Raw genomic sequence first — 107,069 nt, forward strand, 5'->3', positions numbered from 1 at the left:
CCCGCGGAGCGGGACATGCCCCGGCAAGCCGGGGCATAGAGCGCGAATTGCGCAAGCGCAATTCGGATTCCGGCGCAAGCGCCGGAATGGAATTCCGCAAGCGGAATTCTGAACGGAATGCAATTCGCGCAAGCGCGAATTGGAGGCGACCGCGCAAGCGCGGTCGCCCGAGCTGGCTATGAGGGGAGGTGCATCGCGCGCGGGCCTGTGTAGGGCTTGGGAAACCCAGCCACCACCCCCGCAACGAAGTTGACGGGCCGTCGGCCTGATCGAGTGCTGACCTCACCGTAGTGACGGGCTCCGCTGCGCTCCACCCGAACCCCACCCCCACCCTTGACACCGGCCCGCTCACGGTCACTAATACTCGGCCAGCATACACGGCAACCCGCAATCGTCGTGCGGAATCCGACGACGCATCACCCGGGAGAGCGAACGCGCATCGAGGGTGATGCATCACGGGTGCGCCCTGTGTAGTGTTTGGATCCTGGGCGCGCCACCCCTGGGCCGACTCGAAAACTCCCGGAAGAATTCAGAATTGTGCGGCCCTGAATACCTTAGCCACAGAACGGAAGCCCGATATGCGAGAGGTGGAATTCAGCAAGCGGAGGTACCTGAGCCGATCGGCCGCTAGGCCGGGCGGCGGAACCCCCCACCGGCACCGGCCACGCTTCCGTGCTTTTGAACGTCACGGCCGGTACCACCCGAGACGCAGCTCCGCTGGTGCCGCCTACGGTCCGCATCGGTCCCACGGAGCCGCACGCGAAGCCGCCTCAGCCACATCCGGGGGGCGACGCGCAGCAGTTGGCGGGCCGCCGGCGGATGGATCCGCGGCCTTCCCCACCTGGCCGCGAGCCCTCGCCGTTGCACGCAGTGGGTGGAGGGGCGTGGCACCGGCTGTGGGGGCGCGCCTCTAAAGATCAGATAGGCGCGAGCCTCTGACCTGCGAAAACGCGCGAGATATATGCAGCTTGAGTGAATGGATCGCGCCCGAGTGAGGTGAGTTGGATGCACGTAGGTGAATAGATCGTTCCTGTCCAGGGACACGCCCGCCGCGTGCATACATCGCCTGCATAACATCGCAGATCTGCTATGTTATGCAGCCCCCGACGATCATGGAGGAGAGCCCGTGGCCCAGCCCTTGAGGCGCACCGTGGAGGCGCCGGCGACCACGCCGCGGCTGGCTCCCGCTCCGCCGCCCGCCGATGCCGTCAACGGCATCGAGTCGGCCCAGCAGCTGGTGAAGAGCCTGGACAGGCTGGCCAAGCGGGGCGGCACCTTCACGACGAAGGACCCGGTCAAGCCGTACGTCTTCTACGGCAAGGGGCACCTGAGCGTGTCCCAGGTGATCGAGGACAACTTGTGGAAGTTCGACCTGAGCACGATGTCGCGGAACGTCCTGGACTACCTCAAGACGCACCACGACCAGCAGGGCCTGGTGGAGATGACCCAGAGCGGTCTGGCGAAGAAGTACGGCTGCTCCCAGTCGAAGATCTCCCGTGCCGTCAGTCAGCTGAGCCACCACAACTTCACGTGGCGAGAACAGCGAGGGATGTACCGCCTCAACCCGCTCTACGCTTACCGGTGGGGCAGCGACAAGCAGCTGCGCCTGGTGAAGTCGCTCAAGAAGACCCTGGTCGATCACGAGATCACCATTCCGACTGTGAGGAACGAGGCCACGCGATGAGCTCCGCTTCCATTCCTGGTTTCCACAACCCGGAGATCTTCGAGGTCCTGCCGAACGCCTGCCTGTCCCCCACGGCCCGTGACGTCTTCGACGTGCTCACTTCCCGTCAGGAGCCCGGCGGCCTGGTCAAGATCCGCCAGCAGGAGCTAGCCGAGCGCCTCGGGCTGACCCAGTCCGTGGTCTCCCGGGCCATCAGCCAGCTGCGGGACAAGGGCATCATCAGCGAGCGGCAGCGCCGCGGCGAGGTCCTCATCCACCCGCTGCTGGCCGGCTACGAGTCGCTAAGCCACATGGTCAACCACCTCAAGGCCCCCGACACGTTCGTGTGGCCGCTGAACTTCCCGACTGGCGACATCCGCCCGCCGCGCGCCCGCGACGCCCGCATCGGGACAGACTTCGACCCGGACCCCGACGGGGGCGAGGACGCCCCGCTGCCCGACGCACCGCCGGCCCTGCGACTGGCCGGGTGATCCGCGACTCCTGCCCGGCCACCGCCACGGCGCCCACCCCACCGGGAAGGCGCCGTCGTCGTTCCTGGCCGCCGCGTTGCAGCACGATGGCCGGCCCGCTCGCCCTCCCGAAGGCGCGCTGCCCCGCGTCGTGCTGCATGCAGCCGCTGCATAGATCTTTTGGCCTGCTGCACGAGCAGCACCCGTGCCCCGCCTGACCCAGGCAAATGCTGCGCTGCCCCCTGGAACCCGTCGGGCAGCAGACCCCGATGCGCCAGGACGTCGGCGGCCTCGGTGTCGGACAGGTGCGCGGGGGCGACTTCGAGCATCAGCTCTCCGAGCTGGTGCGAGCGCGCGGCCAGGTCGTCGACGACGGCGCGCAGCGCGGCGATGGCGGGGTCCACCGGCGCCTCGACGGGCGCCGGGGGCGGCGCGGTGCGGACGTCGCGGACGGCCTGGCGGACCACGGCGCGCACCGTGGGGTCATCGAGGGCCTGAAGGCCGCTGTAGGCGAGCGCGGTGAGCCGGCGGGTGATCAGCTGCGCGACGTCGCCGGAACGGGCGGAGACGGCGATCAGGGCCCGCTGAGACAGGCCGTAGTCGAGCGCGGCCACGGCGCCCGGGTCGGTGTCTCGCGTGCGAGACGTCTCGGGGTCGGCGGCAACCGCGCCGTGGATCGCGGCGAGCGCACGGGCGACATCGAGGAGCCGGTACGCCTGGGCGCGGTTGATGCCGAACTCCGCGGCGCAGTACGACTCCCAGCTGCCGTTCCAGAGGAGGGAGCCGGACGCGGGCGGCGTGCGCGTCGCGGACCCGGGCAGCGAGGACCGCCGCGGAGCGCCGGACATCGTCTATCCCCTCGCGCAGCCCGGCCATCATCTCCCGGGCGCCGGCCGCAGTGAGCGGCGGCCGCGCCGGTTCGGTGCCGTGCTGCTGGTCACGGACGGACGCGGAGCGCCGGTCGCGGTCAGCGCGAACGCTGCCCAGTGAAGAGGCGGTACAGCAGGAGCACGATCACCGAGCCGACGATCGCGGCAATCCACGTCGAGAGGTGGAAGAAGCCGTTGATGGAGTGCACGCCGAAGATCACCTTGCCGAGCCAGCCGCCGAGCAGACCGCCGACGATGCCGATGAGCATCGTGACGAGGCAGCCGCCCGGGTCCTTGCCCGGCGTGAGTGCCTTGGCGATGGCGCCCGCGATGAGGCCGATGAGAATCCAGGCGATGATGCCCACGGTGTGCGTCCCTTTGCTGTAGGTGTGCTGTTGTGTTGTGGGGGCCCGGCGGGGGTTCCACCGAGGCTGCCCGCCGGTCGCTCCGCGTGGACGGCCGGCGACACACGGATATCCGTTCGCGATCACTTCACACGGGGCCAAGGTCCCGTTCCCGCCTTCTGGCCCACCCGGCACCCGACCCGCCGGCCGACCGCTACACCCGGGCGATGACCGTGCCGCTGCCCCGACGGAGCCGGACTGCTGCACGAGCAGCAGCCTTGTCCCGCCTGAACCCATGCAAATGCTGCGCGGCACCCGCTACACCCCGGTGCTGCCCCCCGGCAACCAACAGGACTACGAGCAGCACGCCGGCGAGGAGCAGCACACCCGGACTTCTCCCGAGCAGCAGCCGCTGCAGACAGCCGTATGCAGCACGACCAGGAGCAGCGCCGCAGGTCCTCGTCTCACACCTCACAGCCTCACAGCGCACCCCGCCCACCTGGGAAAACAGGGTGTGAGCCTCACAGCAGCAGGCGAGGAGCAGCGGTCACAGAACGATCCCGTGCAGGGCGCGGCGGTCGCCGGAGATCGCGTAGCGGCGGGCGGCGAGTCCGTGCTCGAGGTCTTCGCCGATCGCTTCGCACAGCGGGGCGAGGACGTCGGCCGCGGCCGTGTCGGACAGGTATGCGGGGGCGATTTCGAGCATCAGCTCCCCGACCTGGTGGGTGCTGTTGACGAGGTCGTCGACGACGCGGCGCAGCGCGGCGAGCGCGGGATTCGCCGGCGCCTCGACGGGCGCCGGGGGCGGTGCGGTGCGGACGTCGCGGACGGCTTGGCGGATCACCGCGCGCACGGTGGCCTCGTCGAGGGCCTGGAGGCCGCTGTGGGCGAGCATGGCGAGGCGCCGGCTGATCAGCTCCATGACGTCGCCCGTGCGGCTGGAGACGGCGATCAGGGCCCGCTGGGACAAGCCGTAGTCGAGCGCGGCCGCGGCGGCCGGGCCGGTGTCTTGCGTGCGAGACGAATCGGTGCTGGCCGCGACGGCGCCGTGGATCGCGGCCAGGGAGCGGGCGACGTCCAGGAGCCGGTACGCCTGCGCGCGGCTGATGCCGAACTCCGCCTGGCAGTACGACTCCCACGAGCCGTAGCCGAGCGTCGCCCACACGCGGGCGGCGTGCGCGTCGCGGACCCGGGCGGCGAGCACCGCCACGGAGCGCCGGACGTCGTCCATCGCCTCACGTAGTCCGGCTGTCACCTCCCGGGCCTGCGCCGCGCTGAGCGGCGGCCGCGCCGGTTCAGCGACGTCGCGTTGGTCGTGGTCGGGCCCGTCCATGCCTCCATCGTCCTCCCCTCCGGCGGACCCGACCAGGGGCGCGGAAGCAAGGGCCGCGAGCTACGCCTCACAGCCTCACAACCTCACAGCTCAGCGCGTCTACCTGGGAAAACGAGCTGTGAGACTCACAATCTCCGCGTCGTCGGGCAGGTCCAGGAGCTGCTTGCGCGGCCGCGGGAGCGACACGTCCGGGCCGCCGGGCAGCAGACCCCTGTTGCGCAGGACCTTGACGCGGCCGCGGCACCAGGGTGAACAGACCTCCCGGGGCCGGCGTCCGGACGCAGGGCAGGGCTGGGTGCACACCAGGCAGTGGCCCGGGCCGGCGACGGGCGCAAGGCGCTGCAGCAGGAGCTCACGGACGCGGTCTTCCTCCTCCCGCTCGTACGGCTCGACGTCGGCGGTGCAGCCTTCGAGCAGCTCGGTGAACGCGGCCCGGAAGGCGGGGATCTCGCGGCGGCAGGCTCCGAGCAGGTCCAGGTACTCCTCCACCGGCCAGCTGGCGAGAACGCCGGAGCGGGTGAGGTAGAGGCCCAGCGTGTCGATGCGGTAGCGGTCGGCGGTGTCGAGGAGCAGGTAGCCGATCAGCTGGTCCGCGGTCTGCTTGGGCAGTCCCCGTGCGAAGGGGTGTTTGGTGCTCTTGAAGTCGAGCAGCAGGCCGTCGACTACGAGGTCCGCGTCGGCGGTGATGTTGACGCCTGGAAACGTGGGCCCGCCGATGCAGTCCTGGGGTCGTGTGCGGGCACGCAGTGCTTCCAGGGGGCCGGTGGCGGCGAGGTAGAGCTGGTGGACGACGTCGTTGACCATGTCCCGGTTGGGGAGCTGCAGGAGCCGGTCGAGGGTGAAGTCGCTGGGATCCTCGAGGGCGGTGAGGAACAGGGGGGTGTAGGTGAACCCGAACGGGTTGCGCGCCATCACCTGGTACCAGGCGGCGACGAGGAGCATGCGGGCGAGGTCCTCCTCTTCGTCGTGGGCGCGGTCCATCGACAACGCCCGGTTGTCGAGATCGAGGCGGTGCACGGTCTCGGTCAGACGCGCGGCGAGCTCGTTTCCGACCGCGCGCATCCGCAGGCCCGTTCCCTGGCCGATGCCGCCGGTGAGGTCGATCCCGATCTCCGTGGCGAGGTCCACGGGCGTGGCTGTGGTGAACGCCAGCCGCAGCCGCTGGTCGATGGCCGTGCCCACGGTGCCGACCTCGGTGCCGACTCCGGGCGGCGGCAGGAGCAGGGTGTCGGTGCGGTGCTGGGCGCGGAAGGACTCGCGCAGCCGCTTGGGGCCGGCTGACAGTTCGCGGTCCAGGAACCGGCGCAGTGGAGTACGGGGACTGTGCAGTCCGGAGGTGAGGCTCATCCGAAGGTCACCACCTTGAGGAGGCACCGCCCGCAGGCGGTGGGAGTCGTCACAGCCGGACGGTACGAACGGGCACTGACAACGCGTCACCCATACGAGGTAGCCGCCTGTCACCCACACGGAACCGTTCCTCCGACAGGGTGGCCGTGCGCTGTTGGCGAGGTGCCTCACAACCTCACTACTCACCCTGTTCACCTGGGGAAACAGGATGTGTGGCTCACAGACCTCAGGCCCGGGTCGGCGTGACACCAGGTGCGTGACACCTGTCCCGGAGCCCGAGCGGCTACGGCTCCTGGGCGTCGCCGCCGGCGGGGAGCTCCTTCTCGATCTCCCGCGCCGTCCTCATCAGTTCGAGGGCCTCGCGGCGCAGCTGGCTGGCGCGCTCGCGCAGCTGCTTCACGCGCCGGCGCTGCTGCTGGGGGCTGAAGGCGTTGACGTACTGCCCGCGCGGCCCGGTGAGCAGCCCTTCGGCGATCAGCTGGCGTACGGCGGCCGCGGCCTCCTTGCCGCCGATGTTGAATCGCTGGCTGATGTCGTAGCGGGTCATGAACCGCTCGCCGGGCTCGTAGCTGCGGTGGATCGCGGTGCGCAGCAGCCGGTAGGCGCGCTCGGTCGGCGTCGTCGTGCCGACGCTGTACAGCCGGTAGCCGTCGTAGAGGGTCACCATCCCTTCGGTGGCGAGCTGTTCCAGCGCGGAGCGGACCGCGGTCGTCGACAGCCGGAGGTCCGCCGCGATCTCGGCCAGCGCGGGCAGATGGGTGCCCGGCTCGGTGCACGAGAGCCGCACCCAGCGGCGTACCGCCTGGACGTCGTCGTCGCCTGCCACCACGTGGTCCGCCGTCGTCATGCCTGCGCCCCTGTTCCCCGGTGATCCGATGCCGGGGACCAGCGTGGTGGGCGGCGCGGCGCGGGCGCCACGAACTTGCCGGGGTTTGCCAGGACCGGGCCTGCGCGCGGTGGATATGGATGGATACGCGTTGCCGCCCGGGTGACTCCTGGTGGATACGGCCGTGGCTACGATCGGAAACGCCCTGACCCCGGCAGTTGCGATGCCGGGGTCAGGGCGTTGTCACGGTGGTTATCCGAGCCAGGTGATGGTGAGGACGGACAGGCGTCGCAGGGGCCGGTTCACCCAGTAAGTGAGGGAGAGCTGGCCGACGGAGGCGTGCCGGACGTCCTCGCCTTCGGAGTCGTCGGTGTTCCACTGCCGGAAGCCCCTGGGCGAGGAGTTCGGCCGGCGCCCCGGGCGCGGGGGCGTACGGCGTGACGGGTGCGTGGTCGGGCTGCGCGCTCATCTGGTCCTCCCGGCGGGTCCTCCCCTCACCGTACGCGCGCCGGATCGCCGTGGATGCGGTCATAGGCAGATCCCTCCTACGGGGTGAGCGGGCGGCACGAGGGCCGGGCCCCGGCAGTTGCGATGCCGGGGCCCGGCCCGTGGTGTGCCGCCCGGAGTCAGGCGGCAGGGTTGAGGGCCAGGGTGTAGTGGCGGCCGGTGGCCAGGTGGACCGTGAGGGTGTCGCCGTCGGCGGTGGCGGCCTGGTAGGCGGGGTGGGTCAGGAGCGCGGGGACGACGACGTCGCGCAGCACGGCGGCGCGGGGCCGTCGGCCGGGGCCGGGGCGCCGCTCGGGTTCTGGAAGACCTCGCCGTCGGGGCCGGACTGGAAGTTGAGCACCCAGGTGCCCCCGGCCGCGGTGAAGACGATGTCGCCCTGGACACCGGCGTCGGTGACGTCGCTGGTGCCCGGGTGGGCCTCCAGGACGTCGGCCAGGCGCACGGCCCCTTCGTCCACGGCGGTCAGGTGGCTCTTGTCGCGGTCGATGGGCGGATTTTCGGTGGGCCCGCTTTTCGCTCCTAGTCAGTAATCCAGATCGAGGTAATCAATGTCGTTGATTTCCACGTCCGACAGTCCCATAGCGCGGCCGCCGCCGTCCTGGAAATACACTTCTTTGAACCCTTCGGCGATGATTCCGCGCATCTGCTGGTCGCTGGCCCCCGCGTCTCGGGCGTCGAAGAGGCGCTGTGCGTACTCCGGGGGGAGGTGCACGGTGAGCCTGCGGAACCGGCCGTCGTCGGTCGTGCCGACCGGCGCGGTGTAGCCGAACCGGGCCCTCGTCTCCACCGTGATCCCGCCCGTGGTGGCGGCCTTCTTCTGCCGGCGCTTGCGCACCAGCGGCTGCCACCGCTGCCGTACGGCGTCGTCGATCTTCGCGGCGACGTCGGCACGGGCGTGCTTGCGGGCGCCGCGCCGGTAGCGGTTGACGGAGTCGGCGGTTACCCCGAGCTCCGCCGCCACGGCCTTCGCGCTGCCGAACTGCTTGAGCAGGAACCCGATCTGGCCCTTGAGGGTCTTGGGCGGCTCCTTGGTGAACGACTCCCGGTCGGCCCGCTCGATGGCGTCCTCGATCTCCCCGGCCACGGTCAGCTCCCGTCCGTGAACGGGCTGTGGCCGTAGGGGAGGACGAGGTGGGCATCGGCGGCCGGGGAGAGGTCCACGACCAGGCGCTCGCCCACACCGGAGGCCGTGCTGGCGTCGGGGACGAGGTAGCCGAGGCTGCGCAGTTCGCCGACCGCCTTGCCGAAAGCCTCGCGGCCCTCGGCGGCCAGGCGCTCCTTGCGGGTGAGGGAGACCAGCTCGCTCACCGTGGGCCCCTGTCCCGGGTCGTAGCCGGTGGCGAGCTCGGCCAGGACGCCGCGGGCCCGCCAGGTCAGGCGCATGTCCCGCATCGCCCGGGCGAACAGGAGGGGGTCATGGGAGGGCGGGGCGGTGGGCACGGGCCAGCGCGGGGCCGTGTCGGTGGTCACGAGTGCGACTCCTTCGTCGTCGAGACGGTGTCGTGGGGGGGCGCGGCGGCGAGGCGGTGCTGGTGGCCGCGGTCTTACTCGCCGTCGTCGAGGACGGCGTCGCCGCCCTTGATGTGGCGGGCGGGGTTGAGGCCCTTCTCCATCAGGTCCACGGCCCAGGCCATCTCCTGGACGCCCTCCAGCTTCGCCAGGCCCGGCGTCGGGCCGAGGCGGAAGCCGCCCGGCTGCGGCTTGCCGGACGCCGCGTAGGGGAGGAAGTCCAGCGGGCTAGCGCCCGGCGAGGGGTAGACGACGCAGTCGGAGAGCACGGCGAGCGGGAACAGCCCGGTCATCTTCGCCATGTTGTTGAGCTTGCGGTGCATGTTGACCCGGGCCTTGCTGATGACGGCGGCCCGGATGTCGGGGCGCCAGGTCGGCCGCTCCAGGGCCGGCCACCGCTCGCCCTCCTTGTAGTGCTTGCCCTGCGGGCGCTCGCGGAGCTTGCCGACGCCACCCTTCACCGTGGCCTTGATGGCCGCGAGGACGGCGGCCAGAGCCGGGTCGACCTGCTTGTGCTGCTCCATCGCGGCGAGGAAGGCGTGGTCGTCCAGGTCCTTGGTGACGCCGAGGTCGGCGAGGGTGTCGACGTAGGCGGTCTTGAGCCGGTCGTGCCACGGGTCCAGGTACGCGCCGGTCTCGCGGCGCAGGTACGCCTCGATCGGGTGCACGTCGTAGCCGAGCTCCTGGGCGTAGGCGACGGTGTGCGTCTGGTACCAGGCCGGGCCCGTCGGCCGGCTGCCGTCCGGGGTGAACGGCGAGGGCAGGCGCGGGTCCAGCTCGATGTGAGACAGGTCAACCAGCCAAGAGCCGGGGATCTTCGGGTTGAACTTCGGGGCGTGGAAGTGGTCGGGAGCGGACAGGCCGACGACCAGGCGGGCCGCGGCGGCGAGGAACGCGGTGTTGAGGTCCAGGCCGACCGCGAAGGGCAGCAGGCACTCCTGATCGCTGAGCGAGTCCACCGACCGCACCCACTGGTACGCCTCCTCGTTGAGGAACCCGCCGGTCCAGCCGGACTGAACCACGACGGGGTGCTCCGGGGTGGCCTCCGGCGGCGCCGGGTCCATCGGCTCCGTCCCCAAGCTGCCAGGGTTATGGCCCGAGATCCAGTTGCCGGTCTCCGCGTCGCGCTCCGGCTTCGTCGGCGGGCGCAGCGCCGTCATCAGCTCCAGCCCGGAGACGGCGGTGGAGCCGCGCGGGGTGATGACCCGCTGGGCGTAGACGCCGAGGACGCGGGCAATGTCGGCCGGCTCCATCTCGGCAACGCCGGGCCAGGACCGCTCATCGAGGGCGTCCCACGACAGGATCGCCAGCTGCACGCACTGCCGCTCGCGGCCCTGCTGCGCCTTGCGGTAGATCCGCGCCCACGGGCCGAAACCGCGCTGGGTGAGCTGCCACTTGGCCTTCGCGACCTGCTTGACGACCGGGTGGTCCTCCGGCAGGCGCAGGGAGCGGCGCTGTTCGTGGCCCTCCAGGCGCTCGGGCAGCCCGAGCTTCACCGCGGCCGCCGCCGTGAGGACGATCAGCGGGTCGGCGTCCTTGCCGTTCCGGTTGAGCTTCGGCGCACCGAGGCCGGACTCGCGCAGCGTCCACTCCACCAGCTCGGGGATCGTGGTCGCCGGGCAGTCGAGCACGATGCCGTCGACGCCGTACGCGGAGCCGTCACCGTCTAGCACGGCGAGCGGGCCGTGCGGGAACCGCGGGTCCAGCGCGGGCTTCGCCGCCTTCTTCGCGGCCGGGCGCCGCGAAGAAGGCGGGCGGCTGGGCGCCGGGCGCTCGGAGCCAACAGAGATAGCTGGGGTGGTGGGGGACACCGTCGGTGCAGCAGCCTCGACGTCGGGCGCGGCCGGTGCGGTGAACGTCTGCGGAACCTCCGGCTGCGGCGCGGAGGCCGGGGCGGGCGCGGCGGGGGCGCTGTGCGCGGGGTGCTTCGCCGCCCAGCCCTTCAGCAGCCGCTGGTACGCCGACAGCCGCGGCTCTTTCGGCTCGGAACGGCCGTTCTCCCAGTTCTTCACCGTCTGCGTCGACGTTTTCAGTGCGAGCGCGAGACGGGCCTGGGTGATGCCGGCAGCTTCGCGCAGCCGGGCGCGCTCTGCGGGGGGCGGGAGCTGCGGCTCCTCGGCCAGCAGCGCATCAACGGACGCGAACAGCTCTTCCTCGGTGGCCATGCGGGTCTCCTCTCGGACTCCACCCTAGCAGGGCTTACCCTTTTGCTTAACCCATTTTTTAACCCGATCGGATGCGATCCCGTTGGACGGGCTCGAACAGAGGTACGATTTCAGTCACGATGGCTGAGAACGACTTCAACTTCCCCGAAGATCTCCGGGACGCACAGCGCGAGCTGCACCAGGTCCATGCCGAACTCCGCGCACTGGGCAAGACACTGCCCTGGTCCGTCGAACCGGCCGAAGGGTGGGAACGGCCGGAGGGGCACTGGTACCCGTCCCAGCGCCCAGCGACGAGCGGCTGGACCGAGGAGCAGAAGAGCGCGGTCGCTGCCCTGCGGGCCCGCGCCCTGGAACTGTCGATCCAGGTCGGTACGCACGCCTTCTGGAAGACGGTGGGGGCCGGGAAGGTCGTCGAGGCCCGGATGCGGCTCAAGCACGTGGAGACGCCGGCCGCCGACGCCGCGGCCGCGTAGTCATGGATACCCGCTCCTCCGCCCGCGCCCTCGACGGTCCCGCGCCGTCGGTTCGCGTTGAACTCCCCGACGGCCAGGTGGTCGCCGCGGAGTTCCTCGCCCGGATCCAGCAGCCCGGCGGGGAGTGGTGGTGCGAACTACGGTTCGCCTTGTGGGCCGAGGTGCGACTGTCGGGCGGGAAGATGGCGGCCGAACCGGTCGAGACCGTCTTCACGGTGCCGGCCCGGCTGGTCACGCCGATCGAGGGCGCCGACTACTCCTGTGTACCGACACGGCGCCCCGGCCCGCCGCCGCGGGACCGGCTGGCCGCCGAGCTCACCGGGCGCTGGAGTCTGCAGCCCATGCCGACTCCCGTCGGCCAAAAACGCCGGAGGATCCTGCACTACGAGGACTGCTGGTTCGGCGACCGCGAGCCCGCCCTCACCCTGGATGATGCCCGCCGAGCTCTGTTCGAAGGTGCGGAGCCGTGCGAGGTGTGCGGTGCCGAGCGGCTCAACGAGCTTCGGTACCCGCCCGGCACCACCGTCACCGGTGACGGCGCAGCCGCCGGGCGAAGCGCCGGACGGTGACCTCGCGGGCCAGCGGGGGGCCGAGAGTCTTAGGCCAGGCGGCGGCCTGCGGAGGCTCTCGGCGCACTCAGCGAGGGCGCCGGGATTCACCTCGGGTGTTCGGCTTCAGCGGAAGGAGCCCCCATGGGGTTCCTCAACTTTCCAGCCACCTCTGACCAGGGGTGGCTCGGTAGCCGCGCCAGCGGGGAAGACTGTAGCGGGCGACCAGTGCCCATGCGGTGCGGGTGGCATCCTCCACCCACGCATGCCCTGCGGCGGGCAGGCCGCCCACGCCTCGCAGATGACGCGTGATCTGCTCCTGCGAGATGTGCTGGTTGTCCCGTCCGAGGTACTTGAGCACGTAGACCGCGAGGTAGTCGACGTCCGCTCCCTGCCCTTGGCCGCTGAGGATGGACTCGAGCCGGTACGCGAACTTGCTTCCGATGCTGTGCTCTCCTGCGCCTCAGAAATCCGAGACCTCCGGGTGCGGCAGCATGTCGATCAAGTCGATCAGGTGGGTGAGGTCAGGGTCGTCGGCGAGGCTGGGCCGGTCAGACACGAGCGGGACCTCCACGGTGAGCTCCAGGACGAGGACGGTGTCGCAGATCATCACGTAACTGGCGCCGCGGCACGTCAGGAGTGCGGAAGACGGCCTGATGTGTGCTCTGCGCTGGCCGAGAGTGGTGGTCGGGCCAACGCACGGTCACCGTCCGCCGTGCAGGTGGTGTTGGCGGGCGGTGACCAGGGCGCGCCAGCGGGCACGGACAGTGTGTTCGTCGTCGAGCCATGCGATGGCGGGCCCGGGGGGCTGGGGGAGGTTGCCCATGGCGGCTGCGATGGGGAGGTAGTAGGCGTAATCGCCGTTCGCGGTCATCTCGCGCAGGTGGTTGATGGTGGCTGTCAGGTCGTCGTGTGCGTCGCGGACGGCGTGGTGGAAGGCGAGGGCGGTCTCCAGGAGCGGGGCGTACCCGGCGAGTCCGCTGGTGGTGATCTCGGCGTGCAGCACGGTGGCGCGGGCGGTGACGTCGTGGTGGGTGCCGGCGTCGCGGAGGAGGGCGGCGATGCCGGCGTAGAGGGTGGTGGCGCGCTGGTCGAGCGGCTCGAGGAGCTGGTGGGCGAGGGTGAGTTCGTCGTCGGCGCGGGCGGGGTCGGCGAAGGACCAGGCCAGGGCGAGGAGGGTCTGGGCGATGGCCCGCTCGCCGGCGGCGTTGTGGTGCTCGGCTTCGGCGCGGGCGGCGGTGAAGGCGGCGACGGCGCGGTCGATGGTGCCGTGGGGCAGGTGGATGTGGCCCAGGACGCGGTGGTGGCGGCCTTCCCAGCCCAGGGCGGGGACGGCTGCGAGGGCGGTGGGGAAGTCGCCGCGGATGCGGGCGAGGGTGGCCAGGCCGCGGCGGGCGCGCGGGGCGAGCCGGCCCGCAGCGTCGGCGACCTGGCGCATGCCGTGGGCGGCGTCGTCGGTGCGGCCGAGGTCTTTGTGTGCTTTGGCCCGGTAGTACAGGGCGAGTTCGGTGAGAGCGGCCGGCAGCAGGCCGGTGGTCAGGACGGTGGTGAGGCGCTCGGCGGTCCGTTCGCGGTGCTCGTGCTGGCGGCGGGCGATGGCGGCGAGGAGTTCGGCCAGGGCGTCGGCGGGTGTGTCCGGGCCGGTGCCGGATGCCGGGGTGGGTGGGGCGAGGGGCTCCCAGACGGAGTCCTCTATGTAGGCGAAGGCGGCGTCGGTGAGCCAGGTGAGGTCGCCGAGGTCGTGGTCGCGGGCCAGGCGCAGGCCCTGGCGCAGGCACGCGACCAGCAGGGCGCGGCCGGGGATGCGTGTGTGGGCGGTCTGCCATTGGCGGCCGAGGGCGGCGAGGGCGCGTTCGGCCGCCCGGTGCCAGTCGGCGGGGGTCCAGCGGTCCTCGGTGTGGTCGTCGGCGGCGCGTAGCGCGCTGCGGATGGCGCCGTGGAGGTGGTAGGGCCAGATCGCGAACGGGTCTTCGGTGATCATCGGCCGGTCGATGAGGCGGCGGGCGGCGCTCTGGTGGGCCAGGCCGGCGGCGTGGGTGGCCAGGTCCAGGTCGAAGGCGTCCAGCAGGCTGGCGCTGCGCAGGACGTGGCGCTCGTCGGCGGTGAGGTCGGACAGGGTGCGGGCGATCAGGGCCGGGAAGGTGTGGTCGAAGTCGGCGGGGGCGGGGGTGCGGCCGGTGCGGCGGATGTCCAGGAAGCGGGCGACGGCCAGGTCCAGGTGGAGCGGCAGGCCGTGCGAGCGCTGGGTGATGACGGCGCGGATCTCCGGGCCGATCAGCGGGTGGCCGTCGTGGGTGAGGCGCTGGGCGAGGTAGGTGTCGCAGTCCTGCTCGGAGAAGTCGCCGATCAGGTGCTGGCGGGGGCCGCCGGCGGCCAGGGCCGCCGCGCTCTGCCCCGCCTGGGGGGCCAGGCCCGGCCAGGCGGCGGGGCCGGTGTAGTCGAGCTGGCCCTGCAGCGCGGGATCGGCCCACGGCAGGCGGTTGCGGCCGCCGATGATGAAGAAGCAGTTCGGCATGAGCCACACCAGGCGCTGCAGCATCCGCTCGGCATCCCGGTGGCGGTCGCCGGTGTCCTCGAAGGTGTCCAGCAGGATGACCGGCACGACCGCCTTCTTCGCGGGCAGGCGGCTGATCTCCCACGCCAGCAGGTGCGGGTAGAAGGAGAGCGCCTCCAGGTCGGGCTCGGCCTCGAGCAGGGCGGCGGTGCGGGCGCAGCCGGCCAGGGCCCGCGCCTTCGCCCGGCGCTCGCGCAAGGCGCCCACGAGCGCGGTGGTGAGCTGTCCGGCGGCCGAGCCGACCAGGCCCGGCAGCTCCAGGGCGCCGATCGCCTCGCTCACCGCGCCCTGGATCTGCTGAGGCAGCATCCGCCCGAAACGGCCGGCCAGGCCGGTGCGCTTGATGTACTCCTCCAGCGGCTCGCCTGGATGCTGGGCCTCCCAGTAGCGGCGCAGCGCCAGGTCGAAGCTGAGCAGGGGGCGGCCGACGGCGGCGGCCAGGGCGAGCCGGATCGTCAGCACAACGCGCTCGAAGTCGGCCCCGGTCGACGCCGAGCGGGCCAGGTCGATCCGCACGGGCAGGATCTTCTCGCCCGCCCAGGCGGGGGCGCCCCACTGCGCGGGCCGCTGCTCGGCCGCGGCGAGCGAGGCTTCCAGCTTGCGTAGCAGGGTGGACTTGCCGATGCCTCCGACTCCGTGGAAGGCGAGCACGTGGTCGCGGGGGGCTTCGAGGTCCTCGACGTCGAAGCCGGGAGAGACGATGTGCCGCAGGTGCTCCTCGATGGCGGTGGCCACGGCGTCCCACTGCCGCTGGCGGTTGGTGAACGCCTCGCTGCTGCCCACGCCCACGGGGTCGTTGGAGCTGAACAGCGCGCGAAGGTCGGCCATGTGATGTCCCCCCAGAAGCGATCACCTGCGGGCCCAATCTACGCCGCGTACCGTGACGGCCCACAGGCCCCTTTCCAGCCCACCGCCGAAAATGATCTTTCTGACTGTTCGGCTCCCGACACCCCTGGAGTGATCTTCCGATGCACGACTTCGCAGCGCCCTCCCCGTCCCCCGATCCGCGCTCGGGGCCGGCCGCGGGTGACGACAGCACGGCCGGGGCCGGCGCAGGGGCGCACCAGATCCTGGACACCGTTGCCGCCTGGTACACCCAGCAGCTGCTGCTGGCACGGCGCTCCGGCGACCAGCGACGCCTGAAGGAGCTGATGGCCGGGCGGCAGGAGTGCGTGGCGGACCAGCAGCGGCTGAAGGACGCCGGGCCCGAGGAGACCGCGCGGATCGCCGCCGCCTACGCCGACCGCCTCAAGGAGCTGGAAGGCACCGAAGCCCGCCCCGAGGCGTAGTCGCGGCAGTGACCGTGCCGGGCGGCCCGGCACCCGCCGTGGTCCCGGGCCGCCCGGCGGCCTGGGCGGGCACGGGCAGCGCGGCCACAGGGGCGGGCGGGCGAAGCCGGTGCGGCTGCTGGGCGGGCATCAGCGGGCAGGCGAGAGCGGCGATCGCCACGAGGTCGTCGCGGTACTGCGGCATCGCCCGGTGCAGCCGGCGCTGGACGGCCCAGAACCGCGCGGCCTCAACGGAGGTGTAGGGGCGGCCCTGTTCGGCGACCAAGGCCAGCGCCGCGGCGGGCCGCCGCACCCACCGGCCCGGTGCTGTCTGGTGGTTGCGGTACAGCGGGTGGGCGTCGCGCCGCATCACCAGCACCGCGTCCACGATGGCCAGCTGCTCGGCCAACGCCACGACCTCCGGCAGGACCGCATAGCACCCGTTATGCCCGGCGGCGGTGGTGAACCGCCCGGGCACGTCCAGCCGGCTCACCTGCGCGTAGCGGGCGGCGGTGCCCTGCCGCGAATCCGCCGCGCGCACCGCCAGGACCACCAGCTCCACCCGGTAGCCGGCCTGCCGGTACAAAGCCGCACCCGCCACGAACGCGCCGACGCTGGACGGAGTGATCTCGATAACCACATCCCCGCGCCGCTGACGCACGTACCCCTCCGTCTGGGCCTGCCAGGCACGGTAGTCGGCGCGGATCCGCGCGGAGGCCGTGCGCGGCTCCTCACGCAGCAACTGCAGGTAGTCCGGGTGGAACGCCTTGAACGCGTCACCCCTGATGTGGACCGGATCCCGCAGGGAGCGGCGGACCATCCGCGCGGCACTGGTCTTGCCGGCGCCGGGCTGGCCCATCACATACACCGCGACCGGCCGCTCCTGCGGCGCGATGCGACCCAGCGACGGCACGATCAGCTCATCGAAGATCCAACGGTGTTCCTCGGCGCTCAGCCGGTGGTAGTCGACCCCGGGCGCTTCCTGGCGCACCTGGGCGGTACGCCGCACCGGCTCGGCCCAGGCGGCGGTGCGCTCGGCGTCGCGGCGCACCGCCAGCCCCCAGTCCTCCGACAGGCCGGGACCGGCAAGACGCCGGTCGGCGTCCGCGAGCTGGCGACGGAACCGGCCCGTCTCCCGGGCATCCCACGGACGCCGGCGCTCGGCGAGCACCGCATCCGCCGCGCCCGCCGGACGGAGCCACCGCCCCTCGGGGCCGAGCACGTTGCCGTACACGGTCTCGAACGGCGCATCGGCAGCGCGCCGGACGACGAAGACCCGGTCCGCCAGGTGCCCGGCCTCCACCATGCGCAGGACCTCCACCAGCGCGGCCGCGCACGCGTCGTGATTGTCCCAGGAGACGTAGCGGGCCCGGCCCTCCTCGGCCAGACGCAGGTAGCGGTCCAGGACGCCGAGCTGACTGACCGCCTCGGGCACCGCCAGGGCCACGACCTCCACGCGGTAGCCGGCCTGCCGGTAGGCGGCGATCCCGTTCACGAACTCCTGGGGATGCGCCAGTGGCGCCTCCACCACCGCGTCGTAGCGGCCCTCACGTACCCGTGCTTCGACCGCGGCCTGCCAGTGATAGGTCTCCGGCCGCACCCGCACCCCAGCGGTCCGCACATCCTCGGCGAGAAAGGCCGTGTAGAAGGGGTGCACGTCTTTGTAAGCGTCGCGGTCCACCCGCACCGCGCCGCCCCGCCGCCCGAGAGCGGCGTGCACCAGGTCGACGACCAGCGTCTTGCCGCTGCCCGCCTGCCCCGCGACGAACACCACCACCGGCCGCACCGGCCCGTGCTGGGCCACAGCACCGTCCAGGGCATGGGGCAGGACGGTGCCGGCCAGGAGCTCCTCCCACCGGCTGCCGGCCGTATCCGTGGCGGGCGAGGCGGCAGCGTCCGAGCTTGGAGGCTGCGCTGGTAAGGCCGGACGGGGGTGGTGCGGCGAGCTCACGTACTTCCTCCACGGACGGGTCGGTGCGGGGGCAGGTGTCCTTCGCCGGGAGCAGCCGCAGCCCGGCCGCGAGGGGCCGCTTCTTCGTCCCGGCAGGGACTCACGGAACCGGAGCGAAATATCAACTCGCTGCTCACATCCGGTTTCTGTTAAACGAGAATGGGTCAGCGGATAGCGCTTGTCAACTCGTCACCCCAGGTGAATGCTAGATTCTGTTAAACGGAAACCGAGGGGGTGTTGATGGGACGACCTGCCACCGGGCAGACCAAGGTCATGGGTTTCCGCCCCCCCAAAGCACTGCGCGAGGAGTTCGAAGCGCTTGCCGAGGCCGAGGGCCGCACCCCCTCCGACGCACTCATCGAGGCGATGCACGACTGGGTCGACAAGAAGCGGCGCCAGCGTAGAGCGGAAGACGCTCCGACCCCCGCCGAGTAGCCTCCAGGCGGCCACCGGCCGATCCCTTCGCCGCCCTCCCCCGATCCGGAACAGCCGGCAGGCGAAACAAGGAAGGCTCGGATCCACCGATCCGAGCCTTCGACATGTGGCGGCGGCCCCGGCCGCCACCGGGGTGATCACTCTTCCTGAGCGCCGCCTCCGCCGAGCCGGTACTCGCTCCGGGTCAGCTGCTCAATCATGGACACCTGCCCCACCGCGAGCTGGCCGACCAGCTCGGCGACGGACTGCAGGGTGCGGCCCTGCGCCTCAAGGACCGTGGCGCGGACGTCGAGCACCTGACCGTGCGCGACCTGTGCCGCACGCAAGGCGTCCAAGATCTCGGCTTGGCCGGACACGACTAATTAGCTGGCGTTGGGGTTCCTACCGACCAGTGCCGACAGCAGCTCGATGATCTGTGCCTGGTTCCGGTCCATCTTCTCTTCGAAGGCATCGAAGCGGGCATTGACCTTGGTGAACCCGTCACGAACCTCGCGGCGCAGCGCGGCCTGGCCTTCGATGACAGCCGCGAAGTTGCCGCCGTTTTGGACCTGCAGCGCCTCGACACGGTCCTCCACCGCTTCGACGCGGCGGGTCAGCGAGTCGATCTCGTTCTGCGTGATGCGATCCTCGGCCACGCGGGGCTCCCCCAGATCAGGTGCGGTGGTCATCAGGCCCTCCACGATATCGCGCCCGCACCGGGCCGCGGCCCGCCCGTTCGGCCTACGGTCACCGCCAGGACGAGGAGACGACCGTCCTCCGAAAGGAGTCGTCCTCGCCGTGGCGACTTGCCCCGGAGAACTGCGCCGGTTTTGGATCTTCCTGGGCCCGTGACGCCCGGCCGCGCGAGGAGGGAAGCCCCCGAAGCTCCCTCGCCCAGGACCGGCCAGAAGATCACCTGCTCACGCATCGCAACAGCACCACAGACCAGCGCCGACCGCCCGGGGGCCGGTTTCGGCGCGGAAACCGTGACCCCTATGCCCCGCCTCTCCGCCCTGGCCGCCACCGAAGACCGCCGGCGCAGCACCGGCGAGTCCCACCAGGCGCTCCACCCGCTTCTCGGCGGCCGTACCGAACCGCTGACCATCCCCGCCGCCCGGCACCGGGAGCAGGCGCGGCTCGAGGCGGCGGTCTTCCTCGGCGTCTGCAAGATCGGCGGCCGGTCCGCTCACCCGCTGGGCATCGTCCGTCTGCGGCCTGAGGAAGAGCAGCTCACGCTCCGGCTGCTGAGCGAGCCTTACGTCATCCGGCACTGGGCCGAGGCCCTTCTGCCGCGCGCTGTCGAGGAGGACCTGTCCGATCCACGCGACGGCGTCAGCGGCGTACCCGGGTTGCGCTGGTGCCGTGAGGGCGGCGGCATCCGCCTGTACCGCCCCGGGCTGCCGACCCGCGTCGTGCTCACCGGATTCCACCCACACTGGTGGGAGCGCGCCGTCGCGAGCATGAAGAACTGCTACGCGCTGTTCGACGAACCGGACTGGGCACCGCTCGAGCACGCCGCCTACGCCGCCTGGTCGGCCTCCGGCATGGAGCCGCCCGACCTCCTCTCCCCCCTGCTGCGCCGCATCCGGGCCACCGCCGGCCCGGGATCCATCAACGCCACCGACACCTGGTGGAGCATGGGCCGCAGCTTCCGCCTCGAGACGACCGACGGCCCGCCGTGCCCCGACCTGATCCGTCTTCTCGGCGACGCACCCACCGGACTCGGCTGGGAAGCCCTCGAAAAGACATGTACGTGCCTGTGCGATCACACCCACGGAGGCTGCATGGTCGACTTCCGGGACCCGGCCACCGGTCTGCTCGTGTACTACTCAAACGTCAAGTGGGGCCGCACCATGGACGCCGACCGGCTCCGGCGGGTCGAGGCAGCCAACCGAGCGGCGGCCTTCACCTGACTCCGTCGGCCCCCGAGACACTGGGCGGCATCGCCCGAGCGGAAAGGGGCCGGCCCGAGATCACCGGATGCCGGTAGCTTCCCGGCCAGCGCTCACGCCGTCCCCGACGCGGTCACCGGACGGTCTCGTACCGGCCCGTTGGAGGCGCTGTAGAGGCCGACGAGGTATTGGCGAGCGTGCCGTCAGTTCCTCGGGATGCCGCCGTCGGACTCTCCGGCCTCCCGCCATTTTGGTCAGGCCCATCATGAACTGCGACGCCCTTATTAAGTGCGTCGCAGTTGCGCTACGGTGAAGGTGCTGGCGCATGCCGGGCCAGCGGAGAACGAGAGAGCCCCACCCCCCCTGTGGACAAGAGTGCGGGGATGAGGCCCTCAGTGCAGTACCGCGGGGCCTCGGCCAATTCGGCCGGGGCCCTTATGCGTCCGGCATCAGCCACCCCCGCACGGTGAGATACGCCGCGCGGAGCGGACTGAGCCAGCGGGCCCAGCGGTATAACCGGTCCCCTGCGTCGCGGTGACCCTCTCGACGGTTGCCCATCAGGTTCTCCTCCCCGGGATCCAGCGTTCGTGAATCCCCGCGGGAGACCCACGAAGCGACCGCTTGGAGACCGGGAGAGCTGCGGCGTCAGGCTATCGGGTTGCCGGACGGAGGGGTCGGCCTCTGCTACTTCTGTGGCGCTTTTGTGGCAACTGATCATGGTGCTGCGACGGGCAGGCCCGCGCCGAGCGGTACTTGCGTCGGTGTGGTGTCGTCGGCCGTTCCGTCTGTGGTGCGGGGCGCCGGCTCCGTACCGGAGAGGTCGTGGAGGTAGCCCTCGAGAACGCCGGGGGCGGGGCGCCTGGGGGTGGGCGGCCGGGCGGGGGCGGGTTCGAGGTCCTCGTCGCACAGGAAGCCGGCGGCGTCCAGCTCGGTGTAGCAGTGCCGGGCCTCTTCCACCCGGCCGCGCAGCAGGGCGTCGAGGACGAGGAGGTAGGCGGCGGTGCTGTCACCGATGCCGGCGGCGTAGCGCCACCAAAAGCGCGCTCCTTCGCCGCTGCCGTGGGTGAGGTAGAGCAGGCAGCCCAGGCCGCGGGCGCCGACGGGGTCGGTGGCGCGGACGGCCAGGACGACCTGGCCAGCGCGCAGGTGGGTGCCTGGGGAGGACAGGACGTAGCGGCACAGCGTCCGGGCGTCGCGCTGGAGTCGGCGCCGAAGGGCGAGCGTGGCGGGGGCGTCGTGCGCGTCGTCTTCGGCCAGGCGGGAGACCTCCGGAGCGAAGGGGCTCAGCCACCCGTTCGCGGTGCGGGCCACGGTCGCGCGCTTGTGCTCGGCCTGTTCGGCGCGGGCGCGCAGCCGGCTCAAGTCCTCGCGGGGCAGAGGCGGGGGGGCGGGGGCGCGCAGTTGCACGCCGCGCAGGATGGCGTCGATCACGGGGCGACACCTTTCTCGGGCAGGGGCGGGTCGTCGTCGGGGACGCCGAGGAGGGTGGCCAGGGCGGCGCGGCCGGCGTGGAGGTGGGAGCGGACGGTGGAGGAGGCCAGGCCGGTGATGTCGGCGATCTCCTCTGCGGGGCAGCCCAGGATGTAGTGGAGGAAGACGCAGGTGCGCTGACGGTCGGGTAGTTCGCTGATGGCCCGGTGGATGTCGAGGCGGAGCGGGACCTGGTCGACCTCTCCCGGCGGGACGCCGGCGATCGGGTGGACGGTCTCTTCGAAGGCGGCCAGTGGCAGGGCCGGGGCGCGGTCCCGTGCGCGCAGCACGTCGATGACGGAGTCCCGGAGGATCTTGAAGCCGTAGGCGTCCGGGCTGTCGCTGCGCAGCAGCGCGTCCCATCGCACGTAGATCCGGTACAAGGCGCTGTTCGCCGCCTCACGGGCGTCTTCCCAGGAGAAAAGTCTCGAATAGCCCCATTTCACGTATCCGGGCTGTTTGCGGCGGACGAAGGACTCGTAGACCAGCAGGCGGGCGCGGGCGGCCGTGTCGGTCACGGCCGGCCGGACGGTCATGGCCGGACCCGGGAAGTGCTGGACGTGTCACCGGTCGGACTCGGCCCGCATCGGGTTGCGGTCTCCCCCACACGGCGCTCGGGCGCTGTGCCTTTGGACAAAGTTGTTCCTGTTCTTCGCGCACGGATGCAGGGTGACCTCCCCCGCCACCCCAGAGAGCGGACAGCTCTCACCTCTCATGCCGCACTAGCGGCCCGAGGCGTCCAGCCTGGAACTCGGAAATTTCGACGGAACGTAACTCCTTGATCACCGAATGGTTGAACTCGGGCGGCCCGGCATGCTGGCTGCGACCGTCCGGGATCTTCTGCGGGTAGACGCAGCTCCCGGAGCGGCCCGGCTGACAGCAGACCAACGCGCTCGGCCCGCTCCTGGCCACCTTTGCCCGCAGTACTTCGGCGAACGGCCCGTCAACTCGGCTAACCGCTTGTGTGATCACTGCTCGGAGCGCATGCGTCGTTCCTCCCTCTGTCGGCGGCGCGCTTGGGCGAGCTGCGAGCCGAGCCACTCGGTGTACACCACCTCAGGGTCTGCCGTTCCCGCGAGCAGCGGAAGGAACGCGACGACCTGGGAGACCAGGACGGTGATTACGTCGGCGGCGCCTTCGGGACCGCGGGCCAGGGCCAGAGTGCGTGCGGTCTCGTCGAAGAGGTCCAGCGCCTTCTCGTCGCCGAGGGTCAGGGCGAGATGGTCGGCGAGGAAGTGCCGGACGAGCACGGCGGCGTCGGCGAGGGACTGCTCGACACCGAGCTCAGCGACGGCCGCGCGGGCGTCTTTGAGGACCGGAGGGAGCGTGAGGGGCAATTTGATCTCGGGGATGAGGCCCTCCTTGCGCCACTGCTCGTACGGCGGCTGCCCTGCGGCGTCTCGTCGGGCCCGGTGGTGATCGGCGGGATACCCCGACGGAGACCGGCAGGAACGGCCAGCGGCCACGCCGCAGGAAGGACACTCCACTCGCCGGTACCAAGCCCGGGACAGCCGTACCAACTCCCCCGAGCTCAAACGCTTCTGCCAGGGCCCCCAGCTCTCCTGCGTCACCACTCCCCCAGCTCCTTCCCACCGCTCCCCAGAGCGGGTACTGGAACACCGGAGGCGGCCAGCTGCGTATTCAACGGACCGCCATCTGCTCATTCTCATCCGCGACTTGGCCAGACCGCAGCCCAAAGCGGAGACCCTGTTGCCGGCTCTCCGAGGGACCGTTGCCGCGGCGCTGCCCGCTCGACGCGGGCGCGTGTGAGGGCCAGGCAGCGGCTGTCGCCTCCGGTGCTGGGCGGCCCGGCGCCGGCAACCGGCTCGTCGGCGAAGGCCCGGATCTCCTGACCGTCCGTCCGCCGGGAGCACAACCCGCAGCGTGCCTCCGTGGCACTCTCACATGCCCCAGCCCATCACCCGATCCGGTCGGGCTCAGGGGCGGTCGCACACCGCGACGGGTAATCGGCGGGTCCGAGGCAGAGATACGGATCCGCCGATCTGGGGGCCATTGTCAGTGGGACTGCTTACTCTCTCCGAGATCGTCAGCACCACCACGAGGTACACGTGTTCACCCTCCCTACCGTCACGACAGACCCCGCCTGGGAAGCCATCGACAGCTACCTCGACGGCTTCCAGGACTTCCCCGGCAATAACAAAGAGGGGTACGTGTATGCCGTGGAAGTCGAAGGGGCGCGTCGGCGCCTCAAGATCGGCTGCACAACCGGTCCTCGACGGCGGATAACCGGCTTCCGGGATGACGCCCGGAACATCGGCGACCGCGTGACCAGAGCCTGGGTCTCCCCCCTGCACTCCAACTTCCGAGCCACCGAGAAGCGAAGCCTGCAAGAGGCACGCGAGATCAGCCCCTCGTTCACCAAGACCAGTGAGTGGTTCCCCTCGCTGCCCTTCGACACGGCCCAAACCATCATCGCGCGCCAGGCGGACTCCACCATCCAGGCATGGCTGGCCGAGCAGCGTCACGAGCACGAACGGGAACCAGCAGCGGACAAGAAGGCGGACTTCGCCGCCCGATACGACACCCCCCGTCCCTCGCAGCCCAGCAGCCCGCCACAGAACGAACCCGCCGCCGCTCCCCGGCCTCTCGTCGCTGGCACGTTCATCCCGATACCCGCGCACATCCGTGACCGCCTCAACCCCAGCAACGGCAGGAAACGCCGTAGTCGGCGGTACCCGATGGCGATCTTGTAGGTCTGGCGCCCGACCCTGCAGCCGGCGAGGCCGACTCCCTCGTCCTCACCGGCTGCGCGGGCACCGTCGCAGCAGCCGGCTCCAGGGCAGTGCCGGGCTCAAGCGCGGGAACGGGGCCGGGGGCCAGGCCGGGCACCTGGGGATTGACCGGTGGTCAGGGTCGCGGCAGCGCCAGGGCGGGCATGCGCGGGTGCCGCAGATGCTGCCCGCCGCGGCCGTCCACGTGCAGGGTGAACGTCTCAGGACCCGGCCGTCCCGCCTGGTCGTAGGCGTCCAGCACCGCCTCGATGCGCTCCCACAGCCGCACCGGGCCGCCCTCGCGCACCTCCCACCGGCGATGAGGGCCCAGGGGATGTGAGCCTGGTGGTGCTGTGGCGGCCGGGAGAGGGCTTTTCAGAATCAGGCCCGGGTAGGTGCGGGAGTAGTCGGTGAGCTGGTCTGCGCAGGCCGGGTCGGCCCAGGCCAGGGTGGTCTTGGGATGTGCCACAGGTAGCCGGAACACAACGTTGCGGCCGTCTTGTCCCGCAGGCCGGCGGAGGCGACCGTCACAACGCCGGATGGTGGAGCGGACTTCGGTCAGGCCGTGATCCGCCTGGCGATGGCCGTCCTCATGGCCCACCCCTTCGCCGGTTGAGAACACCGTCTCCTGAGGTGTCCGGCGACACCGCCACATCGTTCGCACCCCGCGGGGATGTGCGGGCGGGTGAGGATGACCGGTCAGTGGAGGGTGGTCAGGCCGGGGCGTGGGGCGTTGACCAGGATGGCCTGGTTGCCGGGTGGGTGCTGGTTGTCGTGCATGCGCTGGTGGGCGGTGCCGATGTCGGCGAGGGTGCCGGCGAGGGTCAGGCAGGGGTTGAGGAGTCCGGTGGCGGCCAGGTGGATGACGGCGCGGCTTTGGCGGAGGTTGGCGAAGTGGGAGCCCTGGAGGCGTTTTTGGCGCATCCACAGGTAGCGCAGGTCCACATTCGCCTGGTAGCCGGTGGTGCCTCCGCAGCAGACGACCATGCCGGCGTTGTCGCACAGGTACAGGGAGGTGGGCAGGGTGTCGCGGCCGGTGTGTTCGAAGACGATGCGTGGTGACCTGCGCTGGCCGAGGACGTCCCAGAAGCGGCGGCCGAAGGCCCGTACTCCTTGCAGCCAGTGGGTGTATGCCTGGTGGTCGGCGGGGTCGGGCATGGGGCCGAAGTGGTGGAAGTCGCGGCGGTCGATGGTGCCGTGGGCGCCGAGGGTGCGGCAGTGGTGGGCGCGGTGTTCGCTGGAGACGACGGCGATGGGGATGCCGCCGCGCAGCCGGGTGATCTGGATGGCCATGGAGCCCAGGCCGCCGGCGGCGCCCCAGATGAGGACGGGGTCGCCGGGCTGGACGTCGTGGGGTGGCCAGCCGCACAGCTGGCGGTGGGCGGTGGCGGCGGTGAGCAGGAAGCAGGCGGCCTTCTCCCAGGTCAGGTGGGGTGGTTTGGGGTGGCACTGGTAGTCGTGGACGAGGGTGTACTGGGCGAAGGAGCCGTGGTTGGTTTCGTATCCCCACACGTTTTGGGTGGTGGAGGTGGTGGGGTCGGCGCCCAGGCGGATGTCGGGGGCCTTCTCGTTCCACTGGCAGCCGGAGAGGATCACCTCGTCGCCGACCTGCACCTGGGTGACGTCCTCGCCGGTGGCCCACACGATGCCGGAGGCGTCGGAGCCGCCGATGTGGAACTCCTCGCGCGCGCCGTGCTTGGCCCGGGCGGCGATGACGTCGACGGGTGTGCCGAGGGCGGCCCAGACGTTGTTGTAGTTGATGCCCGCGGCCATCACGAGCACCAGTACCTGCCCGCGGCCCGCCTCGGGTACGTCCACGACTTCGGTGCGAAAGGCGCTGTGGGGTGGGCCGTAGCGTTCGCGGCGGATGACGCTGGCGTACATCTGCCGCGGGACGGTGCCGAGCGGGGGGATGTCGCCGGGTTCGAAGAGATGGCCGGGCATGGGGGGTCCTTGGTCGTGGAGGCAAGGCTGGTCAGGTGGGGGTGCCGGTGCGGTCGGGGTTGAGGTGGTGCAGGAGGTAGTGGGCGAGCGCGGCCGGGTCGGGCTGGGCCCACAGGGCGCCTGGTGGGATGCGCAGGCCGGTGTCGGTTTCCAGCCGGGTGCGCAGGCCGGTGAGCATCAGGGAGTCCAGGCCGGTGGCGTTGAACGCGGTGGTGGCGTTCAGGTCGGCCGGATCGCGGTGCAGGACGGTGGCGGCGTGATGGATGACGGTCTGCTGGAGCAGGGCGAGGCGTTCGGCCTCGCCGGGGCAGTCGGCGAGGGCGGCGAGGAGGCTGCGGGTGGGGGTGGGGCGGGTGCCGGTGTGGAGGGCGGCGAAGTAGGTGAGGCGGTCGGCGGTGGCGTGGGCCTTGAGCCAGCGGTGGGTGTCGGTGGGGGTGTAGGTGGTGCGGGGCCGGTCGTGGGCGAGCAGGCGGCGCAGGGCGTCCATGCCTTCGTCGGGGGTGATCATGTCGTAGCCGCGGGCCGCCATGAACGCGCCGCCGCCGACTTCGGCCCAGGGGCCCCAGGAGACGCAGCTCGCGGGGAGGCCTTGGTGGCGGCGCCAGGTGGTGAACTCCTCCATCCAGGCGTTGGCGGAGGAGTAGGCGGCCTGGCCGCCGTTGCCGAGCGTGGAGGCGGCCGAGGAATACAGCACCCACCAGTCCACCTCGTGGTCTTCGGTGGCCTGGTGGAGGCGCCAGGTGCCCAGGGTCTTGGGGCGCCAGACGCGGTCGATGAGGTCCGGGGTGATGTTGGTCAGGGTCGCGTCGTCGATGACGGCGGCGGCGTGCAGCACCCCCCGCAGCCGGTGGCCGGTGGCGGTGGCGGCCAGGACCAGGTTGTCCGCGGTGGCCGGGTCGGCGATGTCACCGAGCACGACCTTGACGCGGGTGCCGGTGGCGCGCAGGTGCTCGATCTCCTGTGTGGTGTTCGGGCTCGGGGCGCGGCGGGAGGTGAGCACGAGCGTTGCGGCGCCCGCTTGTGCGAGCCAGCGGGCGGCGAGCAGGCCCAGGCCGCCGAGGCCGCCGGTGATGAGGTAGGCGCCGTCGTCGCGGACGAGGGGCACGTCCTCGGGGCGCACGGGCAGGGTGGTGGTACCGGAGGTGGGCCAGGTCAGGACGAGTTTTCCGGTGTGCTGGGCGCGGGCCATGGTGCGAAACGCGCTCGCGGCTTCGGTGACGGGGTAGGTGGTCACGGGCAGGGGCGGCAGTTGCCGGTGGTGGAGGGCGTGGGTGAGGCCAGCCGCGCTCTCGGCGAAGCCGGGCCCCAGGGGGCGGGCGACGTCGACGGTGTGGAAGGCGGCGTTGTGGTGCAGGGGCAGCAGGCTGATGCGGGTGCCGGCGTGGATGTCCTTCTTGCCGATCTCGATGAACCGGCCGCCGGGCGCCAGCACCTCCAGGCTGGCGGCCTGAGCGGGGCCGGTCAGGCAGTTCAGGACCACATCGACGCCCCGGCCACCGGTGATGCGGCGGATGTGGTCGGCGAAGGCCAGGGAGCGGGAGTCCATCACATGCTCGATCCCCCGCTCGCGCAGCCACACGCGTTTGGTCTCGCTCCCGGCGGTGGCGAACACCGTAGCGCCGCACAGCCGGGCGACGTTGACGGCCGCCTGCCCGACGCCGCCGCTCGCGCAGTGGATCAGCACCCGCTCCCCCGGGCGCAGCCGCGCCAGGGTCCGCAGGCCGTGCCAGGCGGTGAGGTAGGCGACGGGCAGGGCGGCGGCGTCCGTCAGGCTCATGCCGTCGGCAACCGGCATCACGCGCCAGTCGGCGGCCACGCTCACGGCGGCCAGGCTCACGAAGGAGGAGGGGGACAGGTCGGTCATGCAGGCGGTGACCCGGTCGCCCACGCGCAGATGGGTGACGCCGTCCCCGACCGCGCTGAGCACACCCGCGCAGTCCCAGGCAGTGCGCAGGACGTCGTCGCCTTGGGCACGGAACTTCTGGTACGTGCCGGCGGCGGCCAGGACGTTGACGAAGTTGACGCTGCTGGCGTGGACGCGGATCTCGACCTCGCCCGGGCCCGGGGCCGTGCGCGTGGCGGCGAGGAGTTCCAGGGAGTCCAGGTCGCCGACGGTGCGCGGGCGCAGCTCGGCGTTGTCCCGGGCGAAGTCGATGGTGCGGTGGTGGCGGTCGCCGGCGGCCAGGGCGGCCGGGGCCAGGGCGGCGGTCAGGCGCAGGCCGTCGCGGTAGGCGATGTGGTCCTGCGTGGTGGGGCAGGCCAGCAGTTCGCGGGCGATCTGCTCGGCCGTGGTGCGGGCGTCGGTGTCCAACAGGGTGGGGGCCAGGGCGGGGTGTTCGTAGCCGAGGGTGCGCAGGGCGCCGCGCAGCCCGGCCTGCGTCAGGTCCGGGATGTCGCCGGGGTGGACGGTCTCGGCGCTGCACGTGCAGGCCCACAGCCGGATCTCCCGGGTGGTGTCCAGGTGGGTGAGGGTGCGGGCCAGGTTCAACAGGCGGGTGGTGTGGTGCCGTGCGAGCGCCACCGCCTGCTCCCCGGCCTGGGGTGTGGTGGCGGGCAGGAACACCACACCCACCGGGCCCTGACCGCCCTCGCCCACGACCGTCTGCAGCGGCAGGGCGTCACCGCTGTCGCGCATGAGCGTGGCATGGGCTCCGGTGGCGGTCAGGGCGTCGGCCAGCGACTCGGCGCGTGCGGGCCGGTCGCCGGTGTGCACGAGCACCCACTCGGCCACCGCCCCTTCCGGGGCGGCCGCAAGCTCGGTCGCGGTCCAGCGCACGCCCAGCAGCCGCGAGGCAAACCGCTCCTGGGGCGTCTGAGCGGGCACACTCGCCAGCTCGATGTCCGCCATGTCGGCCATGACGGTTCCGTCCGGGGCGAGGACGCGCACGCTTCCGCGAACCGAGCGAGGACCGGCCTCGTCGATGACGGCATGGTGCCACCCGGTGGCCGGCAGGTCACCGTGCAGCCGCAGATCGCCGATCCTCGTGACGACGAGAGTGCCGCCGGCCACCTGGGAAACCCGCCGCCACGCCGCCAGCACCGCGTGTACGGCGGTGTCCAGTACGGCCGGATGGCAGTGCAGCAGCCGTGAGCCGATGCGTCCGGCATCGGGCAGCTCGAAGGCTGCGACCACACTGACCCGTTCGCTGTCGCTGGTGCCGTGCAGGCTGCGCAGGCCACGGAAAGCCGGCCCGTAGCCGGCAGCCAGGTGCTCGTCGGCGAAGGCGTAGAGATCGGCGGGGTCGATGTCCTGGGGGTGGGCGGCCAGCAGCGCGCCGATGTCCACGCCCACCGGCCGGGCGCCTTCGTCGCCGGCCAGCTCCAGGCGGGCGGTGGCGTGGCAGACACCGCCCTTAGCCGGATTCCCGCTGTGCACCGTCCACGCCGCCTGCCCGGGGCCGGTGAGCGTGGCGTGCGCACTCACCGCCACGGGCCGGGCCACCGGCAGCGCACGCAGCAGGCGCAGGCCGCGCACAGCGATGCGCTCCTTGGGGACCTGATGGAGGTCGACAGCGGCCTGGACGGCCATCTCCGCGAATCCCGTGGCCGGCAGCACCGGCGCGCCGGCGAAGGTGTGGTCGGCCAGCCACGGCAGACGCCCGGCCGAAATGGTGCCCTGCCACAGGTGGCGGCCCTCGCTGTGCGGATCGGCCAGGTGTGTGCCCAGCAGCGGGTGCCCGCCCACCTCGGCAGGGCCGTGCTCGGTGCGGCGTTCCACCTCAAGGTGCCGGCGCTCCCACGTGGTGGGCGGAGCATCCACCAGCTGCCCGTTGCCGTACATGCCGGCCCAGTCGACCACTCCTCCGGCCGCGTGGAAGGCGGCCAGGTGCGTCAGGAAGGAGACCGGCTCCTCCTGGCCGCGGACCAGGGACGGCACAGTGGCCACCGGGCCGTCGGCGTTCGCACGGACGGCACCGGTCAGCTGCGGGTGCGGGCCCAGTTCGATAAAGAGCCGGTGCCCGTCGGCCAGCGCCGCCCGTACCGCGTGCTGGAACCGCACCGTATTGCGCTGGTTGGCGAACCAGTACGCGGCGTCGAACGCGGCCCGCTCCCGAGGATCGGCCAGGGTGGTGGTGTAGAATGGCACGCGCGCAGCCCTCGGGCGCAGCTTTGCCAGCACCCCGAGGAGATCGTCCTTGAGCGGGTCCATGTGCGCGCTGTGCCCGGCTGCCTCCACGTTCACCAAGCGGACATCGATGTGCTGAGCATCCCAACGCTCCGCCAGTGCGCGCACCGCCTGGTGATCTCCTGCGATCACGGTCAGACGCGGGGCGAGGATCCCCGCCACCGACACCCCCCGCACACCCTCGTCGGCCAGGTGCTGCTCGATCTCCTGGTGTTCCAGAGCGACCGACGCCATCAGTCCCTGGGTCGTGAGGGTGGCGATCAGGCGGGAGCGGTGGCAGACCACCCGCACCCCGTCGCGCACACTCAGTGCCCCGGCACTCACGGCTGCCGCGACCTCCCCCATCGAGTGGCCGATCACCGCGGCGGGCTCCACACCCGCCCCCCGCCACATCGCCGCCAGAGCCAGCTGCAGGGCGAACAAAGCGGGCTGCACGTGGTCGATGCGCCTGACCTCCTCTGCCGCCGTCAGCGTCGCCCGCAGCGAAAACCCCGACTCCGCCTCGATGAGCGGCTCCAGCTCGTCGATCACCGCGGTGAACGCCCGGTCCGCATCCAGCAGACCCCGGCCCATCCCCGCCCGCTGCGAGCCATGCCCGCCGAACACCCACACCGGCCCTGGCTGCGCCGCCGAGCCCGGCACACACCGCCCCAGCGTGACGCCTTCGGCTTCCCGCTCACCGTGCAGGGCGTGCAGCCGCGCCACCAACTCCCCCCGGTCCCGGGCGACAATCCCGGCCCGGCAGGAGGCGTGCGAGCGCCGCACCGCCAGCGTGTGCGCCACATCACCGAGCGGCGCCGCCGAGCCATCCCCCTCAAGCCAGCACGCCAGCCTGCCGGCGCCCTCCCGCACCGCCCGCGGGGTGCGGCCCGACAGCAAGAACACCCGCGCCACCCGCTCACCGGCGCCCCCCGCCCGCGCGGCAGGCGCCCTGCGCCGTCCGGTGCCCGGCGAAGGAGCCTCCACGATCACGTGCGCATTGGCACCCGTCATCCCGAAAGACGACACCGCCGCCAGCCTCGGCACCCCCTCCACCGGCCAGGCCGTCACCGCAGTGGGCACAAACAGCCGGGTGTCACCGGGCTCGATCAGCGGACTCCATCGCTGGAAATGCAGCGTCGCCGGCACCGCACCCCGCTGCACCGCGGCAATCGCCTTCAACAGCCCGCTCACCCCCGCAGCGGCCTGACTGTGCCCGAGATTCGACTTCACCGACCCCAGCGCACACCGCCCCCGGCCGCGCCCGTACACCTCGGCCACCGCCGCGAACTCGACCTGATCCCCCACCCGGGTACCCGTACCGTGCGCCTCGACCATCCCCACATCACCCGGCTCCACCCCCGCCCGCTCCAACGCGGCCCGAAACACCCGCATCTGCGCCCCGCACGAGGTCACCGCCAGCTGCGCCCGGCTGCCGGACACGCTGACCGCCGACCCCCGCAGCACCGCCAGCACCCGGTCGCCGTCCCGCCGCGCATCGGCCAGCCGCTTGAGCACCACCACCGCGCACCCCTCGGCAGGCACCATGCCGTCCGCCGCGGCGTCGAACGGCCTCGACCGCCCCGTCGGCGACGTCGCTCCCTCCCACCGGGCCGTCATCGCCCCAAGACCCGGGTCGAGAGCCAACTGGACCCCACCCGCCACGGCCACATCCGCCTCCCCCGACAGCAGCCCCTGACAGGCCGTGTGCACGGCCACCAGCGATGACGCGCACGCCGCCTCCAAAGCCAGGCCAGGGCCGTGCAGGTCAAGCAGGAAACCCATCCGCCCGGCAGCCGTGCTGTCCGTGCCGGAGAACAGCGCATACGGGTCCATGTCGGCCATAGTGTGCTGCACACGCAGCAGATAATCCTTGGCGTAAAAGCCGTAGAACTGTCCCACCCGCCTGCCCGCCACGTCGTGCACAGGCATCCCGGCGTTCTCCAGCGCCTCCCACACCACCTCCCACAACAGCCGGTGCTGCGGATCGGTGAACAGCGCCTCACGCTCGTTCATCCCGAAAGACTCCGGGTCGAACCCAAACACATCCCCGTCCAAGAACCCGCCCTGCTCCATCCGCGCGACCACACCGGACGGAAGATCCGCCAATTCCCCGGCCGTCCACCGCTGCGGCGGCACAGGGCCCACCGCATCCCTGCGCTGCTCAAGCAGCCGCCACAGGCCCGCAAGGGAATCCACCCCTCCCGGCAGCCGGCACCCCACCCCCACCACCGCAACCGGGCATTCCGATGAAATCTGCGCCACGACAGCACCTCCGAACCAGCAAAAAGCCGGAAACACAAACACGCGCTCACACACCGGGCAACGCAGCACCGCCCCCGTTCCCTACGGCATGGGCACGACCATCTCCCACCGTGACAAGAAAGGCGAAAACAAAAGGCAAAAACAACCGGGAACACGCAGAACACACCCGACTCGGCGAAAACTCCTGACGGGCCCGGACGTGACATCTCTCTTATCGGCGCGGCCGATGCGCAACGGCGATGCCATAGTGGACCAGCGTTCACCACCGTCACATCGCATTGCGCCCCGTGCGCGGCCGTATCCCTGGTCACCGGCGCGGCTCTTGCGCCCGGCCAAAGGAAGGAACCATCCGTCGGTGCCCGTGGCGATCCGGCATTGCAACGGAAACGTCACCGCCGACTCCGACTCCGCCCCCGCCGGGTCGGGGAAGAAGAATCCGCCCCACACCCAAGAAACGGCGAAGGTGCCCGCATGCCCGTGGGACAACCCGCCGTTCCGCGGCTCGGCCGGGCAGCCCGGCTCGGCCCGCGCCCCCACCATCACGGCACCGGCACCGGCGCAGCGCGTCCCAGGCGGCAGCGCCGGGCAGACGCTCTGCGGCCGCCGGCCCGGCACTGCCCAATCGACGCCCGCACCCCGCACGGAGCCAACCGCCTACAGCACCGCGGACACACGGACGCCGCACACCTCAACTACCGTCGTCCCCGCCGTCGTCCCACCCCGCGCGAAGGGCGTACCACCGGTGATGCGAGGTTCCCGCCTGCGGGTCGAAGCGGATCTCGAGCCAGAAGACCCTGCCGTTGAGCTCCATGAACCGCGGCGATTCACTCTTGATGGCCGCAGCCCCTTGCCAGTGCTGCGCCCCACCGGGCCGGCCCTCACGCTCGCAGCGGAACCCGCCGATCAACTGCACGAAGGCCGTGTCACACCCCTCCTTGGCGCGCAGGAAACCGTCCGAGGTGGCGATCTCCGAGCCGTCCGGCAGGATCTGGCTGACGTGGGTGAAGATCGCGAACACCTCAATGCCGGCGATACGCCCCTCGCCCGCTGCGGAAGCCTCGTAGTTGTGGGCACCCGGCAGCACCCGCAAACCACTTAGCTTGAGCTGAAACTCACCGATATTATCGCGACTCATCTTTCTCCTCACTCCTTTCGCTCGGGAAAATACCACCGCGTCCAGCCTTCCCCCCTTGTCCGAAAAAACACTGCGGAAACCAGCCGCAAAATACCGCGGGATGTCGCCCGGTCGCCGCCCCCGCTACGTGGCCTTCCATCACCAACCAAGGAATAGTGAGCCGCGACTATTCCTGTGCAAACCATGAGGTTAATCGTTTCTTCGGACGTGCATCCGCTACCGCTTTCGTGGCGAAAGCTCACGAGGAGGACGGTGTATCGATAAGCGCCGCAAAGAAGTAAGTGGCCGAGGAGTGCCGCCTGCTCCGACTGCAGGGAATCTGGAGAAAACGGTGACGCAATAATACGGATGCAGACAGTTCCCCGCGCTTTCCGAAAAGCGCCCGTCGGGGTCGGGGCCCAGCAGTATTGCTGCGGAGTTGAACGCTAAGGCGTAAAGGCTGGTCGGGCGTCCTCGGTGGCCGTGGCCGTCTGCTCGTCGTGCTCGCAGAGCAACCGCATCACGGTCGCGGGTGAGGGGTGCTGGCCCTTCTTCTTGCCGGTAGTGATGACGAGGCGGGCGGCGATGTCGCGCAGGCTCATCTGCTGAGTGCGCACGTGCAGGGCCAGGCGAGCATGGCGTCGTCGGTGCCGCTCGCGCCTCCGACGGGGTGAAGTGCACGTGGAAGCGGGGATGCCTGCCCAGCCACGCCCTGATCTCGGGGTGATGTGGGTGGCGTAGTTGTTACAGACCAGGTGATCAGCAATGCCACGCGGCGCCGCCTCCAGCGCACTCTGGACCTTGAAGAAGCCGCGCTCGGCGACTGACCACGCACCGGACGCGCGATCCGTCCAAACCGGACCACGATCAATCAGCGCCAGCCCTACGGCACGTTTCTGCCGTATTCCGGCTGCCCTCCTTCCATGAGCACCAGCTCGGCGGCCGCGACTGCGGAGATGCCTTCGGCCTCCCGCTCGATGGCCTTCACCTCGGCCACGGCCTCCTCCTCGGTCAGCCGGCGCAGACGACCCCTCATACCCCGGACAGCGAATCCGGCAGGAGCGGTGACACGGTGCTAGCCAGGACAGTTCAGGGGCGACCGCTGGTCTCGTGCCCTACAGGCCCTCCGACGCTCAAGATCAACTCATTGCCGCGTATCTGGGTCACACCCCAAAGCTCGGGCGCAGTCTCATCAGACAGCATCCCCGCACGCTGGGCTCGCACGCTCTTCACGCTCCGGGTAGCCGTTCGTTTACCCACCGCTGGGCCGCCGCGAGGTGGAGACCGCGCGGGCGCCGGCGTGCTCGGCGGCATCGGTCCCGCCCGGACACCGGCAGCGTAAGAAGCAGTACCCGTCCTGGCCCAGCGGTGTGATCTCCGGCTCCCCCGCTGGCTGGTCCAGCGGCCCGGCTTGCCTCGGTGGTCACGGGGCCCGGGGTTGGGGCGTTTTCAGCTTTCTTTGGGGTGCTTCGCGGAGGGCGGCAGGGCCAGATCGAGCAGGGCGTTGATGGTCTTGCCGTTCAGTTTGCTGTCGAGGTGGAGGGATCGTCGCAGGAGCTGGCCGACTTTCTCGGGTGACAGGGCGAGACGGGTGCGGGCGATCAGGCAGATCTCGCCGAAGATTCCCGCCGTGTGGCCTGGTTTTCGCTGGATGTACCAGACGAGGAGTTCCACCACGTCCGTGCTGATGTCCCCGAGAGAGGGCTCGTCTTTACCCCACTTCCTGGCGTTCTCGACGTCCTGGGCGAGGCCGCTGATGACGGCCTCGATCACCGTCGTGCGCAGCGCTGAGATGGGGAAGAGGCTGTGGGGGCCGTCGGTGAGGGCGACGGCGGGCCACCAGGCGAGGGTTGCGGCGGTCTCCTGGGTTTGGCTTTCGGCCGTTGATGCGAAGCGTCGCTTCTTTTTGTTCCTTGTGTCCTCGAGGCTGTCTTTGATGATCTTGGTCAGGCGGTTGTGGTCGGCGACGAGTCCGCGGGGTTGTGTGGTGTCGAAGGCTGTGGTGCCGGAGAGGAGGGCTTCTGGGCCATGCGTGCTGTGGTATTGCTCGGCCCAGTCCCGGGCGACGGGCTCCGACCAGCGCGGGCCGTCGCTCGTGTCGGTCTGGGGAGCAGGCAGATTCTGGCGTCCGTATTCCGGATGGGGCAGGTCGTCCTGGGCAATGCCCGCGATCTTCGCCAGACCAGCCCGGTCGACCAGGCGGGCCGACTCGAGTTCCGGGGCGCGCAGGTCGACGATGCACTGGTTGAGCGGCCTGGAGCCGTGCAGGCGTCGCTGGGCCCAGAGGGCGAGGTGGTCGACCCAGTTGGACAGCGGTTCCTGCGGCGCGGTGAAAGCGGCGATCTTCGCGACGTAGGCGTTGCCCGGTGCGCTGGGATGGGCCAGGAGGTCGGCGGCGGTGATGGTGAGGGCGTCCTGGACAGGCCGGGCGTCATAGCGTTCGAAGGCGCGGTCCATGACCTGGCCGGGCCTGTGCCAGGCGGTGCCGTCCCACCAGTAGCCACCGTGCCGGTAGAGGAATCCGCTGTGCCCGTAGACCCACTCGTGGTGAAGGCCGCCCAGATCCTCGTCGTGGATCAGCAGAACGGTGCGGCCGTGTTCGGGGTGCTGGTGGACGGCCCACGCGTACGAGGGATTCTTCGGTTCGGTGGTGAACGCCACCCAGCCGCCGTCACTATCAGGTAACGGGTCGGTGCGCCCCCACAGGCCCTCGCCCTGCTTCCGGCCGGTGCGTTCGATCGCATCCGGGTTGTCCAGAGGGAGCCGCTCGTCGTTGATGAATGGCAGGCCCGGCACAGGATGATCGGTGCGCAGGCCGTTGGCGACCGGACGTACCACACTCACGATGACTCTCCCCCTACGGTACGCGGCGCCCTCGCGGTATGCGGGGGCCTTCTTCCATCCCTGCGACATGGCAGGCTCCGTCAAACCCGTCACGGGGGCTGCAAATTCGCCCTGGTGAGGTTCCGGTGGCACTCGCTGAAGATGGCTCGGTGGGGCAGTGGCGATTCAGTGGGCGAGCTTCAGCGGAAGGCAAGCTATTCCGGAGCCACGTTGACGAAGCGTCCGTAATGTCCTTGGTGGGCGACCGTGAGAGTGGCGGTGGGCCCGTAGCGGTGCTTGGCCACGATGAGGTCGGCTTCGCCGGCGCGGAGGGAGCCCTTTTCGTACGCGTCGTCGCGATGGAGAAGGATGACGAGGTCGGCGTTGTCCTCCAGGGCTCCGGAGTCGCGGAGGTCGCTGAGGAGGGGGCGTTTGTCGGTGCGTTGTTCGGGGCCGCGGTTGAGGTGGGAGGCGGCGATGACGGGGATGTCGAGTTCCTTGGCGAGGAGCTTGAGGCCGCGGGCGATCTCGGAGACCTCTTCGTAGCGGGAGCCGAGTGGCCGGGGACCGTAGTTGAGCAACTGCAGGTCGTCGACGGCGATGAGCCGAAGGTCGTGCTGGCGGTGGAGGCGGCGGCAGTGGGCTCGCAGCTCGGTGAAGTTGCCGTAGGGGTGGTCTTGAAGGTGCAGGGGTGCGCTGGCGACGCCGGGGAGGCGTTGGGCCAGGCGCTGCCATGCGTCTTCGGACATGCGGCCAGAGCGCAGGTGGTGCAGGGCGACGCGGGCCTCGGCGCTCAACAGGCGCAGGGCGATGTCGGTCCGGCGGGACTCCAGCGTGAACAGGGCCGCGGGGAGGCCGTGCTGGATGGCTGCGCAGCGCAGGAAGTTCAAAACGAGGGTCGAGGTGCCCATGGCGGGGCGGCCGGCGATGACGACGAGCTGGCCGGGGTAGAGACCCCCGGTCAGCACGTCGAGGTCTTGGAAGCCGGTGGGGATCCCGGTGGGGTCGGTGCGGCTGCTGGCGGCCTCGACTTCGTCCAGGGCTCCTTCCAGGACGTCGGCCAGCGGGTAGGAGGGCGGGATGCGGGTGCGGTCGCGCAGTGTCGCCGCGTAGACCTCGGCGTGGGCGGTGTCGATGATCTGGTCGAGGTTGTCCGGGGTGGCTTCGGCGACGAGGTTGTCGATGTGGGCGGTGGCGACCTGGAGGCGTCGCAGCACGGCTGCGGCCCGGACGCGTTCGGCGGCCTCGGTCCAGGTGCCCGGGGCGGCGGGGTCGGCGGCGAGGGTGTGGAGGTACACAGTGCCGCCGGCGTCGGCGAGCTGCTCCTGTTTGGCGAGTTCGGCGCCGACGCTGGTGGGGTCCGCGGCCTCGCCGCGGGCGTAGACGGCCAGGGCGGCGGTGTAGATCAGCGCGTGCCCGCCACGGTAGAAGTCTTCCTCGGTCAGGAGCTCGGCTATGTCGGCGAGGGCTTCGGGGGACCGGAGCACGGCGCGCAGGACGGCCTTCTCTGCGGGAAGGTCGTGGGGTGGGCTCGTCGGCCCGGACTCGGTTTCCGCCACGACCCGCTCCCCCGTCATCTGCTGTAGTGGGCGGCCGTGCGGCGGCACCCCGGGTCAGCCTAGCGAGGGGGAGGCGGCGACGACTCCTGACCGGCAACTCCGTCCTTCGCGGCTCTGGCCCGGGCCAGAGCCGCGGCCCGCACGACATCCGAGCGCCGTGGGGCCGCCTCGGGGCCGCACACCCCGGTGAACAGGTGCGCTGGTTCCCGGGGCACGCGTCTGTCCTGCCGACGGACCGCAGCCAGGACGCCCGGTTCCTGCGTCGTTGCGGGCGGGCTCGGCGAGTCGGGCTCCGTCTGAGCGGGCGCCAGAATCCGCACTGTTCGGACGACGTCGGCGTTGAGAGAGCCGTTCACCTGCTCGATCAGCCGCTTTGCGAGAAGCCGCCCTTGGGCGGCCCAGGCGGTCGACGCTCCCTGCAGGGTGAGGGTGTTGGTGGCAGGGTCGAAACCGATGGCGGTCAGACCCGCAGCGAGGCGCTCCCCGGCCAGCACAGACCACCGGGCCACCACCGGGTGGACCTCGGGCACGGGCCAGCCATACTCGGCGGCCGCTTCGAAGAGCACGGCGCTCAGCAGGGCGGACTGAGGCAAGTCCGCCGGATGTGCCCGGGGCCGGGCGGGGGCGGGTTGCTGACAGCGAGCGGCCTGCCGCGCGTGCCGCAGGGCGATCAGTGCGAGATCGCTCTCGGCAGCCCAGCGCCTCCCGGGCTGGTCGGCATCGGTCACCCTGATTCCCTCCGGTTGGCCCCGCCCCTTGAGGCGGGGATCTTCAGTCTGCCGTGGGCTGTTGCGAGGCGGGATCGGTTCCTCTCCTGGCTGCACGTTCTGCGCGGGCGCGGGTGAGGGCCAGGCGGTGCCTGTCGCCTACGGTGCGGGGCGGCCGGTCGCCGGCAACCGGATCGTCGGCGAAGGCCCACTCCCGTTCCCGTTGCCGCCGCAGCGCCGCGGTCTGCCGTTCGTACGCCGCCGCAACAGCCGGATCCCGCTCCGCGCTGGTGGGCTTGGCGGCCAGGTGCGCGGCGAGGGCGCGGCGGTAGCCGGCCGAAGCGGACTCCCGGGTCTTCACCGGCCCAGCGGTCACGGCGGCGGTCGACGCAGCAGGGCCCAGAGGGTCGCCGGCCGGCGGGGTGCCGGGCGGCAGGATGCGCAGCGCCCGCACGACGGTCCGGCCGGCCGAGGTGTTGGCGGCCTCAATGATGCGGGCCTGCTCCAGGCGCGTCTTCGTGGCCCAGGCCGCCGAGTCCGGTTGCACGGTCAGCTGACCCGAGGCGGCGTCGTAGCCGACGGCCGCGACGTGCTCGGCCAGTTCAGGGGCGATCACTGTCCATCGCTCGCGTAGGGTCGCGCCGGCCGTCGGGAGGTCCCAGGCCCGCTCGACGACCAGCGCTGCCAGTGCGCCGGCCAGGTTCAGCGGATCGCGCCCGTCGCGGCGGGCCGGTGCGGCGGCGCGGTGCCTCGGCAGGAGAGGGCGGCCGCCGTGGCGGCGGGCGGCGTCCCGTGCGGCGCGGAGCGCGACACGGGCGAGGTCCACGCCTTCCGATCGCGGGGTATGGGTCATCGGGCCACCTCCGCGGCCTCCGCGGCGAGTTCCTGGATCCGGTGGCGGGCGCACACGCTGCGGGTCGGCAGCGCCTGCCGGCCGCACGGCCCGCCGCGGGGGTCCCGCCCCGAGCAGAGCAGCAACTGCTCCTCGGCGGCGGGCGCCTGGAGGGGGGCCGGGGTGGCGGCTTCCTCGCGGCAGGGCGTGCACTGGCCTTCCTCGAGGGCCCTGCCGACCATCGGCATCCGGGCTCCGCAGTCGCCGCAGAAGCCGCGCGGCGGGCCGACGGTCACCCGCTGCCGAGGCACGGCCGGGGCGTCCCGGCCGACCGCGTCGTCCGGCCCGCAATCGGCGCACCGCCCCGAAGAGCCCGGGCGAGCGCCGTGCTCGGGGCACAGGCCCTGGGCGCTGCGCCGGGCACGCTGGCGGGAGGCGGCCTGGTCCCGCTCTACCGCGTCAGCGGCCGCCTCCGGCACGGTTGCCGGGCGCGGCCCGGGCAGGTCCGGCAGCACGAGCGGGACACCGAAAACCTCGGGCGCCGGGTACGCGGCGTCGGCGCGGGCCGCGGCGACGGCAGCGGCCCGGGCGGCCCGGACCTCCTCCCACCGGCGGACCGACTCCCACTCGCGGATCTTCGCCCACGTCTGGGCCGTCACGGTCTTGTGCACCCGCCGGGCGATGGCCGCACGGCGCTCGGTCGGCGAGGCGTGCGGCATCTCCTCCTCGACGGCGGCCGCGGCCGCCTGGCGTTGAGCCCTGCGGTCGGCCCGCCGGTCTTCGCAGAAGGGACACTCCAGACCGGAGTCGAGGAGCGTGCCGTCGTCACACCGCACCTCGCCGCACCGCTGACGCTGCGGCAGGCCCCGACGGATCAGCCACCCCACCGGGTCCTGGATCGGCCCACCGAGGCGCATCTGCTCCTCCAGGCGACGGACGAGCCGTTCCGCGAGCACCTGCGGCGCGTCCGACGGGCCGACGAAGCCACGTAGCCGGGCCAACTCCCGACGGGCCGCGGTCTCCACCAGGCAGCGTGCGGGCCGGCGTTCGAGCCGAGCCCACACCAGGTCCACCGGGGCCAGGACGGCCCGCAGGTCGGACGGCGGCAGAGGAACCCTCCCCCGTTGTCGCCCGACCCGGCCCGCACTGCCCTCGAGCCGCACCGAAGTGCCGACCGCCGACCTGCGGCCGCCCTCCACGCCTTCGACGACCGGGGACTTCTTCGGCTGTTCCCCGCGAAGCGGGCCGCCCCCCGCCACCGGCGACCCAGCTCCGGCAACGGCGCTCTCGCCGTAGGCGGCCTGGTCCTCGCCCGCGCACGCGCGCCGCTCGGCCTCGCAGACGCGGGGCATCTATACGTCGACCGCGGCCGCGATGGCCTGACGCTGGGCACGCCGGTCGCCGACCAGATACTCGCAGGTCTCACGGGGGCCGCCGGTGTCCAGACGCAGGCTAACCATGGTCACTGTCGTGGCTTCGGCCCGTATTCCGGTCTTGCTGGTTGATAGTTCCCCAAGTTTTGGGACTCACGGTGGGCGGCCGCGACGGCCGGCACTACAAGCCGCGTCCGGTTGTGCAGACCGGACGTGGTCACGCTTCGGGGACGCCGCACCAGATTGGCGTCCTCCAACCGTTTCAGTACTCGCTCAGCGCCCGGCAGCCCGCAATCTAGTAGTCGCGCTAGTGTCGCCGCTGCCCGGCCTCGGTGTTTGTCCACCGTCCCGCCACACAGCCGAACCCGCCCGGTCTCTGCCGCTTCCAACACGAGCAGCAACAGCGCTAACCGGTCTGTCGAAGATCCCCGCCCTGAACGACCACCCAGAAGCCCGGCTGGGGTGGGCGTAGTGTCCTGGAGAGACCGGCCTGGGGCCATAAGCGCCTCCATCAGCCGTAGCCAGGCAGCTAACTCCTTTTGCGATAGAGCCAGTGGATGCCCAGCCACGCCCTGTGCTGTGCGCAGAGGCAACACCTCGCATTGCAAATTCCGGTGCTCACCGAATTTACCCGTCAGCGTCCTCGTCATTACCACACCGGAGCGGCGCAGGCCCGGCAACACCACGGACTGCATCTGGGAGACCGATAATCCCAGCCACTGGCCAAGATCGCGGGACGTGACCTCCACGAGGCCCGTCGACCACGACACGTGCGCGGCCAATACCAGTACTGCTAGCCGCTGTGGGTCCGGAGCGCCCACCAAGCCCGGAGCGTTCAGGAATTCTCGCACTGCTTGGCCCAGACGTACGCGAGTGTCAGCGCTTAGTGCTAGCGGATGACTGGGGCTGAATGGAGCGGGTTCTCGCCGACCGTTCGTAGCCGAATTCTGATCGGATGCTGGTGTGAGGGTCTCGTCATCCATAGATGCTGGCGTATACGCAGTGCACCGGCAGTCGGAAGCCTCGTCCCAGCCCATCACGGTACATCCACCTGATCCATGATGACCGTTCCCATGGCCGCAGATGCAGCCAAGTATCGTGCCGCTTGCGCATGGATCAGCTTGCGCTGATTCGGCGGACCCTGAAGCCTCTTCACCCTGGACTTTACTGACGGCACCTTGTACTGCTTTCACAGGGTCCAGGTCCTGAAAATCGAACCACTCCCCGTGGGAACGATAAGCCCTTAACTGGGCATGGAGACGGCCTTCAAGCGGGTAGCTGCCCGGACACGTCCAAAGGATTTCCAGCCGCAGCGGGCTCATGGACTGGATTTGCCGCAGACGCCGCTCCGGATCAGTCGATACTCCGATCTTGGCGACGGGCGATCCGGATGCGCCGATGACATAGACCTGACTTGTCATGACTCCCTTTCTCTCCAATCGATGTAATCCCTGCCGTTGGTCGCACATGCACGTGTCCAGACGGTATCGAGCAGCTTCGACTCCGGAGGCCAGTCCAGTCCCCTCCGTTCATGCTGTGGACCGAAGCGACCTCAAACCCGATACCACGGGCGCCTTCCCGGCCTCGCGACCTGCTCGTTCCGCCCGTGCTCGGCGAAGGGCGGCGGCCTCGACGGCCACAGTCCGGCGCTGGCGCTGTGCGCGGGCCGCCACGATGAGGGTCGGCGCACTGTCCGGGGCAACGTCGTGCTCGGGGAAGGCGCGGCGGCTGAGCTCGCGCATCGCCTTCGTCTGCCGCTCCATGGCCTCCGCGATTGCCGGGTCGATCCGTTGTGCGGGCGTGGCCGATCGGTGCGCGGCGAGCGCCTGGTGGTAGCCGGGCGAGGCTGTCTCCCTGGTTTTCACCGGGGCCTGCGAAGTGGCCGGGGCCACTGGGGCGGACTCCACCATGTGCTCCTGGGGCACGGCGCCGGCGGCCAGGACCCGGATGCTGCGGACCGTCTGCGTACCGGCCGCATCGTTCGCTGCGGCGATGATGCAGGCGTTGAGCAGCCGGAGCTGGGTGGCGTAGGCCGGGGAGTCGGGGCGCAGGTCCAGCTGGCCGGTCTCCGGGTGGAAGACGACGGCAACCACGTGGTCGGCCAGTTGCGGGGCGATGGCGGCCGCGATGTCGGGCCAGCGGTCGAGCACCGTGCCGCTGGCGACCGGCAGCTCCCAGGCACGGTCGGCCATCAGGCCCTGGAGCACGGTGGCGAACCCGCACGGCTCCCGCCCATCGCGCTGCACGGCCCGGGCCCGGCGGCGGTGCGGGGCGCGGGGCCCCCTGCCCCCGCGCTTCTTGGCGGCCGCGCGGGCGTGGTGCAGCGCGACCCGGGCAAGGTCGACGCCGGACAGCCCCCGAGCGTCGACGGCGGGCTGCTCGATGGTGATGCGGGTGGTGGTCATCGGGGCCTCCTACCGGCATCCGTACGTCATCAGCGAGCTGCGGGCGCCGCTCGCCAGCTGCAGAGCGCGGCGCACCAGGTCGGGACCGTAGAGCTGCTCTGCCGTTTCACGGCCCATGGCGTCGACCGCCACGGTGATCAGCGAGGTGTCACCCACCATCAGCCGCTGCCGGGCCTCCGCGCGGGCCTGCGCCAACACGTCGTCCTCAAGGCCCTCCACACCGGACACCTCGGGCAGGGTCTCCTCCGTTTCGGGCGAGACTGCTTGGGGCTTGGGTGCGAACACGGCGGCGAGTGCCTCGTCGACCTGCCGCCGGACGGCGCGACTGGACGGGGCGTCCCAGTCGCCGTCGTACCGCTCGGCGCGGACGCGGACCTGCTGGATGCGGTGGCGTCGAGCGGCCTCCTGGGCGCCGCGCCACTGCTCGACGGCATCGGCCCGCTTCTCGGGGGTGTCCAGGATGGTCTCCGCGCCGGCCAGCAGCACGGCGAGCAGGCCGGAGCCCCGGCGGACCCGGGCCGCCTCGCCGCGCAGGTACAGCCAGCCCTTCACGTCGGTGACGGTCCATCCGGCGTCAGCCACACCCCGGGCCACCCAGGCGATCCGGGGTACCGCGCAGCCGCGCAGCCAGTCCAGCTCCTGGGTGAGTTCCCTCGCCAGCTGGAAGCGGCGCCCGACGATGCTGAGCCGCCGACGGCCGGCCTTCGCCTTGGGCTTCTTCGGGGTGGGGGACTTGCCAGCCCCGCTTGCGAGCTTGCTCTCAGGGGGGAAGGAAGTAGTACCCGCAGTGGAAGACGCTGAGGTACCAACCTGCATTGGGGTGCAACGGACCTCCCCCGAAGCAGGCGCCCCACTCCCCTGCTCAGCGGTCCTCCGGGCACCACCCGACTGGGCCTTCGAGGACCTCTTCGACCGGGGCCGGCGCACCTTCCGCGACGCCTTCTTCGCCAGCTTCGCCATCAGCTCCCGGCCCGCCTCGGCGATCCCGGACACCGCCCGCGTGTACGCCGGAGCGTCCTTGTCCCGCTGCACCGTGCGGATACCGAGCGCGAGGTCGAACTCGCGCGGGATCATCCGCGCGAACTCCGACGCCTGCGCCGCCTCACCGCGGACCCGGGTGCCCCGCACGACGTACGCGAGCAGCCCGGCCTCCCGCAGCATCGCCAGGTGGTACTCCACCGAGCGCTCCGACAGCCGGGTGCGGCGCACCAGGTACTCGATGCCCGGGCGGCACGGGAACAGCGCCGCGAGCTCTTGGGCGACCCGCACGGTCGTCGTCCCGAAACTGCGCGGCCCGTGCGACCGGTGCCGCCGCGGCTGGTACACCCCGGCGCCGGCGACCCAGTGGACCGCCTGCATCCAGGAGTAGCCATCCGACGCGATCCGGCCCGACGACGTCGACAGCCACTGCATCGCCTCCGGCACGAACAGGTCGGGCAGCACGGAGACCGCGTCGCCGTCCACCGACGCACGCGGAGCAGGAATCAGCACGGCGGCCAGCGCCGTCACGGTGCTCACCGGCCCACCCGGACGGACGAGAAAGAGATCATCTCGGCAGCCTTGCGCAGGCAGCCTGTGGACAAAGTCCGGGAAGCGGAGAGGACCCGGTTCGCTCCCGCCCGGCGGGCAGAAATCTGCGAGCGCGTCCCGCCCTGCGGGACGGAGCTGTGGAGCGCCACGGCCGCGGGCACCGTCAGAAGGGCATGGGCCCCCCTCTTGGTATAGGTGCGCCGGACCGGGGTGCGTGTGACACTCCGACCCCAAGAATCTTCGTGATTAATGCCGTGAACAGGGCAAACACGGGCAGTCAATCCCGTCACACGGGAAGCGCGGGGAGCTCGAATCCGGCCGAATCGGACAAGGACGAGCTGACAGAAGACACCGATCTCGTGCACTATGGCGGGGACACCAACCTTCATATGGATCGCCACGACCGCGACCAGGCCCCTGCCAAGGGACCCGACCACGGCCGAGCGGTTCGTCGGATGGACACCAACCGGGCCCCGAGCCCGACGGCCTGCCAAGGCCGCCGAGCGCGGAGAACCGGACGGATGGAACATCTGGTGGCTCAACAGAGGCCCCCTGCCATAGGGGCTCCTGGAGAGCCGGGGTGGTCGCCTTGCCAAAGGACGACCGGGTGGAGCAACCCGCTTGCCAAGGCGGGGTTTTGCTGAGATGAGGACCCAGCTCGATGAGCTGGAGCCCAGAACCGGGTGCGAACCGGAGGCTGGGCGGCCGATACGGGTGCGAAATCCGATCGGCGAGACGGGCCGCGCGGGGCCAGGTGGATGCCACTCCACCTATCGGCGCGCGCGGCCGGTGGCGGCTACGTCACCCCGACCCCCTTCAATCCGAGGCCGGCGTCGGCATACCCGAAAGCGCACCCGATGGCGTGACCGCGATCGTGAAACGGCACAGCAGCGCGTGTAGTTCCGCGCGCGCGGGTAGCCTTCATCCCGCGATCACCTCCTCTCAGGTGGTTCGCCCAACGAGGCTGTTCGCCCCGTTCGAGGCCCCGTGGACCATGCCCGGTCCCGGGGTTCTCGTCGTTGTGGATCACATCTGCGCACAGCCTAGCCGCACAACCGGACAGAACTGCGGGCCGAATTCGCGGGGCCCCCGGAATACCGAGCCAGCCTGACGGGAAACGCGCGGAAGCCTGCTCGGCCTGCGGGATGGTCAGTATCGGCGTAGCCACGTCAGCCTCTTCGTCAGACCCGCTGAAGTGCGGTGGAGTAGTAGTAGGCCAGAACTGCTTCAGCTCCTGAGCCCTGTGCGGTGGTGATGCGCTGGAACCGACCGGACCGCAGATCCCCGGCGATGAAGATCCGAGGGTGCTGCATTTCCGGCGGGCAGTATCCGCCCTCGTCTACCGCGAGTCCTTTGAGAGCCGCTGGCCGATTACCGAGATTACTCAGCACGGCCGTTGCGACGTAGGTGCTGCGCGCTCCTGTGCGATTCTCGACTTCGACGATGAAGTCGGTTCCATGACGGGCCTGCGAAATGGCGACGTGAGAAACCGGAACTACTCGGACTCGATCGTCCCCTGACACCTCCGCCAGCTTGTAGTCGTCCGTTGCCGGGGCGAGGACATGGAGCGTGGCAGAGGACTGGGGGTGAGCCCGCAGCCAGGTGCCCAGCGGCCTGTCACCCCCAAGCACGTACGTCCGCGGCCCGATCTGATCGGGTGTCGCACGCCACAGCGGAGGCGTGGCCAACGACGGCGCGGCGCTGATCCAATCGGTGTCGGAGGGCGTCATCGCGGCCACGCCCGTGCTGACCACGACCGCTTGCGCGGTGAGTATCTGGGTGTTCGCGAGGAGGACTTCCGCTCGGTCGGAGTGTCCCTTGACTCCCACGGCGCGTGATCGGACGACCGAGCACCGACCGGCCTGCTCAAGGCGTGCCAGATCCGCGGCCAGCGCCTCGGCCAGCTGGGGGCCGGTCGTCCAGTTGCCGGAGACGTTCTCCAGCGCGCCGATGGTCTGGAGCTTGCCGCCGACGCCGTCGGCCTCCACAACGAGAACCTTCATGTTGAGGCTGGTGGCCATCAGGGCGGCCGCCACGCCAGCAGGGCCGGCCCCGACTACCAGGACATCGGCGTCGAACGAAGGCGTACTCACTGGATTCCCCCAGTTCCGATAAGTCGAGAGAGAGCGACTTCGCTGGTGATGAGCTGATCGGAGCCCAGGTTCCGGGCCGCGAGCAGCAGTGCGGCCTCGTGGTACTGGGAGCCGCCGCTGGAGGCACACGCGTCGGTGACGACCCACGGCCGGTAGCCCCGTTGATAGGCGGCGGTGGCGGAGTCGTACACGCAGGCGTCGGTGTCGATGCCGCACAGCACCAGGTCACTCCAGCCGGAGTCCTGGATGAGCTGTGATCCCTCGGGTGTGAAGGCCGACGCCTGAGCTTTGTCGATGACCAGGGCCGAGTCGTCGATGAAGGGATCGAGCTCCTTCGCGAACGCCTGCTCTTCCGCAGTGCGCAGCCGCTTCCAACCGGAGATCGTCTCGTAGGGTGAGCCTGGCGCGTTGTGGAACCGGGTGAAGACCACCGGAGCGCCGGCTGCTCGCCAGCCGTCCACCAGCCGTACGACCATCGGGACAACGTCGCGGCTGTGCTGGTTGACGAAGCCCTGCTGTACGTCGATGACCAGCAGTGCTGTCGATCGCGGGTCCAACCCGTCCACCTTTCCCATGGCCATCAAGGGGTGCTGTCTCGGAGAGCGTCCTGAGCGGCGCGAAGCCGATCGGCGAGCTCGCTCGTGGTCAAGATCGCTTCGCGCATCACGCGGTGCTGAGCCGTCTCGGTGGGACGCGCGGTTGTGAGCCGGTAGAAGGCACTCCGTAGAAACCGCCAGCCGTACTCGGGAGGCATCACCGGGTCGTGGCCGTCCTCGACGGTGTGCAGAACGTGGGAGGACAGAGCCCACAACGCCTGGACATCCAGCTCCAGGGCGACGATCTGGCTCGTCGTGAGGGCGCGCTCATCCGGCTGCGGGTGGTAGGAGACTCCGGACCAGCCGGCGACACCCTTGGAGACGCCGCCTCCGAAGGGGACAGCCTCGGCGTGCGACCAGCCCTCGCGGAACTTGGCGGCCTCTACATCCGGCCCCAGCGGGACGACGTTCTCCGAGTCCTGCCGGTTGACCAGGACAGAGGGTGTAGCCAGGAGCTGCAGCGCGGTGTCCAGACCGGCGCCCGTCCAGAAGTTCTCGCGGAGTTCGTACACCGACAGCACGTACTGCGGCGCAGGTACCTCGTGAATGGGACCTCCGCCGGCAGCGTGGAGCTTCATGAGCTGCGTGATCTGCTTGCCCGCCCAGTCGGGTTCCTGCTGATAAGTGCGGTATCGCCACACCGCAAGATCAGTCAGCGATTCGACGCGGTGATGCTCTTCCAGGTGCACAACGGCGACGCCGCACCCGTAGACGTGGACGGTCGACGACTGGGCCGAGCGGTGTCCGACCGGAAGCGTCCGTCGCTCCAAGCCTCCCGGGCCGGAGGGCGCGGGTGCGCCGACGGCGTACAGGGGGACGATCTGCTCGCCTACGTAGGCTGGCAGAAACTTGTGGGAGACGACGGTGCAAGGCGCCGGCTGCGGAGTATCGGCGTCCACGGCCGCGACGGCGGTGCCGCGGAGAGCCCCCAGGCGCAGGCGGAACGCCTCCTGCTCCTCGGGGGTGCACTGGTTCAGCGCCGTATCGAGGATCTGCGCCATCTGCGGACGGCACACGCTGGTCCTGTTCTTCTGCCAGTGCGAAACCGTCCGCGGGCTGATCCCGAGGTGATCGGCGAACCCTCGCACCGACGCCCGCATTACCGATCGCAACAGCAGTGCCTCCTCGCCTGTCCACTGCTCGACTGCGATCACTACACACCCCTATGACGGCCTGTTGCCAGGCAGGAAGAGCCCTACTGCGACGCTATTGCGACACCCCTTCCACGCCGGGACATCTCGCCGAGATACCCGAGACCCCGAAGCTGCTCTCTATCGAAGAGAGGCCGATGACGAACGGGGGCGCCGTGCTTGCCACTACAGGAGAACGAGGCAGTACGGCGTCGTGGTCGGAATCAGGAGGACTGTGCCGACCCGCTGCTCTGGTTCTGCTCGACACGTTCGAGTCGTGCGACCAGATCTGCGACCTGTTCCTCAAGGCGCCTGATGGCCTGCGCAGTCGGGTCAGCAAGCGCGGCAAGGGCGTTCTCGCGAATGAAGCTCCCGCGGCCCGTGTGGGAGTAGATGACTCCGTCCCGACGAAGCTCGGCGAAGGCCCGCTGTACCGTGCCGGCCGCAACGCCGTACTTGGTCGCCAGCTCTCTGGTGCTCTGCAGTTTGTCGCCGGGCATGAGCTGCCCGAGTCGAACCTGATCACGCACATCCTGCGCGATGCGTTCAAAGGGTTGCATGGCCTCGTCCGTCATAGCCACATCGTAGAGCCACCTCGCTCGAATAAATAGCCTACCCGACCTGGTTGACACAGTAGTGAGTGTGCTGGTTAGGTTATCCATGTCGATACGGTTGGTTGCCTCCGAGGAGCCAACGGCGAAGACGTAGCACCACCGCAAGACCGCAGTAGTCGTCCGCCCCTCGGGGCGGCCGGGGTAGTCCTCGGGGTCACCCAGGACGCGAGAGCACCATCGAACTCCCCCGGAGCCTGACGGCCGCGACGACTTGTGTGCACGTCGCAGCGCTGTGCGCTGTCTGTCCTTCGGGACGCCGGCCTTGAGCCGTGCGGCCCGAAGGGCGGAGAGAGCATCGCGACCCGCGTCCCCGCCGCGCCGCCCGTGAGGAGTTCAGATGTCTTCGACCCTTGAGCGCACCGCCCGTCCCCGCCGGAGCCGGACCCGCTCCCGCACCGTCAACAGCCGCCCGGTGCTCGCTCTCTCCACTCTCAAGCCCCACCAGTACGACCTGCGCCCGGCGTGCGCGTCGCTGATTTGCCCCGACTGCAAGACGTGGGTGCCGATTACCGGCCTCCAGACCAAGAGCCCCAAGGTCGTGCCGCACGACACCGGCCGTACGTGGAAGGACGCGGCCGTCCGCTGCCGCTTGGGTAGCAACCGCCTGGTCAACGTCGACGTCAAGGTCAGGCAGTGGGAGGAGCGCCTGACGGACGGCAACTTGGAGACCGTGCACCGCCGCCGGACCACGGTGCGGCGTAAGCCGCAGGTGGCGCCGGCCCCGGCCGTCAGCCAGATCGCCGCGCAGAAGCAGACGGTACTCAAGGCGCTGTACGCCGAGCGCCGCGCGAGCTGACTTGCTCCGGACGAACGACCAAGGCCCCGGCCACCCCGTCAGAGGGGCGGCCGGGGCCTTGGCTGCTCGTACGGCAGTCAGCAGCCCCCGGGGTGGCACCCCCGGGGGCTGATCTCACGCCACTGGACCCTCGGGAGGCCCAGATGAACGTCAGCATCGCACACCCGCGGCCCGCGCCCGCGGCCGTACCCGACCCCGCCACCCTCGAGGCCCTGCGCCGCGTCGTCGAGGCGCAGATTGGCCCGCGCCGCCCCGGCGCGATCTACCAGAACACGGACGGGGTCTTCGAGGTCCTCGCCGTCGTCCGAGACCCGAAGCGGGCCCGCGGCCTGCTGCGTCGCCGCTGCGCGCAGTGGGCGGTCATCGTCCGCGACGTCCTGCGGGCCGGCGCCGAGCCCTTCGCGGTCGGCTCGGTGTGGACCACCGCCGACCACTTGGTCCGCGACGGCGCCCTCCAGCCCTGCGGGGTCAGCGGGCCGGGACGACGGGAGGCCGTCCGGTGATCACATCGTTGACGGACGAAGAGCGCGAGGAACTGTCGCGGAAGGTCGCCGAGGCGAACCGCCAGTCCACGGAAGGCCGCCGATGACCGCCAAGGATCTTTTCCAGCGCTACATGCGCGCGTTCCAGGACTCCACCGAGCACACCGGCACCTGCGAGCCCTGCCAGGCCGGCCAGCCGTGTCAGGACGGGGAGCCGCTCCACGAGCGCTTCGCCCGACTTCAGGACGCCTACCGCGCTCGCCTCTCCCAGCAGCAGCGCCGCTGAACGACGCCCGGCGAGGGCGGGCGCGAGGAAGGTCAGCCTGCTGGCACACCGTGCTGGAAGGCCGGGATCACCACGTGTCCGCCCTCCGACTCAGCACTCACGCACAGCGACTTGGAGGATGCAATGGACTGGCGTCACAACGCCGTATGCCGCGACGAAGACCCGGAGCTCTTCTTCCCTATCGGCAACACCGGGCCCGCGGTGGTGCAGATCGACGAGGCGAAGACCGTCTGCCGCCGCTGCCCCGTGATGGAGCAGTGCCTGCAGTGGGCGCTCGAGTCCGACCAGGACTCCGGCGTCTGGGGCGGGCTGTCCGAGGACGAGCGCCGCTCGATGAAGCGCCGCGCCGCCCGGAACCGGAACCGGAACGCGAAGAAGGAGACGGCGTGATCACCTCCGAGAAGCACTCGGCGGAGGAGGAAGAGGCCGGCGCGGTGGCTCTGCTCGTGCCGGTGCGTGGCAGGGGCCGGATCGCCGTCCGGGTCCACCGCACTCTCGCTGACGGCCTGTTCGTGCATCGTGCGGTCGGGCAGCCCGGCTGGCGGCTGTGCCACTACTCCGGCCTGGCCCTCGCCGCCGTCCCGCACCGGTGGCAGGGCGCGCTAGCCGCCGCACTCCTGGCGGGCGTCACCGACTGGACCCGTGGTCCGGCCGACCTTCGCGCGGACGTCGCTGCCCTCATCGAGGCCGTCGACGGCGCCGTACGGCAGGCCGGCGGCGAGCTGCTCTTGACCCCGGGCGGCGAGGCCGAGCGGCTGCTGAGCGTCCGCTCCCAGCGATCGGTATCTCGAGTCGCCTGACTGCCGGTTGCCTGATCCCCGGCCGCCGCTCCTCCGCGACGGCCGGGCCCCCACCCGCCGGGAGCAGCCGGCGACTTCCCGGCCAACCACGACCCTTCACCCGGCCGACGGCCCCGACCGGGACCGTCGGCTTTTCCCTATCGCCCAGGCAAGGCCCGGGCGGCTCTTCCCTGGAGGAGAGGCCATGCACCGAGGTACCCCGCTCACGTGCCTGCACACGCCGACGTGCCCATCGGCTACCAGCCCGGACCGCGAGGCCGCGCACACCCTCGTCGGCCACCCGGAGCAGGGCTGGAGCCTGCTGTGCAACGGCGTCCTGCTGTTCGAGGACACCGGCGAGCTGCTCCCCGACGGCCGGGTCGTCGCCCCGCACCGTCCCGTCGCGGCCCTGGCCTGACGGCTGCCCGATCCGCCCGTCCCGGCCGCCGACCGCTCGGCGGCCGGGACGGGCGGTGACAGGGAGCCGGACAGTCCGGACCTGCCGGCCTCGCGCCGGTGCACGCGATGTGAGGAGGGCACGTGACCCAGCCCCAGACGCAGGCCACCCGCCCGACGACCACCTACACCGAGGGCGACATCGTCCTGTTCCGCGACGCCGAACGGTTCTGGCTCGGCAAGAGCGGTCACACCTTCGTCGCCCGGGTGGAACGGGCCTGGCGGCACGCCTACACCGGCAAGGCCCTCTACGACCTGCGCGAGCTGAGCGGCAACCGCCACCACGCCGGGATTGACCCCGGCTACATGCGGCTGCTCCCGGCGACGGACGCGATGCACGACATCGACACCGCGCCGCTCAGCGAGCCGGACACCGGGGCGATGACCCCGGCCGCCGTCGCCTGGCTGCGCCAGCACCTCCGGCAGGACAGCAGCGCGCTGCCCGACCGTCCCTGACCACCTGCTCACGCAGACGGCCCTCCGAGCCCCCGGCATTAGCGCTGCCGGGGCCTCGGAGGGCCTGATCACGACCCTACCGACCGATGCCGACCCGCGGTGACCTCCTGCACGAGGCGCCGGAACGTAAGAGAGGATGCCCCCGTGGCCAACACCGCCACCCGGCGCAGGCGCAAGCCCGCTTCGGCCGCGAAGTCCCGAGGCGCCGGGCGCGCCAGGGCCCAGAAGCCGCCAGCCGCCATCCTCGCCCAGGCCGCCGCCCCCGAGGAGACCGTGCCGCTCGTGCACCCGGTGGCCGACCCGGTCCTGGCCGACGCCGCCGACCGCGCCGCCGACCTCCGGGACCTGGCCGCCGACGACGCCGCGCGCATCCTCGCCGACGGCGCGACATGCGCCGCCGAACTCCTCGAAGGCGCCCGCTCGGAGGCGGCCTCGATCACTGAGGCGGCCACCGCCGAGCAGGCCCGCGTCCTGGCCGACGCGGCCGCCGACGCCGACCTGGTCCGCACGGAGGCCGCGACCACCGCGGCCGCCGACGCCGACCAGGTCCTGGCCGACGCCGACGCGAAGGCCAAGCAGCTGCTCGCCGACGCCCGCGCGGAGGCCGAGACCGTCACGGCAACGGCGTCCGGCGAGGCCGACCAGGTCCTCGCCGACGCCAAGGCGGCTGCCGAGCAGCTGCTCGTCGACGCCCACCGCCAGGCGGACGAGGTCGCCGCCGCGGCGGCCTCGAAGGCTGACACCGTGCAGGCGGAGGCCGTGCAGGTCCTCGCCGACGCGGAGACCAAGCGCACCGAGCTGCTCGCGGCGGCGGAGCGCACCGCGGAGGAGACCCGCAGCCGCGCTGCCGCCGACGCCGACCAGGTCCTTCAGCGGGCGCGGAGCGAGGCCGACCGGATGCGCGAGAGCGCGGACGATCAGGCCGCGCAGGTGCGGGCCGGAGCCGAGAAGGCCGCGGCCGGCCTTCGCCAGGACGCCGAACGTGCCCTGGCCGATGCTCGCGCTTGCGCCGAGAAGCTGCGGGCCGTGGCCGAACGTGATGCTAACCGGCTGCGCGAGCAGGCGGAGACCGATGCGAAGACAGCCCGAGACGCGGCGGCCAAGGCCACCGTCGACCAGGCCGCCGCCGCGCGGGCCCGCGCCGAGGGTGAGCGAATCTTGGACGAGGCGACGCAGCGGACCGTGCAGCGGGCGCGGCGCCGTCAGCTCCGCAGCGAGGCCCGCGCTGCGCGTCGCAAGGCGCGCCACGACGCTCGGCCCGCCGGCGAGGTTCCGCCGCTGTCCGGCCGGGAGTTGGTGGGCGCCGCCGCGATCATCCTCGCGGCCACCGTCGTCTCCACCCTGGGCCTGCTCTCCTCGTACACGGCGCTGGAGACGAAGGCTGCCGGATGGGGCTGGGACTGGCCTTGGCTGCTGCCGGTCGGCATCGACGTCGCGATCCCCGCCTTCACCGGCGCCGGCCTGTTCCTGATCCGCATGGGGATGGAGCTGCGCTGGATCCGCTGGGTGCCCAGGGCGCTGACCGCGGTGACGGTCTACCTGAACTGGAACGCCTCGAGCTCCGCCATGGGCCGCATCGGGCACGCCGTGCTCACGTTGCTCTGGGTCGTCTTCTCCGAGATCGCCTCCCACGTGTACGCCAGCCGGATCGGAGCGGTCACCGGAAAGAAGCGGATGGAGACGGTTCGGCGCTCGCGCTGGGTCCTCGCCCCGCTGCCCACCGCCCGCCTGCGCCGCCGGATGATCCTGTGGGAGATCACCTCCTACGACGAGGCGCTCACCCGCCTGCAGCAGGAGACCTGGCTGCGAGCGCGCCTGCGCGAGAAGCACGGTCTGCTGTGGCGGTGGAAGGCTCCGCTGGAGCAGCGGATGGCGCTCAAGCTCGGCTCCGCGCCCGCCGCGCTCGCCGACACGCTCACCCCCGACGACGCTCACACCGTCGAGCGGGTGGAAGGCAGCGGCGGCGCTCACGACGCTCACCCCGAGACGAGCGCGCTCACCGCCGACGAAGCTGGGGCCGAGCGTGAGCGTCCGGCGCTCACCCAGGGCGCTCGCCCCGGTGAGCGCCCCACGGAGGAGACGGACGCTCACCGAGCGGACGGCGCGCTCACGCGCAGCGAGACGGACGCGCTCACCGAGCGCCGCCACGCTCGTATCCGTCTGCTCTACACCGAGCTCGGGCGCCGCCCGCAATGGACCGAGATCCGCGACGCGCTCACCGACGCGGGTCTGTCCGATGAGCCGGTCTCCCGCCCGACCGCGCAGCGCCTGCGCGCTCAGGTCGAAGAGGCCGCCCCGGGCGCGTAGGCGAGCGCCCGGTGAGCGCCCACGCGCTCACCCCCCCGGCAGAACCCCTGCCGCTCATGGTCGCCCCCGGTCCGCGCCCACGCTCCCCGAGCGTGAGCGCGGACCGGTGACGGCCACGGCCGGCAGGCCGCTCGCCCGCACCGCGCCCGAGCGCGGACACAGCGGGCCAGGCACAACCGAGCACCACCCGCCCCGCGCCACCGCGACGCGGTTCAGGCGCACGAAGGCCCCCTGCCGAAGCGTGATCGGCGGGGGCCTCGGCTTGTCTGCTCGCGTAAGAAAGGAGCACAGCATGGCACCCACGACGACCGGGCCAGCCCCGAAGTTGGGGCGCTTCACCCGTACGACGACCCCGCCGGCGCCCGCGCTGGCACCCCCCGCGGTGATCCCGCCGGCCCTGGAGATCTGGGCGCCCCACCCCCCGACCTGGGGCCAGCGACTGATCCCCAAGGGGGTCCGGTCCGCGATGGCTGACCTGGGGCTCTGGCAGGAGCCGCGCCCCTTGAAGCCCTCGTTCCACCTGGTCCAGGTGATCGAAGTCCTCACCCGCTACGGCTGGTGCCAGTCCTTCGATTTCTCCCCCACCGGACGTATGTGCATCAGGGGTGCCCAGACCTTTCTGGAATCCACCGGGCACGTCACCACGATCGACCGGGGGAAGGCCGTGAATTACCTCCAGTCCCAGCTCGCCCGGCAGGGCGTGAACATGCGGTTCTGGGAGTGGAACGACCTTTCCAGCAACACTTTCCGGGGTGTGGAGGCCATGATCTCTGCGGCCTCTGACCTGGCGCGTAAGAACGGAGACTGAAAAATGACACCGGACGAAGAGAGGGCATTCGAAGGAATTCAGGCCGGAATGGCGGCCGGAATGACCTTCGGGGACAGTGCTCCGGACGCCTCCCCGTACGCCGATGAAGGGCCGTACGGAACCCCGGTCGTCAAGCAGAAGAAGGCCGGTCTGACCCGCCGGGGAAAGATCGCCATCGCGGTGGCCGGGGTGGCGGTCGTTGGCGGCGGAACCATCTGGTTCCAGGTCCATTCGGCGGCCGTCGCGAAGGACGAGAAGGAGGCCGCCGCCCTCCAGATCCAGATGAAGAAGCTGGAGCTGGAGGAAATGAGGATCCGCAACGAGCAGGCGAGCGGCGACAAGAAGGCCGCGGCCGCCTCCGCCGAAAAGATCCAGGCGGCCGTCGACAAGTGCGTGAAGGACTCCTCCAGCCAGCTGGACAAGGGGTACGGATCGCCCTCCAGGAGCGACGTCGTCGCGGACTGCAAGAAGCAGTACGAGACCACCGACGGGTCCGGCATGCAGGCCGCCGGCAGCACTAAGGACGCCGGGAACGCGGGGGGCGGGATCAACTCCCCCGCCCTGCTGGGTCTCGTCGCCGGCGGCGGCCTGGCCGTCGCGGTGTTTGCACGCAAGGGCAAGAAGGCCGACGCGTAGTAACGCACGGTGATTAATTACTCCCTCCCTCCTGGGCGGAGAGCGCCGCAATCGGACTCCCATGGTCCGGCTGATCGGCTGCTCTCCGACCGGGAGGTAAGGAGTGAGGAACCATCTGGGACCACGGAGAGTGAGGAAAAGATGGCGACCGATACAGTGCCCCCGGTCCCCGCGGGACCCCCCGATCCGCCCGCTGCGCCGGCCGCCCCCGCCGCGCCGGCGCCCGCCGCGGACACCGGCATCATGGCCGCCCTGATGGCCGCGGTGGAGCCCGCCCGACCGGTCACCGCGACCGGTGCCGGGGCCCGGCCGGACGGTGACGATCCGGCCGCGAAGGCGGACGCCGACGGCGTGGTGGACCGCTCCTCCCCGGGCGTCACCAGCGAGTCGTTCAAGGCCCCGGAGGACCTGACCGGAGCCGGATCCGACGCGGCCGGTGCCCGGCACAAGGAGGGCGTGTTCAAAACGCTGATCCGGGCGGGCGCGACCCGCTGGGCAAAGGGCGGCGGGACCGCGAACAAACGACTGGACCTGGAGAGGGCCAGGGCCAGTGCGCACCAGGTGAAAGAGACTCGGACCACCACGGTCATGAAATCGCCTGGTCTTCCCTCCCGAAACGGCTCCGGAGGGGCCGGTGGAGGGGGCCGCAATTCCGGTGGAAACAGCGGCGGGAATGCAGGCCGTAATTCCACCGGGAACGGCTCCGCGGGCGCTGGGCGCGGCGGAAGCGGCGGCGCCACCGGAGGCGGCGGTCGCGGCTCGTCCGGCTCGAACGGGAGCGGCGGATCCGGCGGCGGGCGTGGCACCAGCGGAAACGGTGGCGGAGGTTCGTCGAAGGACACCAGCCCCAAGGGCGCGAAGGACTCCGGGGGCAAGGGGAAGGACGGCTCCTCGGGAAACGCGGGAGCTGGCGGAAAGGCTGGCAAGGACGGAAAGTCCGGTGCCTCCGGAAGCGGCGGCGGATCGACGTCGGGCGGCTCGTCCAGCGGTAATTCCGGCAGCTCGAAGGACAAGGCCGACAAGGGCAAGGGCGAGAAGGTCGACCTGAAGAAGGGCGGCGGCCAGGGCTCGGGCGGTTCCTCCGGGAGCAGCGGCGGCTCCGGTTCGAGCGGCTCCGGGAAGAGCGGCTCCTCCGGCAGCGGCAGCGGCAGCGGCTCCGGTTCGCGCGGCTCTTCTGGGAGCGGCGGCGGGTCCGGTTCGAGCGGCTCCTCCGGCAAGAGCGGTGGCTCCGGCAAGGGTGGCGGCTCCGAGAGCGGCGGCGGCTCCGGCAAGAGCGGTGCGGCCGGCCATAGCTCGGACGGGACCGACAACCGGTCCCCGCTGCAGCGTTCGCGGGAGACGGGCCATGGCGATGGCTCCGCGGTCCGAGACGTGGTCGACCACGTGAAGGCGTACGCGAAGGGCGCGAAGGACGGCTACCAGGACAAGAAGGAGGAGAACGCCAAGGAGCACGAGCGGCTGGACAAGGCGCACGCCGACCACAAGGCGAAGCAGCAGGACCCGAAGCAGAACGACCCGAAGCAGCAGGGGACGACGGTGATGGGGCCCAGCGGCCAGACGCTCGTCATCGCCCCGCCGGACGAAGGAGACGATGGAGTGAGCACGGACGTGAAGCCCCTCCTGGTCACGGAGATCGACGCGAACACCCTGAGCCTGGGCACGGACGGTGCCCGTGGGTCGATCAGCAGGCGGGAGCTGCGTAACTTCCGGCAGTACGAGCGCAAGCTGGAGGCCAAGGAGAACCACCTGATCAAGGTGGCCGACGCGTGCAAGTCCCTCGAGGCCGCGGCGGAGGACGAGGCGAAGGACTGCCAGCAGCTGGCCGACCAGGCCAAGGCCGTCGAAGGCGGGGAGAAGCTGGCCGCGAAGCTCACGCGGCTGGCCGACGCGGCGAAGGCCCAGGCGACGGAGGCCGCCGAACTCCACAAGCGCGCGAAGCGGGCGGCGGAGATGTGCAAGGTCGTCCTGACCAACATCGGGACCCGCTACGCGCCGCTGTACAAGGCCGTGGTGGACAGCGACGAGACGAAGCCGGCCGAGCTCCGCTTCTACAACGACAAGGGCTCCTACGCGCCCGCCGCGTAGCAGCAGGAGGGAGAGCCGATCATGACGGAGCTGACGTACAAGGTCCTCGTCCGAAAGACCCAGGCCAAGGAGAGGGCCCTGGCCCGCAACGCGGAGGGCGTCAAGAAGGCCGCGGACAACATCAAGGAACTGGCCGACGACACCGCCTCCGACGCGGACGCGCTGGGCGCCAAGAGCGTAGACCGCGACTCCCTGGCGGAGTGCCAGGAGCTCGCGAAAATCATCCGCGGCGTGTCGGACGGCGCGATCACCTACGCGTCGAAGACGTCCGACACCGCGAAGGCCGCGAAGGCGGCAGGCGACCAGGCCCGCACCACCCACGCCGCGTTTCAGGAGGCGTTCGACCGCTCCGACGTGACGGACCTGGAGAAGGTCTCGCGCGACTGGTTCGAGCAGGAATAGCACCACCCACCACCGGCGCGGCCGGCCCCGGGGATCGCATCCCTCCGGGCCGGCCGCGCCCTTTGCGGATCACCCGGTACCCAGACAGGAGTAGCCCCCGATGCCCGCCATCACCCAGACCGTGCCGAACGCGGAGCCGGCGGAGCGCGCCGCCGCGGCGCTCCAGGTCGCCCTCCCCGTCGGGGTGGGCATCCTGGCCCCCTACCTGGACCCGAACGCGGCGGCCTACGTCGGGTCCGGGTTCCTGGCCGGTGCGACGTTCGCCGGCGCCAACTACATGAACCGCCTTGGCCGCTGGGCGGACCGGCTGCCCGGGATCGACATCGCGCGGGCGCACCGCGACACCATGGGGATCTCCACGATCACCACCGGCATGGGCCTGGCCCTGGGGCAGTTGGGCGGAGCCGACGCGTCCGACGTGCTGATGGCCGGCGCCCTGGAGCCGACCACCATTCCCGGGATTTTGTCGCTGGGTTGGTGGGCCGCGGTCGCCTTCACCGGCTGGCGCCTTCGCCGCGTCTTCGGCCGACGGAAGATCGAGGTGGAGCAGGCGCCGATGCAGGACGCCCCGGCCAATGCGGGCAACCCGGCTCCGGTGTCCCTGGCCGACAAGATGATCGCGGCCTGGGGGCGAGTGATCAGCGACCCGAAGAACGGCCGGCACAAGAACCAGGTCCTGTCCGACGTCGTGATCTACGCCGACCGCTGGGAGGGCCGGATCACCGCCGCCCTCGGGGACTCCGTCAATGTGTCCAAGGAGGCCGTGAGCAGCCTCTTCGGCCGCTCCGTCGACGACATCACCATGAAGTACGGCGCGCACTCCGGCGAGGCGTTCATCACCGTCTGGTACACCCAGCGCGCGGAGCTGGACCCCTCCACACTTGAGGGCGCCTGGAAGCGCGTGAAGGCGCGGGTCCTGCCCAAGACGCACCTGGAAGAGGTCGGCAAGGACGAGAACACCGGCGGCCAAGTGGCGCGCGTCGTCGCCGACGACGACCTGGACGCCCTCCCCCGCGTCGTCAACCTCGGGGAACTGGCCGGCGCGCTGCGCCGCTCCATCGACCTCGTCTCCTACGAGCCGGGACGGCGCGATCCCCGGCGCGCGATCATCCGCGTCATGGACCACAACCCGCTGGAGGCCGGTCACGACTTCCAGGGCCTGGACTCGCTGAAGGCGACCCCGGGCGGCTGGGTCAACATCGGAAAGATCGTCTCCGGGTTCCCCGCTCGGATCCAGCTGTTCGACCCGAAGCTGGGCGCCCTCCACGTCGTGATCGCCGGTACCACCGGCTCCGGCAAGGGCGGCACGGGCCAGATGATCAGCCTGGCGTATCACGCCAACCGGATGGCCCAGATCTACGGCGACCCCAAGGGCGCGTCCAACCCCGCGATCCCGAAGATGGCCGCCTACAGCGGCCTGACGAACGCCGGCGCCCTGGGCGCCATGCGCCTGTCCTGGTGGGTTCTCCAGCACCGGATCGAGGAGGCCGCCCGCCTGGAACTGAAGAACTTCGTGCCCTCCGACATGCGGCCGTACTGCGCCACGATCCTGGACGAGGCCGCCCAGATGCTGGCCCCGGGCGCACCGAACCGCAAGGAGGCAGTGAAGATCGTCAAGGACGGCGCCTCCCTGACCCGCTCCCTGGGCATGCCCTGGGTCCTGATCAACCAGACCATCAACCTCGACCAGCTCGGCGGAGAGCAGGCGATCCGCGCCAACCTCCTGGCCGGCGGCACCTGGATCATCCTGCGCACCGACAGCGACCAGGTGAACCTGGGCGACCTTCCCCCCGGCTTCGAGGGGATCGACCCCTCCCTGATCCCGCCGGTGTGGGCGGAGGAGGACGACTCACTGGTCTACGACCCGACCATGGAGGAGTCGGATCCGCGCCGCACCTTCGGCCTGGGCTACGTCGCAGCCCCGGGCGGGCGCGCGGGCATGATGCGTATCGACACCCTCGAGGACGCCACCCCCCATATCAGGCCGGAGAACATCCTGTCGCCGGTCGACGTGCCCTGGTGGGGCGACCAGGCGCGCATGGAGGAGCTGGCCATGACTCCCATCCCCGGTTTCGAGGAGACGGACGGCGAAGGCACCACCGGCGAGGCCGGGACGTCGTTCGCCGGCGTCGACCTCCCCAAGGCCAAGGAGCTGACGTCGGAGGAGAAGGTCCTGGCCGCCCTCCGTGACGAGTCCGACCCCATGTATGTGGACATGCTCGCCGAGGGCGACGACATCGACCCCGACGACATCGACTACGTGGAGCGGGGCCAGCTGCAGGCCGCCTGCCGGGTGCCGGAGTCGACCTTCGCGAACGTGCTGAACAAGTTGGAAAAGGCAGGAAAGATCCACCGGGTCAAGGAAGGCAAGACCTCGAAGGTGGCCCTGGGCCCCCGGCCGGAGGCGACCGGCGAAGAGGCCGCCTGACCGCTGTCACAACGGCGCGCTTCCCCCACGGGAGGCGCGCTGTTCCAGTCCGTCCCTTCCGACCTGACGCTCTGCCTGGCCCTCGCCCGCCCCGCCTTCGGGGTCGGCGAGGACCGGACAGGCCGCCCGGCCGCACGCCTCACCCCCTTCCGCCCCATCGACGGCCTTTCCGCCGGCCGGGCGCAGCGCTGCCCGCCATCACCCCTGTTGGAGGACACCCGTGCTCATCCCCCGCCCGCGCCGCCGCATCGGCCGGCCCCGCCCGCAGTGCCCCGGCCCCCGCTACCCGCAGCGCCCCGCCCGGCTCCCCGGCACCTGGAGCCGGTGATGCCGCGCCCTCGGAAGAAGAGACGGCGCCGCGAGCTCAAGAAGGTGCCGCGCAACACCGCCCCCGGCCGGAGACCGGCCGGGGGCGAAGGCACCACGGGGCGACCGCAGCATCGGCAAGAGGCCGGCCGCCCAGCACCCCACCCCGAATCCGAGATGAGGAGCACACCCAGCATGACCGATCGCCTCCGCGCCATCGAGGGCCTCGCCCTGGTCGCCGCCCTGACCGCCGTCTTCGACGGAGTCCACGCACTGGGGGACCAGTTCGTGCAGAACTCGCACGACGCGATGACCAAGGGGATGCACGGCTCCCACCTGGTCTACAAGAATGACGGCTCCCCCGTGGAAGAGAACCCCTGGCGGCACGGCAAGGAAGGCCGCACCTGCACCGCCAGCGCGTACGGCCGCCGCTCGGTGAGCCGACACGTCGCCAGCTACTGCGCCGTCCAGCTCGCCTCCACGTTCACCGTCACCCGCACCCTCGGCTACCGCATCCCCGCCAGCGCCCTGCTCACCGGCGCCGCGATCAACGCGATCACCCACGGCATCCTGGACCGACGCGAACCGCTGCTCTGGCTCGCAGAGAAGGCCGGCAAGGCTGGCTACATCAAGCACGCCACCGTGGTCCGCAAGGCCGGCGGTGAGGGCACCGAGTACCCGAGGGCCGTCCAGGACGTCTCCGGTCCGGGGACCGCGCTGATGGAGCTGGACCAAGCGGCTCACCGCGCGATCGGCGTGGCCGCCGCCCTGGTCACCACCTGGATCACCCTGCGCAAGGGCGACCGCCGGTGACGCCCGCGGGCGGCTGGGACCAGGCCGTTTTCCAGTGCGGGCGGTGCGGCATCGAGCACACCGCCACCACCGAGGACGACTACCTCAAGGCCGTCGGTGCTCACCGTGACGCCCACGCCGTGTGGGACCGACTCAACCCCATCGAGCGCGACGGCTTCGCCTCGATACTGCGCACCATCCTGTCCGCGCCGGACCTGGCCGTGGAGTTCTTGGCCCTCGCCGACCGGCAGGCGATGGGAGGCGACAGCCGGTGAGCACCCCCGCCGTCTTCCTCAGCTACACCGACCTCGCTGGCGCGCTCGCCGCCCCGTTCGGGATCGCGCCGCCCGCAGAACCATCGCCCGCATCCACGCCCAGGCCGACCAGAAAGAGCAGCAACCCCATGGCACTCACCCTCTTCTCCCGCACCCGCACCGCCCCCGAGCACACCCCGCAGTCTTGGCCGGAGATCGGCGAGACCTGGAAACCCGAGGGCGTCACCATCGTCGAGCGGTACTACAACCTCGCCCACGCGGTCGTCCTCGTCTACAGCACCGACAGCGACGGCTACTACCACTCGATCGCCTGCCTCGGATGCCACTACCTGGTCACCCGCGACAACAACCGCAACCGAACCTACGCCGACCGCCTCAAACTGTCGGACGCAGCCGAACTCGCCAACGCGCACGCATCCACCTGCCGGGCGCTGCCCCGCAAGATCCCCGCCCGACCGGACGAGGACGCCGCACGCCACCTGTTCCGGGAGTGGGTGCTCGGCATACCGCGCCGAGACGAGGACCGCTACCTCTCCCTCGCCGACTTCGACTCGGGCCGCCTGGAACTTCAGCGCAGCAACGAGTGGATGTACGCCGAGCTGGATGCCCTCGCCGCAGAGCGCGGTGACGTCCTGTCGGCCAAGCCCAGCGAGTACAGCCCCAGCATCGAATACAAGATCCTTCGCTCGCCGAGCTGACCGGCGCTCTCCGTGCGCCCCCGGCCGCCGCTCTTCCCCGGCGACCGGGGCCGTGCGCTGTCCGCCCGGTCACCCGGACCAGACGATGGAACCTCCCTGGGAGGTCACCGTGCCCCTCGCCCGCCGCTCCCTGATGGACGCCGCCGCCGCGCGCTTCGGCTGGCGCCGCGCCTACGGCGACACCACCAAGGTCGACGCGCTGCTCACCCAGCAGTCCGAGGCCGCGTACACCGCCGCCGGCCACGCGCTCGCCACCGCGAAGAACACCGACGCCGTACAGCCTGGCGTGCTGGACGCCCGCGGCCCGATCCTCGCCGACGTCCTCTACCTCAAGGGCGTTCTGGCAGGCGCGCGCAACCGCGGGACAGCTCGCGCAGCTTCTCAACCGCGCCTCGCAGGCCGCCGCGCTCACCCGATCGACGGCGACGACTCCGAGTCCGCGGCCTGCGCGCTCGAGGAGGCCGCCGGCTTCGTCACCGACTCCCCCGGGACGCGCCTGCACCTGGCCACCCGCACCCTTCACCCGCAAGGAGAACGCGTATGACCTCCCCATGGCAGATGCAGCAGGAGCTTCCGGAGAACGCGCTGATCGTGCTGATCGGCGCCAGCGGAGCCGGTAAGAGCACCCTCGCCCGCACCTGGCCCGCCTCCCAAGTCCTCTCACTCGACGGTCTGAGGGGCACGGTCGGCGACGACCCCGGCGACCAGACGGCCACCGCCGACGCCGCCGACGTCCTCAAGTTCATCCTGGAGCGCCGGATGGGACGCCGGTTGAACACGGTCGTGGATGCGACCAACGTCGAACAGGCCGTGAGGGTCGAGCTGGTGATGGCCGCGAAACGGCACGGCATGCCGGCGATTGCGGTCATCGTCTCCACACCGCTGTCCCTGTGCCTCCAGCGCCAGGCCCCGCGCCCCGCGAACCGGCGCGTTCCCGACGACGTGGTCCGCCGCCAGCCCGAGGCGATGACCTTCTCTCACCAGAGCCTCGCGCGTGAGGGCTTCAACCACGTCGTCTTCGCCCACTACCTCAACCGGCTGGAGCCGTACCTGCGACGGCTGAGCGAGGTCCGGCAGGCCGACCTCGGCCTGGACGGCGGCGACGGCCTGGGCCACCTGCTCCTCGTACGCCGCTGCTTCGGCGAGGAGATCCTGCCGCTGTGGCGGTGGAGGGACGGCTGGGACATCGCCAGCGGCGACCGCGTCGGCGAGATACGCCTCGGTGGGCACCACCTCACGCTCGCCCTGCGTATGGACGTCGACGGCGAGGGTGACATCGGGTTCGACCTGCGCGTGCCGTGCCCGTTCGACCCCGAGTGCAGCGGCACCGCCTGGGCGCCGGCCTACAGCATCACCTGCCTGCACCGTGCCCTCACCGGCGACCTGGGCCATCGGGACGACATCACCTGCGACGTCCACGACGGCTACGACGACGTCGACCAGGAGGCCGACGACCACGTGGCCGGCATGGACGACGACTCCGACGGGCGCGCCGACCTGGAAGAGCAGTTCGCCGCGGCGGTCCGCGAATGAGCAGCGCCGCAAAGGGACCGCACCCGCACCCGCTCACCCCGGCCGAACTCCCCGACGGCGACGACTGGGTCCACGGCTGCCCGGCATCCAGGGCGGGGACGCCGACCTTGCCGCGCACCGCCGCACCGTCCACAACCCCCGCCGCGACTACGGCGATCGCCGCATCCCCGTCGCGATCTGGCTCGACTTCTGACAGGAGACCCCGCATGACCGTCCAGACCAGGAACACCACCTTCGCCGCGCTCCGCGACTGCTTCGCCACCGACCTCGCCACCCTCATCGGCGACCCGTCGCAGCGCGGTGCCACCCCGACCGACTTCATCGACCTGGTGGAAGAAGTCCGCGACGTCCTCGCCGCCTCCAGCCTCGGCACCTGGCAGGACGCCAGCGAGGAACTGGACTCCGCCGTCAGCTACCTCACCGACGCACTGACCAGCCCGGACGCGGACGACCAGCGCTTGCTTCTGGCCCGGGCGCGCACCCACCTGCGCGACGGCATCGAGACGGCCAGCTGATCCCCGCCCCAGCTGAGAGCACTCTGTGTCGCCCCGGACCCGCACTGCCGGGCCGGGGCGGTCGCAGTGGCCCCTCAACCACGGACAGCGAGAGGAGATGGACGTCATGACCCTGCTCCCCCTCTACGAGGTCGACGTCCCGATAAGGAACACCGCCGGCCTGCGCGGTGTGCACGTCTTCACCGGGCACGCCGACAGCCGCAGCGCCGCCGCACGGATCGCCCACGAGGTCTACGACCAGGCCGCCGCCGCGCGGCAGGCCGGGCTCGAGGTCCCCGGCAGGCGGCCGGACGGCTGGACGGCACGCGGCTACCGGCCCGGCTGGGAGCTCGACTGGAAGGCCGCGACCTCCAGCCGCTGGGACGGCCCGTACAGCTGGACCCGCGCCGACGACGGCGACTTCGAGCTGTAGGTCCGCCCCGGGACAGGCGTCCAGGCGTCCAAACCGATCGCCTGCCCCGGGCCTTCCCATCCCGCACGAGACGAGAGGGAGATCCCCAGTATGGACTCCGTCCTGCGCACACAGACCCGATTCGGGCAGCTCGCCCTCCTCCTGACGACCGCGGCCATGCTGCTGACCGGCCTGCTGCGCCGCGACGCCTACACCGCCCGCGCCCGCCGGCTCCTGGCCCACCACCACGACGTGGCCGTGGTCATGGTCGAGGCCGACAGGTTCAAGCAGATCAACGACCAGCTCGGGCACGCGGCGGGCGACACCATCCTTCGCACCATCGACCTGGCGCAGGTGGGCTGATGGACGCCGTACCGCTCGTGTTGGACGGCTACCTCGCCGCCGCAGCCGAACCCGGCGACCGTGAGGGCACCGCCGCCTGGCGGCTGACCTGCTCCACGGGCACCGACCACCTCGTGGAAGAAGCGGTCATCCCCTGCACCACCATCGAGCCCGACATCGCGCACGCCCTGCTCACCGAGAGGCAGCCCGGCGACCTGCTGCGCGTCGTCGGTCACCTCACGTTCCCGGAGACCGCCGGCGGGGGCATCCGGCTGCACGCGGACGGGATCGAGGTGCTCTGGGAAGCGCCGTTGCTAGACGCGGACGGGGACGACGTCGACACTGCGGCCGCGGCAGAATCGGACGCGGGCCGCCTCAGTGCCATCGCGGCCCTCGCCGAAGCCCTCACCGGCTTCGGACAAGCCCCGGGGCCTGGGCAGAGCATCCGCATCCACATCAGCCCCACAGGAGCTCTCGGGACGGGCCTGGGGCACTGTCACAGCTTCGATATCACCCCGGCCACAGCCCACCGGCTCGCCGACTACGTCGACGCCATGAGCTGCTACCTGGACAGCGAACACTCTGACAGCGTCGTCGTCGACCCGCAGACCAGCGCCGAACTGACGGAGCTGTTCGAGGACGTCGACCTGATCGACCTCACCAACGCTGTCCTTAACGCAACCCGGCCGGAGAACCGGTCCGCCGTCACGCAGGCGATGGACGACATGTTCGGCGACGTCCCCGCTCCCGAGGACACCGACCCATGAGCACGAGCCGCTCCGGAAGGAGACGACCGTGAAGCCCACCCGACACCCGCACGCAGCGACCAACTCCCCATGCTTCCCGACACCACCACCCGCCGGCCCGCCCCACCAAGAGGTGCCCATGAGCGAGAGCGAGACGTCCGAGACCACCCCTAACACCGCCAACCTGGTCGCCCTCGACCCGGACGGCTACGCCCCGGTCGACCACCCCGGCGTGACCGTGCCCGAGAACTGGCGCTCCTGGTCTGTGAGCTGGCCCGAGTACATGCCCGCAGACATCACGCCGCCCGAGCTGCGACCGTCGACGCTGGCCTACCAGGTGCCCGCCTGGGCCGAGGCGGCGCCCACGCCAGCCGACGTGCACGACTGGCCCCGGCGCCGGGCCGCCGCCCTCGTGCCGTTCGGGCTCGACGAGCGGGGCTGGCCGCTGCACCCGCACGGGCGCACAGGCCGCACCGGCCGCAACCTCGGCCGATGGGGCGAGAACCAGGCCGCGGACCCGATCGTGGTCGCCGGGGCCGGTGAGCAGCGCCGGGTGCTGCTGATCACCCGCGACGACATCCAGGTCGAGGCCATTCCCGGAGGGATGGTCGACGCGGGCGAGACCGCGCCAGCCGCCCTCGTGCGCGAGCTCCGTGAGGAGACTGGCGTGGACCTGGTCGGCCACCGCCCCGTGATCCTCGGGCGGGACGTCGTGGACGACTGGCGCAACACCGATCACGCGTGGGTCGCGTCCACCAGCGCCCTCTACCTGCTGCCCGCCACCGTGCCCGCCGTCGCGGCCGACGACGCCCTCGACGCCAACTGGTGGCCCGCCACCTCCCTCGACCAGCTCGCCGCCGCGGTGACCGCAGCCGGACGCACCCTCTACGCCGCGCACCTCCCGCTGCTGCAGCGGGCCCTCGACCACCTCAACCAGCAGCCGTGACCCTGGCCGAGTGCCGCCCGCCTCTCCCGGGCGGGCGGCACTCGGCGTCTCCACACCTTCGAACCTGGAGATCTCCCGTGCCCGACGTGTTCATTGACTCTTTCGGCGCCCGCTGGCAGGACCCGCCGCCGCCCCGCTACCGCGCCGCCGTCCTCGGCATCAACCTCACCGACGCGCTGCTGAACCCGCCCGACGACCCGGCCCTCACCGACACCATCACCCGCCAGACCGGGCAGGACGCAGGCGTACGCGACTTCGTCCTGAACACCCCCGGCGCGACCCGCATCATCAACGACGCCGTACACGACCTCACCGTCCTGCGCGCCGCCGCGCACGGCCGTCCCGTCCAGCTCCTGGTGAACTGCTGGTACGGACGCCACCGCGCACCCGCAATCGCCGACGCCATCGGCCACCGGATGCGAGAGGCCGGCGCCCGAGTCCAGGTCACCCACCACCACATCAACCGACCACCGGTCCCCCGCAAGCACCCGCGCCCTGACTGCCCGTTCTGCCGGATCATTCACGATGGCGCCCCGGCCACGATCGTCCACGAGTGGAGTGACGCCCTCGCGATCGAGCCCCGCAGCGGCGGCTGCGCCGACGGCCACCTCCTGGTCCTCCCCCGCGGCCATGTCGCCGACTTCACGATCGACCCCGTCGTCTCTGCCACCGTGCAGCTGCGCGCCGCCGAACTCGCCGCGCACATCGGCGGCCAGTGGAACTACCTCACCTCGTGCGGCCCGGACGCGACTCAGACCGTGTTCCACCTTTTCTTGGGGCAGTTCAGGTCTGTCTCATGAGGTGTCGCTCGGACTGATGGAAGTGGTCCTGAGTCGCCTTGATCAAGAGTCTGAGGTCCTCCAACGTCCGCGAACGACATCGTGCGCCCAACGGTTTGTCACGACGCGTCGCTGAGAGAACAGGCTGCCGAAAGAGTCTGTGCGCCGCAGAACTTCGGACGCCTTTGTCAGGGATCGCTCAGCGACGGCACCACGCACTTCCGCCTCGATAGAGCGCAAGGTGAGGGCGAGAGGACTATAGAAGATCTCGCCGGGCGGCCACAGGTGAGCGATCTGCGCCATGGACTGGTGCGCATCCTGCCGGAGGCTGGCTGATTTCTCGTCGAACTCGGTCAGTTCCGGAGCCTCGCCCCGGCTGACGTCCAGGCATACGTACTGAAGGTAAGTAAGCCAGTCCTGCACGGCTGCCTGCACAGTTGCCACCGACATCAGGGCCTCAGTGCGGCGAACTTCCTCCGCTGTCCTGGCCTCCGTGGACTCCTTTTGCCGCTGCAGAACGAAGGCCACCACGCCTGCGATCAGGGCAGCCGCGACTCCACCCATCACTCCAACCCACGCTGCCCCCACTGCTCCCCCCTTCGAGCTAGCTGGCAGTCTTCCGGAGGGACAGCAAAGGCGCTACTTCTTGTCGCCGACAGGCTGGCTCTGCCCCGAAGGGGTGATCTCGTGCCGGTGCCAGCTCACACGCATAGCCAGGGACAGGCCGTCTCATGAGACACGCGGGTCGCGAAGAACACTGGCACGGCCATCTGGTCCCCCGCACCGTCGACGACGGCCTCGCCCTCCCTGGCCCCACCCCGCCCGCTAGATAGGGCCCGGCTCCCTGCTGTCGCAGGGAGCCGGGCCCTATCGCATGTGCCCACCGGCCTTCCCGACGGCCGTGAGTGAGCCGCCGCCGTGCCTACGCCTCGGCGGTTGCTACCGGACTGTCGACGCCGACGCCGCTGCTGATCTTGTCGAGGAGGAGCTCAGTTACGGCAGCGAGCTCCTCCGCCGTGAGTTGTGAGGCGAGGGCTTCCGCCACATCCGCTGGCTGGCGCGAAGGGATCGTGATGGAGATTCCCGCTCCTGTAGAGGGAGTGCTCTTGAGGGCGGGCGACTTGACGTGTGGTTGAGAACTTCCTGTGTTGGCTGACTCCTGAGGCCGCCCGGCCGTTACCTCGGCCGCCACCTGGGGAGGAACACCTTGCGGCGCCGGGGTGACCTGGGTGGTCTCGACCTGCTTCCGCTGGTTTACCGCGGTAAACCCGGAAGCTGGTTTGGGATCCGGAGTCCGTGGCGCCCGCCTCTGCCGAGGGGCAGCCTTCGCGGCGTCACGGCGTTGCTGCTCAGCCTCCCAGGCAGCTTGCTGCTCGCTGTGCGGCAGGCCAGCGATGTCCCGGGCTACACGCACTGGAATGTCTCCGGCGGACACCAGGGCTTGCAAGTCGTCCGTCAGCTTCAGCAGCTTGCGCTGCTGGCTCACCCAGCCCTTGGTCTTGCCGTAGTACTCGGCGACCTGGTCGGCGCCGCCGAGTTCTTTGACCATGGTCTCGATACCGAGCGCACGCTCGATAGGGTCGAGGTCCTCACGGTCGTTGTTCTCGGAGAGGATGGCGTCGAGAAAGTCGGCACGGCTCTTGGCGACGTCCTCGTTGTGCACGACATCCAGCGTCTGCAGGCCGGCTGATCTTGAGGCACGGTATCGGCGTTCGCCGTTCGCGATGACGTAAGACGCCGTGCCTACATGATCCGCTTCCTCCGGCCAGAGCTTGAGGTAGGCCGCGCGCGAGACAACGACAGCGGGCTGAAGCTGGCGCTTCTCAAGCTTCTGGCCGAACTCCTTCAGGTCTTCCTCGGACCCGAAGTTCCGCCTCGGGTTGAACCGGGTCGGAACCAGCTTGTTGAGGGCCAACGTCAGGAGCAGCGGGTCGCTCTTGCCGGGGACGTCGTCGACCTTCTGGCCGGCGAGGGAGGCGAGGCTGGTGCGTCGTCCGGCCATCAGGCGCGCCCTCCGTATCCCTGCTCGAGCGCGAGGCGGTAGAAGTCCTCGCGCGCTTCCATGGCGACCCGGTTCTTCGGGTACTGGGTGACGACGCGGCCTTCGACTGACGCGCGTGTGTGGACCTTGTACCTGCGGATCACCGTTTGTGCTCGAGGCCAGCCCTGAGCGTCGACGTATGCCTGGGTGTCCACCAAGTCGGCGGTGCCGTCACGTGGGTCCCACGCGTTGATCACGACTGTGTAGGGCAAGCCGGTCGGCTCGATGACCTTCTGGATGGTGCGGGCGGTGGGGTCGAAGGCGAGGCCCTCCGGAGGCATCGGGACCAGTACGTCGTGCGCGTACTTCAGGGCCTCCAGCAGGAGGTTTTCGTCCTGCAGGCTTCCGGGGGTGTCGATGAAGACGTGCTGCAGGCCGTCCTTGCTGTTCTTCAACACGTCTGCCACGACCGCCGCGATGTTCAGAGTCGTGGTGGTTTTGCCCACGCCACCCTTCTGGTTGGCGATGACATGGACCTTGGCGCCAGTGTCTTTGAGGACCTGCAGGTTCTCAGGAGTCTCGTGCTCCTGGGAGAAGTCGAAGGGAAGGTCTTCAATGCGGTTCGCCCACCACACGGTAGACGCCTGTGGGTCGATCGACACGACATGAACGCTTGTTTGCATGATGCTCCGTTTGCTTCCCGATCGTTCCGGTACTTCGGGCAGAGGGCATCATGCCAGAAGCTGCGCCTCCGTTTTGACCAGGACATTCATGCGGTGACCGATTTGATCCAGGGATCTGGTTTACCGCGGTAAACCAGGCCGCAGTCGCTTACGGATGTGCGATCGCCACGTGCTCGGGGCCAGCTGTAACGGACTGAACGCGGCTGGGCCAGGGCTCGCTGACTTCGTTGCGACTCGGGAGGGCGGAAACGCTGGAACGGGCTTCCGGTGCCCCCAGCGGTCCGGTTTGAAGCAACGCCTGCTTGGGTGAAGCGAACGTGCCAGTGGCCGAGGGGGAGCGCCGAAACGGCCCCGACGCAAGGCCGATGCGCTCCGGCCTCCCCGTGCAACCGACCAGCGATGCCCCGTAGTGAGAGGGGCCAGCTGACGCCCTCGCATAGGCTGGCGGCCGGAATCAGGCCAGGGTGGTGGGGAGTCGGTCGTGCAGTGGCAACAGGCGGTGGAGCGGGCGTATCACATCGCGTCAGTCTCGGAAAGGTCATTGGTATACCCGGCGAACAACTGGGATGACCGGGCTGTCTGCGGCGTGCTGACGGTCGTCGTGGCCGCGCTGGCTGAACGGCACGACGTCGACGTTGTTGATGTACCCCTCGGCAGCGTGCTGTGGCACCTGGAGCAGGGCCCCGACATGGTGTACGAGCTCGGCCAGGAACTGGGCTTGGACGTCGAAGGCGCGGACGAGCCGGCGGCGGGGGAGTGGGCGTGGCTGACGCGGCGGTGGCCTGCTCAGCCGCCGCTAGCCAACTCGGGCGGCGTTCCGCGCGGTATCGGCCGTGGTTCGGAGCTACCGGCTGTCGAGGTGTGCACGAGGTGGGCCGCCTCCGCGGCCATCGAGGCGCTGACCGCCGAACGGCCGGCCGGGTACCGGCGTGGGACACGGGTGCTGGTGACCGGCGGCGATTTTGAGGGGCGTACTGGCACAGCGATGGGAGCGATCTGGCTGCTGGACGATGCCCTGCGCACGGTCCCGCCCGGCCCTCCGCACGGATACGAAGTTCGCCTGGACGCTCCCGGATCGCCGGGTGGACCGCCGACCGTGGCCCTGGAAGGCGAGCTTGGCGAGGATCTCACCGTGTACACGTCTTGGTCTGCGCCCGAGCGGGTCGAGATTCTCGTCGCCGACATGGTGGCCACCGAATAGCGATCTTTCTACCTACCCCGCTGATGGAGCGGGGTAGGCGAGAAGGCGGCGCAGCCGGACCGTAGTCGGGCCAGCGCGAGGTCCTGGGGGCAGGCTGGGATTGGGCTCGGCTACTCGGCCGGGCTTGAGCCTGGTAGCCAGAGGGTCATCTCGGGCAGGAGGCTGGGGCGAGGCGGCCACGACGCGCTTGAGGAACGTCCCGTCAGATCCTCGGCGGAGGTCATGCTGGCGCCGGGGGCGCAGGCGGCGGCCAGCGGCGAGGTGAAGTACCCGAGGTATGCGGCGAAGTTCTTGCAGTCTGCGTCGTCGGTCGGGTGAACGGCGGTGCCGTTGGCCTCTGCGGCCTGGTCGTAGGCGTGCTGTGTCCGGCGGACCGCTTCGGTGAGCGTCTGGCCCGGTCTGCCGTCGAGGATGAGGGTGAGCTTGGTCAGGTCCCGGAAGGACGACTTCGCGGGGTCCCCCTTGTCGTGGACGAGCACCACCTCTGGCACTCCGCAGCTGTGCTCGTCGACGTAGGCGAGCATCACCACGAGGCTGGCACCGTCCTCCACCAGCAGCCCCAGACCCGGGGCAGGCAACGGTCCGGCGAGCTCCACCGGTGCCGGATCCTCTGGCGCATGCGGCGGCATCCAAGCCGGCCGGAGCAGCGCGTGTCGCCCCGCGGCGCGCCAGGCCGCGAGAGCGGTAAGGCGTGGAGCATCCCACCCCGCCTGCTTCAGTGGTGCTCCGTGCTGGCGGACCAGCCACGCGGCGGTCTGGACGCTCGGCACCCAGCACGGGTTCCACGAGCCGGTGTTCGCAGCGTGCAGCTCCGAGAGGTACTCAAACACCCCCGGGTAGACCTGGGCGGCCTCGGTCTCGAGACGGTGCAGGCGGCTGGCCCCCTCCCGGTACAGGCTGGCGATCCGCCGGCGTGCCGGATCGAGTTCGTGGTCGTGCTCGGGCGGGAACGCGCCGTACGGTGAGCTGGGAAGCGCTGCCGGCTCTTGGTGGCCCGTGAGCTCCCCACCAGACTTCTCCAAGATCTCGGCGGCCCGCGTCGTAGCGGCATCGGAGACCGCCTTCCGCACGTCGGCCGGGGACGTGGCCGTGGCCGTCCGAACGCCGCGGTTTTTGGCCTTCTGGGCTGCGAGCGCCCGACCCAGTGACGCCTCGGGCCGCTGCTCGCAGACGGTCACGGCTCGATGCGAGAGGGCATACCAGGCGGCGACGACCGTCCGCAGCGGCGCCATTGAGTGCTCCAGGCCCACGGGCTGCTCGTCCCGCCAGAGCCGTGAGTCGATGACCGGGGCAAAAGGAAGATGCAGGTCGAAGTCGGGGAAAAGGGGCCACTGGGTGTCGTCGAGGTCGTCGGGGCAGGCGGACCACCAGGTCAGATGGACGCCTGGCGCGAACCCCTCCAGGGCCGGACCCCATGTGGCCGCGATGACCGGTACACCATCGGTATCGAGGGTGTGGAGCGGAGCCTCGGCAACGAGCATGCCGCTCGGCGCGGGGAGGACTTCAGGGATAAACGGCAGCCGGACCGTCCGGTCGGCAGCTACGGCCCGTACCGCCTCGACGACCTGAGCGTCGAGTGCGAACGTCACACCACTGGCCACCCGACGCGCCTCCGCTGTCACGAGGTGCTCGACCCACTGCTTGCGCGGCAGCGCCGTCCAGGCGGTCGGCATCGTCCACGCGTGCCCCTCGGCGGCCAGATCCGCCCATAGGGATCGACTGAGCGGACCACGCAGGAAGTTCAAGGTCCTGGAGCGCAGCAGGGCGGCGTGATCGACAAGCGGGGTGGCAGGCATGTGCGGACCCTAGCCGGGTCGGATCCGTGGTGGTACCCAGCCTGTCCGGCCGTGCCGATCCGGTGCCGAGGAGAGCCACTACGGCACCTTGGCGGGTCAGGACCGGGTGGCAACGAGCAGCTGTTCCCTGACGGCCGGCCCCTCCCTGACGGCTGCTCGGCTCCGGCACCGTAGCCGGAGCCATGGCCACCCGCCCGGCGATCAACGACAGCCTGGCGGGCCCGGTTACAGGGCCGGTTCCACAGACCCGCGGGCGCCCCGGGGTAGGCAGGATGGGGGCATGACACGAACTCTGGCTCAACTCCAGGAGTGGCAAGGGGCAGGCGGCCCCGCCCAGTGGCAAGCCGCATGGACCCGCGCCATCGCTCTTCTCCGTCCTGTGCTGGAGGTAGGGGAAGGCCCTTACAGCGGAGGTGACGGTGAGTGGGCCGACGGCGGCGCCGCCTTGGCCACCGCTCTGTACATCCTCGCTCGGGAACACGACATCACCGTCGACCAAGTCACCCGCGCCCAGGTAGAGGAGCTCCTGCGCCGCCGTGCCGGCGAGTCCGACACGGGCGTCGCGGCGCGATGGGAGGCACATATCCGGGCCCTGGGGCATGATCTCGGTGATCGCGACGACCCGGTCTCCGTGCGGTGGCAGGCACTGGCGATCGACAACAGTCCTTCCGAGGAGGGGTACCTGCCGGAGGATGTCTACGCGGATTCGACGCACCGCTGGGGACCGGCCGCCGTCGAGGGACTGAACCGGGTTCTCGCGCCCGCGTGGCGGGAGTACCTCCTCCTGGAGTGACCCGGCCGAGAGCGACGAACACGCAGGAGGTGGCGATTCCGCACCGCCCGAGGCGCCTTCCAGCGCTGCTAGGCGGCCAGGGTGGTCCGGACGCGTTCGCGGAGGTCCTTCACGGTCGGGATGGCGGTGTGGGTGCGCATGCTGGCGGCCAGATCCCGCATCGGGCCGGCGGCCCGGTGGGAGCTGATCTCCTCGGCGAGGTCGAGGGCGCGATGGGCGGTGGCGCAGGCGCGCTCCGGGTCCGCTTGCCGCCACTGGGCATTGGCCTGGCGGGCGAGGAAGAGGGCCTGGGTGCGGACGCGATCGTCCGGGAAGAGCCGGGCGGTCTGGCTGAAGAGCTGCTCGGCGCGGGCGGGCTCGCCGAGGTCGAGGTGGGTGGATGCCTGGGCGCCGAGGAGTTCGCTCTGGTCGAACCAGGCGACCCATTCGGGGGCGTCGCCCTGGTGGCGGTCGGCGGTGGCCAGGAGGCCGGCGGCGCGGTCGAGGTCGGTGAAGGCGGCGGCGTTCTTCTGGTGGGCGCGGGGCCGGGCGCGGCGGGAAAGGAGCATTGCTTCGACCCGGTGGGTACTGCGGCCGCGGGAGGCGGACAGGGCGGCGGCGGAGCCGCTGCTGCGCGGCGTACTGGTCGGCTACGACCCGACCCACGTGCGCGAGTACGCCCTGTACACGTCCTGGCTGGTCACGGCGCTGCTGGACGCGAACGAGATGGAGGAAGCCGCCGCGCAGGCCAACCGCATGTTCGCCATGGCGGCCTCGGTGCCGTCCACGCGCGCGGCCGAACGCGGCGACGTGGTCGTCGCTGCCCTGCGGCATCACCGCCATGTGCCAGAAGCTGCCGAGGTCCTCGCCCTGTGGGACGCCCCGCCCGAGTGAGGGCTGTTGCTTTGGCAGACGGCTTGGCACACGCCCCGGCACTGTCCCCGCCAGCCCGATGCCGGTTCACTCGGTACCAAGCCTGAGGCAGTCCCGCTGGCCTACGGGAAGGTGGGGGAGACCCGGGTTGGATGCCGGTCGAGGAGGGATGACCGTGGACGTAGCCGGTGGTACGGATTCGGCGCTCAAACGGGCCCGGCTTGCGCGGAACATGACGCTGGAGCAGGCGGCCGATGCCCTGAACGTGATCACTGGGGGCGCGGCGGACGCGAGTCTGGTGAGTGCCTGGGAGTCGGGCCGGCGTCGTACGGGGAAGCGGAACCGGGCCGGGTTGTGCGCGTTGTACCGCGAGCGCTCGGAGGTGTTGTTCGCTCACCAGGACGGTGCGGCCGCCAGTGTGCTGGAGGCTTCCGGTACCTCGGTGGTCGTCGAGGTGCTCACGCGCTGGACGGACCTGGTCGAGGCAATGGTCGGAGTTGCCGCCGATGCGCGTGAGCAACTGGTCGTCACCGGGTCCCGGAGCCGAGAGAAGGCATATTTGGCGGCGATTGAGACGGCGGTGGCCCAGCACCCGGATCTGGTCCACTACCGGGTGCTGTACGGGCCGCCGCGTCATCGGGCGCTGGCTGACCACTTGGTCCGGTTGTTGGAGCTGCGTGATCCGGCCACGCGCCGTAACGGTGTCAAGACGCTGCATCTGGGACTCGTTGAACCGGCCCAGGCCCTGGAGCGCTTCTTCATCGCCTCCGAGGCCGCCGCGGTGGTGCCGTTGCCGTCCTTCCACGGTGCGGACGGGTTCGACTGCGGCGTCCGGCTTGGTCGCGAGGCAGCGGTGGGGTTGGTCCACCATGGGCGGGAGGCGTGTGCCTCGGCGCGGCCGGTGGAGACGATCGGCGCCGTCCGCGCGCTACCGGTACAGCCGAGCTGATGTGGTGGGGGAAGGCATGGATCTTCAGCAGGCCAAGGCCCGCACGGCCTCCGTGGTCGAGCTCGCCCAGGAGCTGATCCGGCGGCCGAGCCGAGGCGGGATCGACGGCTACGAGCCCGTCCTGGGCGTGCTGGAGCACTGGCTCGCCGCCCGTGACCTCCCGCACCGGCGTCTGCACGACAGCGCTGGGGACCAAGTGGGTCTGCTGGTGGAGATCCCCGGTGGCCGGTCTGGCTCCTGGTGGGCACTGGACGCTTGTGTGGACACCGCCCCGTATGGGGACGAGTCCGCCTGGTCGTTCCCGCCGGATTCAGGGGAGGTGGTGGACGGCTGGCTGCTGGGCCGGGGCGCAGCCGACTCCAAGCTCGCCGCGGCGATGTTCTGCCACATCGCCGCCGACCTCGCGCCTCGCGCTGATGATCTGTGCGGCGGGCTCGCCGTGCTGCTGGACGCCGACGAGCACACCGGCAACTTCGGGGGCGCCCGTGCCTACCTCGCCGACGCCGCCGCGACGCGACCGGCCGGGGTGATGATCGGCTACCCGGGGATGAGCGAGGTCGTGGTCGGTGGCCGCGGCCTGTGGCGCGCCACCATCACCGTGCACGCCCCCTCTGGGCACTCCGGCTCCAGCAGAGCTGTGGTGGGTGCGATCTCCCGTGCCGCCCATCTCGTCCGTCTCCTGGACGCTGCCGAACTTCCCAGCGCGGACAGTACCTCGGGATTCCCGTTGTCGCCGAAACTGTCGGTCACCTCCTTTCATGGCGGCGAGGGCTTCTCGGTCACCCCCGCCCGGTGCGACCTCAACGTCGACATCCGTACCGTGCCGACGTTCGACGCCCATGACGCCGAAGTCCTCGTCCGCAAGGCCGTCGCCGAGCTCGATGCCCAGATGCCCGCCCCGCGCCCGACTCAGATCACGTCGATCACTGCTTGGCCGCCGTTTCGGCTGGCCGAGGACGAGCAGCCCGCCGCCGCCCTGCTCGATGCGGCTGTCTCAGCGGGCCTGAGAGTGCGGTCGAAGGTCGCCGGCCCGTCGAACATCGGCAACCTGCTCGCCAAGAAGGGCATCCCGGCCATAGCCGGTTTTGGCGTGCCGTACGAGGGACTCCACGGAATCGACGAGCGCGCCAGCCTGGCCGAGCTGCCGCAGGTCTACGACGTCTACCACCAGGCCGTGCTCGATCTGCTGCAGTCGGACTGACGTTCCAAGGGCATCCCGGGTTCGTCCCAGATCCACTCCTGGTAAGAGCCCAACTCCGGCTCTGGGAAGAGGCCGTCTGCTGCGATGACATGGAGGCAGCAACACACCATCGGGAGCCGCCTTCAAGCCCGGACCAGTGGGCGGCGGTTCCCTCCGAGACAACGACGTCTGGAGGACGCCATGGAGTTCATCAAGCAGGCCGACGAGTACATCGCGCCGACGCTGACCGTGCTGGGCACCGTCACCGAGGTCACCCTCGGCACGGCGGGCAACGACGAGGCGGACGACACCCAGTACTGGAAGTGACCCGGCCTGGCGGGTGAGTGAGTGAAATCCGGCGCCCGGGAGTTGGCTTCGAGCCCTCCCGGGCGCTGTCGCGTCTACGAGCGGAAAGGCGAGGTGGAGACGGTGCGGTTGATCGCTGGACGGCATGGCCCTGGAAATCGGGGCGGCGGTGTGCGGCTGCGCGGCGGGCGGGAGATCAAGGGCCTGCCCGGGACGCGGATATGGGCGTCCGGCCACGAGGCCGGGGAAGTGCGCACGGCAAGCTCGCCGGGCGGCGCGGTCCTGGTGACGGCGGGCTGCTGCCTGGCGACGCAGCAGGAGCTTACGGGCGCCGTAGCGGCGCTGGAGCGGGGGGACTTCGCGCGCGCGACGCGGCTGCCGGGCTCGTACCTGACGGTGGCCCGCACCCAGGACGGCATGCGGGTGGCGGGGGACCAGGCCGGGGCGATGACCGTGTACTGGCTGCCGCTCGACGGCCAGGTGCTGTGGGCCACGGCAGCCGTGCCCCTGGCTGCGGTGACCGGCGCCCAGGCGGACCTGTCGCTGCTGCTGGGCTCCTTCATGCTCACCGGGGTGGACATCCTCGCCGACCACAGCCTCTTCCACGGCGTGCGCCGCGTGCCGCCCGGCCACGCTCTCGCCCTGCCCGATCACGGCCCCGCCCGCACCACCCCGGCCCGCGAGACCGTCCCGTCCCTCTCGCCCGGGGAAGGCGGGCAACGGATGCGGGCAGCACTACAGGCAGCGGTGGGGCGCCGCGCGCAGGCGGCCGGCCGGCTGTCGGCGGACCTGTCCGGCGGCATCGACAGCAGCAGCATCACGTGCCTGGCGGCCACGAGCCGGCCGCTGCTCGCCGTCACCTACACCGACGCGCACCTGGCCGACGACGACGATCCCCGCTACGCCCGCCGCCTCGCCGACACGCTCCCGGGGATCACCCACCGGGTCGTCAACGGCCGGGACGGCGACGGTCACTTCGCCGGCCTGGAGGACACGGCGGAGCTGCCCCGTACGGACACGCCGTCGTTCACGCTCGGCCTGCTCACCCTCAAGGACGCCCAGCTCGCGCCCGTCATCGCCCACGGCAGCAGCGCGCACCTGACCGGGCGGGGCGGCGACGACGTCCTGGACGCCGTCCGCAGCCACCCCGTCGACCTCTACCTCGCCGGGCACAGGATCGAGGCGCTGCGCCGGGCAGCCGGCTACGCCCGGGCCCGGCGCAGCAGCGTGCACCGGATGTGGGGCGAGCTGCTGCGCACCGCGGCCACCGGCTACCCGCAGGCCCTCGCCGCCCTGGCGGCCTCCCTTGGCCGGCCCCCGGCGGCAGGGCGGCCGTACGGGGCGACGCCCTGGGAGGCGATGCGCTGGTGCTCGACCACCGGCTCAGCGCCCTGGCTGACCCGCGGCGGCCGGCGGGCGCTGTCCGTCCTGGTCGAGACCCGCGCCGCCCAGGCCGACCCATACGTCTCGCCCGCGCGACTGCACGAGCGCCTGGGCCTGGAGCTGATGGCCGACGGCCACGCCACCTTCGACACCATCGCCCGCATCCGCTGGGGCATCCCGCTGCACGCCCCGTTCCTCGACACCGCCATCGTCGACGCGGCCCTGGCGATCGCACCGGGGGAGCGCATACGGCCCGGCGTCTACAAGGCGCTCGCCCGCACGGTCTTCGACGGCCTGGTCCCCGACTTCCTCCTGCACCGGCCCACGAAGACCACGTTCTCCTCCAGCGTCTACGCCGGGCTGCGCCGTCACGCCCCCGCCCTGCGGGGCATCATCAGCGGCTCGGCGCTCGCCCGCGCGGGCCTGCTCGACCTCCGCCGGGTGCTGGAGGACCTCGAGCGCGCCGTCCAGGGCGTGCCCGCTCCGCTGGCCGGCCTGCACGCCCTGGTCGTCACCGAGCTGTGGCTCACCCTGCTCGACACCGCCCGGCACACCTGGTGGGAGCGCGACGAAGAGGACGTCCCATGCCCGTGAGCCACCGCCTCTACACCACCGCCATCACCCCGGGCGGGGCCGCGCTCCTCGACATCCGCCGCGCGCACGGACGGTGGGTGTTCCTCAACCCCACCGGGGCCGCCCTGTGGCAGCTCCTCGCCGACGGCATCCCCGCGGAGACCGCCATCAAGGAGCTCACCGCGCACTGGACCGGTCGCGGCGCCGACCCCGGGCAGGTGCAGGCCGACCTCGTCCTGCTCACCCAGTCCTTCGCCGCCGCCCGCCTCGACCCAGCCACCAGCGCGCCGACGCCCGTCCCGGCGCCGGGCGCCATCCGCTTCGCCCCGCCCGGCATGCCGCCGAAGACGGCGGATCGCCTGGCCGGCATCACCGGTCTCGCCGCCGCGCTCGTCCTGCTGCGCATCCTCCCCGTCCGGACGGTCATCACCGTGGCCCGGGCCGCCGCCCGACTGCCGTTGCCGCCCGCCACACCGCAGGAGGCCGACGCGGTCTTCGCCGCCGTGCACCGCGCCGCCCGCGCCTGGCCCGGCCGCGCCGCATGCTTCGAGGAGAGCCTCGGGGCGTTCCTCGCGGCCCTGCTGCGCCGCCGCCGCATCCACTGGGTCCTCGGAGCGCGGTTCGCGCCCGCTGCCGCCCACGCCTGGATCGAGACGGCCGATGCCGTCATCGGACAGGACGAAGCGGACCGCGCCTGGCCCTACACGCCAGCCCTGCGCGTGTAGGGCCGCACAAACATTCGCCACCCTTCGCCACCACATCCACCCGTTCGGGTGAGTCGTTGCGCCGGACGTGACGACCTCAACCGACCCCCAACCCCCCATCCCGGCGCGGCCACGGCGCACCCTGCTGCCCTGGCCGCGCCGCCGCCGTCCCACGACCGAGCCCCTGCCGCAGTACACCGTCAGCGCCGAACGCCACGACCACGCGCTCGACGACTCCTTCCTGACCATCGCCCGACGCCTGCCCACCCTCTCCACCACCGCCCTCCGCCTGGCCTGGGCCGCCGACCGGCGCGCCTTCCTCCTGACCGCCGCACTGCAAGTGCTCTCCGGGGTCCTCACCGCGACCGGGCTGCACGCCACCGCCGGCGTCCTGGCACCGCTGTTCGCCTCCGGAGCCACCGCGGACCGGCTGCGCGCGGCCGTCCCCTCGCTGATCCTGATCGGCGCCGCCGCGAGCGCCCGCTCGGTCATCAGCGCGCTCACCGTCGCCACCACCGCCCGCATCGGCCCCAAAGTCGACGGCATCGCCGAGCGCCGCTACCTCGACGCCGCCACCCGCGTCCCCCTCGCCGCCTATGACGACCCCGCCTGGTGCGACCAGTCCGAAGCCGCCAGCCGCGCCGCCAAAGACGCCCACCTCATGGTCGACAACCTCACCACCGTCCTCACCACCTTCATGGGACTCCTCGCCGCCGCCGGCGTCCTCTCCCTCCTCCACCCCCTGCTGATGCCGCTGCTCCTGCTCGCCGTGCTCCCCCGGGGCTGGGCTGCCGTCCGCACCGCCCGCACCGCCTACCTCGCCGACCGTCACGTCCTGGCCGACCGCCGCCTGCGCCACACCTGGATGTTCCACACCTCCGGCCGCCCCACCGCCCTCGAAGTCCGCGCCGGGACCATGCGCACCTGGCTCCTCGACCGGTTCACCACGGTCACCGCACGCCTCGAAGACCATGCCGCGCGGGTCGGCAGAACCAGCGCCCGCTACCTGATCACGGGCGACGCCCTCGCCGGGACCTGCACCGTCGGTGTTTACGCCACCCTGATCTGGCTGACCTCCACCGGCCGCGTCCCGCTCGCCGCGGCCGGCACCGCCGTCATCGCCGTCCAGACCAGCCAGCGCCTGCTCACCCAGCTCGTCACCGGCGTCAACGGCGCCTACAAGACCGGCCTCTACCTCGGAGACTGGACCGACTTCCTCACCGACGCCGCCGCCCGCACCCCCACCCCGCTCACCCAGGCACCCCTGGCCCGCCGCCTCGAGGTCATCGAAGCGCGCGACGTGTCCTTCACCTACGCTGGCGCCTCCCACCCCGCCCTCCAGGGCGTCAGCGTCCGCATCCGGCGCGGCGAAGTCCTGGCCGTCGTCGGCGCGAACGGCTCCGGCAAATCCACCCTGGCCAAGGTCCTTGCCGGCCTGTACGCCCCCACCACCGGCACCGTCACCTGGGACGGGATCAGCCTCGCCGACGTCGACCCCGACCAGGCATGGAGCCGACTGGCCATGCTGCCGCAGGACTTCGCCCGCTGGCCCGTCACCGCCCGCGAGAACATCACCCTCGGCCAAGGACCCGGCGACGACGAAGCCGTGCTGGCCGCCGCCCACGCCTCCGGCGCCGACACCGTCCTCCAGGCCCTCCCCGACGGCCTGGACACCAACCTCGCCCCGTCCTGGTGGGGCGGACGCGACCTCTCCGGCGGCCAGTGGCAACGCATCGCCGGCGCCCGCGCCTTCTACCGCGCGGACGCCGAGCTCCTCATCTGCGACGAGCCGACCGCCGCCCTCGACCCCCGCGGCGAGGAAGCCGTCTACGACCGCATCCGCACCCTGAGCGAAGGCCGCAGCGTCGTCCTGATCACCCACCGCCTCGGCTCCACCCGCAACGCCGACCGCATCATCGTCCTCGACGACGGACACCTCATCGAGGAGGGCACCCACGAGACCCTGATGGAACTGGACGGCGAATACGCGGCCATGTACCGGACACAGGCCAGGACGTACAGCGACCCGGTGACCTGAAGGGACGTCGTCGCGGTTGACCTCGGACGGTCACCCGTCATTGCGCTCCGTGTAGCCGAGCTTGAGACCGCGGCGCCGGCCGACCCGAGACCCTGCGGAGGGGCGGCGACCTACGCGTCCTGGCAAGGCGTTCGCCGCCGGGGCCCCTGCGGCAGCCCGGTTAGGCGGGCGAACCGGTCGAATGCATGACACCCCCGGCCCCTACCGGACGGTGGCGGAGGTGAGGAAGTAGGTGACGGAGTACAGGAATCGGCCGCTCTCGATCGCTTCGTCTAGGAGCGCGTTGAATCGCTGAGCCTCGGATCGGTCGAGGTGGCCGAGGTCGGCGAAGGTGTCGGCCCAGTCGCGGATGCCCATCGTGCCGTCGACGGTGTGCTTGTCGCGGACGAGGAGAGTCCGTGGCTCGACCTCGACGTCGAGCAGGCCGCGGGCGGTGAGGAGGCCGGGCACCCGGCGGGCGAAGGTTCCGTGCCGGATGCTGGTCGTCTGGCGCAGGACCAGGACTTTCGCGGCCAGGCGGTGGTCCTCGATGTTCAGGGCCTGGGTCGCGGTGTCCGGGTCGCAGACGACGATGCGGCCCCCGGGGCGGACGACGCGCAGCATCTCGCCCAGCGCCCGGCCGGGGTCCGCGACGTGCTGGAGGACACGGTCCGCCCATGCCCCGTCGAACGCCGCGTCCTTGAACGGCAGCCGGTGGCTGTCGGCGACGGCTACCTGCCGCACGCCGGCGTGCTTCATCTCGGCGCACATGGTCTGGGACAGGTCGCAGGCGACGACCTCGGCGCCGGTGTGGGCGGCGAGTTCCCGGACGGCGTCCCCGGTCCCGGCCCCGACATCGAGAAACCTCTGGCCAGGCCGTGCCTGCAGCAGTTCGCGCAGGCGCTGCTTGTAGGAGGCAAAGAACGGCTCGCTTCGCAGGCGGTACAGCGAGTTGACCAGCCGTACCGGATCGGGGTGCGCGTCGATGTGGGAGAAGGCGTGCGGCACGTAGAAGTCGCCCATGGCCGGACCCTACGGCGTGCGCGCCCGCTGCGTGGCCCGAACCGCCACCGTGGCTGACGGAGCTCCGGCACGGCGGGGCGGCCCTGTCGCCGGAGTAGTTCCTGCGGCGGGCTGACGCTCGACAGCCGATCTAGGGTGGGCGCTGCGGGGGAGAGGCGACGAGCGGAGGTCATCGGGGTGGGGGACAACAGCTTCCGGATGCAGCAGGCTTGGGACGACGGGACCGAGAAGCTGATATCGGCAAGCCAGCTCAACGATGTGCCCAAGCCGTACACCGGCAAGCTCTCCTGCCCGCACTGCCACCACCCGGTGCGCGCCGTGCCCGAGCACGCCAGCACCTCCAAGAACGGCAAGCCCTACACGGTCTCCGCGCACTTCGCGCTCCAGAGTGAGAAGCGCGAGCCGGGGCAGCCCGAGAGGAAGGCGGAGCACCGCCCCGGCTGCCCGCTGCGGCCCGTCGAGACGCTGGTGGACATCGCCCGGCACTCGGGCGGCCTGGCGGAGGTCGACGGCGACCGCCTGGAGCTGCGCCTGGTCATCACCGAGACCACCAACAGCAAGCGCGCCCTGCTGCCTGCGCCCGGCGCGCCGCTGCAGCCGCCGCCGGCCCGGCCGGTACGCCGCGAGGTCGTCAGCCGGCAGCCGTCCCTGGCACCCGCGGTGACCAGTGCGGCGCGCATCGCCAAGTTCCTGGCGCTGTACGAGAACGCGCCCGCGACGGCGAGGCAGTTCACCGTCCGCTACACCGGACACCCCATCCCCTGGACCCGCTTCAGCTACGGACCCGACCCCACCACGCTGGGAGCCCTCTACCGGCGCCTGCGGCCCGGCCCCGCCGATCACCCCGTCGCCGTCGTCGGCACCGTCCTGGCCGCCGGCACCAGCCGCCACGGTCAGCCCTGGCGCCGGATCGCCGCCAAGGTCCCCACCGGCCCCGGCCAAAGTCCGCGCGCCGACGTCTACCTGCGCAGCGACCACCCCGAACTCCTCGCGCCGCTCACGATCGGCACCCACGTCCTGGCCCTTGCCGCCCCCGACGTCCCCTGGAAGATCTGGACCCCTTCCCACGGCGGCGACCACCACCTGGTCCTCTGGCCACGAGCCCACTGGCAACTCGCCTACTGGACCACCGACCCGGCAACCGGCCGCATCAGTACCCCCAGAACACCGCCCGCCGTCACCACGCCCCGCCCTCCCCGGCCGGCGCGCCCGAAGCCTCCCGTACGAAACGAGGTCCAGCCCCCACCCGACCGCGGCACGGACCCGAGGACCACCACAGCGCCCGCGACGACGACGCCGTCAAGCCGCCGGGACACATCACCGCCGACAGCCGCGCCCACCACGCCAGCGAGCCCTGCGGAGAACCCGACGACGGAGCAGAATCCCTCGCCGCGCCCGGCTCCGCCTCCCGCCCCACCCGCGCCGCCGGCTCCCCCGATCCCGCCCATGCCCAGGACACCGCCCTCGCCGCTCTCTGTCCCGCCCGAGGAGCCTCCGCAGCACCGACCGCCGAATACCAAGAAGGGCAAGGGCTTCCTCCACCGCTGGCTGCGGCGCTGAGGCACCGCTGACCCACAGAGGAGCAAACCGAGCGGCCGCGGCGAAGGAACGAGGTAACCCCAAAGACCTGACGCGGCTATCCCCTCCCGTCCTCGTGCTGGCGGCCGGGTCCGAGCCGACGTCGCCGGATGGGGACGTCAGCGACCACGGCGGTCTGGTCGTCGCCCTGGGACCGCGCGAGGTGTTCGAGCAGCGCGGCAGTCGCCTCCGTGATCGGGGCGAGGAGCCGTGCGGAGTGCGGGTCAAGGGTGGAGAGTGCCTCCACGAGGGTGTCGATCGCGTCCACGGCATCCTCGACGGCGACGGCGCTCCAGCCCGTTGGGTGCGCGGCCTCGGCGAGCCGGCAGGCCGCCTCTGCCGTGGCGTCGGCGTGTTCCTCGACGCCCGGTGCAGCACCGGCGGAGAAGTCCAGTGCCGGCTCGGCGGCGGGCGGCTCGGGAGCGGGGGCGATGAGGGTGCGGAGTCCTCGGCCGAGGGCGCGCCGCGGCTGCGTTGTGGTCACGGCAGGAGTCTGCCGCACAGGTCGGCCAGGGGCGGGTCCGAGGGCCTCCGCTGCGCACGAGCGCGCGTACGGTGGGCCCCTCGGCGCCGGCGCACAGCGCCACCGTGACTGAGCTGACGATGCGGTCCGCGGCATCTAGGAGCACCGCTCCGGCGCTGACCCGTATCAGCCCGCCCACCCGATGTCCCGCACCTCGATCGCTCCAGTGTGCGGCATGTACTGGATCCAGCACCGCCGCCCGAACGCCTCCCGGATTTCCTCCACCGAGCCGGGATCGCGGACATCGGGCCAGACGCGCGGATCCATCCGGACGACCTCCACGAGCGCCATCACCTCCTGCCGGGCCAGGTCGTTTGGCAGCTGCGCCATGACCTCGACCGCGAGCTCTTCCACCACCACGCCGTACCGCATCCCGCACACCCCCATGTGACCGACTCGGGCAGCAGGGTATGAAGGAACTGCCGATCACGTTCCGGCCTGTGGATAACCCCGGCCGGGAACACTTGGGGACGGTTTGTTGCACAGGCACTTCGCGGTTCGTGGGCGTGTCACGGGCCGGTGAAGATCTCGTGCCCGCCGATGCGCCGCCAGACGATGTGCTGTGCCCCGTGGACTATCTCCTCCCCGTAGGACCACGTGGCGCGGCCGTCGCCGTCCCACGTGAGCTCGAAGACCCCGTGAGCACGCTGCACGCCTTTCACACGGAGGCCGGCGCGGAAGCGGCCGGTGCGCAGGTCCTCGACGAAGGCGGCCACGGTCTGGCGGAAGCGGCGGCGCTGTTCAGGGGTGAGGCGGTGGTAGTCGGCGGTGAAGCGAGGCGTGGCCTCGTAGGTCGGCACGTCGGTCCTCCAGGCAGCGAGAAGCCCCCGGCACTGCCGGGGGCGGAGAGTCGGTGACGTGGCGCGGGGCGCGGCGCCTTTGGCCGCCGGGTGGGAGAGCGGTACGTAGATGTGCGCTGGTTGACGGTGAAGTCGTCTTCTGGCGGTTTTCGGCGTTGGTGAGGCGCGTGTGACTGGTGGCCGCGCAGCATTTACATGGCCCTGGTGGTGTCCGCCGGGCGGGCACGGCATCGCTGCGGATGCCCGCCGAGCGGGATCGGCCGTGAAGTTCCGGTGAACCCTCCCGCCTCAAGGGGTCGCGCTTTTTCGCAGGTCAGAGCCGGTGTGTGCTGTGGCGATGCTGAGTGTCGCGAAGATCCAGAGGCGTAACGCGTGGCGGTACTACATACGCGGAGTCGCGGTCGGGGACGGCCGCCGCCCGGTCGGCCAGTCGTTGAAGGACGCCCAGGAGCTGGCCGGGCTCCCACCGGGACGGTGGCTGGGGCGTGGTCTGCGTGCGCTGGGGCTCACCGAGGGCGGCCAGGTGTCCGAGCGTCAGCTGGAGCTGCTGTTCGGCGAGGGCCGGCACCCGGACGCCGACCGCATCGAGTGCGGCCTCCTGGACGACGGCGTCGACGCGGCCACGGCCCGCCGGCTGACGGTGCTGGGGCAGCCGATCGAGGAGGTCGAGGTACGCAAGCAGACGCCGCTGCTCGGCATGGACTTCACCTTCCGGCCGCAGGCGTCGCTGGTCGTGCTGTGGGCGCTGGGCGACACCACCGTGCGCAGGGTCATCGAGCGGGCCCACGAGCGGGCCGTCGCCACGGCGCTGCGCTGGCTGGAGGATGAGGTTGCCGAGACCCGGTGGGCGTCAGGCCGCGGCCGCGCGAAGACACCCGCGCTCGTGGTCGCCGCCTTCCGGCACTTCGACAACCGCGACGGGCTGCCGCTCCTGCACGAGCACTGCCTGATCCTCAACCGCGTCCAGCGCCCGGGCTCCGGCGGCGGTCCGGTCTGGGGCGCTCTGGACACCTACCGCCTCTACCAGAACGTGGTGGCCGCCGGGACGCTCTACACCCTGGCGATGACGACCGAGGTGTGCGAAACCCTGGGGCTGGCGACCGTGCCGCGCGAGGTCACGCCGGGCTTTCGTCCGGTCATGGAGATCGCCGCAGTGCCCGAGGACCTCATCACCTGGTCGGCGTCCCGCCGCCAGCGCATCGAGGACGCCCTGGAGGTGCTCACCGACCAGTACGTGAAGGACCACGGGCACCTGCCCGGCGAGCGCGGCCGTCACCAACTGGGCTGGTGGGCGGCGCAGGAGACCCGGCCCGCGAAGAAGAAGCCGAAGCCGCTTCAGCAGCTGCTCGCGTGGTGGCGCGCCTCCGCGATCCTCCGCTTCGGCCGGCAGCTCATCGACGGCCTCCTGGACCGGTGCCGGGCAGCCGGAGCGACGATCCGGGCGCGGGTGGATCCCACCGTGGACGTGATGCTCGCCGCCGTCGATGTCGCCGCGGTCGTCTTCACCGTGCGCGAGAAGTTCTCCCGGCGCCACATCCTGGCCGAAGCGCGCCGGCACCTGCTGGAGACGCTGCGCGGCCGCGAGTTCACCCGCGGCCTGGACGACTACATCGCCCACCGGGCCCTGCTCCGGTACTCCCGCCGTCACACGGTCACGAAGACCGGCCGGGAAGCGCCGGCGGCGGACCGGATCACCTACACCGCCGACTTCCCGGTGCCCAACCGGTGGTGGATCGCCCCCGCCGAAGGCACGCCGCCGCGGGAGTCCAGCCGCTACGAGCGAGCCAGGGTCGCCAGCCTCGCCGTGCAGACCGCGATCCGCGACGCCCGCATCCGAGCCGACACCGCCACCACCACCGAGGCGACGACGACCTCGGCCGTCTCCGCACCCGCCGAACACCGCGACCTCGAAGGCGAGACGACGTCCGCTCCCCACGCCGTCGACCACCCGGGCCGGGACACCGCCCTGACCCCGGCCCAGCGGGCCGCTGCCATCCAGGCCCACCAGCAGGCCGCGATGCCCGAGGAGTACCTGGAGGGCCGCACGACCGACCCGGCGACCTGGCTGCGCACACCCAAGAACCTGGACCGGCTCGCCGCCTTCACCCGCACCGCCGACACCCGCCGCCGCACCATGGAGGACCGACAGGCCCCGGCCGCCAATCCGGCCAATCCGGTCGACGGCCGCCGCCAGGAGCACGAGCAGCAGCGCCAGCAGCCCGACCCCGGCCAAGGCCAGGGCCTCCGGCCGTGACCCGCCGTGCGGCCCGCACGGCGGGACGGACGACGAAGTCACCGCGCCAGGCGCCGGGAGGCGACCGGCCACCCACCCCCGAAGCCACCCGGGAGCGGAGAGGGTGCCAGGGACCGCCCCCTCAAGCCGGAGGCCCCATGGCTGCCCCGAGCCCGCCGCACCTTTCGCCGGAGCAGCGCAAGCGCCTGGAGCAGCTCGCCGGCGCCGCCCGGCTGCGCACGGCGCTGTACCCGTCGCCGAATCCGCCACCCGCCCGGCACCGCTCCCGCTCCCGGCAGTACCCCGGCGGCCGGCCGAACCCGCGGCGCACCGCGCGGGGTCGCCGCCAGGGATGAGCGGACGCGCCGCGGGCCCGTGCACGGAGGCGAGTGGAGACCACGGTGGTGCGGATCGGGCGGTCCACTTGGTGCGCTCGGTGCGGTGCATCGGGTGCACCGGGGGCATCGCCGTCTCCGGTCACGAAGCGTAAGAGTGGGCGGGTGCGCGGAAGGTGGCCGACCCCTTGACCAACCCCTGGACCGCGCCGCGCCGCACCCCTTGACCAGGTTCCGCCGCGCGCACGTTTCCCCTTGACAACGGCTGCTAGCGCACCGTTCTGCCCCGATATACGACCGGGGTGCGCACGGCGTGCAGGGCGCACCGGTTCCGGTGGACGATACGGCGCATCATCACAGGGCGTGATCCGGCGAGGGGCGGACGATGCGCTGCATCGTGCGCACCGCGGTGCGCCGGCGGCTGTGGTGCGCACCGGGTGCGCGCACCTGCACCGCACCGGCCGATGCGCACCGCGCGTCGCACTACACGATGGTCGGGCGCACCGGGTGCGCACCGGTCGGTGCGGGGTGCGCATCGAGGGCCTGGCCCACGCCGACGGCCTCCAGCTCGCGCAGGACGTCGGCGACGTCCTCGTGGTCCTCGGTGAGCATCTGCCGGGCGAAGTCGATGACCGCGCGGGCGATGCCCTCCGCCGCCTCCGGCCCGGCCTGCGCCCAGGTGCGCAAGGTGGTGACGAAGACGCGCCCGAGGGCTTCCAGGGCGAAGGTCTCCGCGGTCGGCTCGCCCGCGTCCGGGCCAGGCAGCGCGGTGACCGGGACGACGACCCGCATCGCGGCGTCCACGAGCAGTTCGGGCATCCGGGGCTCCGTGCCGGCGAACTCGTGGGCGGCCCCGACGTCGCCGTCCTGGACGGCGCGGAGGTAGGCGAAGGCGCTGATCGCCGCGTCCGGGGTCATCGGGACGAGCGGCGTGGCGATGGTGTCGGGCATGAGGATTCCTCTCGTGATGGCCACCTCGCTGATCGCGGCGGCCACGAGAATGAGTCTTGACGTGCGGGCCTGTGGACAGAGACAGCGCTCGGAAAGGGAGGGGCCGCCCTCCTCCGGCCCGGCAACGGTGTTAGGCCGGGGCCCGGCGGATGTGGCGCTAGCCACGGACAAACCGGGACTGCAAGGGGTTGCAAGGGGCATAGCGGGCGCTCGCTAGCGAGTTGGACCAGACGTTGGTCAAGGGGTGCTTCCTCAGGGTGGCTCCCGGCCCGTGCGCAGATCGGCGCGCGGGCCGGACTACCGCCGACCCGGCCCGCAGGCCGGAGAAACCGAGGACCCCGTGCCCACCGAATCCACGCCCGACCCCGCCCACGAGGACCGCGCCGCCCACGGCCGCCGGCCTTCCGAGATCATCGGCCAGGTCCCGCAGGCTCCCTCCACGGGCCCCTCCATCGCCCCCTCCACGGCCACTTCGCCCGCCCGGCGCGTACCCGCAGGTCAGCCTCGGCGGTCAAGGCTCCGCGACGCGTTCGACAACCCTCCTAGGCCGACACAGGTCTGGAAGCCGACCGGAGTACGACGCAAGGAAGTGCTGAGGGCTCTGGGCATCTTCCAGCGGGCAACCGCCGATCAGCTCTGGCGGATGCTGCGCCCCGCCGACCGGCACGACCGGATCACCCGCGACACCCTGAACGCGTTGAGGGACTCGGGCCTGGTCCGGGTGGAGACGCGACTGGAGTCGGGACACCAGCTGTGGGTGCTCACCGAGAAGGGCCACAAGGAAGCCAAGCTGCTGCTGCCGAAGAACGTACGGATCTCCGCGCTGCGCAAACCCACGTTCGACGACGAAGGCCGGCCGGTGGAAGCCGACGGCTACGACGAACACGCCGCCGCCGTCACCTCGACCGCCGCCGTGCTGACCGGGGCCGGGTTCGGCACACCGCTGTCCTGGCAGACCGAGATCGCCCACAAGCTGCCGTACGGCTACACCCAGTACGCCGATCTGACGCTGCGCGCCCCGGACGCCGGAGTGCCCGCGATGCTCCTGGAGGTCGACCGCGTCACCGAGCCCGTCGACGAACTGGTGGACAAGCTGCGCCGCTACACCGACTGGTTCGAGCTCCTGGCACCGAAGGCCGACGTGAGCAAGGCGAAGGCGGCCCGGGGCGCGGCGGTGCACGCCTTCCGGCTGTGGTCGCGGATCTATCCGGCGACCGGCCGTGAGGGGTACGTGCCGGTGGCGTTCGTGTTCACGGGGAAGACCGCAGCGCAGCGCGAGAGCCGGATACTGCGGCTGGAGCAGGCCACCCGCCGCTACTTCGCCGGGGAGCCGTATCCGGGCCTGGGTGCGGGCATCACGGCTGTCGACTACCACCAGGCGGTGCCTGTGGTCGTCACCGAGCTGGAGCGGATCACCGCCGACCCGGCCGGGGCCGCGGGCGCGGTGTGGCGTCGGCTCGGCCGTGATGAGTGGCAGACCCTCACCGAGGCCCTGGACAACCCGGACGGCGACCGCCTGTACGCCGTGCAGTGGAAGGAAGCCAAACGCCGCCAGGCGGAGCACGAGGCCGCGCACCGGGAGGCACAGCGGCCGGTGTGCACGCGGTGCGGCAGCAAGTTCACCGACGACCGCTGGCAGGAGACCACGCGGCCCTCGTGGCCCGGCGAGCGGGACCGGCTCTGCGGGCCGTGCGCGACGGAAGCCGCCGACCACGCGGAGGCTGAGCGCATCGCCCGCCACCAGGCGGAGGAAGCCGAACCTGCGACAGCCGAAGCGCCGGCGGTGAAGCCACGCAGCCGGTTCGGCATCGGGCGCCGCCGGTAGCCGGCGGTCTCGACGGCCGGGGTGGTTGTCGGTGGCGGCTGCGAGGCCGGCTGGACGCGCCGCGCAGGCGGGGCGCGGTCGGATTTTCGGGCCGGGAAGTTGTCCACAGGTCGCGGCTCCGGGTCCGCTTTTCGCCGCGATCTGTCCACAGGCCAGCGGCTTTATGGTTCGTGTCCGCTTCCGGGTGTGAGGTGCCGGGACGCACACCGAAAGGGCACGGCCGATGGCACGGACGAAGTTCGACAAGCAGGTGGAGGAGACCGCCGACTCTCTCGCACGCGGGCTCGGCCGGTTCCTGACCGGCCGACCGATGGACGGGGTGAGGCGGACCGACGCGACGTTCTGGCGCTCGGGCACCCGGGTCCTGCCGAAGGTCGAAGGCCGCGTCTCGCGGTCCTCCTACCGGGCCGGGTGGAAGCGCCTGGCCTTCCGCACCAGCGCGCTGGCCGCCACCGGGACGGGCGGCTACCAAGCTGGGTGGGTCCATCAGGACGCCACCGTCGCCACCGCCCAGGAGATATGGGCCGACCCGGACCCGGCGTTCGCCGTGCTGGAGCAGACCGGGATCGCCGCGGCGTCGACCGTGGCAGTGGGCACCGCCGCGTACCTGATGCTCACCCGCAAGCGCCGGGAGCTGAGGCGGGAGTGGGTGCTCCCGCTGCACGAAGCCCTCGCGCTGCCGCTGCGCCTGCCGGAGCAGACCGACCCGCGCCGCTACCTCCACATCCCCCACGACTTCAGCGAGGACGACGCGGTGATCCGCGTGGACGTGCCGGGCCGCCTGGACTTCTCCAAGGACCTGGTCGCCGACATCATCACCACCAAGCTCGCGCTGGAGGGCGTCACCTTCTCCTGGCACCTGGCGGGCCGCGAGACGTACGTGACGGTGAAGAAGACCCGCAAGCCCCCGGCCAAGGCGGCCTTCAAGGACCCCAAGGTCCGCGAGATCGTGGCCGCCGCCAAGGAGTCCGCGCCCGTCATCGGGATCGGCTCCGCCGGGCGGATCGTCACCGTCGACCTCGACGCGGAGTCTCCGCACATCCTGGTCAACGCCTCCACGGGCGGCGGCAAGTCGGTGACCTTGAGGTGCATCGCCTGCCAGATGCTCCACCACGGCAGCCACGTGTTCGTCCTCGACACCAAGCGGATCTCCCACCCGTGGGCGTCCGGGCTGCCCGCCGTCACCTACTGCCGCGACATCGCCGACATCCACGACCAGCTCATCGCCCTCGGCAGGGAAGGCCGGCGCCGCACCCGCGTCGCCGACGACCTGGGCATCGACGCCGACCCCAAGGCCATCGGCCCGCGGCTGCTGATCCTCCTCGAAGAGGTCAACGCGACGATGAAGCAGCTGGCCCGCTACTGGGAGAAGACCCGCGAGTCCGGCGACCCGAAGGTTTCCCCGGCCGTCGACGCGCTCAACGAGATCCTCTACATGGGCCGCCAGCTGCGCATGCACGTCCTGCTGGTCGCGCAGTCCGCCACCGCCCGCGCCCTCGGCGGGCCCGAGGTCCGCGAGCAGTTCTCCACCCGCATCCTGGCCCGCTACAGCGTCAACGCCTGGCGGATGCTCGCCCCGGAAGTCCACCCGGCGCCGAAGTCCACCAAGCACCCCGGCCGCGCCCAAGTCGTCAGCGGCGGCTCCGCGCGGGAGACGCAGATCCTGTTCTTCACCGAGGCCGAAGCCCGCCAGTGGGCCACCACCGGCACGAAGCCCGCGGCCGCCGGCGGGCCCGCCCCGGTGCAGCTGCACAAGCCGCCCGCCGACTCCCCCTCCGACGCCGGACCCATCACGGCCCCCGGCCTCCCGCCCGCTCCCGAGCAGCTCGCGAGCGGGGACCGGGCCGCCGACGCCCGGAACCTCGCCCCGGCCCCGGCCGCCGCGCCCGGCAAGCTCCCGGCCAGCACCACGGCCACGCCGCCGGCGACCCCGGCCTTGGTCGACGACGACCAGACGGTGGGGCTCCGCGAGGCCGCCGAACACCACCTGCCCGACATCACCCTGGCCGCGCTGCGCTTCGCCCGCGCCAACGACCCGACCTTCCCCGGCCCCGCAGGCAAGCGCGGCGCCGAACTCCTCTACCGCGTCGGCGACCTCAAGAAGTGGGCCCGAAACCGGCCCCGCGCCGCTTCGGGCACCACCGAACTCAACTGACCCCCGGCGGGTGGCGGGCCGCGAGATCCGACCCGCCACCCGCCGATCCGGACCTGTCCGCTTTCGCCGACACGATCCCCCCGGCCCTGGAGAACACCGGTTCACCAGACACCACACAGAACAGGAACGCCGCACCATGAAGAAGACCGCGCTCCCGAAGATGCTCAGCTTCTCCGCCCCCGACCTGCGCGAGCAGATAGAGGCGCTGCCCGAGGGGACCGCCCTCATCGGCATCAGCACCAGCGGACAGGCCATCGCCATCGACCTGGACGCCGAATCCCCGCACGTCCTGGTCTGCACCGCCAGCGGCGGCGGCAGCACCACCGTGCTGCGCTCCCTGACCGCCCAGTTCCTCCACCAGGGCGCCCACGCCCTGGTCCTCGACCCCAAGCGGATCTCCCACCTGTGGGCGAAGGGCCTGCCGACCGTGACCCACCGCGGGAACGTCGCCGGCATCCACGACGCCCTGGTCGGCCTCGGTGACGAGCTGGCCCGCCGCCTCGACCTCACCGACACCGAGCTCGCCGCCGCGCCCCGGCTCATCGTCTCGATGGACAGCGCCCACAGCACGCTGCGCCAGCTCACCCGCTACTGGGAGACGTTCCGTGAGAAGGGCGACCCGCACACCTCCCCGGCCGTCACCGCCCTCGAGGCCGCGCTGTGGGCCGGGCGCGGGGCCCGCGTGAACGTCATCCTCGACGGCACGCCTGCCACCAGCGCCCTCGGGGCGGCGCCGCACGAACTGTTCGGCACGGTCGTCCTGGCCCGGGTCTCCGCCAACACCTGGCAGCGTCTCGCCCCGTTCACCGGCCCGGCCCCGAAGCAGCGCCACATGCAGCAGGGCCGCGTCCACGTCATCCGGCACGGCGAGGTTCACGAGACGCAGGCGATCTGGATGACCGACGCCGACGTCGTCACCTGGCTCACCGCCCCGGACGACACCCTGAGCTGATCAAGCGTCGGACACACCACGGGCCCCGAGGGACCGACCTTGCCGTCCCCGGGGCCCGGGCCGATGGGCTCCTGCGCGTCAACGACGGTCCGACGCCGCAGTCACGCGGTGAGGACCGTCAACCGTCGTCGCCTGGCGGTTCGGCGTGCAGACAGTACGTGCACCTGGACGCCGCGTCGGTGCGGCCCATGCACCGCCGGCAGGTGCCGCGCTCGCGGACCGGACCGCGGCCGTCGGCGCACCCGGGACAGGTCATGACCGGCTGGACGACGCCGAAGCCCATCACCCAGCCGTCCCCCTCGGCGGTCTTCCGCGCCAGCTGGGAGATGTCGTCGGCGGAGTTGTCGGCGACGGACCAGAGCATGCCGAACCACTCCTTGCCGAGGACACCAGACTGACGCGCATCACCACCGGAGAGTCCGGTCATACGCCCTGGCCATGCCTCTGGCCGTTGTCAGTGGGCGAGCGGAGAATCACCGGATGGCCCATGAACCGACGGGAGACGGCGAGTCCGAGATACTCGCCGTCTCCCTACGCACGTACCTGTCCGAGGCCGACTTCTCCTTCAGCGGCCTGACCGGCAAGGAGGCGACCCAGTCCATCACCCGGGCGGTGGTGCGGTGGGTGGGAGCGTCGGGGTGGAGGTGCAGAACGGAGGCGCAGATGCGCTACATCGACCCGCCGCGCCTGACGAGCGGAGGCTGCGTGGCCTACTGGTCGCCGTCCTGGTCTGCCTACCTTGACCTGCGCGTGATCCGCAAAGACGGCCCACCGATCGCCGTGGAGATCGACCGCGCCGACGAGAGCACCGCCGTGGACAAGCTCCGAGACGAAGCACTTCGTGGCCGCCCCGCGCTGTGGATCCGCTGGCACGGAGCGCTGCGAGCCGAACTCCCGGCCGGTGTGGCCCGTCTGCACTTGCCCACGCGGTCCAGCAGATCACCGCTCCGGTACTCGCTGGCCTCGGTGACCGGCACCGAGGCGATCACCGTCGGGCCAGCCGTCACGCCCGAAGCCCGAGCGGACGCCCAGCGTCGGGACCAGGAGCGTCTCGCGAATGAGAAGCGTGCTGCTGCTCGCCCGCAGGAACCGGGATGTACCCGCTGCTACTAGGGCCTGTCTGATGGGTCTGTTGCGGCGTCGAACGCGGGCCTACGGTGGTTCTTGTGCGCTCCGGGGGGCTTCCGGGCGCCCCCTACGGTGCCCCGTGTGCGGACTTTGGCGGGGAAGACTGCCAACGGCTTAGCTCATGTGCCAACGTGCACACGCCCTATGGAGGTAGTCATGGCCCGTGTTCGCCGGGTAGTCGCCGCTACTGCGGCAAGTGTCGTTCTTGCCCTGTCCAGCATCGCGCTGGCCACTCCCGCTCAGGCCGCCGACGACAGCAGCCTCGGCCGCGGCCTCCTCGGCCTCCTCGACAGCGGCAAACTCCTCGACAGCGACAGCCTCCTCAGCCTCGGCCTCCTCGACAACATCGTCGGCTGAGTCATCCCCGCCCACAGTCACCAACCCATCAGACACGCCCTAGTGATCACCACGCGGCTTGAGCGGGGCTCGTAGCCCAGGAGGCCGAGGGCTGTGTCAGGCCGACAGCGAATGTCGGTGCTATCTGCTGGCGCAGGGCGTCGAGCCCGTGGGAGCTCACCCGGTGTGGGTGTAGTCCAGGAAGTCGGCGACGGCGGGGATGCCGCGACGGCGGGAGAGTTTTTCGCGCAGGTCTTCCAGCGTGCTGGTGCCGCGTGCGGAGGTGACGCCGCCCATCCGGTCGACGGCGTCGTGAGCGGTGGCCACGGCGGCGTCGACGTCACCGAGACCGAGGTGGGCTTCGGCGAGCCGGGCCAGGTAGATGGCATGGCCGCGCGGGAAGGCGTCGCCGTTGTACGCCTCCTGGCGGGTGTGGACGGCGGAGGCTTCCAGGAAGTGGACGACGGCCCGCTTGGGGTTGCCCAGGTTCAGGGCGGAGCTCCCGATGAGCTGGTGGGCCTCGCCGAGGTTGTACCAGTACACGCACGGCAGGTCGTCTTCGATGGGGCCGGCGTGCTCGTAGGCGTCCAGGGCGGCGTTGGCGGAGCGGTCGGCGGCCCGGGCGTCGCCGGCGTGCGCGTGGGCTCGGCAGGCGCGGGCGTGGAGCATGGAGGTCAGGCGCGCTGATCCCGTCTTGGGTGCCTGGGACAGGGCGGCTTCGACGAGGTCGACCGCGCCGCGGGGGTCGCCGGTGGAGTAGTGCTGGATGGCCCAGAACGCGAGGGTGTTCGCCGCGACCACGTGGTCGTCGGCGCTGGCGGCGGCCCGCAGGGCGGTGGCGTAGTGGCGTTCGGCGGCAGCCGCCTTGCCGCTGTCGTAGGCCGTCCAGCCCGCGCTGCGGGACGCCTCGGCCGCCGCGGCGAACAAGCGGCGCTCCACGCCTTCGCCGAAGGACGCGTTCTTGAGGGTGGCCCTGATCATGCGGAGTTCGGTGCGGGCCGCGTCGTAGACGTCGCCGGAGCCGACGGTGTCATCGAGGCGGCGCAGGCTCTCCAGGCGCCGCTCGAAGTGGTCGGGGACGTCGTCGCCGATCCGGCTGCCCGCGGTGGGGCCGGCCCCCGCCGGCGCGGCGGCGGACCATTGGGCCACGGTGGCGCCCAGGGTGACGGATGTGGTGATCAGGAACTTCCTGCGGTCCACCGGACCTCCTGTGATCTCCAGTGCCTGCACCGCGCCCGAGGCCGTCCACGGGAGGGTGGAGAGGGTGTGGTCCGGCACGGCCAGCAGCAGCCAGCCCGGCCACCCATGGGCGTGTATCGCCTCGGGTGGGATGCCTTCCAGCGCGGCCATGGCCAACTGGGTGTGGTAGCTGGGCGCGTAGACGCCCGCGATCCACCGGGACGCCTTCTCCTTGCGGTACGCCATCTGCCCGTACCCCATGCGTTGGTGCTGCTCGGCGACACGGAGCAGGTACGCCTCGGCTTTCGTCCCGCGCACGGCCAGCAGGTAGGCGAGCGGGTGGCGTTCGGCAGCGTCAGTGGTCACGGACCCATCCCTTTCGCGGGCGCGGGCGACCCCAGTCTTCCCGCTTCCGACGGGCGGGGGAAGGCCGCTCGGGGTGAACGGCAACCGGCAGCAACGATCCGCAACGGGCGGCAACGCCCATGCTCTGTGAAGCAGTTGGTGCCTGCGGTGTCCTTACACGGCTGCCCGCCAGGGCCGCGTCCGACGACGTGACAGGAGGCTTTCCGATGGTGACACTCTCCGCGGCCGCGATGGCCGCGCAGGCCGGCCACATGAGGCCGGAGGTCCTCGACCAGGTCGCCCGACTGGTGGACCTGGAGGAGTCCACGGTTGAGCAGATGCGGGCTGAGGCGCTGGGAGCACCGACGCGCGGCGTCGTCGCGTACGGCGAGTACCAGTCCGGCGGCTGGTGGACCGCTTCGTTGATGAACCACTCCGACTCCGGTGACCCGCACGACGTCGTCATCGGTGACGGACGCCCCCAGCTCACCTCCCTGCTCAAGGAGATGCCGGCCACCGCGCGGTTCCTCGGCTCGCTGGGGCTGAACTTCATGTATGTGCGCCTGGCCCGCTTGGAGCCGCACTCCTACCTGTGGGAACACCGCGACTACGCCGAACTGCGCGACACCGGCCGCCACCGCCTGCACATCCCGCTCGTCACCAACCCCTCCGCCGTCCTGGTCACCGCGGGCGCCCGGGTCCACATGGCGGCCGGGGCGCTGTGGCGGCTGACGCCCTCGCAGGCCCACGGAGTCTGCAACACCACCGGCCCGGACCGGCTCCACCTGATCGCCGACGTGTACGCGGACGACGCCTATGAGGCGCTCGCCGCCCGCCCGCACCTGCGCGACGGGGACGCGGCGGACCTGCCGGAGATGACGGAGGCCGAGCGGGCCGGGTTGCTGGAGAAGGCAGGGCAGCTCGCGGAGCTCGGCTTCACCGGCGCGGCCGAGCAGACGCTGCTGCGCGCCTTCTACACCTACGCCCTGCCGGAGGGCGGCGCGTACGACCTGATCGCCGAACTCCACACCGTCCGCGGCGCGGACGCCGACGTGAGCCGGTGGCGCGCGGCGAAAGCGCACCTGCTCGCCCGTCCCTGACCCGGCCCCTTCACCCGAGAGGAATCCGCATGCCCACCGCCGTTCTTCCGCCCACCGAGCTGACACCGCTGGAGGAGCTGGCTCACGCTCACCGTCCGGCGCAGCTCGCCGTCCTGGGCGACCTGGTCCAGTCCCTGTCGGCCACCACGGCCGTGACGCACCTGCTGGTGCGCGGCTCGCTCGCCACCGGCACCGCGGACCGGCTCTCCGACGTCGACCTGGTCGTCGCCGCCCGCGACGAGACGCTGCCCGCCCTGATGGGCAGTCTGGACGCGCTGATGTCCACCACCTTCGGCACGCTGCTGCCCGGCTGGCGGGACACCATCGTCGGCAACCTGGGCGGCGCCGGGTTCGTCTACCTGCTGCCGCACGACGGCCACCTGCTCCAGCTCGACCTGTACCTGTGCCCGACCAGCGCGGTCGGAGCGCTTCGCCGAAGGATTGGCCCCCGCCTGCTGTGGCAGGGCCCCGGAGCCCACGACACCGCCGACCCGGTCACCCAGCAGCGCACGGCGCAGGAACTCGCCCGCGCGGCACAGGCACCGGCGGACTGCGGCCAGCTCCTGGTCCAGGCGATGGTGCTGCACGCGATGCTCCGCAAGCGCCTGGCCAGGGGCCAGCAGTACATCGCCTACGGCCTCCTGTACGACCTCAACGCCACCTGCCGGGACGTGATCCGCACCGCGCTGGTCCCGCACTCCCGGCACCACGGCTGGTACCACCTCCCGGACGAAGTCGGCCGGACCGCCACCGGCCGGGAGTGCCTGACCGAGCTGACCGAGGCGCTGACCAGCCCGCCGGTCCCCACCGTGGCGCAGGCCGACGACGCCCTGGACCGCATCGTGCGCCTCGCGCAGCGGATCGCCCCGCACGCCACCGACGCGCTGACCAACGAGATCACCGCGTACCGCGCCTACCAGCAGCACGAGGAAGGACTGGCATGACCCGCACCCATCACGCCCCGGACCTGACCGTGGCTCTGTTCGCCGGGGTCGTCCCGCTGGACGGCGAGGAAGCGTTAGCGGAGGCGGCCGGCGCCGCCCTGGCCCAAGCCGGGTACGCCCTGCGGCACGGCGGCTACAACGGACTGATGGAGGCCGCCGCGCGCGGCGCCGCACCCCACCACGTGCCGGTCACCGCGATCACGCTGGCCGACCGGCCCGACTGGGGAGCGCTCAACCCGTACGTCACCACCACCGTGTACTCCCCGACCATGGGGGACCGGCTGCACGCCTACCTCGATGACGCGGACCTGGTCGTCGCGATGGGCGGCGGCGTGGGCACCCTGCACGAACTCACCGCCGCCCTGTACTACGCCACCACGATCCGCCCCGTGCCCGTACGGCTGCTCGGCCCCACCACGTGCCGCCTCAGCACGTTCCTGCGGGCCGAAGGGTGGCTGACCGAGAGCCCCACCCGGCCCCTGGGCTTCCTGCGAGAGCTCCCCGACGCCGAAGCGCTCACCGCCGACCTCAAGGCCCTCGCCGCCGGGCGGTGCGCGTCATGAACCCCCCTGCCGCCGCTCCGTTCGCGGAGAAGCTCGCCGCCATCGCCTACCGGCCGGGCCCCTACCGGCTCCCCAACGGCGGCACGCTCGACAGCTACTTCGACCCCTACCGGCTGGCCGGCGACCCTCAGCTACTGACGGAGACCGCGGCCGCGCTCGCCCGTCTGCTGCCCGACGACACCGAGGCCCTGGCCGGCCCGGCGCTGGCCGGGATCCCACTGGTCACGGCGGTGTCCCTGCACACCGGTCTGCCCGCAGCCTTCCTACGGCCGACACCCAAGGAACACGGCACCTGGCAGCAGATCGAGGGCGCCGACCTGACAGGCCAGCAGACCGTCCTGCTGGACGACACCGCCCGCAGCGGCACCAGCCTCCTGCGCAGCGCCCGCCTGCTGCGCATCGGCGGCGCGCTGGTCGGCACGGCCGTGTGCGTCCTGGACCGGGACGCGGGCGCCACCGCCCTGCTCGCCGACCACCACCTGGTCCTGCGCACCCTGGTCCGAGACCCGGACGGTGCCCGGTGACGACGCGGCAGGCAGCACTGTTCGACCTGGACGGGGTACTGCTGGACAGCGCCGACGCGGTGCGCTCCACCCTCGCGGCGGTCGCCACCTGCGCTCTCGGGCGCCGCGTGACGCCGGGAGACCTTCCACCCGACGCGCTGCGCCGCCCCCGCTGCGAGGTCCTGGCGCTCCTGGACGTCGCCGATCCCGACGACGCGTGCGACCGCTGGTGGGACGGCGCCATGTCGGCCAACCCCGTGAAGCCGTTCCCCTGCGTGCTCTCCGGCCTGCTGGCTCTGCGCGCGCAAGGCATGGCCACCGGCGCGGTCACCCTCCAGGACCCCGACCGCCTGCGGTGGCTGCTGCCGCCGACGGTGGCCGAACTGCTGGACGTCGTCATCACCCGCCAGGACACCCGGCCCAAACCGGCCCCGGACGGACTGCACGCCGCCCTGAGCCAACTGGACGTCCCACCGGAGGCCGCGGTGTACGTCGGGGACAGCCCCACCGACATGACCGCGGCCCGCGCCGCCGGAGTCGTCGCGCTCGGAGCCGTGTGGGGCTGGCACCCTCCCGCCTCCCTGCGTGCCGCCGGGGCCGATCACCTCCTGCCCGAGCCCGCCAGCATCGGGCCGTCCCTGCTGCACCACCTGCCCCTAATCGACAGCGCGTGACCCAGCACCACCACTACAGTGGAGGGGCGTCCCTACGGGCGCCCCTTTGCACTTCTGATTCAGAGGACACAGGCGAATGCGCGTGATGCGGCGACGAGCGCCCGGCGTCGAGCTGGAGCACTGAGGAACCCGTTCCTCAGCCCGACTCGCGGTCCGGCTCGGCGCGCACCCCACCCCGCCACCCGTTTCCCGGACCTCTGAGAGCCACCCCGATGCCTGTACTGCCCACCAGCGGCCGTCTGCGATGGACCGACGTCCCCGCGCTGCTGCGCGCCCGCCTCGAAGCCGCCCTCGGTTCGCCCGTCACCGACGCGGTCACTCCGCCCGGCGGCTTCGGCCACCAGCTCGCCGCCGCGCTCACCCTGGCCGACGGGCGCCGGGTCTTCGCCAAGGCGGCCCCCGACGACGACCCGCTGACCGACGCCAACGTCCACGAGGCCGCCGTCCTCGGCTCGCTGCCGCCCGGCGCCCCGGCCCCGGACCTCCTGGGCATCCACCGCGCCACCGACTGGACCGCCGTCGTCATCGCCCACCTGGACGGCCCGCACCCCGACTTCTCCCCGGCCTCCGCCGACACCGAACAGACCTGGGCGCTGCTGGACAAGCTCACCTCCAACCCCGCCCCAGCCTCCTACGCCGCAGCGGTGAACAGCACGCCCTCCACCACGGCGGCCCTGCACGGCTGGGACGAACTCCTCGCCGATCCGCCGGCCGACCTCGCCCCCACCGCCCGCGGCCGCCTGGAGCAACTCGCCGAACTCGAGGCGGCCTGGCCCGCCCTCGCCCACGGCGACCGCATCGTCCACGGCGACCTGCGCGCCGACAACATGGTCCACGACCACCACCTCGGGGTGACCTTCGTGGACTGGGCCCACGCCACCACCGGCCCGGCCTGCATCGACGCCGCCTCCCTCGCCCCGCAGCTCATCCTCGCCGGACACACGCCCGCCGACGTCGCCCGGCTGCTCCGCGACCACCCCGCCACCGCCGGCAGCCCCGAGACCACCACCGCGTTCCTCGCCGCGCTCACCGGCCACTGGCACCGCAACGCCCGCCAGCCCGCACCCCCCGGCACCCCCGGACTGCGCCCCTATCAGCACCGCGCGGCGGCAGCCGGCCTCGCGCTCCTCAGCTACCGCCTGAGCTGAACCGCAGCTGCCCCGCGTGCCAGTGGCTGGCTGGCCCCCTATCAGCGACGCCTGACCAGCCACGATGACAGCAATCACCGCATGCTCCGTACCGAATCCCGCTCAACCGGACCGTAGTTGGTAGAAGGGAGAGCGGACTCAAGATCCCAGGACCTACACGCATACCAGTGCGATGCCGCACCTCAGCCCCCGGGGGGCATCGCACCTCAGTGCGTGTAGGGCCTGGGATCTTGAGTCCGCTGGCCCCGGACAGCGAAGGACCCCGGGCCGTCCTGCGCCCCGGGGTCCTGTCGCCGGTCTCACCGCCACTGCTCACCAGTCGTCGGGCGCGCAACCCACCCACGCGATCGGCCGCCCCTCGCTGTTGCGGCCCCAGTGCGGTTCCTCCATCGAGGTCTCGTGCCCGCCGGGCAGGACACAGATCCGCCCCCAGCGGCCGTGCTTGCCCCCACAGAGCCCGGCGAGCCCGTCCGAGTCGCCCTCCGCCACGGGCCTGGTCGTAGCGGTCCTGGAACGGCTGGAGACGGGCGCACAGCTCCATGCCCAGCTCCGTCTCCACCGTCTCCACCCGCTCCCGCGCCTCCTGCACCCCAGGGTCGGACAGCACGGCCGAGATGACGCCCTCCGCCTCCGCGAAGGCCCTGGTGCGGGCGTGCCCCCGCACGGTGTCCTGCACGCGCCGCTCTTCCTCGGGCGTGGTCATCACGCCGCTCCTTCCGTGGCTGCCCACTCCAGCCCGAGGCCGGCGAGCGCGGCGAGCTTGTCGGCGGTCAGCTTGGCCCGGCGGCTCTTTGTGTTGGACAGGAACACCCCGAGCTTGACCTCCGTCCCGTCCGGCAACGCCTCGACGTGGGCCCTGGGCACCTTCACCGAGCCCGTGCGGGCCTTGTACTGCGCGAGGGCCGCAACGCCCCTCTCGAAGGCGCTCACGGGCGCCGTGGACGGCTCCGCGGACACGTCCGGCTCCACCGGGGCCGGGGGCGCGACGAGCGGGGTGACGCCGAGGGCTTCCAGGCGCTCGCGCTGCCCGTCGGCCAGGGTCGCCCACGCTTCGGGCTTGCGCTGCCGGGCCAGCCACTTGCCGATGTCCATGCCGTGCACGGTGAAGCCGGGCAGGACCTCCGCCGGGCTTTCCTCGTCGCGCACCAGCTCGCGCAGTGCGGCGTAGTGCCGTTGCCACTCGGTGGGCCATGACGGGTTCCAGTCCTCGTCGATCTCCTTCAACGCGGCCTCCCACTCGGGGTGGCCGTTCAGGGCCCCGGGGCGGCGGAGGTTGGACAGCCACTGTCCGATCGGCTTGTCCAGCACCGCCGCCGACCGGGGGGCGCACAGCGTCCAGTGCTCCTGGTAGTACACCCGGGCCGCCGCCAGGTTCTCCTGGAACCGCGCATCGGCCGCAGACCAGGCCATACCCAGCTTCTCCAGCCGCGCCGCGCGCCGGCCGTTCATCTGCCCGGCCCCATACGCCCGCCGCTGCTCCGCGACCCACGTCCCCAGCGGGAACGCGCCCTCCTTGTGCTCGTACGGCACCCGGGCGTGCCCCTCGCGATCGACGAACTGCTTCAGCTTCGCCCAGCCGCGCGCCCAGTCCTGCCGCTCCGTGTCGATCACGTTGAAGGACACCCAGTTCGCGACCATCACCGGATCACGCGGAGCCGCAAAACGCAGCAGCAGCCGGGTTTCCTCCTCGTTATCACCGGGCGCCGTACCGATGTATTCGGAGGGTTGCACGACGTCCTTCTGAGGCTCCTGCGGAATAGCCAGCAACTCCACGGCCTCTTCATCGTGAGCCCGCAGCCCCTCCAACACCTTCACCAACGGCTTGTACGAACCCGAGGTGAACATATCCTCCGGGCTTTCATCGGGCTGGAGGAATACCGGCACGATCAAAGAGGCGAGCTTTCCTTCGCCGGGCTTCTGCCGCAGCGCCCGGCCGATCGCCTGCACGATGTCGTGCGGCGCGCCCTTGGGGTCCAGCAGGGCCACAGAGTCCACGGCCCGGATGTCCACGCCCTCCCCCAGAACGCGGCAGTTGGAGAGCACCGCCCGCCGGGCGGTGGAGCCGAACGCCCCCAGCACCTCCCGCCGGCGCTCCGGGACGTGCTCGCCGCACAGCCAGTCCGCCCAGATCTCCGCCGGGTACCTCTCCGGCTGGTCGGCGTGCAGCCGCTTGGCCACGCGCTCCAGGCCCTCGGCGTACGCCTGTGCCTCTATGGTCCGGTGGTGGAAGGTGATGCAGGTCCTGAGCCCGTGCTGCGCCATGGTGTGCAGCAGCGCGGCCTGCAGCGCACCCAGGCGCTGCCCGCGGACCTCTTCGGTGTGCCGGTCCTCGCCCATCAACCGCTCGGGCGTCACGACCGGGTCCTGGAGCTCCAGGACGATGATCTGGTACCGCGCCAGCAGCTTCCGCGACACCGCCGACGCCAGCGACAGCTTGTAGAGGACCGGTCCGAAGACCGTCTCGTCGTCCATCGAGGCCGCCATCTCGCGCGGCAGCGGGTCGCGCACCCCTTCGGCGATCTCGCGGTTCAGTCGCTCCTGCCAGATCCGCGGCGTCGCCGTCAGGTACAGCCGGCGGTGCGCTGGGATCTTCGTCTGGTCGTGGATGTCCGCCCACGCCTTGCCCATCGACCCACTGGTCCGGTGTGCTTCATCGACCACCGCGAGGTCCACCGGGGCGAGCTTCTGGCCGTAAGCGCCCTCGAAGGCTTCCACAAGCACGGGCAGGGAATGGTAGGTGGCGAAGATGGTCACCGGCCCGGCCCCGTGCCACATCGCCAGCCGCACAGGGTTGGTGGTGCATCGGGCGCCCAGGTGCCACAGCTCCGGATCCTCCAACGGCGAGCAGACCATGACCGCCGGCCCCTTGTGCCCGGCGTCATGCCATGCCTTCACGGTCTGGGCGAGCAGGTCCAGCGTTGGCACCACCACGAGGATTCGACCCTTGGGCGCAAGACGCTTCGCGGCGGCGGCCGCGATGATGGTCTTTCCCGTTCCGCACGCGGCGTGGACCTGCCCGCGCAGACCATTCCAGGGAATGCCGCCTGGCGGGATATCGAGACCGCGCACGATGGCGGCTACGGCCTCAATCTGGTGTTCGCGCAGTTTCACGGCCATCCCCGTGTTCTCCTTCTCGCAGAATGCGGCGCGTAATAGGAATGAGAATCCGGCGCGTTGAGTGACGGGCCGGGGTGGTGGTGTCTGGTCCCAGACTCTACACACCAAGCACCCGTGATGCACCAACCGTACGGCAGCTTCCCTCTGGAGGCTGATACTTGACTGAAACCCGTCCTGCGCGTACAGCTCATAGGGTATGCTGGCGGGGTATTGGTTAACGTGAACAGTCGGTGTCGAGGGTGGGGGAGGGGTTCGGGTGGAGCGCAGCGGAGCCCGTCACTGCGGTGGGGCCGGCACCCGATCGGGCCGACGGCCTGTCAACTTCGTTGCGGGGGTGGTGGCTGGGTTTCCCAAGCCCTACACAGGCCCGGGCGCGATGCGCCTTCCCTCATAGCCAGCTCGGGTGACCGCGCTTGCGCGGTCACCTCCAATTCGTGCTTGCGCGAATTGCATTCCGTTCGGAATTCCGCTTGCGGAATTCCATTCCGGCGCTTGCGCCGGAATCCGAATTGCGCTTGCGCAATTCGCGCTCTATGCCCCGGCTTGCCGGGGCATATCCCGCTCCGCGGG

Annotated in this window: 103 protein-coding genes and 1 pseudogene; 56 read left to right on the forward strand and 48 right to left on the reverse strand. The window is 71.3% G+C overall.

What is annotated here, in order from left to right; all coding sequences use genetic code 11:
- The first annotated feature begins 1,126 nt into the window (after positions 1–1,126).
- From ACH4PU_RS31900 to ACH4PU_RS31910, 3 genes are all read left to right on the forward strand, one after another.
- Positions 1,127–1,684 carry a hypothetical protein gene (locus ACH4PU_RS31900; RefSeq protein WP_398279946.1) on the forward strand — a complete coding sequence of 186 codons (558 nt, stop codon included), beginning with the start codon at positions 1,127–1,129 and terminating at the stop codon, positions 1,682–1,684.
- Positions 1,681–2,154: a helix-turn-helix domain-containing protein gene (locus ACH4PU_RS31905; protein ID WP_224291230.1), complete on the forward strand. Its 474-nt coding sequence runs from the start codon at positions 1,681–1,683 to the stop codon at positions 2,152–2,154. The genes ACH4PU_RS31900 and ACH4PU_RS31905 overlap by 4 nt, the downstream gene beginning before the upstream one ends.
- A gap of 708 nt (positions 2,155–2,862) precedes the next feature.
- Complete coding sequence (locus ACH4PU_RS31910) at positions 2,863–3,123, forward strand: hypothetical protein (RefSeq protein ID WP_398279949.1); 261 nt, start codon at positions 2,863–2,865, stop codon at positions 3,121–3,123.
- On the opposite strand, the gene ACH4PU_RS31915 is transcribed toward ACH4PU_RS31910, so the two are convergent.
- The 9 genes from ACH4PU_RS31915 to tap all read right to left on the reverse strand — a co-directional run bounded on the left by ACH4PU_RS31915 (position 3,101) and on the right by tap (position 11,033).
- Positions 3,101–3,367 carry a GlsB/YeaQ/YmgE family stress response membrane protein gene (locus ACH4PU_RS31915; RefSeq protein WP_058847068.1) on the reverse strand — a complete coding sequence of 89 codons (267 nt, stop codon included), beginning with the start codon at positions 3,365–3,367 and terminating at the stop codon, positions 3,101–3,103. The two genes, ACH4PU_RS31910 and ACH4PU_RS31915, sit on opposite strands and share 23 nt — an antisense overlap.
- A gap of 526 nt (positions 3,368–3,893) precedes the next feature.
- Complete coding sequence (locus ACH4PU_RS31920; RefSeq protein ID WP_398279953.1) at positions 3,894–4,679, reverse strand: hypothetical protein; 786 nt, start codon at positions 4,677–4,679, stop codon at positions 3,894–3,896.
- A 99-nt stretch (positions 4,680–4,778) separates the two neighbouring features.
- Positions 4,779–6,026 carry a hypothetical protein gene (locus ACH4PU_RS31925; RefSeq protein ID WP_398279956.1) on the reverse strand — a complete coding sequence of 416 codons (1,248 nt, stop codon included), beginning with the start codon at positions 6,024–6,026 and terminating at the stop codon, positions 4,779–4,781.
- Positions 6,027–6,309: 283 nt separating this feature from the next.
- Complete coding sequence (locus ACH4PU_RS31930) at positions 6,310–6,873, reverse strand: GntR family transcriptional regulator (RefSeq protein WP_398279959.1); 564 nt, start codon at positions 6,871–6,873, stop codon at positions 6,310–6,312.
- A 605-nt stretch (positions 6,874–7,478) separates the two neighbouring features.
- The gene (locus tag ACH4PU_RS31935; RefSeq protein ID WP_398279962.1) at positions 7,479–7,613 is read right to left on the reverse strand and encodes a hypothetical protein; all 135 of its coding nucleotides are present in this window, start codon (positions 7,611–7,613) and stop codon (positions 7,479–7,481) included.
- On the reverse strand, positions 7,580–7,816 hold the full coding sequence (locus ACH4PU_RS31940) for a hypothetical protein (RefSeq protein WP_398279965.1): 237 nt from the start codon (positions 7,814–7,816) through the stop codon (positions 7,580–7,582). Before ACH4PU_RS31940 ends, ACH4PU_RS31935 begins: the two co-directional genes overlap by 34 nt.
- Before the next feature lie 66 nt (positions 7,817–7,882).
- Positions 7,883–8,443, reverse strand: a complete 561-nt coding sequence (gene tpg, locus ACH4PU_RS31945; RefSeq protein WP_398279968.1) for a telomere-protecting terminal protein Tpg — start codon at positions 8,441–8,443, stop codon at positions 7,883–7,885.
- A 2-nt stretch (positions 8,444–8,445) separates the two neighbouring features.
- Positions 8,446–8,829, reverse strand: a complete 384-nt coding sequence (locus ACH4PU_RS31950; protein ID WP_398279971.1) for a hypothetical protein — start codon at positions 8,827–8,829, stop codon at positions 8,446–8,448.
- A gap of 74 nt (positions 8,830–8,903) precedes the next feature.
- Positions 8,904–11,033 carry a telomere-associated protein Tap gene (gene tap / locus ACH4PU_RS31955; protein WP_398279974.1) on the reverse strand — a complete coding sequence of 710 codons (2,130 nt, stop codon included), beginning with the start codon at positions 11,031–11,033 and terminating at the stop codon, positions 8,904–8,906.
- Between the two features lie 119 nt (positions 11,034–11,152).
- On the opposite strand from tap, the gene ACH4PU_RS31960 reads away from it, so the two are divergent.
- Positions 11,153–11,506 (forward strand): hypothetical protein, encoded by a 354-nt coding sequence (locus ACH4PU_RS31960; RefSeq protein WP_398279977.1) that lies wholly within the window; start codon positions 11,153–11,155, stop codon positions 11,504–11,506.
- 2 nt (positions 11,507–11,508) lie between these two features.
- A complete protein-coding gene (locus tag ACH4PU_RS31965; protein ID WP_398279980.1) occupies positions 11,509–12,075 on the forward strand; it encodes a DUF6233 domain-containing protein in 567 nt (188 codons plus the stop codon).
- Positions 12,076–12,517: 442 nt separating this feature from the next.
- Here the strand turns inward: ACH4PU_RS31965 and ACH4PU_RS31970 are convergent, their stop codons facing one another.
- Both ACH4PU_RS31970 and ACH4PU_RS31975 read right to left on the reverse strand, forming a co-directional pair.
- Positions 12,518–12,664 carry a hypothetical protein gene (locus ACH4PU_RS31970; RefSeq protein ID WP_398279983.1) on the reverse strand — a complete coding sequence of 49 codons (147 nt, stop codon included), beginning with the start codon at positions 12,662–12,664 and terminating at the stop codon, positions 12,518–12,520.
- Positions 12,665–12,757: 93 nt separating this feature from the next.
- The gene (locus ACH4PU_RS31975; RefSeq protein WP_398279986.1) at positions 12,758–15,436 is read right to left on the reverse strand and encodes an ATP/GTP-binding protein; all 2,679 of its coding nucleotides are present in this window, start codon (positions 15,434–15,436) and stop codon (positions 12,758–12,760) included.
- 140 nt (positions 15,437–15,576) lie between these two features.
- On the opposite strand from ACH4PU_RS31975, the gene ACH4PU_RS31980 reads away from it, so the two are divergent.
- Entirely contained in the window at positions 15,577–15,897 is a 321-nt protein-coding gene (locus tag ACH4PU_RS31980) for a hypothetical protein (protein WP_398279989.1), read from the forward strand.
- Here the strand turns inward: ACH4PU_RS31980 and ACH4PU_RS31985 are convergent.
- Positions 15,857–17,827: a zeta toxin family protein gene (locus tag ACH4PU_RS31985; RefSeq protein ID WP_398279992.1), complete on the reverse strand. Its 1,971-nt coding sequence runs from the start codon at positions 17,825–17,827 to the stop codon at positions 15,857–15,859. The two genes, ACH4PU_RS31980 and ACH4PU_RS31985, sit on opposite strands and share 41 nt — an antisense overlap.
- 240 nt (positions 17,828–18,067) lie before the next feature.
- Here ACH4PU_RS31985 and ACH4PU_RS31990 point away from each other — a divergent pair, with 240 nt between their 5' ends.
- Positions 18,068–18,262 carry a hypothetical protein gene (locus ACH4PU_RS31990; RefSeq protein ID WP_398280242.1) on the forward strand — a complete coding sequence of 65 codons (195 nt, stop codon included), beginning with the start codon at positions 18,068–18,070 and terminating at the stop codon, positions 18,260–18,262.
- Positions 18,263–18,399: 137 nt separating this feature from the next.
- On the opposite strand, the gene ACH4PU_RS31995 is transcribed toward ACH4PU_RS31990, so the two are convergent.
- Both ACH4PU_RS31995 and ACH4PU_RS32000 read right to left on the reverse strand, forming a co-directional pair.
- Positions 18,400–18,588 (reverse strand): hypothetical protein, encoded by a 189-nt coding sequence (locus ACH4PU_RS31995; RefSeq protein ID WP_398279995.1) that lies wholly within the window; start codon positions 18,586–18,588, stop codon positions 18,400–18,402.
- 36 nt (positions 18,589–18,624) lie between these two features.
- Positions 18,625–18,930, reverse strand: a complete 306-nt coding sequence (locus ACH4PU_RS32000; RefSeq protein WP_398279998.1) for a hypothetical protein — start codon at positions 18,928–18,930, stop codon at positions 18,625–18,627.
- A gap of 306 nt (positions 18,931–19,236) precedes the next feature.
- On the opposite strand from ACH4PU_RS32000, the gene ACH4PU_RS32005 reads away from it, so the two are divergent.
- On the forward strand, positions 19,237–20,154 hold the full coding sequence (locus ACH4PU_RS32005) for a hypothetical protein (RefSeq protein ID WP_398280001.1): 918 nt from the start codon (positions 19,237–19,239) through the stop codon (positions 20,152–20,154).
- A gap of 693 nt (positions 20,155–20,847) precedes the next feature.
- Here the strand turns inward: ACH4PU_RS32005 and ACH4PU_RS32010 are convergent.
- The 3 genes from ACH4PU_RS32010 to ACH4PU_RS32020 form a co-directional block, all read right to left on the reverse strand.
- The gene (locus tag ACH4PU_RS32010) at positions 20,848–21,564 is read right to left on the reverse strand and encodes a hypothetical protein (protein WP_398280004.1); all 717 of its coding nucleotides are present in this window, start codon (positions 21,562–21,564) and stop codon (positions 20,848–20,850) included.
- On the reverse strand, positions 21,561–22,121 hold the full coding sequence (locus tag ACH4PU_RS32015; RefSeq protein ID WP_398280007.1) for an RNA polymerase sigma factor: 561 nt from the start codon (positions 22,119–22,121) through the stop codon (positions 21,561–21,563). Before ACH4PU_RS32015 ends, ACH4PU_RS32010 begins: the two co-directional genes overlap by 4 nt.
- A gap of 450 nt (positions 22,122–22,571) precedes the next feature.
- A complete protein-coding gene (locus tag ACH4PU_RS32020) occupies positions 22,572–22,940 on the reverse strand; it encodes a hypothetical protein (protein ID WP_398280010.1) in 369 nt (122 codons plus the stop codon).
- Positions 22,941–23,672: 732 nt separating this feature from the next.
- Between ACH4PU_RS32020 and ACH4PU_RS32025 the strand changes: the two genes are divergently transcribed.
- On the forward strand, positions 23,673–24,317 hold the full coding sequence (locus ACH4PU_RS32025) for a GIY-YIG nuclease family protein (RefSeq protein ID WP_398280013.1): 645 nt from the start codon (positions 23,673–23,675) through the stop codon (positions 24,315–24,317).
- A gap of 154 nt (positions 24,318–24,471) precedes the next feature.
- Here ACH4PU_RS32025 and ACH4PU_RS32030 read toward each other — a convergent pair.
- From ACH4PU_RS32030 to ACH4PU_RS32110, 17 genes and pseudogenes are all read right to left on the reverse strand, one after another.
- Positions 24,472–24,651: pseudogene (locus tag ACH4PU_RS32030) on the reverse strand (SAM-dependent methyltransferase); the annotation flags it as partial.
- A gap of 383 nt (positions 24,652–25,034) precedes the next feature.
- Positions 25,035–26,279 carry a crotonyl-CoA carboxylase/reductase gene (gene ccrA, locus ACH4PU_RS32035; protein ID WP_398280016.1) on the reverse strand — a complete coding sequence of 415 codons (1,245 nt, stop codon included), beginning with the start codon at positions 26,277–26,279 and terminating at the stop codon, positions 25,035–25,037.
- A 31-nt stretch (positions 26,280–26,310) separates the two neighbouring features.
- Positions 26,311–32,718, reverse strand: coding sequence for an SDR family NAD(P)-dependent oxidoreductase (locus ACH4PU_RS32040; RefSeq protein WP_398280019.1), 6,408 nt, complete (start codon positions 32,716–32,718; stop codon positions 26,311–26,313).
- 619 nt (positions 32,719–33,337) lie between these two features.
- Positions 33,338–33,784 (reverse strand): hypothetical protein, encoded by a 447-nt coding sequence (locus ACH4PU_RS32045; RefSeq protein ID WP_398280022.1) that lies wholly within the window; start codon positions 33,782–33,784, stop codon positions 33,338–33,340.
- 425 nt (positions 33,785–34,209) lie between these two features.
- A complete protein-coding gene (locus ACH4PU_RS32050; protein ID WP_398280025.1) occupies positions 34,210–34,380 on the reverse strand; it encodes a hypothetical protein in 171 nt (56 codons plus the stop codon).
- 832 nt (positions 34,381–35,212) lie between these two features.
- Entirely contained in the window at positions 35,213–36,607 is a 1,395-nt protein-coding gene (locus tag ACH4PU_RS32055; protein ID WP_398280028.1) for a hypothetical protein, read from the reverse strand.
- A gap of 194 nt (positions 36,608–36,801) precedes the next feature.
- Positions 36,802–38,145: a replicative DNA helicase gene (gene dnaB / locus ACH4PU_RS32060; RefSeq protein WP_398280031.1), complete on the reverse strand. Its 1,344-nt coding sequence runs from the start codon at positions 38,143–38,145 to the stop codon at positions 36,802–36,804.
- 59 nt (positions 38,146–38,204) lie between these two features.
- Positions 38,205–38,873 carry a DciA family protein gene (locus ACH4PU_RS32065; protein WP_398280034.1) on the reverse strand — a complete coding sequence of 223 codons (669 nt, stop codon included), beginning with the start codon at positions 38,871–38,873 and terminating at the stop codon, positions 38,205–38,207.
- 43 nt (positions 38,874–38,916) lie between these two features.
- A complete protein-coding gene (locus ACH4PU_RS32070) occupies positions 38,917–39,705 on the reverse strand; it encodes a DciA family protein (RefSeq protein WP_398280037.1) in 789 nt (262 codons plus the stop codon).
- On the reverse strand, positions 39,702–41,036 hold the full coding sequence (locus ACH4PU_RS32075) for a hypothetical protein (RefSeq protein WP_398280040.1): 1,335 nt from the start codon (positions 41,034–41,036) through the stop codon (positions 39,702–39,704). Before ACH4PU_RS32075 ends, ACH4PU_RS32070 begins: the two co-directional genes overlap by 4 nt.
- Positions 41,037–41,146: 110 nt before the next feature.
- Positions 41,147–42,526 (reverse strand): GIY-YIG nuclease family protein, encoded by a 1,380-nt coding sequence (locus tag ACH4PU_RS32080; protein ID WP_398280043.1) that lies wholly within the window; start codon positions 42,524–42,526, stop codon positions 41,147–41,149.
- A 60-nt stretch (positions 42,527–42,586) separates the two neighbouring features.
- The gene (locus ACH4PU_RS32085; protein WP_398280046.1) at positions 42,587–43,462 is read right to left on the reverse strand and encodes a DciA family protein; all 876 of its coding nucleotides are present in this window, start codon (positions 43,460–43,462) and stop codon (positions 42,587–42,589) included.
- A gap of 9 nt (positions 43,463–43,471) precedes the next feature.
- Positions 43,472–44,980, reverse strand: coding sequence for a transcriptional regulator (locus ACH4PU_RS32090; protein WP_398280049.1), 1,509 nt, complete (start codon positions 44,978–44,980; stop codon positions 43,472–43,474).
- A gap of 1,193 nt (positions 44,981–46,173) precedes the next feature.
- Positions 46,174–47,085 (reverse strand): FAD-dependent oxidoreductase, encoded by a 912-nt coding sequence (locus ACH4PU_RS32095; protein WP_398280052.1) that lies wholly within the window; start codon positions 47,083–47,085, stop codon positions 46,174–46,176.
- On the reverse strand, positions 47,082–47,651 hold the full coding sequence (locus tag ACH4PU_RS32100; RefSeq protein WP_398280245.1) for an isochorismatase family cysteine hydrolase: 570 nt from the start codon (positions 47,649–47,651) through the stop codon (positions 47,082–47,084). Before ACH4PU_RS32100 ends, ACH4PU_RS32095 begins: the two co-directional genes overlap by 4 nt.
- Before the next feature lie 14 nt (positions 47,652–47,665).
- Positions 47,666–48,835, reverse strand: coding sequence for an XRE family transcriptional regulator (locus ACH4PU_RS32105; protein ID WP_398280055.1), 1,170 nt, complete (start codon positions 48,833–48,835; stop codon positions 47,666–47,668).
- Positions 48,836–49,035: 200 nt separating this feature from the next.
- Positions 49,036–49,386 carry a GntR family transcriptional regulator gene (locus ACH4PU_RS32110; protein ID WP_398280058.1) on the reverse strand — a complete coding sequence of 117 codons (351 nt, stop codon included), beginning with the start codon at positions 49,384–49,386 and terminating at the stop codon, positions 49,036–49,038.
- A 376-nt stretch (positions 49,387–49,762) separates the two neighbouring features.
- Between ACH4PU_RS32110 and ACH4PU_RS32115 the strand changes: the two genes are divergently transcribed.
- From ACH4PU_RS32115 to ACH4PU_RS32230, 24 genes are all read left to right on the forward strand, one after another.
- Positions 49,763–50,221 (forward strand): hypothetical protein, encoded by a 459-nt coding sequence (locus tag ACH4PU_RS32115; RefSeq protein WP_398280061.1) that lies wholly within the window; start codon positions 49,763–49,765, stop codon positions 50,219–50,221.
- Positions 50,222–50,364: 143 nt separating this feature from the next.
- Positions 50,365–50,724, forward strand: coding sequence for a hypothetical protein (locus ACH4PU_RS32120; protein ID WP_398280064.1), 360 nt, complete (start codon positions 50,365–50,367; stop codon positions 50,722–50,724).
- Positions 50,725–50,806: 82 nt separating this feature from the next.
- Complete coding sequence (locus ACH4PU_RS32125; protein ID WP_398280067.1) at positions 50,807–50,989, forward strand: hypothetical protein; 183 nt, start codon at positions 50,807–50,809, stop codon at positions 50,987–50,989.
- Positions 50,990–51,112: 123 nt separating this feature from the next.
- Positions 51,113–51,379 (forward strand): WhiB family transcriptional regulator, encoded by a 267-nt coding sequence (locus ACH4PU_RS32130; protein ID WP_398280071.1) that lies wholly within the window; start codon positions 51,113–51,115, stop codon positions 51,377–51,379.
- A complete protein-coding gene (locus tag ACH4PU_RS32135; protein ID WP_398280074.1) occupies positions 51,376–51,789 on the forward strand; it encodes a hypothetical protein in 414 nt (137 codons plus the stop codon). Before ACH4PU_RS32130 ends, ACH4PU_RS32135 begins: the two co-directional genes overlap by 4 nt.
- A gap of 184 nt (positions 51,790–51,973) precedes the next feature.
- On the forward strand, positions 51,974–52,186 hold the full coding sequence (locus tag ACH4PU_RS32140; RefSeq protein WP_398280077.1) for a DUF5999 family protein: 213 nt from the start codon (positions 51,974–51,976) through the stop codon (positions 52,184–52,186).
- A gap of 122 nt (positions 52,187–52,308) precedes the next feature.
- Positions 52,309–52,680 (forward strand): hypothetical protein, encoded by a 372-nt coding sequence (locus ACH4PU_RS32145; RefSeq protein ID WP_398280080.1) that lies wholly within the window; start codon positions 52,309–52,311, stop codon positions 52,678–52,680.
- Positions 52,681–52,824: 144 nt separating this feature from the next.
- Positions 52,825–54,987: a DUF2637 domain-containing protein gene (locus ACH4PU_RS32150; protein WP_398280083.1), complete on the forward strand. Its 2,163-nt coding sequence runs from the start codon at positions 52,825–52,827 to the stop codon at positions 54,985–54,987.
- Between the two features lie 292 nt (positions 54,988–55,279).
- Positions 55,280–55,795: a hypothetical protein gene (locus ACH4PU_RS32155; protein ID WP_398280086.1), complete on the forward strand. Its 516-nt coding sequence runs from the start codon at positions 55,280–55,282 to the stop codon at positions 55,793–55,795.
- A gap of 48 nt (positions 55,796–55,843) precedes the next feature.
- On the forward strand, positions 55,844–56,431 hold the full coding sequence (locus ACH4PU_RS32160; protein ID WP_398280089.1) for a hypothetical protein: 588 nt from the start codon (positions 55,844–55,846) through the stop codon (positions 56,429–56,431).
- A 141-nt stretch (positions 56,432–56,572) separates the two neighbouring features.
- Positions 56,573–58,516 (forward strand): hypothetical protein, encoded by a 1,944-nt coding sequence (locus tag ACH4PU_RS32165; RefSeq protein WP_398280092.1) that lies wholly within the window; start codon positions 56,573–56,575, stop codon positions 58,514–58,516.
- 21 nt (positions 58,517–58,537) lie between these two features.
- On the forward strand, positions 58,538–58,918 hold the full coding sequence (locus tag ACH4PU_RS32170; RefSeq protein WP_398280095.1) for a hypothetical protein: 381 nt from the start codon (positions 58,538–58,540) through the stop codon (positions 58,916–58,918).
- 100 nt (positions 58,919–59,018) lie between these two features.
- The gene (locus ACH4PU_RS32175) at positions 59,019–61,346 is read left to right on the forward strand and encodes a hypothetical protein (protein ID WP_398280098.1); all 2,328 of its coding nucleotides are present in this window, start codon (positions 59,019–59,021) and stop codon (positions 61,344–61,346) included.
- A 501-nt stretch (positions 61,347–61,847) separates the two neighbouring features.
- Positions 61,848–62,465 (forward strand): hypothetical protein, encoded by a 618-nt coding sequence (locus ACH4PU_RS32180; protein ID WP_398280101.1) that lies wholly within the window; start codon positions 61,848–61,850, stop codon positions 62,463–62,465.
- Entirely contained in the window at positions 62,462–62,719 is a 258-nt protein-coding gene (locus ACH4PU_RS32185) for a hypothetical protein (protein WP_398280104.1), read from the forward strand. The genes ACH4PU_RS32180 and ACH4PU_RS32185 overlap by 4 nt, the downstream gene beginning before the upstream one ends.
- 128 nt (positions 62,720–62,847) lie before the next feature.
- Entirely contained in the window at positions 62,848–63,417 is a 570-nt protein-coding gene (locus tag ACH4PU_RS32190; protein ID WP_398280107.1) for a hypothetical protein, read from the forward strand.
- A gap of 85 nt (positions 63,418–63,502) precedes the next feature.
- Positions 63,503–63,961, forward strand: coding sequence for a hypothetical protein (locus tag ACH4PU_RS32195; RefSeq protein ID WP_398280110.1), 459 nt, complete (start codon positions 63,503–63,505; stop codon positions 63,959–63,961).
- Positions 63,958–64,950, forward strand: coding sequence for an AAA family ATPase (locus tag ACH4PU_RS32200; protein WP_398280113.1), 993 nt, complete (start codon positions 63,958–63,960; stop codon positions 64,948–64,950). Before ACH4PU_RS32195 ends, ACH4PU_RS32200 begins: the two co-directional genes overlap by 4 nt.
- Positions 64,951–65,156: 206 nt before the next feature.
- Positions 65,157–65,465, forward strand: a complete 309-nt coding sequence (locus ACH4PU_RS32205) for a hypothetical protein (protein ID WP_398280116.1) — start codon at positions 65,157–65,159, stop codon at positions 65,463–65,465.
- Between the two features lie 106 nt (positions 65,466–65,571).
- Entirely contained in the window at positions 65,572–65,877 is a 306-nt protein-coding gene (locus ACH4PU_RS32210; RefSeq protein WP_398280119.1) for a hypothetical protein, read from the forward strand.
- Positions 65,878–65,967: 90 nt separating this feature from the next.
- Entirely contained in the window at positions 65,968–66,219 is a 252-nt protein-coding gene (locus tag ACH4PU_RS32215) for a diguanylate cyclase domain-containing protein (RefSeq protein ID WP_398280122.1), read from the forward strand.
- Positions 66,219–66,965 (forward strand): hypothetical protein, encoded by a 747-nt coding sequence (locus ACH4PU_RS32220; RefSeq protein WP_398280125.1) that lies wholly within the window; start codon positions 66,219–66,221, stop codon positions 66,963–66,965. The genes ACH4PU_RS32215 and ACH4PU_RS32220 overlap by 1 nt, the downstream gene beginning before the upstream one ends.
- Positions 66,966–67,083: 118 nt before the next feature.
- On the forward strand, positions 67,084–67,890 hold the full coding sequence (locus ACH4PU_RS32225; protein ID WP_398280127.1) for an NUDIX domain-containing protein: 807 nt from the start codon (positions 67,084–67,086) through the stop codon (positions 67,888–67,890).
- A gap of 86 nt (positions 67,891–67,976) precedes the next feature.
- Positions 67,977–68,690 (forward strand): HIT family protein, encoded by a 714-nt coding sequence (locus tag ACH4PU_RS32230; RefSeq protein ID WP_398280130.1) that lies wholly within the window; start codon positions 67,977–67,979, stop codon positions 68,688–68,690.
- A gap of 42 nt (positions 68,691–68,732) precedes the next feature.
- On the opposite strand, the gene ACH4PU_RS32235 is transcribed toward ACH4PU_RS32230, so the two are convergent.
- The 3 genes from ACH4PU_RS32235 to ACH4PU_RS32245 all read right to left on the reverse strand — a co-directional run bounded on the left by ACH4PU_RS32235 (position 68,733) and on the right by ACH4PU_RS32245 (position 71,312).
- Positions 68,733–69,233, reverse strand: a complete 501-nt coding sequence (locus tag ACH4PU_RS32235) for a hypothetical protein (protein WP_398280133.1) — start codon at positions 69,231–69,233, stop codon at positions 68,733–68,735.
- Between the two features lie 358 nt (positions 69,234–69,591).
- The gene (locus ACH4PU_RS32240) at positions 69,592–70,671 is read right to left on the reverse strand and encodes a ParB/RepB/Spo0J family partition protein (RefSeq protein WP_398280136.1); all 1,080 of its coding nucleotides are present in this window, start codon (positions 70,669–70,671) and stop codon (positions 69,592–69,594) included.
- Positions 70,671–71,312: a ParA family protein gene (locus ACH4PU_RS32245; RefSeq protein WP_398280139.1), complete on the reverse strand. Its 642-nt coding sequence runs from the start codon at positions 71,310–71,312 to the stop codon at positions 70,671–70,673. Before ACH4PU_RS32245 ends, ACH4PU_RS32240 begins: the two co-directional genes overlap by 1 nt.
- A 502-nt stretch (positions 71,313–71,814) precedes the next feature.
- Here ACH4PU_RS32245 and ACH4PU_RS32250 point away from each other — a divergent pair.
- Positions 71,815–72,534, forward strand: a complete 720-nt coding sequence (locus ACH4PU_RS32250; protein WP_398280142.1) for a hypothetical protein — start codon at positions 71,815–71,817, stop codon at positions 72,532–72,534.
- Between the two features lie 110 nt (positions 72,535–72,644).
- On the opposite strand, the gene ACH4PU_RS32255 is transcribed toward ACH4PU_RS32250, so the two are convergent.
- On the reverse strand, positions 72,645–74,330 hold the full coding sequence (locus ACH4PU_RS32255; RefSeq protein WP_398280145.1) for a hypothetical protein: 1,686 nt from the start codon (positions 74,328–74,330) through the stop codon (positions 72,645–72,647).
- Positions 74,331–74,610: 280 nt separating this feature from the next.
- Here ACH4PU_RS32255 and ACH4PU_RS32260 point away from each other — a divergent pair, with 280 nt between their 5' ends.
- Positions 74,611–75,123: a hypothetical protein gene (locus ACH4PU_RS32260; RefSeq protein ID WP_398280148.1), complete on the forward strand. Its 513-nt coding sequence runs from the start codon at positions 74,611–74,613 to the stop codon at positions 75,121–75,123.
- A 68-nt stretch (positions 75,124–75,191) separates the two neighbouring features.
- On the opposite strand, the gene ACH4PU_RS32265 is transcribed toward ACH4PU_RS32260, so the two are convergent.
- Positions 75,192–75,671, reverse strand: a complete 480-nt coding sequence (locus ACH4PU_RS32265; RefSeq protein ID WP_398280151.1) for a hypothetical protein — start codon at positions 75,669–75,671, stop codon at positions 75,192–75,194.
- 97 nt (positions 75,672–75,768) lie between these two features.
- Between ACH4PU_RS32265 and ACH4PU_RS32270 the strand changes: the two genes are divergently transcribed.
- From ACH4PU_RS32270 to ACH4PU_RS32300, 7 genes are all read left to right on the forward strand, one after another.
- Positions 75,769–75,996 carry a hypothetical protein gene (locus ACH4PU_RS32270; RefSeq protein WP_398280154.1) on the forward strand — a complete coding sequence of 76 codons (228 nt, stop codon included), beginning with the start codon at positions 75,769–75,771 and terminating at the stop codon, positions 75,994–75,996.
- Between the two features lie 148 nt (positions 75,997–76,144).
- Complete coding sequence (locus tag ACH4PU_RS32275; RefSeq protein WP_398280157.1) at positions 76,145–76,924, forward strand: multiprotein-bridging factor 1 family protein; 780 nt, start codon at positions 76,145–76,147, stop codon at positions 76,922–76,924.
- A 16-nt stretch (positions 76,925–76,940) separates the two neighbouring features.
- Entirely contained in the window at positions 76,941–78,125 is a 1,185-nt protein-coding gene (locus ACH4PU_RS32280) for a M20 family metallopeptidase (protein ID WP_398280160.1), read from the forward strand.
- A gap of 180 nt (positions 78,126–78,305) precedes the next feature.
- The gene (locus ACH4PU_RS32285) at positions 78,306–78,431 is read left to right on the forward strand and encodes a lasso RiPP family leader peptide-containing protein (protein WP_398280163.1); all 126 of its coding nucleotides are present in this window, start codon (positions 78,306–78,308) and stop codon (positions 78,429–78,431) included.
- 102 nt (positions 78,432–78,533) lie between these two features.
- Complete coding sequence (locus ACH4PU_RS32290; RefSeq protein ID WP_398280166.1) at positions 78,534–80,387, forward strand: albusnodin/ikarugamycin family macrolactam cyclase; 1,854 nt, start codon at positions 78,534–78,536, stop codon at positions 80,385–80,387.
- A complete protein-coding gene (locus ACH4PU_RS32295) occupies positions 80,378–81,091 on the forward strand; it encodes a lasso peptide biosynthesis B2 protein (RefSeq protein WP_398280169.1) in 714 nt (237 codons plus the stop codon). Before ACH4PU_RS32290 ends, ACH4PU_RS32295 begins: the two co-directional genes overlap by 10 nt.
- A 67-nt stretch (positions 81,092–81,158) precedes the next feature.
- Positions 81,159–83,108, forward strand: coding sequence for an ABC transporter ATP-binding protein (locus ACH4PU_RS32300; RefSeq protein WP_398280172.1), 1,950 nt, complete (start codon positions 81,159–81,161; stop codon positions 83,106–83,108).
- A 201-nt stretch (positions 83,109–83,309) separates the two neighbouring features.
- On the opposite strand, the gene ACH4PU_RS32305 is transcribed toward ACH4PU_RS32300, so the two are convergent.
- Positions 83,310–84,110 carry a methyltransferase domain-containing protein gene (locus ACH4PU_RS32305; RefSeq protein ID WP_398280175.1) on the reverse strand — a complete coding sequence of 267 codons (801 nt, stop codon included), beginning with the start codon at positions 84,108–84,110 and terminating at the stop codon, positions 83,310–83,312.
- A 177-nt stretch (positions 84,111–84,287) separates the two neighbouring features.
- Here ACH4PU_RS32305 and ACH4PU_RS32310 point away from each other — a divergent pair, with 177 nt between their 5' ends.
- Positions 84,288–85,670: a hypothetical protein gene (locus ACH4PU_RS32310; RefSeq protein WP_398280178.1), complete on the forward strand. Its 1,383-nt coding sequence runs from the start codon at positions 84,288–84,290 to the stop codon at positions 85,668–85,670.
- Positions 85,671–85,746: 76 nt separating this feature from the next.
- Here ACH4PU_RS32310 and ACH4PU_RS32315 read toward each other — a convergent pair whose 3' ends face one another.
- From ACH4PU_RS32315 to ACH4PU_RS32325, 3 genes are all read right to left on the reverse strand, one after another.
- The gene (locus ACH4PU_RS32315) at positions 85,747–86,172 is read right to left on the reverse strand and encodes a hypothetical protein (protein WP_398280180.1); all 426 of its coding nucleotides are present in this window, start codon (positions 86,170–86,172) and stop codon (positions 85,747–85,749) included.
- 165 nt (positions 86,173–86,337) lie between these two features.
- Entirely contained in the window at positions 86,338–86,583 is a 246-nt protein-coding gene (locus tag ACH4PU_RS32320; RefSeq protein ID WP_398280183.1) for a hypothetical protein, read from the reverse strand.
- Positions 86,584–86,720: 137 nt separating this feature from the next.
- Positions 86,721–87,011 (reverse strand): hypothetical protein, encoded by a 291-nt coding sequence (locus tag ACH4PU_RS32325; protein ID WP_398280186.1) that lies wholly within the window; start codon positions 87,009–87,011, stop codon positions 86,721–86,723.
- Between the two features lie 337 nt (positions 87,012–87,348).
- On the opposite strand from ACH4PU_RS32325, the gene mobF reads away from it, so the two are divergent.
- Positions 87,349–89,265, forward strand: coding sequence for a MobF family relaxase (gene mobF, locus ACH4PU_RS32330; RefSeq protein WP_398280189.1), 1,917 nt, complete (start codon positions 87,349–87,351; stop codon positions 89,263–89,265).
- A gap of 137 nt (positions 89,266–89,402) precedes the next feature.
- Positions 89,403–89,600, forward strand: coding sequence for a hypothetical protein (locus ACH4PU_RS32335; RefSeq protein ID WP_398280192.1), 198 nt, complete (start codon positions 89,403–89,405; stop codon positions 89,598–89,600).
- A 462-nt stretch (positions 89,601–90,062) separates the two neighbouring features.
- Here the strand turns inward: ACH4PU_RS32335 and ACH4PU_RS32340 are convergent, their stop codons facing one another.
- Entirely contained in the window at positions 90,063–90,530 is a 468-nt protein-coding gene (locus tag ACH4PU_RS32340; protein ID WP_398280195.1) for a hypothetical protein, read from the reverse strand.
- Between the two features lie 589 nt (positions 90,531–91,119).
- On the opposite strand from ACH4PU_RS32340, the gene ACH4PU_RS32345 reads away from it, so the two are divergent.
- The 3 genes from ACH4PU_RS32345 (at position 91,120) to ACH4PU_RS32355 (ending at position 95,462) form a co-directional block, all read left to right on the forward strand.
- Positions 91,120–92,355, forward strand: coding sequence for a replication-relaxation family protein (locus ACH4PU_RS32345; protein ID WP_398280198.1), 1,236 nt, complete (start codon positions 91,120–91,122; stop codon positions 92,353–92,355).
- A gap of 223 nt (positions 92,356–92,578) precedes the next feature.
- On the forward strand, positions 92,579–94,510 hold the full coding sequence (locus ACH4PU_RS32350) for a helicase HerA domain-containing protein (protein ID WP_398280201.1): 1,932 nt from the start codon (positions 92,579–92,581) through the stop codon (positions 94,508–94,510).
- A 136-nt stretch (positions 94,511–94,646) separates the two neighbouring features.
- On the forward strand, positions 94,647–95,462 hold the full coding sequence (locus tag ACH4PU_RS32355) for a hypothetical protein (RefSeq protein WP_398280204.1): 816 nt from the start codon (positions 94,647–94,649) through the stop codon (positions 95,460–95,462).
- A 118-nt stretch (positions 95,463–95,580) separates the two neighbouring features.
- On the opposite strand, the gene ACH4PU_RS32360 is transcribed toward ACH4PU_RS32355, so the two are convergent.
- Complete coding sequence (locus ACH4PU_RS32360) at positions 95,581–95,889, reverse strand: hypothetical protein (protein ID WP_398280207.1); 309 nt, start codon at positions 95,887–95,889, stop codon at positions 95,581–95,583.
- 53 nt (positions 95,890–95,942) lie between these two features.
- Here ACH4PU_RS32360 and ACH4PU_RS32365 point away from each other — a divergent pair, with 53 nt between their 5' ends.
- A complete protein-coding gene (locus ACH4PU_RS32365) occupies positions 95,943–96,575 on the forward strand; it encodes a hypothetical protein (RefSeq protein ID WP_398280210.1) in 633 nt (210 codons plus the stop codon).
- Between the two features lie 171 nt (positions 96,576–96,746).
- Positions 96,747–96,947, forward strand: coding sequence for a hypothetical protein (locus tag ACH4PU_RS32370; protein ID WP_398280213.1), 201 nt, complete (start codon positions 96,747–96,749; stop codon positions 96,945–96,947).
- 156 nt (positions 96,948–97,103) lie between these two features.
- Here the strand turns inward: ACH4PU_RS32370 and ACH4PU_RS32375 are convergent, their stop codons facing one another.
- Positions 97,104–98,471, reverse strand: coding sequence for a transcriptional regulator (locus tag ACH4PU_RS32375; protein WP_398280215.1), 1,368 nt, complete (start codon positions 98,469–98,471; stop codon positions 97,104–97,106).
- 206 nt (positions 98,472–98,677) lie between these two features.
- Here ACH4PU_RS32375 and ACH4PU_RS32380 point away from each other — a divergent pair, with 206 nt between their 5' ends.
- The 6 genes from ACH4PU_RS32380 to ACH4PU_RS32405 all read left to right on the forward strand — a co-directional run bounded on the left by ACH4PU_RS32380 (position 98,678) and on the right by ACH4PU_RS32405 (position 103,382).
- A complete protein-coding gene (locus ACH4PU_RS32380) occupies positions 98,678–99,550 on the forward strand; it encodes an aspartyl/asparaginyl beta-hydroxylase domain-containing protein (protein WP_398280218.1) in 873 nt (290 codons plus the stop codon).
- 29 nt (positions 99,551–99,579) lie between these two features.
- Entirely contained in the window at positions 99,580–100,494 is a 915-nt protein-coding gene (locus tag ACH4PU_RS32385; protein WP_398280221.1) for a hypothetical protein, read from the forward strand.
- Positions 100,491–101,057 (forward strand): LOG family protein, encoded by a 567-nt coding sequence (locus tag ACH4PU_RS32390; RefSeq protein ID WP_398280224.1) that lies wholly within the window; start codon positions 100,491–100,493, stop codon positions 101,055–101,057. Before ACH4PU_RS32385 ends, ACH4PU_RS32390 begins: the two co-directional genes overlap by 4 nt.
- Entirely contained in the window at positions 101,054–101,581 is a 528-nt protein-coding gene (locus ACH4PU_RS32395; RefSeq protein ID WP_398280227.1) for an orotate phosphoribosyltransferase, read from the forward strand. The genes ACH4PU_RS32390 and ACH4PU_RS32395 overlap by 4 nt, the downstream gene beginning before the upstream one ends.
- Positions 101,578–102,234 (forward strand): HAD family hydrolase, encoded by a 657-nt coding sequence (locus ACH4PU_RS32400; RefSeq protein WP_398280230.1) that lies wholly within the window; start codon positions 101,578–101,580, stop codon positions 102,232–102,234. Before ACH4PU_RS32395 ends, ACH4PU_RS32400 begins: the two co-directional genes overlap by 4 nt.
- A 212-nt stretch (positions 102,235–102,446) precedes the next feature.
- Positions 102,447–103,382, forward strand: coding sequence for a phosphotransferase family protein (locus ACH4PU_RS32405; RefSeq protein ID WP_398280233.1), 936 nt, complete (start codon positions 102,447–102,449; stop codon positions 103,380–103,382).
- Positions 103,383–103,694: 312 nt separating this feature from the next.
- Here ACH4PU_RS32405 and ACH4PU_RS32410 read toward each other — a convergent pair whose 3' ends face one another.
- Together ACH4PU_RS32410 and ACH4PU_RS32415 are read right to left on the reverse strand one after the other, a co-directional pair.
- A complete protein-coding gene (locus tag ACH4PU_RS32410; RefSeq protein ID WP_398280236.1) occupies positions 103,695–103,871 on the reverse strand; it encodes a hypothetical protein in 177 nt (58 codons plus the stop codon).
- Positions 103,872–104,084: 213 nt separating this feature from the next.
- Positions 104,085–106,499 carry a Helicase associated domain protein gene (locus tag ACH4PU_RS32415; RefSeq protein WP_398280239.1) on the reverse strand — a complete coding sequence of 805 codons (2,415 nt, stop codon included), beginning with the start codon at positions 106,497–106,499 and terminating at the stop codon, positions 104,085–104,087.
- Between the last annotated feature and the right edge of the window lie 570 nt (positions 106,500–107,069).

Origin of the sequence: Streptomyces sp. NPDC021100, from assembly GCF_044333095.1 — a bacterium.
Classification (GTDB): Bacteria; Actinomycetota; Actinomycetes; order Streptomycetales; family Streptomycetaceae; genus Streptomyces.

Excerpts from the sequence above, each read along its gene's own strand:
- ACH4PU_RS32190 (WP_398280107.1), top strand. The coding sequence starts at position 62,848 with ATGGCACTCACCCTCTTCTCCCGCACCCGCACCGCCCCCGAGCACACC.
- ccrA (WP_398280016.1), bottom strand. The coding sequence starts at position 26,279 with ATGCCCGGCCATCTCTTCGAACCCGGCGACATCCCCCCGCTCGGCACC.
- ACH4PU_RS32370 (WP_398280213.1), top strand. The coding sequence starts at position 96,747 with ATGGCCCGTGTTCGCCGGGTAGTCGCCGCTACTGCGGCAAGTGTCGTT.
- ACH4PU_RS32005 (WP_398280001.1), top strand. The coding sequence starts at position 19,237 with ATGCCCCGCCTCTCCGCCCTGGCCGCCACCGAAGACCGCCGGCGCAGC.
- ACH4PU_RS31965 (WP_398279980.1), top strand. The coding sequence starts at position 11,509 with ATGGATACCCGCTCCTCCGCCCGCGCCCTCGACGGTCCCGCGCCGTCG.
- ACH4PU_RS32085 (WP_398280046.1), bottom strand. The coding sequence starts at position 43,462 with ATGACCACCACCCGCATCACCATCGAGCAGCCCGCCGTCGACGCTCGG.
- ACH4PU_RS32405 (WP_398280233.1), top strand. The coding sequence starts at position 102,447 with ATGCCTGTACTGCCCACCAGCGGCCGTCTGCGATGGACCGACGTCCCC.
- ACH4PU_RS31925 (WP_398279956.1), bottom strand. The coding sequence starts at position 6,026 with ATGAGCCTCACCTCCGGACTGCACAGTCCCCGTACTCCACTGCGCCGG.
- ACH4PU_RS32320 (WP_398280183.1), bottom strand. The coding sequence starts at position 86,583 with ATGCGGTACGGCGTGGTGGTGGAAGAGCTCGCGGTCGAGGTCATGGCG.
- ACH4PU_RS32340 (WP_398280195.1), bottom strand. The coding sequence starts at position 90,530 with ATGCCCGACACCATCGCCACGCCGCTCGTCCCGATGACCCCGGACGCG.
- ACH4PU_RS32045 (WP_398280022.1), bottom strand. The coding sequence starts at position 33,784 with ATGAGTCGCGATAATATCGGTGAGTTTCAGCTCAAGCTAAGTGGTTTG.
- ACH4PU_RS31960 (WP_398279977.1), top strand. The coding sequence starts at position 11,153 with ATGGCTGAGAACGACTTCAACTTCCCCGAAGATCTCCGGGACGCACAG.
- ACH4PU_RS32275 (WP_398280157.1), top strand. The coding sequence starts at position 76,145 with ATGACCGTGGACGTAGCCGGTGGTACGGATTCGGCGCTCAAACGGGCC.
- ACH4PU_RS32390 (WP_398280224.1), top strand. The coding sequence starts at position 100,491 with ATGACCCGCACCCATCACGCCCCGGACCTGACCGTGGCTCTGTTCGCC.
- ACH4PU_RS32255 (WP_398280145.1), bottom strand. The coding sequence starts at position 74,330 with ATGCCTGCCACCCCGCTTGTCGATCACGCCGCCCTGCTGCGCTCCAGG.
- ACH4PU_RS32350 (WP_398280201.1), top strand. The coding sequence starts at position 92,579 with ATGGCACGGACGAAGTTCGACAAGCAGGTGGAGGAGACCGCCGACTCT.
- ACH4PU_RS32360 (WP_398280207.1), bottom strand. The coding sequence starts at position 95,889 with ATGACCGGACTCTCCGGTGGTGATGCGCGTCAGTCTGGTGTCCTCGGC.
- ACH4PU_RS32210 (WP_398280119.1), top strand. The coding sequence starts at position 65,572 with ATGACCCTGCTCCCCCTCTACGAGGTCGACGTCCCGATAAGGAACACC.
- ACH4PU_RS32385 (WP_398280221.1), top strand. The coding sequence starts at position 99,580 with ATGCCCACCGCCGTTCTTCCGCCCACCGAGCTGACACCGCTGGAGGAG.
- ACH4PU_RS32415 (WP_398280239.1), bottom strand. The coding sequence starts at position 106,499 with ATGGCCGTGAAACTGCGCGAACACCAGATTGAGGCCGTAGCCGCCATC.
- ACH4PU_RS32170 (WP_398280095.1), top strand. The coding sequence starts at position 58,538 with ATGACGGAGCTGACGTACAAGGTCCTCGTCCGAAAGACCCAGGCCAAG.
- ACH4PU_RS32205 (WP_398280116.1), top strand. The coding sequence starts at position 65,157 with ATGACCGTCCAGACCAGGAACACCACCTTCGCCGCGCTCCGCGACTGC.
- ACH4PU_RS32070 (WP_398280037.1), bottom strand. The coding sequence starts at position 39,705 with ATGACCCATACCCCGCGATCGGAAGGCGTGGACCTCGCCCGTGTCGCG.
- ACH4PU_RS32335 (WP_398280192.1), top strand. The coding sequence starts at position 89,403 with ATGGCTGCCCCGAGCCCGCCGCACCTTTCGCCGGAGCAGCGCAAGCGC.
- ACH4PU_RS31905 (WP_224291230.1), top strand. The coding sequence starts at position 1,681 with ATGAGCTCCGCTTCCATTCCTGGTTTCCACAACCCGGAGATCTTCGAG.
- ACH4PU_RS31990 (WP_398280242.1), top strand. The coding sequence starts at position 18,068 with ATGGGACGACCTGCCACCGGGCAGACCAAGGTCATGGGTTTCCGCCCC.
- ACH4PU_RS31910 (WP_398279949.1), top strand. The coding sequence starts at position 2,863 with ATGCCGAACTCCGCGGCGCAGTACGACTCCCAGCTGCCGTTCCAGAGG.
- ACH4PU_RS31930 (WP_398279959.1), bottom strand. The coding sequence starts at position 6,873 with ATGACGACGGCGGACCACGTGGTGGCAGGCGACGACGACGTCCAGGCG.
- ACH4PU_RS32165 (WP_398280092.1), top strand. The coding sequence starts at position 56,573 with ATGGCGACCGATACAGTGCCCCCGGTCCCCGCGGGACCCCCCGATCCG.
- ACH4PU_RS32155 (WP_398280086.1), top strand. The coding sequence starts at position 55,280 with ATGGCACCCACGACGACCGGGCCAGCCCCGAAGTTGGGGCGCTTCACC.
- ACH4PU_RS32235 (WP_398280133.1), bottom strand. The coding sequence starts at position 69,233 with ATGGGTGGAGTCGCGGCTGCCCTGATCGCAGGCGTGGTGGCCTTCGTT.
- ACH4PU_RS32000 (WP_398279998.1), bottom strand. The coding sequence starts at position 18,930 with ATGACCACCGCACCTGATCTGGGGGAGCCCCGCGTGGCCGAGGATCGC.
- ACH4PU_RS32305 (WP_398280175.1), bottom strand. The coding sequence starts at position 84,110 with ATGGGCGACTTCTACGTGCCGCACGCCTTCTCCCACATCGACGCGCAC.
- ACH4PU_RS32130 (WP_398280071.1), top strand. The coding sequence starts at position 51,113 with ATGGACTGGCGTCACAACGCCGTATGCCGCGACGAAGACCCGGAGCTC.
- ACH4PU_RS32075 (WP_398280040.1), bottom strand. The coding sequence starts at position 41,036 with ATGCCCCGCGTCTGCGAGGCCGAGCGGCGCGCGTGCGCGGGCGAGGAC.
- ACH4PU_RS31980 (WP_398279989.1), top strand. The coding sequence starts at position 15,577 with ATGCACGACTTCGCAGCGCCCTCCCCGTCCCCCGATCCGCGCTCGGGG.
- ACH4PU_RS32225 (WP_398280127.1), top strand. The coding sequence starts at position 67,084 with ATGAGCGAGAGCGAGACGTCCGAGACCACCCCTAACACCGCCAACCTG.
- ACH4PU_RS32115 (WP_398280061.1), top strand. The coding sequence starts at position 49,763 with ATGTCTTCGACCCTTGAGCGCACCGCCCGTCCCCGCCGGAGCCGGACC.
- ACH4PU_RS32280 (WP_398280160.1), top strand. The coding sequence starts at position 76,941 with ATGGATCTTCAGCAGGCCAAGGCCCGCACGGCCTCCGTGGTCGAGCTC.
- ACH4PU_RS32110 (WP_398280058.1), bottom strand. The coding sequence starts at position 49,386 with ATGACGGACGAGGCCATGCAACCCTTTGAACGCATCGCGCAGGATGTG.
- ACH4PU_RS32140 (WP_398280077.1), top strand. The coding sequence starts at position 51,974 with ATGCACCGAGGTACCCCGCTCACGTGCCTGCACACGCCGACGTGCCCA.
- ACH4PU_RS32365 (WP_398280210.1), top strand. The coding sequence starts at position 95,943 with ATGGCCCATGAACCGACGGGAGACGGCGAGTCCGAGATACTCGCCGTC.
- ACH4PU_RS32355 (WP_398280204.1), top strand. The coding sequence starts at position 94,647 with ATGAAGAAGACCGCGCTCCCGAAGATGCTCAGCTTCTCCGCCCCCGAC.
- ACH4PU_RS32160 (WP_398280089.1), top strand. The coding sequence starts at position 55,844 with ATGGCGGCCGGAATGACCTTCGGGGACAGTGCTCCGGACGCCTCCCCG.
- ACH4PU_RS32265 (WP_398280151.1), bottom strand. The coding sequence starts at position 75,671 with ATGCTCCTTTCCCGCCGCGCCCGGCCCCGCGCCCACCAGAAGAACGCC.
- ACH4PU_RS32240 (WP_398280136.1), bottom strand. The coding sequence starts at position 70,671 with ATGGCCGGACGACGCACCAGCCTCGCCTCCCTCGCCGGCCAGAAGGTC.
- ACH4PU_RS32120 (WP_398280064.1), top strand. The coding sequence starts at position 50,365 with ATGAACGTCAGCATCGCACACCCGCGGCCCGCGCCCGCGGCCGTACCC.
- ACH4PU_RS32215 (WP_398280122.1), top strand. The coding sequence starts at position 65,968 with ATGGACTCCGTCCTGCGCACACAGACCCGATTCGGGCAGCTCGCCCTC.
- mobF (WP_398280189.1), top strand. The coding sequence starts at position 87,349 with ATGCTGAGTGTCGCGAAGATCCAGAGGCGTAACGCGTGGCGGTACTAC.
- ACH4PU_RS32295 (WP_398280169.1), top strand. The coding sequence starts at position 80,378 with ATGCCCGTGAGCCACCGCCTCTACACCACCGCCATCACCCCGGGCGGG.
- ACH4PU_RS31970 (WP_398279983.1), bottom strand. The coding sequence starts at position 12,664 with ATGATCTGCGACACCGTCCTCGTCCTGGAGCTCACCGTGGAGGTCCCG.
- ACH4PU_RS32125 (WP_398280067.1), top strand. The coding sequence starts at position 50,807 with ATGACCGCCAAGGATCTTTTCCAGCGCTACATGCGCGCGTTCCAGGAC.
- ACH4PU_RS32080 (WP_398280043.1), bottom strand. The coding sequence starts at position 42,526 with ATGTGCGACCAACGGCAGGGATTACATCGATTGGAGAGAAAGGGAGTC.
- ACH4PU_RS31920 (WP_398279953.1), bottom strand. The coding sequence starts at position 4,679 with ATGGACGGGCCCGACCACGACCAACGCGACGTCGCTGAACCGGCGCGG.
- ACH4PU_RS32175 (WP_398280098.1), top strand. The coding sequence starts at position 59,019 with ATGCCCGCCATCACCCAGACCGTGCCGAACGCGGAGCCGGCGGAGCGC.
- ACH4PU_RS32285 (WP_398280163.1), top strand. The coding sequence starts at position 78,306 with ATGGAGTTCATCAAGCAGGCCGACGAGTACATCGCGCCGACGCTGACC.
- ACH4PU_RS32180 (WP_398280101.1), top strand. The coding sequence starts at position 61,848 with ATGACCGATCGCCTCCGCGCCATCGAGGGCCTCGCCCTGGTCGCCGCC.
- ACH4PU_RS32395 (WP_398280227.1), top strand. The coding sequence starts at position 101,054 with ATGAACCCCCCTGCCGCCGCTCCGTTCGCGGAGAAGCTCGCCGCCATC.
- tap (WP_398279974.1), bottom strand. The coding sequence starts at position 11,033 with ATGGCCACCGAGGAAGAGCTGTTCGCGTCCGTTGATGCGCTGCTGGCC.
- ACH4PU_RS32260 (WP_398280148.1), top strand. The coding sequence starts at position 74,611 with ATGACACGAACTCTGGCTCAACTCCAGGAGTGGCAAGGGGCAGGCGGC.
- ACH4PU_RS32195 (WP_398280110.1), top strand. The coding sequence starts at position 63,503 with ATGGAACCTCCCTGGGAGGTCACCGTGCCCCTCGCCCGCCGCTCCCTG.
- ACH4PU_RS32380 (WP_398280218.1), top strand. The coding sequence starts at position 98,678 with ATGGTGACACTCTCCGCGGCCGCGATGGCCGCGCAGGCCGGCCACATG.
- ACH4PU_RS31975 (WP_398279986.1), bottom strand. The coding sequence starts at position 15,436 with ATGGCCGACCTTCGCGCGCTGTTCAGCTCCAACGACCCCGTGGGCGTG.
- ACH4PU_RS32200 (WP_398280113.1), top strand. The coding sequence starts at position 63,958 with ATGACCTCCCCATGGCAGATGCAGCAGGAGCTTCCGGAGAACGCGCTG.
- ACH4PU_RS32220 (WP_398280125.1), top strand. The coding sequence starts at position 66,219 with ATGGACGCCGTACCGCTCGTGTTGGACGGCTACCTCGCCGCCGCAGCC.